This window comes from Mycobacterium sp. PDNC021 (genome assembly GCF_048282635.1).
Classification (GTDB): domain Bacteria; phylum Actinomycetota; class Actinomycetes; order Mycobacteriales; family Mycobacteriaceae; genus Mycobacterium; species Mycobacterium llatzerense.
This window is the reverse complement of record NZ_CP182502.1, coordinates 5,077,573-5,190,641: the sequence shown is the minus strand read 5'-3', so window position 1 is coordinate 5,190,641 and position 113,069 is coordinate 5,077,573. Positions and strand designations below refer to the sequence as shown.

108 protein-coding genes and 1 tRNA gene (2 of these 109 only partly in view) are annotated in these 113,069 nt (G+C 67.3%); 71 read left to right on the top strand and 38 right to left on the bottom strand.

Annotated elements, in window-relative coordinates; translation table 11 throughout:
* Positions 1-93, bottom strand: the start of a protein-coding gene (locus ACNO8X_RS24730; protein WP_260942430.1) for a hypothetical protein. Its footprint begins 660 nt before the window's first position; 93 of the gene's 753 nt are visible here — the first part of the coding sequence; its start codon is at positions 91-93; its stop codon lies beyond the left edge, outside the window.
* Between the two features lie 160 nt (positions 94-253).
* Between ACNO8X_RS24730 and ACNO8X_RS24725 the strand changes: the two genes are divergently transcribed.
* Both ACNO8X_RS24725 and ACNO8X_RS24720 read left to right on the top strand, forming a co-directional pair.
* Positions 254-1,540 (top strand): Bcr/CflA family efflux MFS transporter, encoded by a 1,287-nt coding sequence (locus ACNO8X_RS24725; RefSeq protein WP_418003142.1) that lies wholly within the window; start codon positions 254-256, stop codon positions 1,538-1,540.
* 203 nt (positions 1,541-1,743) lie between these two features.
* Entirely contained in the window at positions 1,744-3,399 is a 1,656-nt protein-coding gene (locus tag ACNO8X_RS24720) for a DHA2 family efflux MFS transporter permease subunit (RefSeq protein WP_418006023.1), read from the top strand.
* Between the two features lie 202 nt (positions 3,400-3,601).
* Here the strand turns inward: ACNO8X_RS24720 and ACNO8X_RS24715 are convergent, their stop codons facing one another.
* The 3 genes from ACNO8X_RS24715 to ACNO8X_RS24705 are packed head-to-tail and all read right to left on the bottom strand — an operon-like array spanning position 3,602 to position 9,027.
* Positions 3,602-4,210, bottom strand: a complete 609-nt coding sequence (locus ACNO8X_RS24715; protein ID WP_418003141.1) for a hypothetical protein — start codon at positions 4,208-4,210, stop codon at positions 3,602-3,604.
* 33 nt (positions 4,211-4,243) lie between these two features.
* Positions 4,244-5,596 (bottom strand): FAD-binding oxidoreductase, encoded by a 1,353-nt coding sequence (locus tag ACNO8X_RS24710; protein WP_418003140.1) that lies wholly within the window; start codon positions 5,594-5,596, stop codon positions 4,244-4,246.
* Positions 5,593-9,027, bottom strand: coding sequence for a TM0106 family RecB-like putative nuclease (locus tag ACNO8X_RS24705; RefSeq protein ID WP_418003139.1), 3,435 nt, complete (start codon positions 9,025-9,027; stop codon positions 5,593-5,595). Before ACNO8X_RS24705 ends, ACNO8X_RS24710 begins: the two co-directional genes overlap by 4 nt.
* 50 nt (positions 9,028-9,077) lie before the next feature.
* Here ACNO8X_RS24705 and ACNO8X_RS24700 point away from each other — a divergent pair, with 50 nt between their 5' ends.
* Positions 9,078-9,419 (top strand): DUF2200 domain-containing protein, encoded by a 342-nt coding sequence (locus tag ACNO8X_RS24700; RefSeq protein ID WP_418003138.1) that lies wholly within the window; start codon positions 9,078-9,080, stop codon positions 9,417-9,419.
* On the opposite strand, the gene ACNO8X_RS24695 is transcribed toward ACNO8X_RS24700, so the two are convergent.
* Positions 9,416-9,955 carry an LppP/LprE family lipoprotein gene (locus ACNO8X_RS24695; RefSeq protein ID WP_418006022.1) on the bottom strand — a complete coding sequence of 180 codons (540 nt, stop codon included), beginning with the start codon at positions 9,953-9,955 and terminating at the stop codon, positions 9,416-9,418. The genes ACNO8X_RS24700 and ACNO8X_RS24695 overlap by 4 nt on opposite strands.
* Positions 9,956-10,066: 111 nt before the next feature.
* Between ACNO8X_RS24695 and ACNO8X_RS24690 the strand changes: the two genes are divergently transcribed.
* Positions 10,067-11,989 carry a DEAD/DEAH box helicase gene (locus tag ACNO8X_RS24690; protein ID WP_418003137.1) on the top strand — a complete coding sequence of 641 codons (1,923 nt, stop codon included), beginning with the start codon at positions 10,067-10,069 and terminating at the stop codon, positions 11,987-11,989.
* Positions 11,986-13,086 (top strand): acyltransferase family protein, encoded by a 1,101-nt coding sequence (locus ACNO8X_RS24685; RefSeq protein WP_418003136.1) that lies wholly within the window; start codon positions 11,986-11,988, stop codon positions 13,084-13,086. The genes ACNO8X_RS24690 and ACNO8X_RS24685 overlap by 4 nt, the downstream gene beginning before the upstream one ends.
* Here ACNO8X_RS24685 and ACNO8X_RS24680 read toward each other — a convergent pair.
* Complete coding sequence (locus tag ACNO8X_RS24680) at positions 13,083-14,156, bottom strand: DUF5685 family protein (RefSeq protein ID WP_418003135.1); 1,074 nt, start codon at positions 14,154-14,156, stop codon at positions 13,083-13,085. The two genes, ACNO8X_RS24685 and ACNO8X_RS24680, sit on opposite strands and share 4 nt — an antisense overlap.
* A gap of 97 nt (positions 14,157-14,253) precedes the next feature.
* Between ACNO8X_RS24680 and ACNO8X_RS24675 the strand changes: the two genes are divergently transcribed.
* Positions 14,254-14,979 (top strand): siderophore-interacting protein, encoded by a 726-nt coding sequence (locus tag ACNO8X_RS24675; protein ID WP_418003134.1) that lies wholly within the window; start codon positions 14,254-14,256, stop codon positions 14,977-14,979.
* Here ACNO8X_RS24675 and ACNO8X_RS24670 read toward each other — a convergent pair.
* From ACNO8X_RS24670 to ACNO8X_RS24660, 3 genes are read right to left on the bottom strand one after another with little or no spacing between them, the layout of a single operon-like run.
* Positions 14,964-15,548 carry a TetR/AcrR family transcriptional regulator gene (locus ACNO8X_RS24670; RefSeq protein ID WP_133764246.1) on the bottom strand — a complete coding sequence of 195 codons (585 nt, stop codon included), beginning with the start codon at positions 15,546-15,548 and terminating at the stop codon, positions 14,964-14,966. The genes ACNO8X_RS24675 and ACNO8X_RS24670 overlap by 16 nt on opposite strands.
* Complete coding sequence (locus ACNO8X_RS24665) at positions 15,548-16,795, bottom strand: cytochrome P450 (RefSeq protein WP_418003133.1); 1,248 nt, start codon at positions 16,793-16,795, stop codon at positions 15,548-15,550. Before ACNO8X_RS24665 ends, ACNO8X_RS24670 begins: the two co-directional genes overlap by 1 nt.
* 42 nt (positions 16,796-16,837) lie before the next feature.
* Complete coding sequence (locus ACNO8X_RS24660; protein WP_418003132.1) at positions 16,838-18,202, bottom strand: FAD-binding oxidoreductase; 1,365 nt, start codon at positions 18,200-18,202, stop codon at positions 16,838-16,840.
* A 101-nt stretch (positions 18,203-18,303) separates the two neighbouring features.
* On the opposite strand from ACNO8X_RS24660, the gene ACNO8X_RS24655 reads away from it, so the two are divergent.
* On the top strand, positions 18,304-18,651 hold the full coding sequence (locus ACNO8X_RS24655; RefSeq protein ID WP_418003131.1) for a hypothetical protein: 348 nt from the start codon (positions 18,304-18,306) through the stop codon (positions 18,649-18,651).
* On the opposite strand, the gene ACNO8X_RS24650 is transcribed toward ACNO8X_RS24655, so the two are convergent.
* A complete protein-coding gene (locus tag ACNO8X_RS24650) occupies positions 18,638-19,276 on the bottom strand; it encodes a TetR/AcrR family transcriptional regulator (protein ID WP_418003130.1) in 639 nt (212 codons plus the stop codon). The genes ACNO8X_RS24655 and ACNO8X_RS24650 overlap by 14 nt on opposite strands.
* Positions 19,277-19,355: 79 nt before the next feature.
* Between ACNO8X_RS24650 and ACNO8X_RS24645 the strand changes: the two genes are divergently transcribed.
* Genes ACNO8X_RS24645 through ACNO8X_RS24635 form a run of 3 tightly spaced genes read left to right on the top strand, consistent with a single transcriptional unit; the run spans position 19,356 to position 22,228 of the window.
* Positions 19,356-20,303 (top strand): oxygenase MpaB family protein, encoded by a 948-nt coding sequence (locus tag ACNO8X_RS24645; protein WP_418003129.1) that lies wholly within the window; start codon positions 19,356-19,358, stop codon positions 20,301-20,303.
* Positions 20,304-20,331: 28 nt separating this feature from the next.
* Entirely contained in the window at positions 20,332-21,156 is an 825-nt protein-coding gene (locus ACNO8X_RS24640) for a uracil-DNA glycosylase (protein ID WP_418003128.1), read from the top strand.
* Positions 21,157-21,175: 19 nt separating this feature from the next.
* Entirely contained in the window at positions 21,176-22,228 is a 1,053-nt protein-coding gene (locus ACNO8X_RS24635) for an LLM class flavin-dependent oxidoreductase (RefSeq protein ID WP_418003127.1), read from the top strand.
* Here the strand turns inward: ACNO8X_RS24635 and ACNO8X_RS24630 are convergent.
* Genes ACNO8X_RS24630 through ACNO8X_RS24620 form a run of 3 tightly spaced genes read right to left on the bottom strand, consistent with a single transcriptional unit; the run spans position 22,225 to position 23,605 of the window.
* A complete protein-coding gene (locus ACNO8X_RS24630; protein WP_418003126.1) occupies positions 22,225-22,671 on the bottom strand; it encodes a nitroreductase family deazaflavin-dependent oxidoreductase in 447 nt (148 codons plus the stop codon). The two genes, ACNO8X_RS24635 and ACNO8X_RS24630, sit on opposite strands and share 4 nt — an antisense overlap.
* Positions 22,668-23,114 (bottom strand): HIT family protein, encoded by a 447-nt coding sequence (locus tag ACNO8X_RS24625; protein WP_418003125.1) that lies wholly within the window; start codon positions 23,112-23,114, stop codon positions 22,668-22,670. Before ACNO8X_RS24625 ends, ACNO8X_RS24630 begins: the two co-directional genes overlap by 4 nt.
* A 23-nt stretch (positions 23,115-23,137) precedes the next feature.
* Positions 23,138-23,605: a VOC family protein gene (locus ACNO8X_RS24620; protein ID WP_418003124.1), complete on the bottom strand. Its 468-nt coding sequence runs from the start codon at positions 23,603-23,605 to the stop codon at positions 23,138-23,140.
* 26 nt (positions 23,606-23,631) lie between these two features.
* Between ACNO8X_RS24620 and ACNO8X_RS24615 the strand changes: the two genes are divergently transcribed.
* Both ACNO8X_RS24615 and ACNO8X_RS24610 read left to right on the top strand, forming a co-directional pair.
* Positions 23,632-24,459 (top strand): helix-turn-helix domain-containing protein, encoded by an 828-nt coding sequence (locus tag ACNO8X_RS24615; RefSeq protein ID WP_418003123.1) that lies wholly within the window; start codon positions 23,632-23,634, stop codon positions 24,457-24,459.
* A 17-nt stretch (positions 24,460-24,476) separates the two neighbouring features.
* Positions 24,477-25,853, top strand: a complete 1,377-nt coding sequence (locus ACNO8X_RS24610) for an amidase (RefSeq protein ID WP_418003122.1) — start codon at positions 24,477-24,479, stop codon at positions 25,851-25,853.
* 13 nt (positions 25,854-25,866) lie between these two features.
* On the opposite strand, the gene ACNO8X_RS24605 is transcribed toward ACNO8X_RS24610, so the two are convergent.
* Positions 25,867-26,847 carry an esterase family protein gene (locus ACNO8X_RS24605; protein ID WP_418003121.1) on the bottom strand — a complete coding sequence of 327 codons (981 nt, stop codon included), beginning with the start codon at positions 26,845-26,847 and terminating at the stop codon, positions 25,867-25,869.
* 105 nt (positions 26,848-26,952) lie between these two features.
* Positions 26,953-27,441 carry a DNA-deoxyinosine glycosylase gene (locus tag ACNO8X_RS24600; RefSeq protein ID WP_418003120.1) on the bottom strand — a complete coding sequence of 163 codons (489 nt, stop codon included), beginning with the start codon at positions 27,439-27,441 and terminating at the stop codon, positions 26,953-26,955.
* A gap of 42 nt (positions 27,442-27,483) precedes the next feature.
* Between ACNO8X_RS24600 and ACNO8X_RS24595 the strand changes: the two genes are divergently transcribed.
* Both ACNO8X_RS24595 and ACNO8X_RS24590 read left to right on the top strand, forming a co-directional pair.
* Positions 27,484-28,563 (top strand): adenylate cyclase regulatory domain-containing protein, encoded by a 1,080-nt coding sequence (locus ACNO8X_RS24595; RefSeq protein WP_418003119.1) that lies wholly within the window; start codon positions 27,484-27,486, stop codon positions 28,561-28,563.
* A gap of 57 nt (positions 28,564-28,620) precedes the next feature.
* A complete protein-coding gene (locus ACNO8X_RS24590) occupies positions 28,621-29,421 on the top strand; it encodes a family 16 glycosylhydrolase (protein ID WP_418003118.1) in 801 nt (266 codons plus the stop codon).
* Here ACNO8X_RS24590 and ACNO8X_RS24585 read toward each other — a convergent pair whose 3' ends face one another.
* Together ACNO8X_RS24585 and ACNO8X_RS24580 are read right to left on the bottom strand one after the other, a co-directional pair.
* Positions 29,422-31,533 (bottom strand): heavy metal translocating P-type ATPase, encoded by a 2,112-nt coding sequence (locus ACNO8X_RS24585; protein WP_418003117.1) that lies wholly within the window; start codon positions 31,531-31,533, stop codon positions 29,422-29,424. It abuts the gene before it with no gap.
* Entirely contained in the window at positions 31,530-31,733 is a 204-nt protein-coding gene (locus ACNO8X_RS24580) for a cation transporter (RefSeq protein WP_061002753.1), read from the bottom strand. Before ACNO8X_RS24580 ends, ACNO8X_RS24585 begins: the two co-directional genes overlap by 4 nt.
* 97 nt (positions 31,734-31,830) lie before the next feature.
* Between ACNO8X_RS24580 and ACNO8X_RS24575 the strand changes: the two genes are divergently transcribed.
* The 4 genes from ACNO8X_RS24575 to ACNO8X_RS24560 all read left to right on the top strand — a co-directional run bounded on the left by ACNO8X_RS24575 (position 31,831) and on the right by ACNO8X_RS24560 (position 33,729).
* Positions 31,831-32,043, top strand: coding sequence for a hypothetical protein (locus tag ACNO8X_RS24575; protein ID WP_133764217.1), 213 nt, complete (start codon positions 31,831-31,833; stop codon positions 32,041-32,043).
* Positions 32,044-32,122: 79 nt separating this feature from the next.
* The gene (locus ACNO8X_RS24570; protein WP_418003116.1) at positions 32,123-32,674 is read left to right on the top strand and encodes a hypothetical protein; all 552 of its coding nucleotides are present in this window, start codon (positions 32,123-32,125) and stop codon (positions 32,672-32,674) included.
* A 62-nt stretch (positions 32,675-32,736) separates the two neighbouring features.
* Complete coding sequence (locus tag ACNO8X_RS24565) at positions 32,737-33,210, top strand: hypothetical protein (protein WP_418003115.1); 474 nt, start codon at positions 32,737-32,739, stop codon at positions 33,208-33,210.
* Positions 33,211-33,276: 66 nt separating this feature from the next.
* Complete coding sequence (locus ACNO8X_RS24560; protein WP_418003114.1) at positions 33,277-33,729, top strand: methyltransferase family protein; 453 nt, start codon at positions 33,277-33,279, stop codon at positions 33,727-33,729.
* 208 nt (positions 33,730-33,937) lie between these two features.
* On the opposite strand, the gene ACNO8X_RS24555 is transcribed toward ACNO8X_RS24560, so the two are convergent.
* Positions 33,938-35,173 (bottom strand): integrase core domain-containing protein, encoded by a 1,236-nt coding sequence (locus ACNO8X_RS24555; RefSeq protein WP_418005940.1) that lies wholly within the window; start codon positions 35,171-35,173, stop codon positions 33,938-33,940.
* Positions 35,174-35,365: 192 nt separating this feature from the next.
* Here ACNO8X_RS24555 and ACNO8X_RS24550 point away from each other — a divergent pair, with 192 nt between their 5' ends.
* Positions 35,366-36,550 carry a DUF222 domain-containing protein gene (locus tag ACNO8X_RS24550; protein ID WP_418006021.1) on the top strand — a complete coding sequence of 395 codons (1,185 nt, stop codon included), beginning with the start codon at positions 35,366-35,368 and terminating at the stop codon, positions 36,548-36,550.
* A gap of 160 nt (positions 36,551-36,710) precedes the next feature.
* Here the strand turns inward: ACNO8X_RS24550 and ACNO8X_RS24545 are convergent, their stop codons facing one another.
* Both ACNO8X_RS24545 and ACNO8X_RS24540 read right to left on the bottom strand, forming a co-directional pair.
* The gene (locus ACNO8X_RS24545) at positions 36,711-38,612 is read right to left on the bottom strand and encodes an ABC transporter ATP-binding protein (RefSeq protein ID WP_418006020.1); all 1,902 of its coding nucleotides are present in this window, start codon (positions 38,610-38,612) and stop codon (positions 36,711-36,713) included.
* 20 nt (positions 38,613-38,632) lie between these two features.
* Positions 38,633-40,366 (bottom strand): ABC transporter ATP-binding protein, encoded by a 1,734-nt coding sequence (locus ACNO8X_RS24540; protein ID WP_418003113.1) that lies wholly within the window; start codon positions 40,364-40,366, stop codon positions 38,633-38,635.
* 147 nt (positions 40,367-40,513) lie between these two features.
* Between ACNO8X_RS24540 and ACNO8X_RS24535 the strand changes: the two genes are divergently transcribed.
* Positions 40,514-41,026 (top strand): DUF3558 domain-containing protein, encoded by a 513-nt coding sequence (locus ACNO8X_RS24535; protein ID WP_133764266.1) that lies wholly within the window; start codon positions 40,514-40,516, stop codon positions 41,024-41,026.
* Positions 41,023-41,562: a DUF3558 domain-containing protein gene (locus ACNO8X_RS24530; RefSeq protein WP_043396906.1), complete on the top strand. Its 540-nt coding sequence runs from the start codon at positions 41,023-41,025 to the stop codon at positions 41,560-41,562. The genes ACNO8X_RS24535 and ACNO8X_RS24530 overlap by 4 nt, the downstream gene beginning before the upstream one ends.
* Here the strand turns inward: ACNO8X_RS24530 and ACNO8X_RS24525 are convergent.
* The gene (locus ACNO8X_RS24525; protein WP_260942355.1) at positions 41,559-42,059 is read right to left on the bottom strand and encodes a SixA phosphatase family protein; all 501 of its coding nucleotides are present in this window, start codon (positions 42,057-42,059) and stop codon (positions 41,559-41,561) included. The two genes, ACNO8X_RS24530 and ACNO8X_RS24525, sit on opposite strands and share 4 nt — an antisense overlap.
* An 89-nt stretch (positions 42,060-42,148) precedes the next feature.
* Between ACNO8X_RS24525 and ACNO8X_RS24520 the strand changes: the two genes are divergently transcribed.
* Genes ACNO8X_RS24520 through ACNO8X_RS24510 form a run of 3 tightly spaced genes read left to right on the top strand, consistent with a single transcriptional unit; the run spans position 42,149 to position 47,458 of the window.
* Positions 42,149-43,288 (top strand): metallophosphoesterase family protein, encoded by a 1,140-nt coding sequence (locus tag ACNO8X_RS24520; protein WP_418006019.1) that lies wholly within the window; start codon positions 42,149-42,151, stop codon positions 43,286-43,288.
* Positions 43,285-45,909 carry an AAA family ATPase gene (locus ACNO8X_RS24515; RefSeq protein ID WP_418003112.1) on the top strand — a complete coding sequence of 875 codons (2,625 nt, stop codon included), beginning with the start codon at positions 43,285-43,287 and terminating at the stop codon, positions 45,907-45,909. Before ACNO8X_RS24520 ends, ACNO8X_RS24515 begins: the two co-directional genes overlap by 4 nt.
* Before the next feature lie 37 nt (positions 45,910-45,946).
* Positions 45,947-47,458 carry a GMC family oxidoreductase gene (locus ACNO8X_RS24510; RefSeq protein WP_418003111.1) on the top strand — a complete coding sequence of 504 codons (1,512 nt, stop codon included), beginning with the start codon at positions 45,947-45,949 and terminating at the stop codon, positions 47,456-47,458.
* On the opposite strand, the gene ACNO8X_RS24505 is transcribed toward ACNO8X_RS24510, so the two are convergent.
* Positions 47,449-48,651: an acyl-CoA dehydrogenase family protein gene (locus ACNO8X_RS24505; RefSeq protein ID WP_418003110.1), complete on the bottom strand. Its 1,203-nt coding sequence runs from the start codon at positions 48,649-48,651 to the stop codon at positions 47,449-47,451. The genes ACNO8X_RS24510 and ACNO8X_RS24505 overlap by 10 nt on opposite strands.
* Positions 48,652-48,729: 78 nt before the next feature.
* On the opposite strand from ACNO8X_RS24505, the gene ACNO8X_RS24500 reads away from it, so the two are divergent.
* Entirely contained in the window at positions 48,730-49,986 is a 1,257-nt protein-coding gene (locus tag ACNO8X_RS24500) for an alpha/beta fold hydrolase (protein WP_418003109.1), read from the top strand.
* On the opposite strand, the gene ACNO8X_RS24495 is transcribed toward ACNO8X_RS24500, so the two are convergent.
* Genes ACNO8X_RS24495 through ACNO8X_RS24480 form a run of 4 tightly spaced genes read right to left on the bottom strand, consistent with a single transcriptional unit; the run spans position 49,973 to position 55,357 of the window.
* Positions 49,973-51,649, bottom strand: a complete 1,677-nt coding sequence (locus ACNO8X_RS24495) for an ABC transporter family substrate-binding protein (protein WP_418003108.1) — start codon at positions 51,647-51,649, stop codon at positions 49,973-49,975. The genes ACNO8X_RS24500 and ACNO8X_RS24495 overlap by 14 nt on opposite strands.
* A complete protein-coding gene (locus ACNO8X_RS24490) occupies positions 51,649-53,484 on the bottom strand; it encodes a dipeptide ABC transporter ATP-binding protein (protein ID WP_418003107.1) in 1,836 nt (611 codons plus the stop codon). The genes ACNO8X_RS24495 and ACNO8X_RS24490 overlap by 1 nt, the downstream gene beginning before the upstream one ends.
* On the bottom strand, positions 53,481-54,386 hold the full coding sequence (locus ACNO8X_RS24485) for an ABC transporter permease (RefSeq protein WP_418003106.1): 906 nt from the start codon (positions 54,384-54,386) through the stop codon (positions 53,481-53,483). Before ACNO8X_RS24485 ends, ACNO8X_RS24490 begins: the two co-directional genes overlap by 4 nt.
* Positions 54,383-55,357 carry an ABC transporter permease gene (locus ACNO8X_RS24480; RefSeq protein WP_418003105.1) on the bottom strand — a complete coding sequence of 325 codons (975 nt, stop codon included), beginning with the start codon at positions 55,355-55,357 and terminating at the stop codon, positions 54,383-54,385. The genes ACNO8X_RS24485 and ACNO8X_RS24480 overlap by 4 nt, the downstream gene beginning before the upstream one ends.
* Positions 55,358-55,583: 226 nt before the next feature.
* Between ACNO8X_RS24480 and ACNO8X_RS24475 the strand changes: the two genes are divergently transcribed.
* From ACNO8X_RS24475 to ACNO8X_RS24445, 7 genes are all read left to right on the top strand, one after another.
* Positions 55,584-55,829, top strand: a complete 246-nt coding sequence (locus ACNO8X_RS24475) for a hypothetical protein (RefSeq protein WP_418003104.1) — start codon at positions 55,584-55,586, stop codon at positions 55,827-55,829.
* A 144-nt stretch (positions 55,830-55,973) separates the two neighbouring features.
* On the top strand, positions 55,974-56,219 hold the full coding sequence (locus ACNO8X_RS24470) for a hypothetical protein (protein WP_418003103.1): 246 nt from the start codon (positions 55,974-55,976) through the stop codon (positions 56,217-56,219).
* Between the two features lie 194 nt (positions 56,220-56,413).
* Positions 56,414-57,118, top strand: coding sequence for a response regulator transcription factor (locus ACNO8X_RS24465; RefSeq protein WP_043397151.1), 705 nt, complete (start codon positions 56,414-56,416; stop codon positions 57,116-57,118).
* Entirely contained in the window at positions 57,096-58,703 is a 1,608-nt protein-coding gene (locus tag ACNO8X_RS24460) for a sensor histidine kinase (protein WP_418003102.1), read from the top strand. The genes ACNO8X_RS24465 and ACNO8X_RS24460 overlap by 23 nt, the downstream gene beginning before the upstream one ends.
* A 47-nt stretch (positions 58,704-58,750) precedes the next feature.
* Positions 58,751-60,613: an ArnT family glycosyltransferase gene (locus tag ACNO8X_RS24455; protein ID WP_418006018.1), complete on the top strand. Its 1,863-nt coding sequence runs from the start codon at positions 58,751-58,753 to the stop codon at positions 60,611-60,613.
* A gap of 56 nt (positions 60,614-60,669) precedes the next feature.
* The gene (locus tag ACNO8X_RS24450; RefSeq protein ID WP_418003101.1) at positions 60,670-61,926 is read left to right on the top strand and encodes a glycosyltransferase; all 1,257 of its coding nucleotides are present in this window, start codon (positions 60,670-60,672) and stop codon (positions 61,924-61,926) included.
* 34 nt (positions 61,927-61,960) lie between these two features.
* A complete protein-coding gene (locus tag ACNO8X_RS24445) occupies positions 61,961-63,859 on the top strand; it encodes an ArnT family glycosyltransferase (protein WP_418003100.1) in 1,899 nt (632 codons plus the stop codon).
* A gap of 103 nt (positions 63,860-63,962) precedes the next feature.
* Here ACNO8X_RS24445 and ACNO8X_RS24440 read toward each other — a convergent pair whose 3' ends face one another.
* Complete coding sequence (locus tag ACNO8X_RS24440; RefSeq protein WP_418003099.1) at positions 63,963-64,376, bottom strand: PaaI family thioesterase; 414 nt, start codon at positions 64,374-64,376, stop codon at positions 63,963-63,965.
* Between the two features lie 180 nt (positions 64,377-64,556).
* Between ACNO8X_RS24440 and cysD the strand changes: the two genes are divergently transcribed.
* The 4 genes from cysD to ACNO8X_RS24420 all read left to right on the top strand — a co-directional run bounded on the left by cysD (position 64,557) and on the right by ACNO8X_RS24420 (position 69,025).
* Complete coding sequence (gene cysD, locus ACNO8X_RS24435; RefSeq protein ID WP_418003098.1) at positions 64,557-65,507, top strand: sulfate adenylyltransferase subunit CysD; 951 nt, start codon at positions 64,557-64,559, stop codon at positions 65,505-65,507.
* Between the two features lies 1 nt (position 65,508).
* Positions 65,509-67,353, top strand: coding sequence for a sulfate adenylyltransferase subunit CysN (cysN, locus tag ACNO8X_RS24430; RefSeq protein WP_418003097.1), 1,845 nt, complete (start codon positions 65,509-65,511; stop codon positions 67,351-67,353).
* Positions 67,353-68,099, top strand: coding sequence for a 3'(2'),5'-bisphosphate nucleotidase CysQ (locus tag ACNO8X_RS24425; protein WP_418003096.1), 747 nt, complete (start codon positions 67,353-67,355; stop codon positions 68,097-68,099). Before cysN ends, ACNO8X_RS24425 begins: the two co-directional genes overlap by 1 nt.
* A gap of 197 nt (positions 68,100-68,296) precedes the next feature.
* On the top strand, positions 68,297-69,025 hold the full coding sequence (locus ACNO8X_RS24420; protein WP_418003095.1) for a hypothetical protein: 729 nt from the start codon (positions 68,297-68,299) through the stop codon (positions 69,023-69,025).
* 9 nt (positions 69,026-69,034) lie between these two features.
* On the opposite strand, the gene ACNO8X_RS24415 is transcribed toward ACNO8X_RS24420, so the two are convergent.
* Positions 69,035-70,189 carry a hypothetical protein gene (locus ACNO8X_RS24415; RefSeq protein WP_418003094.1) on the bottom strand — a complete coding sequence of 385 codons (1,155 nt, stop codon included), beginning with the start codon at positions 70,187-70,189 and terminating at the stop codon, positions 69,035-69,037.
* Positions 70,182-71,108 (bottom strand): metal-dependent hydrolase, encoded by a 927-nt coding sequence (locus ACNO8X_RS24410; RefSeq protein WP_043987180.1) that lies wholly within the window; start codon positions 71,106-71,108, stop codon positions 70,182-70,184. Before ACNO8X_RS24410 ends, ACNO8X_RS24415 begins: the two co-directional genes overlap by 8 nt.
* A 109-nt stretch (positions 71,109-71,217) precedes the next feature.
* Here ACNO8X_RS24410 and ACNO8X_RS24405 point away from each other — a divergent pair, with 109 nt between their 5' ends.
* Both ACNO8X_RS24405 and ACNO8X_RS24400 read left to right on the top strand, forming a co-directional pair.
* Positions 71,218-71,826 (top strand): TetR/AcrR family transcriptional regulator, encoded by a 609-nt coding sequence (locus tag ACNO8X_RS24405; protein ID WP_418003093.1) that lies wholly within the window; start codon positions 71,218-71,220, stop codon positions 71,824-71,826.
* A gap of 45 nt (positions 71,827-71,871) precedes the next feature.
* A complete protein-coding gene (locus tag ACNO8X_RS24400) occupies positions 71,872-72,150 on the top strand; it encodes a hypothetical protein (protein ID WP_418003092.1) in 279 nt (92 codons plus the stop codon).
* A gap of 25 nt (positions 72,151-72,175) precedes the next feature.
* On the opposite strand, the gene ACNO8X_RS24395 is transcribed toward ACNO8X_RS24400, so the two are convergent.
* Positions 72,176-72,643, bottom strand: a complete 468-nt coding sequence (locus ACNO8X_RS24395) for a hypothetical protein (RefSeq protein ID WP_418003091.1) — start codon at positions 72,641-72,643, stop codon at positions 72,176-72,178.
* Positions 72,644-72,719: 76 nt separating this feature from the next.
* Here ACNO8X_RS24395 and ACNO8X_RS24390 point away from each other — a divergent pair, with 76 nt between their 5' ends.
* The 3 genes from ACNO8X_RS24390 (at position 72,720) to ACNO8X_RS24380 (ending at position 74,539) form a co-directional block, all read left to right on the top strand.
* A complete protein-coding gene (locus tag ACNO8X_RS24390) occupies positions 72,720-73,316 on the top strand; it encodes a cysteine hydrolase family protein (RefSeq protein WP_418003090.1) in 597 nt (198 codons plus the stop codon).
* 27 nt (positions 73,317-73,343) lie between these two features.
* Positions 73,344-73,814: an Rrf2 family transcriptional regulator gene (locus ACNO8X_RS24385; protein WP_418003089.1), complete on the top strand. Its 471-nt coding sequence runs from the start codon at positions 73,344-73,346 to the stop codon at positions 73,812-73,814.
* Between the two features lie 218 nt (positions 73,815-74,032).
* On the top strand, positions 74,033-74,539 hold the full coding sequence (locus ACNO8X_RS24380; RefSeq protein WP_418003088.1) for a DinB family protein: 507 nt from the start codon (positions 74,033-74,035) through the stop codon (positions 74,537-74,539).
* Between the two features lie 20 nt (positions 74,540-74,559).
* On the opposite strand, the gene ACNO8X_RS24375 is transcribed toward ACNO8X_RS24380, so the two are convergent.
* The gene (locus ACNO8X_RS24375; protein WP_418003087.1) at positions 74,560-75,189 is read right to left on the bottom strand and encodes a TetR/AcrR family transcriptional regulator; all 630 of its coding nucleotides are present in this window, start codon (positions 75,187-75,189) and stop codon (positions 74,560-74,562) included.
* 77 nt (positions 75,190-75,266) lie between these two features.
* Between ACNO8X_RS24375 and ACNO8X_RS24370 the strand changes: the two genes are divergently transcribed.
* Positions 75,267-76,157, top strand: coding sequence for an alpha/beta hydrolase (locus ACNO8X_RS24370; protein WP_418003086.1), 891 nt, complete (start codon positions 75,267-75,269; stop codon positions 76,155-76,157).
* A complete protein-coding gene (locus tag ACNO8X_RS24365) occupies positions 76,157-76,813 on the top strand; it encodes a maleylpyruvate isomerase family mycothiol-dependent enzyme (RefSeq protein WP_418003085.1) in 657 nt (218 codons plus the stop codon). Before ACNO8X_RS24370 ends, ACNO8X_RS24365 begins: the two co-directional genes overlap by 1 nt.
* Here ACNO8X_RS24365 and ACNO8X_RS24360 read toward each other — a convergent pair.
* The gene (locus ACNO8X_RS24360; RefSeq protein WP_418003084.1) at positions 76,785-77,174 is read right to left on the bottom strand and encodes a VOC family protein; all 390 of its coding nucleotides are present in this window, start codon (positions 77,172-77,174) and stop codon (positions 76,785-76,787) included. The genes ACNO8X_RS24365 and ACNO8X_RS24360 overlap by 29 nt on opposite strands.
* 75 nt (positions 77,175-77,249) lie before the next feature.
* Between ACNO8X_RS24360 and ACNO8X_RS24355 the strand changes: the two genes are divergently transcribed.
* Positions 77,250-78,263, top strand: a complete 1,014-nt coding sequence (locus tag ACNO8X_RS24355) for a nitronate monooxygenase (RefSeq protein WP_418003083.1) — start codon at positions 77,250-77,252, stop codon at positions 78,261-78,263.
* 20 nt (positions 78,264-78,283) lie between these two features.
* Positions 78,284-78,781: a DUF4232 domain-containing protein gene (locus ACNO8X_RS24350; protein ID WP_418003082.1), complete on the top strand. Its 498-nt coding sequence runs from the start codon at positions 78,284-78,286 to the stop codon at positions 78,779-78,781.
* Here the strand turns inward: ACNO8X_RS24350 and ACNO8X_RS24345 are convergent.
* From ACNO8X_RS24345 to ACNO8X_RS24335, 3 genes are read right to left on the bottom strand one after another with little or no spacing between them, the layout of a single operon-like run.
* Complete coding sequence (locus ACNO8X_RS24345) at positions 78,768-79,658, bottom strand: DUF4097 family beta strand repeat-containing protein (protein WP_418003081.1); 891 nt, start codon at positions 79,656-79,658, stop codon at positions 78,768-78,770. The two genes, ACNO8X_RS24350 and ACNO8X_RS24345, sit on opposite strands and share 14 nt — an antisense overlap.
* Before the next feature lie 19 nt (positions 79,659-79,677).
* Complete coding sequence (locus tag ACNO8X_RS24340) at positions 79,678-80,322, bottom strand: response regulator transcription factor (protein WP_043396976.1); 645 nt, start codon at positions 80,320-80,322, stop codon at positions 79,678-79,680.
* Positions 80,310-81,623 carry a histidine kinase gene (locus ACNO8X_RS24335; RefSeq protein WP_418003080.1) on the bottom strand — a complete coding sequence of 438 codons (1,314 nt, stop codon included), beginning with the start codon at positions 81,621-81,623 and terminating at the stop codon, positions 80,310-80,312. Before ACNO8X_RS24335 ends, ACNO8X_RS24340 begins: the two co-directional genes overlap by 13 nt.
* Before the next feature lie 138 nt (positions 81,624-81,761).
* On the opposite strand from ACNO8X_RS24335, the gene ACNO8X_RS24330 reads away from it, so the two are divergent.
* Positions 81,762-82,658, top strand: a complete 897-nt coding sequence (locus ACNO8X_RS24330) for an LLM class flavin-dependent oxidoreductase (RefSeq protein WP_418003079.1) — start codon at positions 81,762-81,764, stop codon at positions 82,656-82,658.
* Positions 82,655-83,902 carry an amidohydrolase gene (locus tag ACNO8X_RS24325; protein ID WP_418003078.1) on the top strand — a complete coding sequence of 416 codons (1,248 nt, stop codon included), beginning with the start codon at positions 82,655-82,657 and terminating at the stop codon, positions 83,900-83,902. Before ACNO8X_RS24330 ends, ACNO8X_RS24325 begins: the two co-directional genes overlap by 4 nt.
* Here the strand turns inward: ACNO8X_RS24325 and ACNO8X_RS24320 are convergent.
* On the bottom strand, positions 83,842-84,333 hold the full coding sequence (locus tag ACNO8X_RS24320) for a hypothetical protein (RefSeq protein ID WP_418003077.1): 492 nt from the start codon (positions 84,331-84,333) through the stop codon (positions 83,842-83,844). The two genes, ACNO8X_RS24325 and ACNO8X_RS24320, sit on opposite strands and share 61 nt — an antisense overlap.
* Before the next feature lie 185 nt (positions 84,334-84,518).
* Here ACNO8X_RS24320 and ACNO8X_RS24315 point away from each other — a divergent pair, with 185 nt between their 5' ends.
* From ACNO8X_RS24315 to ACNO8X_RS24305, 3 genes are all read left to right on the top strand, one after another.
* Positions 84,519-86,726, top strand: coding sequence for a molybdopterin-containing oxidoreductase family protein (locus ACNO8X_RS24315; protein WP_418003076.1), 2,208 nt, complete (start codon positions 84,519-84,521; stop codon positions 86,724-86,726).
* A gap of 3 nt (positions 86,727-86,729) precedes the next feature.
* Positions 86,730-88,406, top strand: coding sequence for an FAD-dependent oxidoreductase (locus ACNO8X_RS24310; protein WP_418003075.1), 1,677 nt, complete (start codon positions 86,730-86,732; stop codon positions 88,404-88,406).
* 195 nt (positions 88,407-88,601) lie between these two features.
* Complete coding sequence (locus ACNO8X_RS24305) at positions 88,602-89,246, top strand: DUF1942 domain-containing protein (protein WP_418003074.1); 645 nt, start codon at positions 88,602-88,604, stop codon at positions 89,244-89,246.
* 311 nt (positions 89,247-89,557) lie between these two features.
* Here ACNO8X_RS24305 and ACNO8X_RS24300 read toward each other — a convergent pair.
* A tRNA-Arg gene (locus ACNO8X_RS24300) sits at positions 89,558-89,630 on the bottom strand.
* Between the two features lie 146 nt (positions 89,631-89,776).
* Here ACNO8X_RS24300 and argS point away from each other — a divergent pair.
* The 6 genes from argS (at position 89,777) to rho (ending at position 98,441) form a co-directional block, all read left to right on the top strand.
* A complete protein-coding gene (gene argS / locus ACNO8X_RS24295; protein WP_418003073.1) occupies positions 89,777-91,429 on the top strand; it encodes an arginine--tRNA ligase in 1,653 nt (550 codons plus the stop codon).
* A 23-nt stretch (positions 91,430-91,452) separates the two neighbouring features.
* A complete protein-coding gene (gene lysA, locus ACNO8X_RS24290) occupies positions 91,453-92,823 on the top strand; it encodes a diaminopimelate decarboxylase (RefSeq protein ID WP_418006017.1) in 1,371 nt (456 codons plus the stop codon).
* Entirely contained in the window at positions 92,820-94,139 is a 1,320-nt protein-coding gene (locus ACNO8X_RS24285; protein WP_071285536.1) for a homoserine dehydrogenase, read from the top strand. Before lysA ends, ACNO8X_RS24285 begins: the two co-directional genes overlap by 4 nt.
* Positions 94,136-95,203 (top strand): threonine synthase, encoded by a 1,068-nt coding sequence (thrC, locus tag ACNO8X_RS24280; protein ID WP_418003072.1) that lies wholly within the window; start codon positions 94,136-94,138, stop codon positions 95,201-95,203. The genes ACNO8X_RS24285 and thrC overlap by 4 nt, the downstream gene beginning before the upstream one ends.
* A 5-nt stretch (positions 95,204-95,208) precedes the next feature.
* Positions 95,209-96,138, top strand: coding sequence for a homoserine kinase (thrB, locus tag ACNO8X_RS24275; RefSeq protein WP_418003071.1), 930 nt, complete (start codon positions 95,209-95,211; stop codon positions 96,136-96,138).
* A 293-nt stretch (positions 96,139-96,431) separates the two neighbouring features.
* Positions 96,432-98,441 carry a transcription termination factor Rho gene (gene rho, locus ACNO8X_RS24270; RefSeq protein WP_418003070.1) on the top strand — a complete coding sequence of 670 codons (2,010 nt, stop codon included), beginning with the start codon at positions 96,432-96,434 and terminating at the stop codon, positions 98,439-98,441.
* A gap of 72 nt (positions 98,442-98,513) precedes the next feature.
* Here the strand turns inward: rho and ACNO8X_RS24265 are convergent, their stop codons facing one another.
* On the bottom strand, positions 98,514-99,113 hold the full coding sequence (locus tag ACNO8X_RS24265) for a TetR/AcrR family transcriptional regulator (protein ID WP_418003069.1): 600 nt from the start codon (positions 99,111-99,113) through the stop codon (positions 98,514-98,516).
* Positions 99,114-99,259: 146 nt separating this feature from the next.
* On the opposite strand from ACNO8X_RS24265, the gene fadD1 reads away from it, so the two are divergent.
* The 15 genes from fadD1 to ACNO8X_RS24190 form a co-directional block, all read left to right on the top strand.
* On the top strand, positions 99,260-100,822 hold the full coding sequence (gene fadD1 / locus ACNO8X_RS24260; RefSeq protein ID WP_418003068.1) for a fatty-acid--CoA ligase FadD1: 1,563 nt from the start codon (positions 99,260-99,262) through the stop codon (positions 100,820-100,822).
* Positions 100,823-100,899: 77 nt separating this feature from the next.
* Positions 100,900-101,244 carry a YciI family protein gene (locus tag ACNO8X_RS24255; RefSeq protein ID WP_418003067.1) on the top strand — a complete coding sequence of 115 codons (345 nt, stop codon included), beginning with the start codon at positions 100,900-100,902 and terminating at the stop codon, positions 101,242-101,244.
* A 68-nt stretch (positions 101,245-101,312) separates the two neighbouring features.
* Positions 101,313-102,470 (top strand): RNA polymerase sigma factor, encoded by a 1,158-nt coding sequence (locus ACNO8X_RS24250; protein ID WP_418003066.1) that lies wholly within the window; start codon positions 101,313-101,315, stop codon positions 102,468-102,470.
* A 128-nt stretch (positions 102,471-102,598) separates the two neighbouring features.
* Positions 102,599-102,835, top strand: coding sequence for a 50S ribosomal protein L31 (rpmE, locus tag ACNO8X_RS24245; RefSeq protein WP_418003065.1), 237 nt, complete (start codon positions 102,599-102,601; stop codon positions 102,833-102,835).
* A 100-nt stretch (positions 102,836-102,935) separates the two neighbouring features.
* Positions 102,936-104,015: a peptide chain release factor 1 gene (gene prfA, locus ACNO8X_RS24240; protein WP_043987165.1), complete on the top strand. Its 1,080-nt coding sequence runs from the start codon at positions 102,936-102,938 to the stop codon at positions 104,013-104,015.
* A gap of 9 nt (positions 104,016-104,024) precedes the next feature.
* On the top strand, positions 104,025-104,858 hold the full coding sequence (prmC, locus tag ACNO8X_RS24235) for a peptide chain release factor N(5)-glutamine methyltransferase (protein ID WP_418003064.1): 834 nt from the start codon (positions 104,025-104,027) through the stop codon (positions 104,856-104,858).
* 43 nt (positions 104,859-104,901) lie between these two features.
* Positions 104,902-105,561, top strand: a complete 660-nt coding sequence (locus tag ACNO8X_RS24230) for an L-threonylcarbamoyladenylate synthase (protein ID WP_071285548.1) — start codon at positions 104,902-104,904, stop codon at positions 105,559-105,561.
* Positions 105,558-106,754 (top strand): glycosyltransferase family 4 protein, encoded by a 1,197-nt coding sequence (locus ACNO8X_RS24225; RefSeq protein ID WP_043397025.1) that lies wholly within the window; start codon positions 105,558-105,560, stop codon positions 106,752-106,754. The genes ACNO8X_RS24230 and ACNO8X_RS24225 overlap by 4 nt, the downstream gene beginning before the upstream one ends.
* A 259-nt stretch (positions 106,755-107,013) precedes the next feature.
* The gene (locus ACNO8X_RS24220) at positions 107,014-107,490 is read left to right on the top strand and encodes an ATP synthase subunit I (protein WP_418003063.1); all 477 of its coding nucleotides are present in this window, start codon (positions 107,014-107,016) and stop codon (positions 107,488-107,490) included.
* Between the two features lie 8 nt (positions 107,491-107,498).
* Positions 107,499-108,251: a F0F1 ATP synthase subunit A gene (gene atpB / locus ACNO8X_RS24215; protein WP_418003062.1), complete on the top strand. Its 753-nt coding sequence runs from the start codon at positions 107,499-107,501 to the stop codon at positions 108,249-108,251.
* A 73-nt stretch (positions 108,252-108,324) separates the two neighbouring features.
* Complete coding sequence (locus tag ACNO8X_RS24210; RefSeq protein WP_020104130.1) at positions 108,325-108,588, top strand: F0F1 ATP synthase subunit C; 264 nt, start codon at positions 108,325-108,327, stop codon at positions 108,586-108,588.
* Between the two features lie 9 nt (positions 108,589-108,597).
* Positions 108,598-109,110 (top strand): F0F1 ATP synthase subunit B, encoded by a 513-nt coding sequence (locus ACNO8X_RS24205; RefSeq protein ID WP_418003061.1) that lies wholly within the window; start codon positions 108,598-108,600, stop codon positions 109,108-109,110.
* The gene (locus ACNO8X_RS24200) at positions 109,111-110,451 is read left to right on the top strand and encodes a F0F1 ATP synthase subunit B/delta (RefSeq protein WP_418003060.1); all 1,341 of its coding nucleotides are present in this window, start codon (positions 109,111-109,113) and stop codon (positions 110,449-110,451) included.
* Between the two features lie 45 nt (positions 110,452-110,496).
* Positions 110,497-112,146 (top strand): F0F1 ATP synthase subunit alpha, encoded by a 1,650-nt coding sequence (gene atpA / locus ACNO8X_RS24195; protein WP_418003059.1) that lies wholly within the window; start codon positions 110,497-110,499, stop codon positions 112,144-112,146.
* A 7-nt stretch (positions 112,147-112,153) separates the two neighbouring features.
* Positions 112,154-113,069: the 5' portion of a F0F1 ATP synthase subunit gamma gene (locus tag ACNO8X_RS24190; protein WP_418003058.1), read on the top strand. The gene runs 5 nt beyond the window's last position; the window shows 916 of its 921 coding nt (coding positions 1-916); its start codon is at positions 112,154-112,156; the stop codon falls past the right edge of the window.

The window sequence follows — 113,069 nt, the reverse complement described above, 5'->3', positions numbered from 1 at the left end:
GTGCGACAGTGCCTTGGCGGCGGCGCCAGGATTCTCGTCGCGGGCGTCATGCTTCACAGGCAACTGCCCCTTCATGCTGGAGCGAGCACTCATCGGCCGGCCTCTCCATCTCCGTACTCAGGATTTCAGGCTATCGCGTGGTCAACGATCGGCGCGTCATCTGAGTGCCCGGCACCGGCTGAGCCGGTAAATGCATCTGGACCTGCCTGGTTTGCCGGGAAGAAAAAACCGGTATGCATTGCTAACCATATTCATGGCAGCATCGCCCCTTGTGGATCTGACAGCGGTAGGTGACGCCGCCGATAGTGGCGCGCACCTCGAGGCACCGGAGGTACGTCCGGCGCCGAGCCGCACCCGGATGATCGTGGTGCTGGGCCTGCTGGTCGCGCTCGGCCCGCTGACCATCGACATGTACCTGCCTGCGCTGCCGCGCATCGCCTCTGAGCTGGGGCTGTCGTCGTCGGTGGCGCAGTTGACGCTGACGGGGACGCTCGGCGGGCTGGCCCTGGGGCAGCTGATCGTCGGCCCGCTGTCGGACGCGCTGGGCCGTCGGCGGCCCCTGGTCGCCGGCATCCTGCTGCACATGGCGGCCTCGGTGCTGTGCCTGTTCGCGCCGAACATCGAGGTGCTGGGTGTGGCTCGCACGCTGCAGGGCGTGGGCGCCGCCGCAGCCTCCGTCGTGGCCATCGCTGTCGTCAGTGACCTGTTCGAAGAGTCGGTCGCGGCCGTCGTGATGTCCCGGTTGATCCTGGTCCTGGGCGTGGCGCCGGTGTTGGCGCCCTCGTTGGGCGCGGCGGTACTGCTGCGCGGTTCGTGGCACTGGGTGTTCGCCGCACTCGCGGTGCTCGGTGGTGCGATCTTGGCCGTGGCGGTACTGGCCCTGCCCGAGACCCTCGCGGTCAAAGACCGGCGCCCGTTGCAACTGCGGGCAATTCTGCGCACCTACGTCGAGGTGCTGAGCGATATCCGGTTCGTCGTGCTGGTCATCGTCGGCGCGCTCGGGATGTCGGGCCTGTTCGCGTACATCGCGGGTGCCGCGTTCGTGCTGCAGGGGCGTTACGGCCTGGACCAGCAGGCCTTCGCCCTGGTGTTCGCCGCCGGCGCGATCGCGCTGATCGGTGCCACCCAGTTCAACGTCGTGCTGCTGCGCCGGTTCGAGCCGCAGAAGATTGCTCTTGTCGCGCTGGTCGCCGCATCGGTGTTCGGCCTCGGGTTCGTCGCGCTGGCGTTCCTGCACGTGGGTGGTCTGGCCGCTTTCCTGATTCCGGTCTGGGCCATGCTGGCCGCGATGGGCCTGGTGATTCCCAACACACCTGCCGTCGCACTGGCCCGTCACCCTGATGCCGCCGGCACCGCGGCGGCCGCACTGGGTGCTGCCCAGTTCGGTCTCGGCGCGGCGGTGGCGCCCCTCGTCGGCGCACTGGGCAACGGTGAGCTGGCTCTCGCTGCGGTGATGACGACGGGCGTCGTGGTTGCGCTGTTGGCGCTGCTGTCCGTCGGGGACATGGGCGAGTCGGGACACGAACGCCACCGGGCTTAGTCCCTCGGGCCCATCGGGGCCGTTGGCGCCATGGCCGAGCTGCTGACTTGTTCGGATCCGCGACTGTCCGTAGCGTCGAACTCGCGACCGGCACGTCGGCCGGCCACCGGACTTGATACCCACTGCATGCAAACGTTGATTTTCGCCGGAGTTTGTCGGTGAGTGCTGCGCAGGTCAGTCGACCCTGGAATGCCCTCTGGGCCATGATGTTCGGCTTCTTCATGATCCTGGTGGACTCCACGATCGTCTCCGTCGCCAACGTCGTCATCATGCAGAAGCTCGGCACCGACTACGACGGTGTCATCTGGGTGACCAGCGCCTACCTGCTGGCCTATGCGGTGCCGCTGCTGGTCGCCGGGCGGCTCGGTGACCGCTTCGGGCCGCGGAACCTGTATCTGGCCGGGCTCGCCGTCTTCACGCTGGCCTCGCTGTGGTGCGGCCTGTCCGGCAGCATCGGGATGCTCGTCGCCGCGCGCGTGGTGCAGGGTCTGGGCGCGGCGTTGTTGACCCCGCAGACGCTGTCCACGATCACCCGCATCTTCCCGCCCGATCACCGCGGTGCCGCCATGAGCGTGTGGGGCGCCACCGCCGGGGTGGCGACGCTGGTCGGCCCGCTGGCCGGTGGCGTGCTGGTGGACCACCTCGGCTGGCAGTGGATCTTCTTCGTGAACGTGCCGATCGGCATCGTCGGCCTGGCTCTGGCCTGGGTGCTGGTCCCGCAGCTGCCCACCGAGCGGCACCGGTTCGACGTGCTCGGCGTGGTGCTGTCGGGCGTCGGCATGTTCGGCATCGTGTTCGGCCTGCAGGAAGGGCAGACACACGACTGGGCCTGGTGGATCTGGCTGGTGATCCTCGGCGGCCTGGGCTTCCTGGCGGCCTTCGTGTACTGGCAGTCGGTCAATCCGGACGAGCCGCTGATTCCGTTGACGGTGTTCCGCGACAACGACTTCTGCCTGTCCAACGTGGCCGTGGCCACCATCGGGTTCTGCGTCACCGCGATGATCCTGCCGGTGATGTTCCACGCCCAGGCCGTGCTGGGTCTGAGCGCGACGCGGTCGGCCCTGCTCACTGCGCCCATGGCTGTGGTGTCCGGGATGCTGGCGCCGCTGGTGGGCAAGTTGATCGACCGTTATCCGCCGCAGCCGATCGTCGGGTCGGGGTTCTCGGCGCTGGCGATCGGGCTGACCTGGTTGTCGTTCGGGCTGACCCCGACGACGCCGATCTGGCTGCTGGTGCTGCCGTTCATCGCGATGGGCATCGGCATGGCATTCATCTGGTCGCCACTGGCGGCGACCGCCACCCGCAACCTGCCGCCACGGCTGGCCGGCGCCGGGTCCGGTGTCTACAACGCGACACGGCAGGTCGGTTCGGTGCTGGGCAGTGCGGGCATGGCCGCCTACATGACGTCCCGGATCAGCGCCGAGCTGCCGACCGGCGGCCCGCCGGCCGCCGGCGAGGGTACGGCCGTGACGCTGCCGCCGTTCTTACACGAGCCGTTCGCCACCGCGATGTCGCAATCGCTGCTGCTGCCGGCGTTCGTTGCGTTGTTCGGGGTCGTCGCCGCGATGTTCCTGCGCGGTCAGGTGACTCCGACCGCGGCGCCGGCTCGGTATGTGGAACCGGCCGAGCCCAACTACTTTCCCGATGACGACGACTACGTCGAGTACACCGTCGACCGCGCCGCGTTCGATGCCGTGTACGACTCCGAACCACGGGACTCCTGGTACGCCGAACCCGACGAGCCGCTCACCTCGCCGATTCCGGTGCACGTCGATCCGGTGCCGTCACGGCCGGGCCGGCACTACCGCGAAGATGACGATGCCACCGATCCGGGTGTGTACGGCCTGCAATCGATGTAGCGCGTTCGGGATGTCGAGGTTCGGTATGTCGAGCGTGCGGTCAGATCGTGAAAATCGCTGACGGGTCGGTCTGGCGGCACGCTCGTGCTGTGGGCTGGCCACCTCACCCCGCGAATGTGCGGTCAGCGCGCCCGATCGTCGGATCCGCGATCTGTGTGCACATTCGCGGTGGCGCTGGACCGGAGGTAGCGCTGCCCGCCGCTCAGTAGACGCGGCTGCCCTGCGCCGACAGCACGAAACCGTGGGCCTTCTGGTCCTGGCCCCAGGCTTCGCCAGGATTCTGGATCTCGCAGGTGAGTGATCCGTCACCCGCCGTCGCGCACACTTCGTCGTTCTCGTCGACGGACCCCTTGGCGCCAGGTACGACGATCTTCTGGCCAGGCGCCAACTCCCGGTAACTGGCGGGGTCGACGGGCACGCCGCCGTCCTGGGTTTCCTTCTGCTTCACATCAGCCTGGCCATAAGTCGCCACGCTGCCGGCCGCGACCTCCACCTGGGTCACGCCCGCGGGCACGCCCGGCAGCTTCCCCCAGCACGTGACGCTGGAGTAGTACTGCCAGGAGTTCGGGCCGTCGTACAGCTCGCAGTGCACGTCCCCGGCGGTCTTGAACCGGTACGACGACCAGCCGTAGTGCTTGGGTCCGGCGTAGTCGCAGACGTTCACCGGGGCGTAGCCGTCGAACCCGGTGATCGCCGCGGGCGCGCGGTTCGGATCGGTGGTGCCGCAGGCCGGTGCGGCGTGGCCGTCGGGCGCCGAGTGCATCGCGAGCAGTGGCAACGTGAGGGCAACGACCGGGGCGAATCTGCGCACGATATTTGACGCTACCGCCCAAAGTGGGCGGGATCAGCGGAACAACACCGCGGGATTCAGGTATCCCGTCGGGTCGAATGCCGCCTTCACCGTGCGCATGGCTGCGATATCGGCGTCGGTGCGTGACATTCCCAGGTAGTCCCGCTTGCGGGTGCCGACGCCGTGTTCGGAGCTGACGTTGCCGCTGCAGTCGGCGATCAGCGTCATCATCGCGGTGTACAGGCTGTGTCCTGTCTCGTCGGAGACGTTGCAGCGCACCAGGTTCAGATGCAGGTTGCCCTCGCCGATGTGGCCGAACAGTACAGGGATGGCCTCGGGTGCGTGCTCGGCGGTGACCGCGGCCGCCGCGTCGGCGAACCGGGCCACAGATGAAAGTGGCAGCGACACATCGAATTTCAGCGGCGGGCCATACCACCCCAGCACTTCGCCGATGGATTCGCGGACCTGCCACAGCCGCTGCGCCGCGCCGCCGTCGACGCCCACCGCCGGTTCGCCCGTCAGCTCGGCGTCGCTCAGCGCTGAGGCGAGCGTATCGGATTGGTCTGTGTCGCCGGCCATTTCGATCAGCAGCTGCCAGGCGCCACCGACGGCCGCGTGCACGCCGAGGTGCTCTGCGGTCAGGTCGCTGGCGCGGGCGTCGATCAGCTCGAGCGCCGCGATGCCATCGGTGTCCCGGAGCCGGCGCCCGGTGGCGATGAGGGCGTCGAGGTCGCCGAACCCGGCCACCGCGGTCACCCGGTGTGGCGGTTTCGGGTGCAGTCGCAGGTCCAGGCCGGTGATGACCCCGAGCGTGCCCTCGGCGCCGACGAACAACGAGGTCAGGTCGTAACCGGTGTTGTCGCTGCGCACCTGGCTGTGCCGGCGCACCAGCGAGCCGTCGGGCAACGCGACCTCGAGACCCAGAATCTGTTCGCGCATATTGCCGTATCGCACGGTGCGCAGGCCGCCGGCGTTCGTCGACGCCATGCCCCCGACCGTCGCCGAATCACGAGAAGCGAGGTCGACACCGAACACCAGACCCGCGGCCGCGGCGGCGTGCTGCACCGCGGCGCAGGTCGCTCCGGCCCCGACCTGGATCCGGCGTTCCTCGGCATCGACCGCGCCGACCGCCGACAACCGTTCGGTGGACAGCAGGATGTCATCGTGCTCGGGGACGGTGCCGGCCACCAGTGACGTCCGTCCGCCCTGCACCGTGACGCAGGCGCCCGCGTCCCGGCACGCCCGCAGTACTGCCGCGACTTCGGTATCGCTGCCCGGACGGACCAGGGCCTGGGCGCGGCCGTGGTAGCGGCCGGTGTGGTCGACGACGCGTCCGGCGAGCACGTCGGCGTCGGTGGTGACGTATGCGGCGCCGACGATCTCGGCCAACTGTGCGACGAGCGTCATTGCGCGGTCGTCACCGACAGGAACGCGCCCAGTTCGATCATGCCGTCCGGGGTCGACGGGAGATAGTCGGTCAGATACGTCGAGCGCACCACGTAGGCGGCGTACTTCGCGCGGCTGATTGCCACGTTGAGGCGGTTGCGATTCAGCAGAAAGCCCATGCCGCGGGGCACCTCGGCGATGGACGACGCCGTCATCGAGACGAACACCACGGGGGCCTGCCGCCCCTGGAACTTGTCGACGGTGCCCACCTGAACATCGCCGTACCCGGCCGCGTCCATCCGCTCGCGCAACAGCAACACCTGCGCGTTGTACGGCGCCACGATCAGAATATCCTCGGGCTCAAGGTTTTTCGTGCCGTCCTCGTCGGACCACTGCCGGCCGACCAGGCCGCCGATGGCCGCGATGATCGCCTCGGCCTCCTCGGGGCTGTCGGTCGCATTGCCCTCGTGGTCGACGGTCATCAGGTGCACCCCGGGTTCGATCCCGGCCAATCGCCGTGCACCGCTGACGCTTTCGGCAGCCAGCAGCCGGTTGTCGTATGACAATGCTGACACCGGCGCGCACACGGCGGGGTGCATCCGGTACGACACGTCCAGGAAGTAGCCGCGTTCGGCGGGCAGGGTGTGCCGTCCCTCGACCAGCCAGCTCAGGGCCGATTCGTCGACCGGCTCCGGGTGGGTGCCCTGGCTGACCTGCGGCAGCTGCTGCGGATCGCCGAGCAGCAGCAGATTGCTCGCCGCGGGTGCGACGGCGATGGTGTTGGCCAGGCTGAACTGGCCGGCCTCCTCGATGACCAGTAGATCCAGGCAACCCCGCGGGACACGCCCGTCGTTGGCGAAATCCCAAGCGGTGCCTCCGATCACGCAACCGTTGCTGTCGTCGATGAAGCGCGCGTACTGGTTGTCCGGGACGTCGCTGAACGGCGCGTCCTCGGGCGCGCGCTTCTTGCCGACCACCCGGCCGTCCACGCCCGCCTTGACCACGCTGGCGAGCACGTTCTCGACGACAGCGTGCGACTGCGCCACCACCCCGATGCGCCAGTGGTCGCGGTTGACCAGGTCGGCCATGACCTTCGAGGCCGTGAAGGTCTTTCCGGTTCCCGGCGGGCCGTGCACCGCAAGGTACGACGAGTCCAAATCCCGCAGGGCGGCAACGATGTCCCGCGCCGTGTCACCGGTGCGGGGGAGTGGTCCCTTGGACAGGGTGCGCGGGGTGGACCGCAACAGGATGTCCAGCGCCGCGCTAGGCGGCAACGACGGCAGTCCGGTAGCCACTGCACCGGCTGTCGTCTCGATCGACGTTCGCAGCGGTTTGGTGTTCGGCGGCGGACCCGGCGTCAGCGCGAAGGGCAGCTGGCCGAACTCGTCGCCGTCCTTGCCGGTGCGGTGCATGATCAGCACCTCGGTGCCATCTTCATTGCAGTCCAGCACCTTCGCGGTGCCGGCGGCGCGGACGTCCGGATCGTCGGAAAGCCCGGTCGGAGAGGGCGGTTCGTAGAGGGCGAACACCTCGGCGTCTGGCCGGATCGAGCCGGCGGCGATCTCGCCGCGCAGCAGCACCTGGCGCTGGGGCTTGCGGGCCTTGGGTGGGGTGTTCCAGTCGACGGCGATATGTGGGGTGACCGTGGCCACGAAAACGTCTGTGCTGTCGGCCCATTCGTCGACCGGGTTGTTGATCCGGTCGAAATGCTCCCACCAGAAGGGCTTCTCCTCGCGCTGGTGGTACCCGCGGGCGGCCGCGATCATGGCCACGGCCTGCTGCTCGTCCGAGCGTGCCGTAGTGCCGTCACCCGCGTACTTCGCCAGGGCGCGCTGCGTCGCGTCGTCGGTCGGCACCGCCGTCTCGGGTTGCGCGGGGCCGCCGCTGACCGGCCCGCGGGGCGCGATGCCCTCGGCCCACGCCACCCCGAGCAGCCACTCACGCAACCGCAGTGTGGAGCGGCAGTCGTAGTGGTTGTAGTCCTCGATCTGCTTGAGGACCGTCGCGGCTTCCTCGTGTTCCCCGGCCGCCTCGAGTTCGGTGTAGCGCGCGTACTGCGTGATGGAGTCGGTGGCCTTGGTGACCTCGCCGACGCGCAACTCGCCGCCCATGTACAGCGGTTCCAGATACTTGATGCTGTAGCTCTCGGTGCCGACCCGAATACTCTTGCGCACCAACGGCAAAAGGTCCACCAGTACGCCGCTGCGCAGCAGCTCGTCCACCTCGTCCTCGCCGACGCCGTAGCGCCCCGACAGCCGCAGCAGCGTGCTCTTCTCGTAGGCCGCGTAGTGGTAGATGTGCATGTTCGGGTACCGCTTGCGTTGCTTGCGCACGAACGCCAGGAAGTCGACGAGTGCCTGCCGTTCACTGGCCCGGTCATGCGCCCACAGCGGGTGGAAATCCCCGGTCGCGGTCAAGGTGCCCCAGAGGTACTCCAGGCCCCAGTCCCGGCCGTTCTCGGTCCACAGCGGGTCGCCTTCGTAATCGAAGAACAGGTCGCCGCGATCGGGTTCGGGCAGCCCGGTGAGCGGCTGTGCGTCGATCACCTCGAACTGGGGCTTGTTGTCGACCGGGGGAGCGACCTGCAGCCGCGCTTGCCCGACGAGATTCGCCACGATGCGGGACGAGAGCCCCGGCACTGCGCCGCTGTGTTCGGCCAGCTCGTGCACGGTGGTGATCCCGGCTTCGAGCAGTCGGGCCCGCTGGCTCACCCGCATCCCGGCCACCAGCAGCAGGTCGTCCCGCTCGCGGACCTCGACTTCGCAGTCCTCGCATTGATGGCAGGCCCGCAGCTCCGGGGACTCCCACGACACCGGCGCCCCGCCGGCCCGGTGCTCGTCGAGCAGCCGCTGCAGTGCGGCCCGTCGCGGCAGGTAGACCGGAAGCAGTTCGGCCACTGGGTAACTGGCGATGGTGCCGTCACCGAGCACCAGGTCGACCTCCGGCGCCACCGGCACTCCGGCCTGCTCCAGCGCGTCGGCGTAGGCCGCCAGCTGCAGGAGTGCCTCGACTTTCACCGAGCGCGCCAGCTTCGTGTCCCGCAGGCGATAGCGGCCGTCGTCCAGGATCAGGAAGTCGGCGAAACCCAGGAAGCGGCCGTCGAACATCGCGGCCTGATAGATCACCGGCTCCCGGCGGTCGACCGCCGCCCGGGTGGCCTCGGCCGCGCCGATCAGTCCGGACACCGTGTACGGCCGCGGCCGGCCGATCGTCGTGACGTTGTCCCCGGCTGCGGCCAGCTGTTCCAGGTGCCGCTGCTCGTGGGCGTCACCGAGTTCGGCGGTGCGGGCCAGCAGATCGTCGTCCACGACGGCTTTCGGTCCCCGGCCCAGCAGCCCGTCGAACCGGCGCAGCAGCGCGTACTCGCAGCGCGCCGCGGCGGCGAGGTCGGACGCGCTGTAAATCACAGCGGCGTCCTCACCATCGGAGTGCTTGCCGGGACTGAGGAACACGTCGCCACCATATGGCAGCCCGCCGACAGACCGGGGCTACCTTGGCTGGAGTGAGCGGGATTTTCACCACCAGCGTCGCGTCGGTCTATCCCCACTACGTCAACAAGGTGGAGAAGAAGGGGCGCACGACTGCTGACCTGGATCAGGTCATCTGCTGGCTGACGGGTTTCGATCAGGCCGCGCTGGCTGCGCATCTCGAAACAGAGACGACCTTCGAGGACTTCTTCGCCGCGGCGACGCTGAACCCGAACGCGGCACTGATCACCGGGCTGGTGTGCGGCGTCCGCGTCGAGAACGTCGAGGACCCGCTGATGCAGAAGATCCGCTACCTCGACAAGCTGGTCGACGAGCTGGCCAAGGGTAAGGCCATGGACAAGGTGCTGCGCGCTTAGTGCGTGTTGCCGATCAGCTCGACGCCGTTGCCGTTCCAGTGGAACCGCACGACGCTCTTGAGGCCACTGGCCGGATTGGTGTAGCTCAGCGCGACGGTGTCGCCGGTGGTCGCGGCCAGGTCGATGCCGTTGAACCCGTACGTGTCGGGCACCCCGGTCGGGATGAGCTGGCCCAGGTGGAACATCACGGCGCGGGTATTCGGCTGCTCGCCGTTGGTGTTCGCCTTCACAATGACCACCGACAGTGGCGCGCACTGGTTGTAGTTGCCGGCCAGCGGCTCGGGGCTCCAGCCCTGCTTGCTGCGGGGATCGGCGGGCAGCGTGGACACCGCCTTGGCGATATCGGGGGCCGTGAGACTGACGGCGCAGGGGTCGGCCGGAGCCGCGCTGGTCTTCGGACCTGCGACGACGGTCGGCGCGGCGGTTTTCTTGGCGGCGGCAGGCGCGGTCGGATCGGGCGTCTTGGAGGCCGTCGAGTCGCCCGACCCACAGGCGGACAGGCTTGCCGCCGCGAGTGCGGCCACCGCGATCGTCATCAGTTTCGGTTCGGCGCAGCGCACCCGGCCACCCTATAAGGCGTACCAGGGGGAGTCTGGTCAGCCATGCGGGGCGTACCTGGCCCGATGACCCTCTAGACTTCTCGCATAATGACGACGTCTTCGCCCGAGACCGACCCGGATTCGGGCGGCAGCAACACCACTTCTGACACCTCCGCTGAGTCAAGCGCCGAGGTCACTGCTGAAACCTCTGCTGAGTCCAGCGCCGAGGTCACCTTCGCCGACCTGAACATCCGCCCGGAGGTGCTGCGCGCGCTGACCGACGTCGGATACGAGTCACCGTCGCCCATCCAGGCCGCGACCATCCCCGCGATGCTGAGCGGATCCGACGTCGTCGGTCTCGCCCAGACCGGCACCGGCAAGACCGCCGCATTCGCGATTCCGGTGCTGTCCAAGATCGACCCCACCAGCCGTAACACCCAGTGTCTGGTGCTGGCGCCGACCCGCGAGCTCGCCTTGCAGGTGGCCGAGGCGTTCGGCAAGTACGGCGCGCACCTGAACGTCAACGTGTTGGCGATCTATGGCGGGTCGTCCTACACGCCGCAGCTGGCCGGGCTCAAGCGCGGCGCCCAGGTCGTGGTGGGCACCCCGGGCCGGGTCATCGATCACCTGAGCAAGGGCAGCCTGAACCTCTCGCACCTGGACTACCTGGTGCTCGACGAGGCCGACGAGATGCTGCAGATGGGCTTCGCCGAGGACGTCGAGCGCATCCTGGCGGACACCCCGGAGTACAAGCAGGTCGCGCTGTTCTCGGCCACCATGCCGCCGGCCATCAAGAAGATCACCTCGAAGTACCTGCACGACCCGGTCGAGGTGACGATCAAGGCCAAGGCGCAGACCGCGGAGAACATCACGCAGCGCTACATCCAGGTGGCCGGCGCGCGCAAGATGGACGCCATCACCCGGCTGCTCGAGGTCGAGCCGTTCGAGGCGATGATCGTCTTCGTGCGGACCAAGCAGGCCACCGAGGAAGTTGCCGAAAAGCTCAGGGCGCGTGGGTTTTCCGCGGCCGCGATCAACGGCGACATCGCCCAGGCGGTCCGCGAGCGCACGATCAACGGGCTCAAGGACGGCTCGATCGACATCCTGATCGCGACCGACGTGGCGGCCCGTGGTCTGGACGTCGAACGCATCTCCCACGTGCTGAACTACGACATTCCGCACGATCCCGAGTCCTACGTGCACCGCATCGGGCGCACCGGCCGGGCCGGTCGCTCGGGTACCGCGCTGCTGTTCGTCACGCCGCGCGAACGGCATCTGCTCAACTCGATCGAGCGCGTCACGCGCAAGAAACTCATCGAGTCGCAGCTGCCGTCGGTCGATGACGTCAACGCGCAGCGCGTGGCCAAGTTCGGCGATTCGATCACCGGTTCGCTCAACGCCCCGGGCATCGAGCTGTTCCGCCGGCTGATCGAGGACTACGAACGCGACAACAACGTGCCGCTGGCGGACATCGCGGCGGCGCTGGCGGTGCAGACCCAGGGCGGCGAAGAGTTCCTGATGAAGGAGCCCCCGCCGGAGAAGCGGCGCGAGCGTCCGGATCGTGACGACCGTGGCGACCGTGGCGACCGCGAGCGCAAGCCCCGGTCGACGCGCGACGATCTGGCGACCTACCGCATCGCTGTGGGCAAGCGGCACAAGGTGATTCCGGGTGCCATCGTCGGCGCCATCGCCAACGAGGGCGGGCTGAACCGCAGCGACTTCGGGCACATCAGCATTCGCGTGGACCACTCGCTGGTCGAGCTGCCCGCCAAGCTGAGCAAGGACACGCTCAAAAAGCTTGAGAGCACCCGCATTTCGGGCCAGTTGATCCACCTGGAGCTGGACAAGGGTGGGCATTCCGGCGGCTATCAGGATCGTGGCGGACGCCCGGACCGGGGCTCGTACTCCGACCGCGGTGGCCGTCAGGACCGCGGGCCACGCCCGGATCGCGGGTCTCGACCCGGCCGTGACGACGATCGTCGTGGTGGCCACAGCGAAGGTCGAGGCGAGGGCAAGCGCAAGTACAAGTGACCCGGGTTGAGTCACTCACCGGGGTCCGTGCGGTCGCCGCACTGCTCGTTGTACTGACCCACGCAGCGTTCACGACAGGTAAGTACACCCAGACCTACGTCGGGCTGATGTATTCGCGCGCCGAGATCGGTGTGCCGATCTTCTTCGTGCTGTCGGGTTTCCTGTTGTTCAGCCCGTGGGTCAAGGCGCTGGCTCGGGCCGATGCCGAAAAGCCTTACGAGGCACCGTCGGTGCAGCGCTACGCCTGGCATCGGGTGCGACGGATCATGCCCGCCTACATGGTGACGGTGCTGGCGGCCTACGCGCTGTATCACTTCCGAACGGCCGGCCCGAACCCCGGCCACACCTGGCTGGGGTTGTTCCGGAACCTGACGTTGACCCAGATCTACACCGACAACTATCTGTTCTCCTGGCTGCATCAGGGCCTCACCCAGATGTGGAGCCTGGCGGTGGAAGTTGCCTTCTACGTTGCCCTTCCGGCGCTGGCCTACCTGCTGATGGTGGTGCTGTGCCGGCGGCGGTGGCGGCCGGGCCTGCTGCTCGGTGCGCTGGCGATGCTGGCCGCACTGAGCCTGGCGTGGCTGACGTTGGTGCACACCACGCATTTCCTGCCCGACGGTGCCCGGCTGTGGTTGCCCACTTATCTGATCTGGTTCGTCGGCGGCATGCTGGTCTCGGTGCTGGCCGCGATGGGCGTGCGTGCCTACGGATTCCTGTGCATCCCACTGGCATTGGTCTGCTACCTCATCGCGTCGACACCCCTCGCCGGCGCCCCGACCACCTCACCCGCCACGCTGGGGGAGAGCCTGTGGAAGTCGGTGCTCTACGCGGGGATCGCCACCCTGGTCGTCGCGCCGCTGGGTTTGGGGAACCGGGGCTGGTACGCGCGGCTGCTGGGCAGCCGGCCGATGGTCTTCCTCGGCGAGATCTCCTACGAAATCTTCCTGGTGCATCTGGTCATCATGGAGCTGGTCATGGTCGAGGTGATGCACCAGCACATCTGGACGGGTTCGACCTTCGCGTTGTTCACCCTGACGATGCTGTTCACCATTCCGGTGTCGTGGCTACTGCACCGGTTCACCCGGGTCCGGAACTAGCAGTCGCAGCAGCCGTCACAGTCGCAGCAGCAGCCGTCGCATTCACAGCAGCCGTCGCAATCGCAGCAGCAGCCGTCGAACCAGCCGGCCTTGCGCTGGGCCTTCTCCTCGGGGTTCTCTTCGCCCGTTTCGATCCCGACCACGTCGTCCAGCGGCAGCTCACCGGATGACGCCACGGGCGCGCCGGAGTCGGGCGGCACATCCGTCGCCTTGAATCCCGCGCCGCTGAAGGTCCGGGTCACGGCCCGTCGCAACTCGCGGGTCAGCAGCCGGTGCACCAACCGTCCGTCGGTGAATTCCACATCGGCCAGGGCGAGTTCGATGCCGAGCACGGCGTCGTCGCACGCCGCGCGGACGTCGCCGATCGGAGTTGCGGTGGCGGCCACCGGATTCCACTTCCCGTGCACCCGATCGTCGTGCAGATCCTCGACCGCGTCGAGCAGGTGCGCGACCCGCCCGAACAACTGGCCGACCTCCCGCAGCGACGCCACGTTCCCCGGCCGCCCGGCCAGCACCGCGGTGTGCGCGAATGCCGCGGCGACCGAGGTTTCGGTGGGTTCGGTGACCGCGAGCAACGAACTCCCCGGCGCCGCAGCGGCTTCCAGCGCGGCCTGCCGACCGATCGCGTCCATCAGCACGGCGGTGTCGAAGCCCAGGGCCGTGCCGACGCCCGTACCTTGACGCTCCCACCGGGTGGCGATCCGTCGCGCAGCGGGCCGTACGCCTGCCGCGGCGAACACGCCGTCGCCGTCGTCGACGTGATCCCGCACCCGGGCGGCGGCGAGCACCAGGGAGACCACGGCCGCGAGCCGGACCGATTCACCGATGGCGACGTCGGCCTTGCGCATGCCCCGCAGCGGGCACCGGCCGGCTTCGCGCCGTCCGGGTGCCGCGGTGGACTGCGCTTCCACCAACGCCGACACCACCAGCCCGTCGTAGTTGGTGGCGACGCGGCCGCCTTGTCCGTAGTCATCGCGAAGCGCGAGGCACAGCCCGCACAATTGGGCCGTCCAGACGGCGGCAAGTTCTTTGCCGAGTCGATGCCGGCAGGGCCGGAGGATGCCGAACACGGCTTGAAGATAGCTCCGGCCAGCGCAAATCGCAGGCAATCAACCGAGGAGATCAATTAGGTTATGCTGCCCTAATAGTCCAATCGGAGGGTGCAACATGACCGAGTCGAAGCCGTCGCGTGGAATCCAGGGCGCGCTGGTCAAACTGTGGCGGGGTGGCGACTACGAGCTGACGGTCACCGGCCGCACCCAGATCACCCCGAACTACCTGCGGCTGCATTTCACCACCGGGAACCTGCTGGCCGAGCGGCCGGTGCATCCGACCATGTGGGTCCGGGGCTGGTTCCCCGACGGGGACAAGGCGCACCAGCGCGGCTACACGCTGGTCAACCCCGATCCGGCCGCGGGGACCACCGACATCGACTTCGCGCTCCATGACGGTCTGGCCACCCGCTGGGCCCAGGACGCCAAGCCCGGCGACACCCTCGAGGTGACATTGCTCGGCAGCAGCTTCGAGCTGCCCGAGCCCGCGCCGGCCGGATACGTCCTGGTCGGTGACGCCGCATCGCTACCGGCGATCAATACACTGCTGCAGGCCATCGGTTCGGCGCCCATCCAGGTGTACCTCGAGGCCGGTCACGACGACGACCGCGATCTTCAGGTGGGCGCCGGCGCTCCGGGCCTGACCGTCACCTGGGTCGACCGCAAGAACAACGGCGAGGCACTGGTCGAGACCGTGCGGGCCTCGGCGTTCGACGCGTCCGATCACTTCGGCTGGGTGGCATGCGACAACCGGACCACCCGTTCGGTGGTCAAGGTGCTGCGCGAGGACTACCAGATTCCGAAGAAGGCGATCAAGGCCCGGGCCTACTGGGAAGCCTGATCTTTCGGAACCAACTGGGCCACAACGAATTCGTCGAGCATCTGGCGTTCGTCGTCTTCGTCGGCGCCGGGGAACATCAACAGCGACACCAACATCCGGACCAGCCAGTTGGCCCGGCGGTGCGCGGCCTCGGTCTCCAGCTCCGGCCACGACGCGGACAGGAACGCCGCCACCAGGCCGGTGATGACGTCGGACTGCGCGGCGACCTCACCACCGATGGGTCGCTGGGTGGCGACGAACCACGATGACAGGGCGGGACTCTCCCGCACGCTGCGCAGCGCGATCGCGACGCCGTCGAGCAGTCGGGTGCGCGGGTCACTGATGTCCGCGATCTGCTCGCCGACGTGAGCGAACACCCGAAACGCCTCGCGGTGCACGTAGGCCAGGTGGAGCACGTCACGGTTCTCGTAGTACCGGTACAGCGTGGCGCGGGAACAGCCTGCCGCCCTGGCGATTTCGAGCATTCCGACGGTCGCGGCGTCCTGCTCGGCGAACAAGCGGTCGGCGGCGTCCAGGATGGCCTCGGCCGCGACCTCGGTGCGTCGGCCGGCCAGCCAGTCGTTTGCCATCAGCAAATGGTAAACGGCACCGATAGCGGACGTCGCACGTAGCTGCCGCCGGCCCACTCGATGTTGTCCTCGTCGACGGTGAATTCCGGTATCCGCGAGAGCAGTTCGGTCAGGGCGACGCGGGACTGCATCCGTGCGGCCGCCGCGCCCAGGCAGTGGTGCGCGCCGTGGCTGAAGGTCAGGATGTTGCGCGGGGCGCGCGTCACGTCCAATTCGCCTGCGTTCGGGCCGTATTGGCGTTCGTCGCGGTTGCCCGAACCGTAGAGCAGCAGAGTCTTGCGCCCGGTGGGGATGGTGGTGTCGCCGATGGTCACGTCGCGCGTGGTGGTGCGGGCCAGGCCCTGGACCGGCGAGGTGAGTCGAAGCAGTTCGTCGACGGATTCCGTGATCAGGTCGGGGTTTTCGGCCAGCAGGCGGCGCTGGTCGGGGTGGCGGTGCAGGAGTTGCACGGTGCCGCCCAGCATCCCGGTGGTGGTGTCGTTGCCGCCCGTGACCATGGTGAACGTGAACGCCAGGATCGACAGCACGCCGCTGATGTCGCCGTCGGCGCCGATGCCCGCGGCGACCAGGTGCGAAACCGTGTCGTCCTCGGGCTCCTTGCGGCGGCGCTCGATCAGCGCGGTGAAGTACCCCATCATGTCGCCGAGCGCGCTGCCCAGTGTCTCGAGCGCGCCGCCGAGCCCGCCCTCGGCGGTGTTGGCCGCGACGATGGCATCGGTCCAGCCGTCGAACTGATCGCGGTCGGCCTCGGGCACGCCGAGGTAGTGCGCGACGACCATCGACGGCAATGGCTTGAACAGCTCGGCCACGATGTCACCGCCGCCGGCGGCCTTCAACTTCTCCAACCGCTCTACGACGAACTCGCGAACCTTGGGCTCGACGGCCTCGACCTGCCGTGGCGTGAAACCGCGCGACACCAGCTTGCGGAATTCGGTGTGCACGGGCGGGTCCGTCATCACCATCGGCGGGTTGTCCTGCAGGCCGATGAGTTCCAGCTCGCCGTAGTTGACCGTGAGGCCCTGCGCCGAGGAGAACGTCTGGTGATCGCGCGCGGCGGTCCAGATATCGGCGTGCCGGGACAGCACGTAGTAGTCGGCGCCGGGATTGTCGTCGGGCACCACGTGGTGCACGGGATCGTGGTCACGCAGCGACCGGTACATCGAAAAGGGATCGACCCATCCCGCCGAATCGGCAAGCTGGAACGCCGCGGGGGAGTCGGATGTCTCGTAAGACAAAATCGCCGTCATGTCTTATGTGTACGGCGACGGCGCGCATGTGTCAATGCCGAATCAGATGCCCGCGCCCGGGTTCAAGATGTTGTCCGGGTCCAGTGCGGCCTTGATCCGGCGGTTCAGTTCCATGACCTCGGGCCCGAGCTGGCCGGCCAGCCAGGGCCGCTTGAGCCGGCCGACGCCGTGCTCGCCGGTGATGGTGCCGCCCAGCGAAACGGCCAGGTCCATGATCTCGCCGAACGCGATGTTGGCCCGCCGGGTGTTCTCGGCGTCGTTCGGGTCGTGGACGATCAGTGGGTGAGTGTTGCCGTCCCCGGCATGTGCGATGACCGAGATCAGCAGGTCGTGCCTGCGGGCGATCTCAGCCACCCCGTCGACCAGGTCCGCCAGTGCGGGCAACGGCACGCCGACGTCTTCCAGGAGCAGCGGGCCTTTGGCTTCCACGGCCGGGATGGCGAACCGTCGGGCTGCTACGAAGGCCTCGCCCTCGTCGGGGTCATCGGTCGAAAATACTTCTGTCGCACCGGCTTCGGTGAACACACGGGCCATGAATTCGGCGTCCTCGACGCCCGCGGCGCCGCGGGCATCGGAGGCTGCCACCATCATGGCCTTGGCGCCGCGGTCCAGGCCCATCTTGAGCTTGTCCTCGACGGCGTTGATCGCGACGTCGTCCATGAATTCCAGCATCGACGGGCGAATCCGGCCGGTGATGGTCACGACGGCATCGGCTGCCGCGCGCACCGAGTCGAAGCTCGCGACCACGGTGCACCCGCGGTGCTGCGGCGGCAGCAGGCGCAGCGTCGCCTCGGTGACGACACCGAGCGTGCCTTCGCTGCCCACGAACAGCTTGGTCAGGCTCAGTCCCGCAACATCTTTCAGTCGCGGTCCACCCAGTCGTACCGCGGTGCCGTCGGCCAGGACCACCTGCAGGCCGAGGATGTAGTCGGTGGTGACGCCGTATTTCACGCAGCACAGGCCGCCGGCGTTGGTGGCGACATTGCCGCCGATGCTGCAGATTTCGAACGACGACGGATCGGGCGGGTACCAGAGTCCGTGGGCCGCAACGGCTTTCTTCACCTCGGCATTGAGCAGGCCGGGCTGCACCACAGCGGTGCGGGTTGCCGTGTCGACGACGATGTCGCGCATCCGTTCGGTGGTCAGCACGATGCCGCCGTCGACGGCAGTCGCCCCGCCGGACAGGCTGGTGCCGGCGCCGCGCGGCACCACCGGAATCTTGTGCGCAGTAGCCCACCGCAGGACCGTCTGCACCTCTTCGGTGGTGCGTGGCCGCACCACCGCGATGGGGGTGCCGGCGTCCGGATCGAGCGCGCGGTCCTGTCGGTAGGACGCGACGATATCCGGATCGGTGACGACGGCGTCGGTGGGCAGGTCGGCGATGAGGCTCGGCAGCGCGGTGTGCACGGGGCAAGTCTAGGAGCCCCGTGCCGACCAGCTAAGACTCGCGCCATATGCCGTGCGCATTAATCCTGTGTAACGTCCGTGTTACCGGTATTCTCAGCAATGTGTACAGCAAGGCCATGTTGGCCGAGATGGGGGCGCTGCGCGACAGCCGTCGCGGGGCGCACGTGTCTGCGACCGCGATCGAGCTCCACGTACGCGTCGTCAGTCGCACTGTACGCACGCGCCGGCCGGCTTTCGTGGCCGATGCGGTCCTCGATGCCATCGCGCCTGGTTCGGTGACAACCGTTGCGGCTCTGGAGCTTTGGATGGCCGGCCTCTGGCAGCGGGTGCCTGGCGGCTATCTGATCGACGACCGTGAACTGATCGCCCATCTGTCGGCCGGTCCGGTTCGGCGCTGGGCGCGCCGGGTATGGCTGAATCTCAACAGTGAGTCGGTCATCCCGTTCTGACGGCGCCGGCAGTCGCTCGGACCGCGCGCAGCGAAGCAAACAACAGGTCGTTCAGCATGTCGATGAGGTGCTCTCGGTCGATGGTGATTGCCCCGACGAGGACGACGGTCAGCGTCTCGGCCACTCCGCCGATGACGAACTGTGCGACCAGCTGCACATCCAGCGGCTGTGGGTTGGTCTCGGAACCGCTCAGCCCGGCGACGATGCCGGCGAACCGCTGAGCCTCGGCGAGGCGGCGCGGTCCGAGGGCTGTTGAGGAAACCGCCTCGATCAGGACGATGCGACCCTTGCGTCGATCGGTCAGGGCGACGTCGGCGAGTGCGCTGAGCGCCGCCCGTGCCCGCGCCCGGGGGCTGCCTTCGGTGTCGGCGATCGCGGCGAGTCCACGCTCTTCGACCTCGGCCATGATGCTGTCGAACACCGCCAGGTGCAGGTCTTCGATCGTCGGAAACGATTCCGCGAAGTAGCGTGCGGCCAGCCCGGCCTCTTCCGCGACGCCCCGCAGGGTGGTGGCGGCGATGCCTTTGGTTCCCATCAGCTCGAGGCCCGCGGCGACGAAGCGCCGCCGCCGCTCGGCGACGCGGTCGGCACCGCTGCGCCCGCCGTATTGCCGTGACCCGCTCACGACACCAATCTTGACACACCCGTTGACAGATGGTTGCCTGATCTCATCTATCAACGCTTGATGACAGATTGGATTCGCGATGACGAGCACGGCAGCATCCGTAGACGCCGCAGTCGAGCCGTGGCACCCGGGCCAGCCCCATGCGGAGCTGGCTGCCGACGTCCGGTGGTGGCTGGGTTCGCCGTTGAGCCTCGGGCTGTTCGGACGCTTGGCGCTCGACCAGGTGGCCTACCGACCGATCGCTGCTGCGGTCGACTGGTCCGGGCGGTTCCAGGAGAACTTCACCGATCGGGGCATCCGGTCGCTGGCCCATGGGATGTTGATGTTGTTCGGCGACGAGGCCGACCGGCGGTGGGATACCGAGGAACTCAAGCGGCTGCATGGTGGCGTACGGGGCACCGGCAACGGCGAATTCGCGGATACCAGATTCAGTGCGCTTGACCCCGAGCTGTGGAACTGGATCGCCATCAGCTCTCTGAACCTCTTCTACCGTGGCTACCTCGCGGTCCGCGGCGGCGATCTCGATTCCGAGCAACGCGAGGTCGTGTACCAGACCCTGCGGTGGATGACGAGCTATCTGGAGCTGCCCAGTGCCCGCGCCAAGCTGCCCGAAACACTGGCCGACATGTTGGCGTACTACGACCGCGTGGCTGAAGAACACCTGGCGGACAACGGATTTCTGCAGTACGCCAACGACAGCTTCGATGACCTGCCGGTGCCCGCTCTGCTCCCGAAGCGGCTGCAGGTACTCGTCTTGCCGGTATGGAATGCGGTGACGCCGGTTGCGTTGCGCGTGCCGAGGGCGCTCGGACAGCGCCACGCCCACCCGAAGATGCAGGAACTGCTCGACATTCGGTCGACCCGCTTGAGCCGCCTCGAATATGCGCTGTACCTGGCAGCCACGCGGTTGGCATGGCGGTACCTGCCGAGAGCCGTCGTCCTGGATCCGTTGGCGTACAACCGGTACCGCTACGAACGGCTGCGGTCGGCCTACCACAGCGTCCAATTGGACAGCTTCGCCGCCTAGCGGCGCAGACGGGGCGCAGAATCGGGGGGTGCTGCCGCATCCCCGAACCGGAGTCTTGTTCCCGTCCCCGGTGCCGGCCGGGTCGGGCTGGCCCGGGGACCCGGCCGACGCCGACACCCCCGTCGCCCGCACCGCGGTGCAGGTCCGGTCCAGGGCCCGTCGCTGCGCCGACGTGGCCGACCTCGATGCCCAAGTATCGGTGTGCCGCGGTTGCCACCGCCTGGTCACCTGGCGCGAGGATGTCGCGACCCGGCGGGTGGCCAAGCGCAAGGCCTATGCAGCCGAGCCGTACTGGGGCCGGCCGGTGCCGGGTATCGGCCCGGCCCGGCCGCGCATCTGGGTGCTGGGCTTGGCGCCCGCCGCCCACGGTGCCAACCGCACCGGTCGGGTGTTCACTGGCGACCGGTCGGGCGACTTTCTCTTCGCGGCCCTCCACCGCGTCGGCCTGGCCAGCAGCGCCGAGAGCCTCGACGCGGCAGATGGACTGACCCTCAACGACATTCGCGTGGTCGCCGCCGTCCGATGTGCCCCGCCGGACAACGCGCCGACGCCGGCAGAACGTGATACGTGCGAGCCGTGGCTGAGTGCGGAATGGCGGCTGACGGGCCAGGACGTCCGGGTCGTTGTCGCACTCGGTGGCTTCGCCTGGAAGGCCGCGCTGGACCTGGCCGGAGCCCGGCGGCCGTATCCGAAGTTCGGCCACGGCGTGCTCGCCAAACTTCCCGACGGGCGGCAGCTCCTCGGCTGCTACCACCCGAGCCAGCAGAACACGTTCACCGGCAGGCTCACCCCGGCCATGCTCGATGACGTGTTCACCGTGGCCATATCGTTGGCTGGGAATCCCATCGGGTGAGAAAGAGTTGGATTAGATCGTGCAGTTGTCTGTCCTTGATCTTGTCCCGGTCCGTAGCGACCAGTCCACCGCCGATGCCTTCGCCGCCACCGTGCACCTCGCCAAGGCCGCCGACGAGCTGGGCTACACCCGCTACTGGGTGGCCGAGCACCACAACATGCCCGCGGTCGCCGCCACCAGCCCGCCCGTCTTGTTGAGCTACCTGGCCGCACGGACGCACCGCATCCGTCTCGGCTCCGGCGGCGTGATGCTGCCCAACCATGCCCCGCTGGCGATCGCCGAACAGTTCGCGCTGCTGGAGGCGGCCGCGCCGGGCCGGATCGACCTGGGTATCGGGCGGGCGCCGGGAACCGACCCCGTCACCTCGATCGCGCTGCGCGGCCCGGCCGGGCGCACCGACGAGGACATCCACCGCTTCCCTGAGTACCTCGACGACGTCGTCGCGCTGATGAGTCCCGGTGGGGTCAAGGTGTCGCTCGAGGGGCGAAACCTGTTGGACAAGAACTACATCCTGAAGGCCACCCCGGCCGCCGTGAGCCCGCCGAAACTATGGCTGCTCGGCTCGTCGATGTATTCGGCACACCTGGCCGCAGCCAAAGGGCTGCCGTATGTCTTCGCCCACCACTTCTCCGGGCAGGGCACCGAAGAGGCGCTGGCCACCTACCGCGAGGAATTCCGGCCCAGTGAATTCGCCGACGCTCCAACGACATTCATGACCGTCAATGCCTGCGTGGCGGATACGCGCGACGAGGCCGAGCAGCTGATCCGCCCCAACCTGCAGATGATGGCGTGGTTGCGTACCGGCGAGCCCCTGCGTGCGCTCGATCTGGTCGAGGACTCCGAGCACAACCAGCTCACACCACAGCAGCAGGCCATCGTGGCCGCCGGAATGGAGCGGGCCATCCTCGGCTCACCAGGCGAGGCGGCCCAGCAAATCCGGGAACTGGCATCGTATTTCGACGTCGACGAGGTGATGGTCAGCCCCGTCGCCGCCGCACGCCGGGGCTGCGATCCAGCCACCGCCCCGGCTCGCGAGACGACGCTACGGCTCCTCGCCGAGCAGCTGCTCTAACGCGGCGTCAGCGCCACGACCGGGATCGGCCGGGTGGTGCGCTTCTGATAGCCCGCGTACCGGTTGGCGTTGTTCATGTTCACGACCTGCCACAGCCGCGCGTAGTCCGGGTCGTCCTTGCCGACGACGCGGGCCGTGACCGGCAATCGCTTTGGCCCGACGTTGATTTCGATGTCCGGTTTGGCTTTCAGGTTGAAGTACCAGCCGGGCGCTGTCGGCTCGCCGCCCTTGGATGCGACCACCAGATAGGCGTCGCCGTCCTTCGCGTAGGTCAGTGACGTGGTGCGCGCCAGCCCGGTCTTGGCACCGACGGTGTGCAGCAACAGGCTGGGCGGGACACCGGGGAACTGGTGCCCGATCCGGCCTTCCGTCTTCTGGTAAATCCGGTCGTGCATCTTCAGCAACGGGAGGCCGAGGTATTTCTCCCACAGGGGCATGCTCATGGCTTCAAGTCTGCCTGCGGATCGGAGAGCCTCGCCACCGCCTCCAGTAGGATCTTTCCACTGGTTTCCCGGTCTGGGTCGCGGCGCAGCAGCATGCCCTTGGCGAACGCCAGTTTGTCGCCGGATTTGCGCGGGACGACATGCAGATGGATGTGAAACACCGTCTGAAATGCGGCTTTGCCATCATTGATCGCAATGTTGTTGCCGTCGGCGTGCAGGCCGGACTCGCGCGACGCCTGGGCGATGCGCTGACCGAGTTTGGCCAGGCCCGCCACCAGATCCGGCGGGGTGTCGACCAGGTTCTCGTAGTGCTGCTTGGGCACCACCAGGGTGTGGCCGCGGGAGAATGGCCGGATATCGAGGAACGCCACGTAGTCGGCGTCCTCGTAGACCCGGATCGCAGGCGCCTTCCCGGCGATGATGTCGCAGAACACACAGGCCATCGGATCACCGTAGGCCAGCTGGGTCAGACGTTGGCGGCCGCCCACTCCGACAACCGGCGGTCGCGCTCGGCGGCGTCGACTTCTTCGACCCGCGTCATCACCGCCCAGCGCTGACCGAACGGATCGATGATCGACGCGAAACGGTCGCCGGTGACGAAAGTCTGTGTCGCTTCCCGGATTGTCGCGCCGGCGCGCTCGGCCCGAGCGACCACCGCGTCGACGTCGGGGCAGTACAACACCACAGAATGCGTGACCGGACCGCTGGTTGGCGGCGCCACCAGTTCGTAGTCGGCGTTGGGATCAGACAACTGCAGCCGGCCGGTACCGAAGTCCAGTTCGGCGTGTGCCACGGTGCCGTCGCTGGCGTCCATCTTCTCGATCACCTGAGCGCCGAAGACCTCGACGTAGAAGTCGATGGCGGCGGCAGCCCCGTCGATCACCAGGAACGGGGTGAGGCTGGTGTAGCCCTGGGGAATTGGTTGCACGCTCATGGCATCCAGTTTCGTAGGGTCTGAGTGTGGCGGCTTGGAAATACCCGACAGCGACCCCGCAGCTGGGTGTGGTCGGCCGCGCCAACACGGGCTCGGTCTTCGACCTGCAGCGGCGGCCGCCGTCGGCCGAGGCGGCGGTGTGGGTCGAGAATTTCTGGTCGGTTACCTGGGATTTGCGCGACACAGAGCCGTTCGACAGCACTGTCATCACGTTTCCCGCGGTGCACCTGACGCACGAATGGGGCACCGGCGACGTTCGGCACGGTCACCCGTTGCCGGCGACGCTGGTGCACGGCGTGGTCGAGCGGGTGTTCACCACGAGGCTGTCGGCGTCGGGTTCCGTGGTGGGAGCCAGGTTCCGGCCAGGTGGGTTCGCGGCCCGATTCAGCCGGGATGCGGGCGCGCTGACGGGCCGGGTGTTACCTATCGACGACGAATTATTCGGCACACCAGTTTCTTTCGCTGACGACATCGATCAGACGGCAGCCGCGCTCGATGACGCGATCGGCAGTCGCACCGACCCGGACACCACATATCGCGACCTGTCGACGCTGCTGGACCGGGTCAGCGCCGACTCGCAGCTGCACCGGGTCGAACAGGTGATGGCCCTGTCGCCATGGAGCGAGCGCACCACCCAGCGAGTGTTCCGCCGCTACGTCGGGGTCCCGGTGAAATGGGTGCTGTGCCGTTACCGTCTGCAGCACGCGGCACTGCAGATCGAGACGGTTCCGGATCTCGACTTCGCTGACCTGGCAGTGCGTTTGGGCTGGTATGACCAGGCGCATTTCATCAATGACTTCCGGGCCATGCTCGGCTGCACACCGGGGGAGTACGCCACCAAACACCGTCGATGATGGGTAATCTGCGGCGCATGGACCCTAGTGAGCTGGCGTTCGCCGGCGCCGCCGAGCAGGCTCGGCTGCTCGCCGCCGGTGCGGTGAGCGCGCCCGAACTCGTGGAGCTGTATCTGGACCGGATCGCGCGCATCGATCCCGAATTGCGTTGTTACCGCATCGTTCTGGCCGAGAGCGCCAGGGCGCAGGCGCGGGCGGCGCAGGCCAGACTGGACGCGGGGGAGCGGCTGCCCCTGCTCGGCGTGCCGATCGCCATCAAGGACGACACCGATGTGGCGGGCGAACTGACCACCTACGGCAGCAGCGCCCATGGAGCGGCGGCCACCGCCGATGCCGAGGTGGTACGTCGACTGCGCGCCGCGGGCGCGGTGATTCTCGGCAAGACCACGGTGCCCGAGATGATGATCTGGCCATTCACCGAGACATTGACCTACGGCGCGACGCGAAACCCCTGGAACACAGGCTATGCGCCGGGTGGCAGCAGTGGCGGCAGTGGCGCCGCAGTCGCGGCCGGCCTGGCTGCATTGGCGCTCGGTTCGGATGGCATGGGGTCGATCCGGGTGCCGGCCACCTGGTGCGGATTGTTCGGCATCAAGCCGCAGCGGGACCGAGTGCCGGTGAGCCCACACGATGATTCGTGGTGCGGACTGGTGCACTACGGGCCACTGGCCCGCACCGTCGAAGACGCAGCGCTGTTCCTGGACGCCACCACCGACGGCGGCTTCGTGGACGCCGCTCGGCGCGCGCCCGGCCGGCTGCGGATCGCATTGAGTACCAAGGTGCCACCGCTGGTGACCGCGCGGGTTGGGGCGAAGCAACGCGCCGCGGTGGAGCAGGCGGGGGAGTTGCTGCGCGAACTGGGCCACGACGTCGTCCATCGAGACCCTGACTACCCGCGGTCGGCGGTGTACGGCCACGCCCTGCCGCGCTACTTCCGCGGGGTCTATGACGACGTGTCGGCGCTGCCGCACCCGGAGCGGCTGGACCGTCGGACCCGGGCGTTCGCCGGGATCGGTGGGTTGATCTCCCAGCGACGGATCGATGCGATCCGCGCCACGGAACCTGCCCTGACGGCGCGGGTGCTGTCCGTGTTCGACGTCGTCGACGTGGTGATCACTCCGGGGGCGGCGTCCGGACCGTCTCGGGTCGGGCAGTATCAGCGTCGCGGCGCCGTCTCGACTCTGGCGGCGGTCGCCGCGCGGGTGCCGTTCCAGGCCATGTTCAACGTCACCGGTCAACCGGCAGCGGTAGTGCCCTGGGAGTCGGACGACGCCGGAATCCCGACCTCGATTCAGTTGGTGGGCAGGCCATTTGACGAGGCGACGTTGCTGTCACTGAGTGCGCAGATCGAAGGTGCACGCCCCTGGGCGGGTCGGCGGCCTCCGGTCGGTTAGTGCGCCGTATCGGTTAGTGCGCGCCGAGAGTGTGCAGTACGTCCGGCTTCATCTGCTGCAGCTGTTGACCCCAGTAGGCCCAGGTGTGCGTACCCGTCGGTGGGAAGTTGAAGGTGGCGTTGTGTCCGCCCGCGGCGACGTACGCGGCCTGGAACTTGGTGTTGGACGCCAGCGTGAAGTTCTCCAGGAACTGTTGTGGCGCACCGCTGGCGGCACCTGCCAAGTCGTCGGGTGTGCCCGTGCCGCAGTACACCCACAGCCGGGCGCCGGAGGCGACGATCGTGCCGACGTTGACCGTCGGATCGTTGCGGGCCCAGGCCGGGTCGCCGGGCGGGCCCCACATGGCGCCGGGGTTGAAGCCGCCGGCGTCGTTCATCGCGAGCCCGACCAGCGGCGGCCAGAACGGGTCCGACAGGTTCAGGAATCCCGACAGCGAGCCGGCGTAACGGAACATGTTCGGATGGTTGGCCGCATAGATCAGGGCGGTGGAGCCACTCATGGACAGGCCGACGACAGCGTTACCGCTTTGCGCGACATGCTTGTTGGCGGCCAGCCAAGCCGGCAGTTCTCTGGTGAGGAAGGTCTCCCACTTGTAGGTCTGGGTGGTGCCGTTGCCGACGGCCGGCTGGTACCAATCGGTGTAGAAGCTCGACATGCCCCCGACCGGCATGACTACCGACACACCAGACTGGTAGTACCACTCGAACGCCGGGGTATTGATGTCCCAACCGTTGGCATCGTCCTGTGCGCGGAGGCCGTCCAACAGGTAGAGGGCGTGCGGACCGCCGCCCTGGAATTCGACTTTGACGTTGCGGCCCATCGCTGCCGACGGCACGTCGAGGTACTCGATCGGTAGGCCTGGCCGGGAGTACGCGGCGGCGGGTGGTGCCGGGCTCAAGCCGACTGTGACGAGTAGCGCCAGCGCCACTCCCAATAACTTCACCGTGCCTGTCGTCCTCACGAACCCCGGCAGACATCTGACGTTGTTTGGCATGGCAACCCCTGTGGTCGACTCCCGTCTCCAGATTCAGGTCTACCCCCGTTGGTGCGCGGTGAAACCAGTTGCGAGCTGTGAGAATCCTGGCGGTGTGAAGCTCACTCAGCCGATCGCCTGCCACGCGGCGAGCTTGTCGGCGAACGACATGGTCAACGCTCCGCTGCTCGACGGCAGCCGGGCGGCGGGCAGCGCGATATCGGCTTGCTGGAACAGGGTGTACGCGGTCAGTCCGTTGACGAATCCCCGCTCGATCGTCGGGTGCTCGGCGAGGAAAGCGGTGAAATCGTTGAGCACCAACGTCTTCCGGTCGATGTTCGCGTCCAGGCTGCCGACTCGCCGGCAGCTGTGCACGACGTCCCACAGCGCCACTCCGGCACCAGTGACGGCGTCGATGCGTTCGGGGTAGGGCAGCTCGGCGTCGAAGCCGACGAGCGAGCCCAGCAGCCGCCAGAACTGGTTGCGGGTGTTGGCGTAGTACTCGCCGGTGTCCAGCGACTTCTCGCTGGGAAACGAGCCCAGGATCAACACCCGCGGGTTGGCGCGGACAACTGCTGGCAGTCCGGTGCGTAGCGGCATCTGTGGCTCGGTCATGTGCCCATTCTGCGGGGCTGTCAGGCACGATAGGTTGGCCGGGTGAGCGAACAAGCTGCCGAGCCGGCCGACCGCGAAGAGCTGACCGACTGGTTGCTGTCCGAAGGCTTCAGCGCACAGGAGATCGACGAGTCCTTTGCACCGACGCTGTTACCGGCCCGGCGCGCTCTCGGCGACGACGGTGTTCGGCTGTCGGCCCGGGACATCGCGGCCCGGTGGGACATCGATATTGATCTGCTGCAACGAATTCTGCACGCGGCGGGTCGCCCCCGGTCCGATGACCCGACGGCCGCGCTGTACTTGACGGTGGACAGTCAGCTGGTCGGCTACGCGCGGCAATGTCTGGGCATGGGACTGCCGATCGAGCAGGTCGTCGCGGTGGTTCAGGTGATGACGGACGGTCTCGCGAAAACGGTCGAGGTCATGCAGTTCGCGGCGCTGTCGGCGATCCTCCAGGCGGACGCGACCGAGTTGGAGAACGCCAAGGCTGTCGCTGCGTTGACCGGATACGTTGCGCCACTTCTGGGTCCGATGGCCCAGGACATGCTCCGTACGCAGATGCTCCATGCGCTGCTGCAGCAGGAAGTCGCTGCCACCGAGCGGGTGACGGGGCCGGCGCTGCCGGGCGCCGGGCTCGTGTCGATCGCCTTCGCCGATCTGGTCGGTTTCACCAGCCTCGGCGAGGAACTGCCGCCGGAAGGATTGGAGCGGCTCTCGCAGCGGCTGGCCGATCTGGCGCGCACACTGGCCCAGCCGCCCGTCCGGTTCATCAAGACCATCGGAGACGAGGTCATGCTCGTGAGCCCGGAACCGGTACCCCTGCTGAACATGATCCTGGACCTTGTCGACGCGGCTGAAGCCGATGAGGCCCTGCCGCGACTCAAGGCCGGCATGGCGACGGGGATGGCCGTGAGTCGGGCCGGGGACTGGTTCGGCGGTGCCGTCAACAAAGCCAGCCGGGTGACGGGCGTGGCCCGGCCCGGGGCCGTCCTGCTGGCTGATTCGGCACGTGACGCGGTCGGTGACGCACCTGGTTTCGACTGGTCTTTCGCCGGTTCGCGGCGGCTGAAAGGTATCCGTGACGAGGTGAAACTGTTCCGGGCCCGCCGCGACGAGGGCTAGCTGCGGCGCGGCACCCCGACTTGCACCTTGGCCGGGACGCGGCTTACATGGGTAGACATGCCAGACATTGATCGTCGCAGCATGATGTCCATGGCGGGGCTTGGCCTGTTGGCCGCCGCGCTTCCGATCGCCGAGGCCAGTGCCGATACGCCTGGTAAGCCCATCTTCGTGGACAACTTCGACGGACCGGCCGGTTCGTCGCCCGACACCTCCAAATGGGAGATCGCAACGGCCCGCGAGTCGATGGAGAACCCGACGTATTGGGAGCTGCCCGAACACGTCGGCCAGTACCGAAACGACCGCAAGAACCTGTTCCTGGACGGCAAGTCCAACCTGGTGATCCGTGCCGCCAAGGACGGGAACACCTATTACAGCGGCAAGATTTTCGGGACGTTCCGCGCCGGCATCGGCCACACCTTCGAGGCCCGGATCAAACTCAACTGCCTGACCCCGGGCTGCTGGCCGGCCTGGTATCTGGCCAACAACACCCCGGGGATCGGTGGTGAGGTCGACATCATGGAGTGGTACGGCAACGGGAGCTGGGCCCCCGGTACCACGGTGCACGCCAACCTCAATGGCGGCGAACATGTTTCGCACACCATCGCACCGGACAGTGCCTGGCACACCTGGCGATGCCAGTGGGACGACGCCGGGATCCGGTTCTGGCTGGACTACACCGACGGCGCCCAGCCGTACTTCAACGTCCCGGCAAAGTCGTTGCCCAACTGGCACTTCAACGATCCCGGTTACACCCTGTTCCCGATCCTCGGCCTCGCTGTCGCCGGTTCCGGCGGTGGCGACCCCGCGGCCGGAACCTACCCGGCAGACATGCTCGTCGACTGGGTGAAGATCTGGTGATTACCTGCTGGGCTTGAAGCTGCGCAGCCGCAGGCTGTTGCTCACCACGAACAGTGAGCTGAAAGCCATTGCCGCGCTGGCGATCATCGGGTTCAGCATGCCCGCCGCCGCCAGCGGAATGGCCGCGACGTTGTAGGCGAACGCCCAGAACAGGTTGCCCTTGATGGTCTTGAGCGTCGCTCGGGACAGTCGGATCGCGTCTCCCACGGCCCGCAGGTCGCCACTGACCAGGGTCAGGTCCGAGGCCTCGATCGCCACGTCGGTGCCGGTGCCCATCGCCAGCCCCAGGTCTGCTTGGGCAAGGGCGGCAGCATCATTCACGCCGTCGCCGACCATCGCCACGACGCGGCCCTGATCCTGCAGTCGCTTGATCTCGTCGACCTTGTCGGCGGGCAGCACCTCGGCGATCACGGTCTCGATGCCGACCTCGGCGGCCACCGCACCGGCCGCGCGGGCGTTGTCCCCGGACAGCAGGACTGGCGTCAGCCCCAGTTTCTTGAGATCGGCAATGGCTTCGGCCGCAGTGTCTTTCACCTTGTCGGAGACCACGATGACGCCTACGATGACGCCGCCGATCGCCACCCACACCGGGGTGCGGCCTTCGGATTCAGCGGTCTGCGCAATGGTCTGCAATTCGGGGGTGGCCTCCATGGCCAGCCAGCCGTACCGTCCGACGGCGACCTCGTGGCCGTCGACCACGCCGGTGACGCCGCGACCGTCGTGGTTGACGAAGTCGGTGACGGGCGGCAGCGGGCCATCCCCGGCGGCGCGGGCCGCCACGGCCTGGGCGATGGGGTGTTCGGACGCGTGCTCCAGTGCGCCCGCCAGTCGTAGTACGTTGTCGGACCCGGCATGTACTGCGACGACCGTCATCTTTCCGGTGGTCACCGTGCCGGTCTTGTCCAGCACGACGGTGTCGACCTTGCGGGTCGATTCGAGCACCTGCGGGCCCTTGATCAGGATGCCCAGCTGCGCGCCGCGGCCGGTGCCGACCAGCAGCGCCGTCGGCGTGGCCAGGCCCAGGGCGCAGGGGCACGCGATGATCAGCACCGACACGGCTGCGGTCAGCGCGGCGCTCACCGAACCGCCGGCAACCAGCCAGCCGATCAGCGTCAGCAGCGCCAGCCCGATGACCACCGGCACGAACACCGCGGACACCCGATCAGCGAGACGCTGTACCTCGGCCTTGCCGCTCTGGGCGTCGGCCACGAGGCGCGCCATCTGAGCCAGCTGGGTGTCGGCGCCGACGCGTGTGGCCCGAACCTCGAGGCGCCCACCGGCGTTCACCGTCGCGCCGGCGAGGTGGTCGCCGGGGCCGACTTCGACAGGTACTGATTCGCCGGTCAACATCGATGCGTCGACCGCGGATGTCCCGGTGATCACCACACCGTCGGTGGCGATCTTCTCGCCGGGGCGGACCACGAAGGTGTCATCAACCGCCAATTCCTCGATGGGCACCCGGATTTCGCTGCCGTCGCGGAGCACCGCAACGTCCTTGGCGCCGAGATCGAGCAGCGCGCGCAGTGCCGCGCCGGACTGCCGCTTGGCGCGGGTCTCGAAGAACTTGCCCGCCAGGATCAGCGTTGTGACGGTGGCCGCGACCTCCAGGTACAGGTGATCGCTGCCCATGGCCAGCATCCATGCCGACCACAGGTATGAGGTGAGAACACCGAGCGACACCAAGGTGTCCATGGTGGCCGCGCCGTGCCGCAGGTTGGTCCACGCGGCGTGGTGCAGCGGCCAGGCGCCCCAGAGCACCACGGGGGTGGTGAGCGCCAATGCCCACAGCGGCCAGTGCGGGAACTGCAGGACCGGAATCATCGACAGGGCGAGGACTGGGACCGTGAGGGCCAGTGACACCAACAGCCGGGGCAGGTATGTCGTTTCGGTTGGGGCATCGGCCTTGTCGATGCTCGCGGTGTAACCGGTGGCCGCTACGGCCGACACGAGGTCGTCGGTGGTCACGCTGTCCGGGTAGGTGATGGCCGCCTGCTCGGTCGCGAAGTTCACGCTGGCATGAACACCGTCAATCCGGTTGAGCCGCTTCTCGATTCGGGCGGCGCACGACGAACACGTCATACCGCCCACGGACAGTGTGACCGACGTGGTCATGCTGGTTGGACGACGTCGTATCCGGCGTCTTCGATCGCGGCGGCAACGGCGGCCCGGTCAGGCTCGCCGTCCACTCGTACGGTTCCGGCCTTGAGGTCCACCTCGACACCGGTCACGCCGGGCAGTGGCTCGACAGCTGAGGTGATGGACGCGACGCAGTGTCCGCACGACATTCCCTGAACTTCAAGTACCTGACTCATGACCCGAGTATATACCCATAGGGGGTATAGGTAGTGCTGTGATGTGGGTCTCGGTCGAATCTCTTCCTTTAGTCGGCTCGGGTGGCATCCTGGTTCCATGGCGCGCAAAGAAATTGACCCGATCCGGGCGAAGAGTGCCCTCGCGGTAGCGAAGGAACACCCGGGCATGCTGCTGTTCGTGGCGTCGCCGGTGATCGCCGCCATCGTGCTGGTCGGTGTTTTCGTCAGCACGGGCTGGGCGGTGTTCCTGGCATTGGCGGTGCTTGGGCTGGCCGTGTTCGGTGGTTCCGCGCTGTTGCGCAAGCGCTGACAGCGCCCCTTTTCCTCATCTCGTTCGCCTCGGGCGAAAGGCCGTTCCGTTGCAGCTGTAATGGTGTAATCATGTAAGCATGAGGCAACATCATTCCGGCCAGGACCGCCGCGGCGGCTGGCAACAAGCGCAGCAGCCCGATGCGGGCGACGCCGCCGACTGGTTCGCCGGTCGGCTCCCAGAAGGGTGGTTCGCCGGCGACCCGAGCGTCACCGTGGACCGCGAGGAGATCATCGTCATCGGGCGACTGCCCGAGCCGGAGAACCCGGAAACCGCCGCTCGGGCTTCGGGGCGGGTCGCGCGATTCCGGGAGGAAACCCGGTCCGAGCGCATGCACATCGCCGACGAGGCGGAAGCCCGCTACGGCCGCAAAGTGGCCTGGGGTGTGGCAGTGGGAGAGTCGGAGCGAATCCTGTTCACCCACTTGGCTGTTCCGGTGATGACTCGACTCAAGCAGCCGGAGCGTCAGGTGCTCGACACGCTGGTCGACGCCGGGGTGGCGCGGTCCCGTTCTGATGCGCTCGCCTGGTCGGTCCGGCTCGTTGGCGAGCATGCCGAGGAGTGGCTGGCGAAACTGCGTGACGCCATGACCGCGGTCGACGATCTGCGCGCCGAGGGTCCACAGCTTTGAGCCATTGACCTACGCCACCGCGCGGGTGCAGTCTCAAGGGACCGGCCCGATGGGAGCGCGCGATGAGCGATCGGTTGTTCAATTACGTCGGCGAGATCTTGCGCGGTTGTCTGGATGTCGATCTCGCTTCCGCCCGCGTGATCGGGGCGGGCGACTTCGCGAAGTTCCTGACTGATGACGTGCGATTGCACGTCATCAGCGGGCACTTGGCCGCAGCGGAATGGGGTACCGCGGAACGCCATCGGCCGGTGCCGGTGACGGACACCCACATCATCGTCACCGAGCACGGCCTGCTGTATGCGGCCGAAGTCGGCGGCCCGAATCCCGGCTTCTACCTGGCGGTCCCGCGGGCCCTGCTGGAACCCATCGCTGACCACATCGCCGACAGTCCGCCACCGGCCGATACGCCGATTGCAATCGACTGCCGCCTCGACCACGACCTCGCGTCCATCTGGCAATTCGAGAGCGCGCTCCGGCATCGACTCGAGTCCGATCCGGTTATTCGCGTCCAGCTGACGCCGGCGTTCGTGGCCTGAGTCATGGGCTCTTTGACGTCCCTCCGACGCCAAAGCCTCGTGCGCAGTGCGGTTTTCACTGTCATCGTGCCCGGCACCATGGCTGGGCTGATTCCCTACCTGCTCACCGGTTGGCGGCGGAGTGGTGACTTGTTCGGCTTGCCTGGCGGGTGGATCGCCGGCGTCACCCTGATCGCTCTCGGGCTCCCTGTGCTGCTCGCGGCCATCTACAAATTTGCCAGTGACGGGTTGGGTACGCCGTTGCCTGCCGCGCCGACCCAGAGCCTGGTGGTGACCGGGCCGCACCGGTACGTCCGCAACCCGATGTACCTCGCCGTCGCGACCATGATCGTCGGCCAGGCGTTGGTGCTCGGGCAACCCGTAATACTTTGGTACGCAGGCTTTTTCATGCTGGCTACCGCCGCGTTCGTGTACGTCTACGAGCAGCCCACCCTGCTGAGACAATTCGGCGACGAGTACCGCCGCTACTGCGAATCGGTACCTGCGTGGCTGCCACGGGTGACGCCGTATCGGCCCTGAGTCGGCCCCACGGCAATAACTTTGGTCACTTTGTTTTCGCTGATCACAGTAGGTAACTAGAGCCCCGCGCGTTACGGCCGCGCAAAGCTGAAAACCTTGCGCTTCGAACAGGTGTTCGATACGATGTGGTATGGACACCGCATCCAGTTGTGATGTATCAAGACATCGGTGACAGTTCTGCATCAAGACATCGGTGACAGTTGATGTGTCAGGACGTCGGTGACAGTTCGGTGTTTTTGGGGCGGCCACCACGGGGTCTGCCGTTGCCGACGTACCTGACTCCGGGTGCGGGTCGGGTGTGTTCGGCGAGGACCTCACCGAGTAGGTCGGTGATGATGATCGCGTTGTCGATGCTGACCACAAGCACTTTCTCAAAGGCTCGGTGCGTGTCGACCATGTAGCTCACGTAGTTCAGCGTGATGGTGCCTGCGGTGCTCACCGATCTGAGGCGAGTGCCTGCGGGCAGGTCTACCGGCGCCGGCGGTGTGGGCCTCGGGCGTGGCGCGGGCCGGTCGAATAGTGGCCGATCGGGCTTGGGGCGGGGTGGGTCGGCTTTAGGGGTGGCCTCCCACGCGGTCGAGGGTGTGACGCGCCCAGGCAGTCCCTGGTGCGGGCGCTCGGTGTTGTAGATGTGGTCGAACTCATCGACCTGGGCCTGCAGTTGCTCAAGCGATTCGGCGAGCGGCTGCTTGTCCAGGTAGCGGAACAGCGTTTGATGGAAGCGTTCGTTTTTGCCCTGGGTGGTCGGCTTGTAGGGCTTGCCGGTGATGGCCTCCACCCCCAGGGTGCCCACGTGGGCGACGAGTCGGCCGTGGTGTCCGCGCCGTGTCGGGTTCAGCGCCGCTCCGTTATCAGATAGCAGTCGTTGGGGCACACCATGATTGGCGACGGCCTTATCGAACACGGCGATCGCCGCTTCGGCGGTCTCGCTGCAGGCCACGTGGGAGCCGACGGCGTAGCGGGAGTGGTCATCGATCAGTTGCAGGATCACGCATGTGCGACCACCAGCCAGAACGTACTCGGTGCCGTCCAGTTGCCAGCACGCATTCGGGGCCGGATACACGAACCGGCGCCACGATGAGCGCGGCTTCTTCTTCGGCTCCACGCGGGCTACCCCGGCCTCGCGGAAGATGCGTGCCAGCGACGCCGTCGACGGGACCTGGGCCAGGCCCATCGTGCGCATCTTCTCGTGCACGCTGATCGGCCCGTGATCGAGTCCGGACTGCTCCAGTGCCGCACGTACCCCGATGGCCTGTTTCTTGACCTCACCACTCAACTCCGACGGGCTCGATTTCGGTCGTCGGGTCCTGGGCTCGAGCACCGCCGCCTGACCATCGTTCTTGGCACGGTTACGCAACACGTAGAACGACTTCCGGGAAATGCTGTGCTCGGCGCAGAACGTCGAGACCGCCCCGCGAGGCGCGTCATCGGGCCACTGCGAGATCGCCAGACGGACACGAGGATCGATCGGTTCATTGACAGCCACCCACCGAGCCTCAAGGCGATAGAACTGTCACCACCAAGAACACTCAAACTGTCACCGATGTCTTGATGCAGAACTGTCACCGATGTCCTGAGACATAACAACACCGCATCCAGTTTCGCCGCCCTTCTGGACCGGGCTCGTGGGCTGCCCATTCAAAACGACATCACCGGGACCGACGAGCGCGATGCGTTGCGAGTGCTGCTGGCCCTGCGAGGTGTGGTCGATCATCTGGCGGCGACGATGACCGGTGCGCTGGACCGGTTGGGTGTGGCCGCCGCGCAGGGGCGGACGGTGCGGGAGCTGCTGATCTCGTTGGGGTGCGCACCCGCGGTTGCCGAACGATTGGTCCGGGTCGGTGCCGCGTTGCCGTCGCTACCCACCTTGGTGGCGCATGCTGCTGATGGGGCGGTCTCGGGTGAGCATGTTGATGCGATTGTGAAGGGCATCAATCACATTCGGGCACGGTCGCCAGGTCCTGTTGATGAGGCAGCCCGGTTCGAGCAGGTCACCGATTTGTTAGGACAGTTCTTCTCGGGGGCCACCCCGGCCCAGATCGGTGACCGGGCCCGCCGGCTGGGGAATCGGGTCGCCGCCGCCGAGGGTGGGTTGCCCGCGGCCGAGGACCGGTCGATCAACACCGTCGACCATCGCGTGACCAGTGATGGCCGGTTGCAGGTGCGTGCGGATCTGGATGCCGAGGTGGGCGCTAAATATGTGGCGGCGATGGAGGAGTTGTCGGCGCCGCGACCGGAGCCCGACGGTAGCGCGGATGTGCGGTCGGCGGGGCGGCGGCGTGCTGATGCGTGGGAGGCGGTGTTGGATATCGCGGCCCGCGGTGGGGACGTCGCCAGTGCGCCGCGTACGCAGTTGTTGGTGACGGTGCCTGCTGATACCCCGGATCTGGCGGAGTTGGAGTTCATGGGGCCGATCAGTGCCGGGACCCTGGGTCGGCTGACCTGTGACACCACGGTCACCACGGTGGTGGTGGACGGGGAGCAGGTGCCGCTGGACATGGGGCGGGAGAAACGCCTGTTTCCGGCGCACCTGCGCAAAGCGTTGTACCTGCGGGATCAATGCTGCATCAAATGCGGCGCACCACCCGGGCGCACCCACGCCCACCACATCGTGCACTGGACCCACGATGGCGACACCAGCCTGGCCAACGGGTGCCTGCTGTGCCCGGCGTGCCACGCCAACGTCCATCACGACGGCTGGGACGTGGTCATGGGCCTGGACAAGCATCCGTGGCTCATCCCACCGGCCACCGTCGACCCGCACCGACGACCCATCCCCGCCTACAACCGCCGCACCATGCGACTGGACGCCGCTGCCTAAATGCGCTCTGCACCTTGATAACTCAATAGTGACGATGCATCGCAGGTCTGCTGCTTCGGCGGTTGGGCCGGAGCAGCAGACCTGCGGACGGGCCGAATGCGATGAAACTGCCCCGGTCGTGAAGTTCGGTTCAGTTGTGGACGTGCGTCGCATGCGAACGTCAGGCCTGCGTCATCTCCCAGTACGCCCCGCGACGCTGGAGCAGCTCGTCGTGCGATCCGCGCTCGACGATCCGCCCGGCCTGGACCACGAGGATCACATCGGCATCGCGAATGGTGGAAAGCCGGTGCGCGATAATGAAACTCGTCCGGTTGCGTCGCAGTTCGGCGGTGGCCTGGGCGATCAGCAGCTCGGTGCGGCTGTCGACGGAACTGGTGGCCTCGTCGAGGATCAGCAGCTGGGGTTGCCGCAGCAGCGCACGGGCGATGGTGATCAGCTGCTTCTCGCCGGCGCTGATGTTCACGCCGTTCTCGTTGAGCCGCGTCTGATACCCGTTTGGCAGCGTGTGGACGAAATGGTCGACGCGAGCGGTGCGGGCGGCGTCGATGACCTCGGCCTCGGTGGCGTCCGGACGTCCGTAGGCGATGTTCTCGTAGATGGTGCCGCCGATCAGCCAGGTGTCCTGCAGCACCATGCCGATTCGCGACCGCAGCTCCGCGCGGCTCATCGTCGCGATATCGCGGCCGCCCACCAGGATTCGACCGGAGTCGGGCTCATAGAACCGCATCAGCAGATTCACCAGCGTGGTCTTGCCGGCGCCGGTCGGCCCGACGATGGCCACCGTGGTGCCCGGTTCGGCGACGAGTGACAAGTCCTCGATGACGGGAGTGCCGGGGCGGTAGGAGAAGTTGACGCGCTCGAACTCCACCCGGTCCGGTGCGTCCGACACCCGGCCCGCACCCGGACCCCCAGCCGCACCCGGACCCGGAGCTGCCCCCGCCGCACCCGTGGTCTCTTCCTCCGCGTCCAGGAACTCGAAAACCCGTTCCGCGCTGGCCATCCCGGACTGCATGGTGTTGTACATCGACGCGATCTGGGTCAGCGGCTGATTGAACTGCCGCACGTACTGGATGAAAGCCTGGATGCTGCCGAGGCTGATCTGCCCGGTCGCCACCTGGATGCCGCCGACCACCGCGACCCCGACGTAACTGATGTTGCCGATGAACGTCGTGATCGGGGAGACCAGCCCGGACAGTGACTGCGCACCGAAACTCGATTGGTACAGATCGTCATTCAGTTCGCGGAACTTCTCCTCCGCCAGTGCCCGGTGCCCGAAGGTCTTGACCACGGTGAAGCCGCTGTAGGTCTCTTCGATGTGGGCATTGAGCCGGCCCATGTTGCGCCACTGCGCCATGAAATGTTGCCGCGACCGTTTGGTGATGATCCGCGTCGCCAGCAAGGTGAACGGCACCGTCAACACGGTGATCAATGCCAGCAGCGGCGAAATCCAGATCATCGCTGCCAGTACCGCTACCACTGTGAGCGCCGAGGTCAGCAGCTGACTGACGGTGATGGTCAACGACGTCTGGACGTTGTCGATGTCGTTGGTGACGCGGCTGAGAATCTCACCGCGCGGACGGGAATCGAAGTAGGACAAGGGCAGTCGGTGAATCTTGTCCTCGACGCGGGCCCGCAGCGCGAACATGGTGCGCTGCACGATGGTGTTGAGCAGTCGTGCCTCGACCCACACCATCACCGCCGAAACCAGATACAACAGCAGCGCAAGAGTCAGTACATGACCGATGGCGCTGAAGTCGACGCCCTGTCCCGGAACGACGTTGGAACCGGCAAGCAGATCGGCAAAAGTGTTGTCGCCGCGGGCCCGGGCCGCTGCCACGGCCTGCTCACGGCTCATCCCGGCCGGCAAGCCACGCCCGAGCACGCCGTTGAACAGCAGGTCGGTGGCATGGCCCAGAATGCGCGGCCCGATCACGCCGACGGCGATCCCCGCGATCCCCAACAGCATCACCACGGCAACCCGGCCACGTTGCGGCGCCAGCTGCTTCACCAGTCGCACTGCCGTGCCGCGGAAGTCCTCGGACCGCGAACCGGACGCCAGCATCGCGGCTGACGGCGGCCGGGTCACGCCACGCCTCCGGCCACAATCGCCTGCGATTCGGCGAACTCGCGGTACACCGGGCAAGACTCGATCAGCTCGGAATGCGTGCCGGCGCCCACCACCTGGCCGTTGTCCAGCACGACGATCTGATCGGCGGCAGCGACCGTCGAAAGGCGTTGGGCAACAATGACCACCGTGGCTTCGGCAGCCACGGCGGACAGCGCGGCCCGCACCCGGGCGTCGGTGTGGACGTCCAGCGCCGAGAACGCGTCGTCGAACAGATACACGGCCGGCCGCCGGATCACGGCACGGGCGATGGCCAGGCGTTGGCGCTGTCCACCGGAGAAGTTCATGCCGCCCTGGGCGACGGGCATGCCGAGTCCCTCGGGATGATCCGCCACGAAATCAGCCGACGCGACACCCAGCGCGGCCCACATCTCGTCTTCGGTGGCGTCGGCCTTGCCGAACCGCAGGTTGTCGGCGACGGTGCCGGAGAACATGTGCCCGCGCTGCGGTACCACGCCGATCATCGACCACAACTGTTCTGGGTCGTAGTCCCGCACGTCGACGCCGTCGACCGACACGGAACCGGAAGTGACGTCGTACATCCGGCACAGCAGTGCCATCAGCGTCGACTTCCCCGAGCCGGTCGATCCGACGATGGCCGTCACCGCGCCCGGCCGGGCAGTCAGCGAAACCCCGTGCAGAACAGGATCGTCGGCCCCGGGGTACCCGAAGGTGGCCCCCGCTACCTGGATTTCCCCGCGCCGAACGTCCGGTACCACAGGCGTATCGGGGGACACGATCGTCGGCTCGGTGGCGAGCACATCGGTGATCCGCTCGGCGCACACCGACGCGCGCGGCAGGATCACCAGCACGATGGTCACCATCAACACGGCCATCAGGATCTGCATGAAGTAGGACAGGAACGCGATCAGCGAGCCGACTTCCATCTGGCCGTGGTCGATGCGGATACCGCCGAACCAGATCACCGCGACGCTCGACAGATTCACCACGAGGGTGGTCGCGGGCAGCATCAGGGCCTGCCAGCGGCCGACTGTCATGGTGGTGTCGGTCAGCGCGCTATTCGCGTCGGCGAACCGGTCGCGTTCGGCGTCCTCCCGCAAGAAGGCCCGAATCACACGGATACCGGTGAGCTGTTCGCGCAGCACCCGGTTGATGCCGTCGATCAACCGCTGCATCCGGCGGAACAGCGGCAGCAGCCGCGAGATGATGAGGTAGTTGCACACCGCCATCACCGGCACGCTGACCAGCAGCAGCCAGGACAGGCCGGCGTTCTGGTGCACGGCCATCGCGATGCCGCCGATGCTCATGATCGGCGCGGTGATCAGCATGGTGCAGGTCATCTGCACCAGGACCTGGATCTGCTGGACGTCGTTGGTGGTGCGGGTCATCAGCGTGGGCGCCCCGAACCGCACGGCTTCGGTATTCGACCAGCCGAGCACCTGGCGGAACACCGTCCAGCGCAGGTCGCGTCCGAAACCCATGCCGGCGCGGGAGCCGAAATAGACCGCGCCGATCGCGCACAGCACCTGCAGCGCGCTGACACCGAGCATGATGGCGCCGAGCCGCCCGATGACGGCCGTATCGCCGCGTGCGACGCCGTGGTCGATGATCCGGGCGTTCAGCGTTGGCAGATACAGCGAAGCCAGCGTGCTGATCAGTTGCAGCGTCGCCACCACCGTCAGCTGCCGCCGATACGGCCTCGTGTACTGCCGCAGCAGTGCCCAGAGCATGCGGTTACTGTGGCACACCCGAGAATGCTTGCAGAAAGACCAGGTCAGTCGGCATGTCGGTGGTTGACCTCAGAACCTGCCGCTACAGTGCATGGCGTGACCCGCAGACAGGTGAAGACCGCCGCCGCGACCGTGCTTGCCGCGGCGATGATTCCGGCGATGTCCGCCTGCTCGGACGATGGCAACGGCGGCGGCGCTCCCGCGGGCGGCCAGTCGGGCCCGTCCGCATCCGGCCCGGCCAAGCATGGCCCGATGTTCCCGGTGTGTGGTGGCGTCAGTGATCAGACCGTCGGCCAGCTCACCCAGGTCGCCGGCCTCGTCAACACCGCGAAGAACTCCGTCGGGTGCCAGTGGCTGGTCAACGGCGGCATTCTCGGTCCGCACTTCTCGTTCACCTGGTACCGGGGCAGCCCAATCGGCCGCGAGCGCAAGACCGAGGAACGGACGCGTGCGGACGTCAACGACATCAACATCCAGGGCCACTCCGGTTTCGTCGCACTCGGTGAGGACCCGATGATCGGCAAGAGCCTGTGCGAGGTCGGCATCCAGTTCGATGACGACTTCATCGAATGGTCCATCAGCTTCTCCCAGAAGCCGTTCCCCGACCCGTGCGACATCGCGAAGGAACTGGCCCGGCAATCGATTGCGAACGCGAAATGACACAGCGGAAACTGGCTGGGGCGGTCGTCGTGATGTCGGCGTTGGCGCTGGTGGGCTGCGCGCGGTCGGTCGAGGGCACCGCGCTGAAGGAAGGCGCAGGCGGCGGTAGCGAGCACTCGGCGGACTCGTACCCCAACCTGCTCAAAGAATGCGACGTGCTGACCAATGACGTGCTGGCCAAGACGGTCGGCGCGGACCCGCTGGACATCCAGAGCACCTTCGTGGGCGCGGTGTGCCGGTGGCAGGCGCTGAACCAGACGGCGGGCCTCATCGACATCACCCGGTTCTGGTACGAGCAGGGCAGCCTCGACGAAGAAACGAAGGTCGCCCAGCACCTGAACTACAAGTACGAGAACAAGTCGATCGCCGGCGTGAAGTCGATCATCATGCACCCGAACGACCCCAACGGTTCGTGCGGTGTGGCCAGCGACGCCGCCGGTGTCGTGGGCTGGTGGGTCAACCCGCAGGGTCCGGGCGCGGATACCTGCGGCATGGCCACCAAGCTGATGGAGCTGACGCTCGCCACCAACTCCTAACGGGGGACGTGGAACTGCGCCAGCGTGGCGCTGCGCAGTTCCAGCTGCGACCACGGCCGGTCGGTCTGCAGGACCGCGATCGCTGACGTCGGGTACTTCATCGCGATCTGGCCGGCGGCATCGCGATCGCTGGTGTCGGGCGACGCCAAACTCAGCGCCAGCGATGACATGACCGGTTCGTGGCCGATCACCAGCACGGTGTTCGCCGCCTCCGGCGCGCCGTTGATGACGTCGATGGCGATGCCTGCGGTGGCGTCGTAGAGGCGTTCGACGTACGTCACGGGCGCGGTGATGCCGGTGCGGGCCAGGGTCTGCCGGGTTCGGGTGGCCGTCGAACACAGGACGGCATCGACGGACGGCAGATGTTCCCGAATCCAGTCTCCGGCCAGCGCGGCTTCGCGAATGCCGCGCTTGGCCAGCGGCCGCTCATGGTCGGCGACCCCGTCGGGGTAATCGGATTTCGCGTGCCGCAGCAGGATCAATGTTCGGGTGGCCACCCGCCCACCGTAGATCCCCAGAGTTGTCGGTGCCCGGATTTACACTCGCCGCAGGAGATTTCGAACAGCGCAAGAAAGGGGACGCCGAGATGCGTTTCGTGCACACCGCCGACTGGCAGCTCGGCATGACCCGGCATTTCCTGGGCGGTGAGGCGCAACCGCGTTACTCGGCCGCGCGTCGTGACGCGGTGGCTCGCGTCGGTGCGTTGTGCACCGAAGTCGGTGCCGAGTTCGTTGTCGTGGCGGGGGACGTCTTCGAGCACAACCAGCTCGACCCGCGCGAGGTCAGCCTGTCGCTGGAGGCGATGCGGGCCATCAAGATCCCGGTATTCCTGTTGCCCGGCAACCACGATCCGCTGGATCCGGCGTCGGTGTACACCAGCACGTTGTTCCTGGCCGAATGCCCACCGAACGTCACAGTGCTCGACGGCGTGCACGAGCTGCGCCCCGGTGTGCAGATCATCGGTGCGCCGTGGCGCTCCAAGGCGCCCACCACGGACCTGACGGGCGACGCGGTGGCCGATCTTCCGGCCGACGGCGTCACCCGAATTGTGGTGGGCCACGGCGGGGTTGACGTGCTGGACCCTGATCCCACCAAACCGTCGCTGATCCGGCTGGACGCGGTGGAAGCTGCGGTGCAACGCGGCGCTGTGCACTATGTGGCGCTGGGGGACAAGCACTCTCGCACCGAAGTGGGCAGCACAGGCCGGATTTGGTACTCCGGCGCACCGGAAGTCACGAATTACGATGACATCGAAGCGGATTCGGGCCATGTCCTGGTGGTCGACGTCGATGAAGCGGATCAGACGGTGAAGGTCGACGCCCGACGGGTGGGCCAGTGGCGGTTCGTCACGCTGCGCCGCATCGTCGACACCGATCGTGACATCGCCGATCTGGACCTGAATCTCGACGGGCTGCCGGACAAGGAACGCACGGTGGTCCGGTTGGCGCTGACGGGCTCGCTGACGATCTCCGACAAGGCCGTGCTCGACGCGTGCCTGGATCGCTACGCGCGCCTGTTCGCCGCGCTGACCACGTGGGAGCGGCACACCGACCTCGTCGTGGTCCCGGCGGACGGTGAATTCTCGGACCTGGGCATCGGCGGATTCGCCGCGGCGGCGGTCGACGAACTGGTCGGCACCGCAAGTGCGTCGGGCGACGGCGCCGACGACGCCCGCGCGGCGCTCGCGCTGCTGCTGCGCCTGGTCGATCGGGGGACAGCGGCATGAAGCTGCACCGCCTGGTCCTGACCAATTACCGCGGGATCACCCACCGCGAGATCGACTTTCCCGATCGCGGCGTGGTGGTGGTCGCCGGCGCCAACGAGATCGGCAAGTCCTCCATGATCGAGGCGCTCGATCTGCTGTTGGACGCCAAGGACCGCTCGACCAAGAAAGAGGTCAAGCAGGTCAAGCCGACCCACGCCGATGTGGGTGCCGAGGTGACGGCTGAAATCTCCACCGGCCCTTACCGGTTCGAGTACTACAAGCGGTTCCACAAGAAGGCCGAGACGCGGCTGACGGTTCTGTCGCCGCGCCGCGAGCAGCTCACCGGCGACGAGGCGCATGACCGGGTGCGGGCCATGCTTGACGAGACCGTCGACACCGAACTCTGGCGGGCCCAACGCATCCTGCAGTCGGCCGCCATGGTGCCGGTCGATCTGGCCGGATGCGACGCGCTGGCCCGGGCACTCGATGTCGCGGCGGGTCAGGCCGGTGCGCTCGAGGGCGCGCTGTCGGGTAACGAGCCGCTGCTGGTCGACCGGATCGACGCCGAATTCTTGAAGTACTTCACCCAGACCGGTCGTGCCACCGGCGTCTGGGCCGAGGCCGTCAAAGGTCTGAAGGCCGCGCAGGCCGAGGTGAGCACGCGTACCGCTGCGGTGGCCGAGGTCGACGACGCGGTCCGGCGGCACGGTGAGCTGACCGCGGAATTGGCCACGGCCGCTGAGCAATTGACAGCGGCTGAGGTGCGCCTGGCTGCGGCCCGTGAGGCGGCTGGGGCGGTGGCGCGAATCCGCGACGACCTGACGCAGGCACGGGTACAGACGCAGGCTGCGGTGGCCTCGGCGACGGCAGCGCGCAGCGCACTGGACGAGCGGCAGCGGCTGCACGCCGACGTCGCACAGCGGACCGCCGGCATCGGTGAGCTGACCGCCGCGGCCGAGCAGGCCGGACAGCAGCAGGCGGTTGCGGTGCAGCTCCAGCAGGCCGCAGACAACGCCGTGGCCGTGGCACGTTCTGTGGTGGACACCGGGCGCGCACGGCTGGACGCGGCGCGGCAGGTGGTGGACCAACTCTCGCAGCGCGCTGAAGCCGCCCGGTTGGCCGGACAGCTGGAGCGGGTGCAGGCTGCCGCGACCGAACTGGCGGTGGTCGCCGAGCAGCTGGCCAAGATCACGCTGACCGGTGCCGCCATGCGCGCCATCGAAACCGCCGCGGCAGCGGTGGACCGCGCCGCCGCCGCGGCGGAACTCGCCTCGGCGCGAATCGAATTGGTCGCGCAGGGCGACGTTGAGCTGCGGGTCGGCGATCAGGACGTGACGTTGTCCGCCGGGGCCGAGTGGACCACCAGCGTGGGTGCCCAGACCGATGTCGAGCTCCCCGGTCTCCTGACGGTGCGGGTGCTGCCCGGCACCCCGGCCTCGGACACCAGCGCAGTTCTCGACGCCGCACGTGATGCGCTGGCGGCCGCACTCCAGCCGCACGGGGTAGCCGAGGTGGAGGCCGCTCGTGCGCTGGACACCCGGCGACGCGAACTCGAAGCCGAGCGTGATCGGCTGACCGTCACCCGGCAGACCCTGCTCGGCGCCGATACGGTCGAGGCGCTGGCGGCTCGGCTGGCGGGGCTGCGGGAGCAGCTCGGCGACACCGAGCCCATCGATGTCGGCGCTGCCCGGGCCGAGCTGGAGGCCGCCGACGCCGAACAGCGGCGTGCGGCAACCGATTACGAGCAGTGTCGCGACACGGCCACTGCTGCGGCGGCCGCGGCGGCTGCCGCGCTGACTGCGGCCACGATCGCGCGCGAGAAGGTGACGGCAGCGACGACGGCGCTCACCGAGTCGACCGCGCGACTGACCCGGCAGAGCGAGCTCGAAGACGATGCCGCGTTGACCCAGCGCGTCGCCACGCTGGGGGAGCAGGCTGCCGTCGCCACCACACGCGAACAGGAACTCGCGGCCGCGCTGGCTGCCACCACACCCGACGTCGTGGACGCGGAACTCTCGGCGGCCACCGCGGATTTGACCCGCATCGGTGCCCGGCGCCGCGAACTCGATGACCAGTTGCGGGATGTGGCAGCGCAATTGAAGGTGTACGGGACTCAGGGCCGGCAGAGCCAGCTGGATGTCGCCGAGGTGGCGTTGCGACACGCGGAGTCCGAGCATGCCGCGGTGGGCCGGCGCGCCCGAGCGGCTGAACTGCTGCGCACGGTGATGGGTCGGCACCGCGAGCAGGCCCGCCAGCGGTACGTGGCGCCGTTCCGCACCGAGGTGGAACGGTTGGGGCGCATCGTGTTCGGGGACAGTTTCGCTGTCGAGGTCGACAGTGATCTGCGGATTTGCAGTCGCACCGTCGCGGGCACCACCGTGCCGTACGAAAGCTTGTCCGGTGGGGCCAAGGAACAGCTGGGGATCGTGGCCCGGCTGGCCGGAGCGGCGTTGGTGGCCAAGGAGGACACCGTCCCGGTGATCATCGACGACGCACTGGGTTTCACCGATGCCGGCCGATTGGCCCGGATGGGCGAGGTGTTCGACGCGGTCGGCGGCGACGGCCAGGTGATCGTGTTGACGTGCAGCCCCGAGCGTTATGCGAGCGTCGGCGAGGCGACGCGAATCGAGCTCACGGCTTAACCCCCGAGACCAGGTCGGTTCGTGACAGACTTCGGCGGTGATCGCTGATTTCGTCGTCGTGGGCACGGGCTCTGCCGGTGCGGTGCTGGCTGATCGACTGAGCGCCGACGGCGCCTCGCAGGTGGTGGTGCTGGAGGCCGGGGCTCCTGACAAGAACCAGTTCATCCATATCCCGGCGGCTTTCGCGAAGCTGTTCCGCGGCGAATTCGATTGGGATTACTCGACCGAACCGCAACCGGAGCTCGCCGACCGCCGCATCTACTGGCCGCGTGGCAAGACCCTCGGCGGTTCGTCGTCGATGAACGCCATGATGTGGGTCCGTGGCATGCCCGCCGATTACGACGAGTGGGGTGAGCTCGCCGGCGAAGAGTGGTCCTACGCGGCCGTCGAGAAGTACTTCGACCGGATCGAGGCCGGGCCGCTGGTGCTCAGCCCGCAGCGCAGCCCGCGCAGCATCACCGCCGCGTGGCTGGAGGCCGCCAAGCAGTCCGGCCACGAGGGATTCGTCGAGACCAGGGTCTGCCAGCGCCGCGGCGCCCGGTGGAGCACCGCCGACGCCTACCTGCGTCCGGCCCTGAAGCGGTCCAACCTGCATCTGCGCACGGGCGCCACCGCAACCCGGGTGCTGTTCGAGGACGGCCGGGCCGTCGGCGTCGAGTACGAGGCGGAGGGCCGTCGCCAGACCGTCCGGGCTCGCCGCGAGGTGATCCTGTGCGGCGGTGCGATCAACAGCCCGCAGCTGCTGATGCTGTCCGGGATCGGTCCGCGCGAGCACCTGGCCGAGCACGGCATCGGCGTCGTCCACGACGCACCCGGCGTCGGCTCGAACCTGTTGGACCATCTCGTGGCACTGCTCGGCTTCGATGCCAACTGCCAGACGCTGACCGGTGCGGAAAAGCCGGTGCAGCTGCTCAACTACCTGACCCGCCGCCGCGGCATGCTGACCTCGAATGTCGGTGAGGCGTATGGCTTTGTCCGCAGCAATCCGGATCTCGCCGAGCCCGACATCGAGCTGATCTTCGCCCCGGCGCCCTTCTACGACGAGGGCATCGGCGAGCCGTACCCGCGCGACGCGGTGGCGATGGGACCCATCCTGGTGAAGCCCAAGAGCACCGGCACCATCCGCCTCGCGTCAGCCGATCCGTTGGCCAAACCGATCATCGACCCGCGCTACCTGTCCGATCCCGAGGGCGCCGACCGCAAGGCGATGCTGGCGGGCTTTCGGATGCTGGCGGATATTGCGCAGGCGCCGGCGCTACAGGGACTGCTCGGCGACATCGCCCGGCCGGTGGGCGCGCGCGACCTCGACGACAGGACGCTGGAGTTGGCACTGACCACCGCGTCGCACACGCTGTATCACCCGACCACCACGTGCCGGATGGGCAGCGACGAGGCCAGCGTGGTCGACCCGCAGCTCCGCGTACGCGGTGTCGAGGGGCTGCGGGTCGCCGACGCCTCGGTGATGCCGACGATCATCCGCGGCCACACCCACGCCCCGAGCGTGCTGATCGGCGAGAAGGCCGCCGACCTCATCACCGGTCAGAAGTAGGCGTTCGCCGGAATCGCGGTGCCGTGCAGCAGGTTCTGTCCGACAACGCGCGCCTTGTAGCCGACGGGGTTGTGCAACGTGATGGTGCGGATGTTGCGCCAGTGCCGGTCGAGGTTGCGTTGCCGGCTGGCCGCGCTGGCACCGCCGAGCTCCAGTAGCTTGGTGGCGGCTCGCGGCGCGATGTCGTCGAGGTGCACCTTCACCTTGGCTGCCTGCAGTTGGGCCTCGACGACCAGTTCGGCGTCGGGCACGCCGTCCGGGCCGGTCGAGTCGATGGCCGCCCCGATCGCCGCCGCCGCATCCAGCACCGCGGCCCGGGCAATGTAGGCGGAGCTGGACAGTTCGCCGAGCTGGCGCTGCAACAGCGGGTCATCGGTCGGCGACGCCGCGGAGGCATGGCTGAAGCTGCGCTCCCGGGACCGCAGCAGCGCAATCCCGTCGTCGACGATGTTCTCCAAGATTCCGGCCACCACCGCGTGGATGTAGAGCTGCAGCAGGGTGTACTGCACCGATGGCACGGGCTCGGCTCCATACGGCGTGTCCGAGAGCACCTCTTCGGGTAGCACCGTCACGGTCTGGAACCGCGTGGTGCCGGTGCCGGTGCGGCGCTGCCCGAAACCGTCCCAGTCGTCGACGATCTCCACACCCGCTCGATTGGCCGGGACGATGACGATCGCCACCGAGTCGTGCTCGGTGGTCGCTGTCACGGTCAGGTAATCCGCGAACAGGGTTCCGGTGCTGTAGAACTTCTCGCCGGTCACGGTGAATCCGCCGTCGCGGGCGGGGGTCAACCGCGTGTTGAACACCAGGCTGCCCACCGCGTTGGAGCCCTTCTCGCTGAACGCGTTGCCGAATATCTTGCCTTCGGCGACCTTTTCCAGCCAGGCCCGAGAACCCGGCTGATCCAGGGTGCGCAGCCGCTCCTCGACGAACCAGAAGTGGGTGCGGAAGATGTGGGCCACCACCGGATCGGCGCGCGCCACGTCGATCACGGCGGAAAACAGCTGCGGCACAGTGAGTCCGGATCCGCCTAGTTCAGCAGGCAGTCGCAGGGTGCCGAATCCAGCCCGTTTGAGCGCGACCACCTGGTCAAAGGGATTCACGTCTTCCAGGTCTCGGTCTTTTGCGCCTGCGCCGATATCGGCCAGCAGGTCGGCCCAGGCGGTGGTGCGGGGATGGTCGAGGATCGTCATATCCCAGTTCTACGTACCAGCACAGTCACAGGCACTGCTTACGCTCGCGCCGAACCTAAGGCGGCACAATGGGTGCTGATGACCATGAACGCCAAACGCCGCCGCGCGCACGACAAGCTCGCTGCGCTGCCCGGGGTGCGGTCGGTGCGGCGTCCGGTCCGGCCAAGCGGCGCAGAGCAATTCGATCTGTTCTATGTGCGGACCGGGCCGCCGGCTGAACATCCGCTGGTGATCATTCCGGGCGGGCCGGGTGCGGCGTCGATCGGGCATTACCGGAACCTGCGCCGGCGGGCGACGGCTGCCGGTCTGGACGTCATCATGGTCGAGCACCGTGGCATCGGGATGTCCCGGCACGACGACGCCGGCGCGGACCTGCCCGCGGAGGCGCTGACCATCGAGGCCGCGGTCGACGACATTGCCGCAGTTCTGGACGACGTGGGCGTCGAGTCGGCGGTGGTGTACGGCACGTCCTACGGCAGCTACCTGGCGGCGGGTGTCGGCGTGCGTCACCCCGATCACGTGCACGCGATGGTGCTCGACTCACCACTGCTCTGCGCCGATGACATCGACGCGGTGCGCGACGCCACCCGGGCGGCGTTCTGGGACGGCACGACTCCGTCGACCGAGGGCCTGGCCAGCACCATGCGGGGGTTGTCGGCGGACGGAAAACTCACGCCCTGGGTGGTGCAACTGGCGACCGGGCTGTACGGCCTGGTCGGGCCCGACGTACTGGAGCAGCAGCTCGAATTGCTGCTCACTGGGCGGGGCCTGCTGTGGCATGCCATCGGGCACAGCACCAAGCTGCTGTTCGAGAGCAAGACGCCATACCGGCATGAACCTGACCTGGTCGAGCACATCGGTTACCAGGAGCTCAACTACGCCCCCGAGCCCGACGGCCTGCCGATCGACCCGGCGCTGGCCTACCGCGAATCCGCCACCGGCGACCCGGAATTCGTCGCCGAACCGTTCGACCTGGTGGCCGCGATGCCGGCATTCGACTGGCCGACCGTGGTGATCTCCGGTGGCCGGGATCTGATCACGCCACCGGCCGTGGCGCAGCGGGTCGCCGCGCTGATCCCGGGCGCCGTACTGCTGGAATTGCCCAGTGCGGGCCACAGCGTGCTCGACATGCGGGAGGGCTCGGCACTGACCATCGCCGCCGCGGTATATGCCGGCGACTATGCCGAATTACCCGACCGGGCAACGGAATTGGACAACGCACCGCTGGATTTCCCAGTGCGCCTGATGATTCGGGGTATCGCGACGGCCGCAGCCGCCGAGTCGTTGGTACCGGCCGGGCTGCCACGGGCCATCCGGCAGCTCAGGACTTGGTGAATCCGATCGTCATGTAGTTCAGGTCACCCAGGCCCGCTGGACCGTAGTTGGCCAAAGTGCTTCGGACCGCTGCGTTTCCGGGTGACTGCGCGAGCGGCAGGCTGAACGTCTCCGCCCACAGCATGCGGTCCAGTTGGTTTGCCAGGGCTTGTGCCTTGGCCGGCTCCAATTCGTCGAGCGTGCGCTCGATCTGGGCGTCGATCTCGGGTGTGCCGACCTTGCCGAAGTTGCTCTCGCCGTCGGAGGCATAGATCTGGGTCAGGCCGCTCAAAGGGAATGCGTCGCCTTGCCAGGCGAAGGCCGCGATGTCGAAGTTGCCGGGAATGATGTACTGGCTGAAGAAGTCTGCGCCCGAGGACACCACCAAATCGAGCCGGACGCCGATGTCACCGAGGCTCTTCTGGACGAGCTGAGCGATCTGCCGGCCGCTAGAGGCGTCATAGAAGACGAACCGGATGGTCAACGGCCGGCCATCTTTCTCCCGTACCGAGCGGCCCGCCGGCAGCTTCCAGCCCAACGAGTCGAGCTCGCGGCGTGCGGCCACCGGGTCGAACGGTGTCCCGCCGCTGTTGTTCTGGTAGCCCTCCTGCCCGGCGACGTAGATGTGGTTGTTCAGCGGCACCGGGTTTTCCACCAGGCCGTGCTGGAGCACGGTGACGATGGTCTGGCGGTCGATGCCCATCGCAACCGCGTGACGCAGCGCCGGGTCGTGCAGGATCGAGCCGGGCGCGCCGTTGAAGGTCAGGTGCGACCAGGTGGGGCCCGGCGCGGTGCGGATGTCGACACCTTTGGTGCGTCGGGCCCGCACCATGTCATCGAGTGACCCGAGCCCGGTGGCATCGATGGCGTTGTTCTGCAGCGCCGGGATACGTGCCGAATCGTCGAGCACGAGGAACGTGATGCTGTCCAGCAGCGGCCGGGCGCCCCACCATCGGGGGTTGCGGGTCAACGTGATTCGCTGCGCTCCGCGGTCGACATTCGAGATGACGAACGGTCCCGCCGAGGGCCCCGGCTTGGTCAGCTGCCCCTTGTTGAACACCTCGGGATCGGTCGTGGACACCTTCGGCAGCAGCATGCCATTGCCTGCGAACATGCCGCGCCAGTCGGCGTAAGGCCGCGCGAAGGTCATGACGGCCTGTCGGTCGTCGACGCCGCGGGTCACCGAGGCCACCCGCTCACTGCCGTTGGGGCTGGCGATCTGGAACCTCGGGTCCTTGCCCGTCGTCGCGGTGACCTGTGCGGCGATGTCTTCCCAGGTGAGTGGCGTGCCGTCGCTCCACACCGCCTTGGGGTTGATGGTGTAGGTGACCACCTGTGGATTGGTGCTGGTCAGCTGGATGTCCGTGAAGTAGTTGTGGTTGACGGTTGTCGAACCGTCCGGGCCGACGATGAAGGCCCGCGGCAGGGTCGGTCTGAGGATCGAGGCGGTGTCAACGGTGTTGCCGTCGATGTTCAGCGTGTTGAAGTTGTCCGGAAACGCGGTGAGCGCCAGGCGCAGATTCCCGCCGTCCATCAGGGTGGCCGGGTCTCGCGGGTTGAGGTCGTTCGCCGCACCGAGTTTCGGTGCGCCGGCACTGGATCCGACGTACTCACTCGAGCAGCCGGCCACCAGGGCGAGCACGGCGAGGACAGCGACCACCAGTTGACTGCGACGGGCACCCATCACTCTCCTCCCGGCTGCGGCACGGCATTGAGCAACCGCTGGGTGTAGGGATCCTGCGGGTCGCCGAAAACCTGTGCGGCGTCGCCCTGTTCGACGACGGCGCCCTTGTACATCACGGCCACGGTGTGGGCCAGATGTCGGACCACCGAAAGATCATGCGAGACGAACAGATACGAGAGGTCGAAGCGCTGCTGCAGGTCGAGTAGCAGATTGATGATGCCTGCCTGGATCGACACGTCGAGCGCCGAGACCGGTTCGTCGAGCGCCAGAATCTTGGGCTGGCGGGCCAGTGCCCGGGCGATGCCGATGCGTTGTTTCTGGCCCCCGGAGAACTCGGCGGGGTAGCGCGCGGCGTCCTCGTGCCGGAGTCCGACGATGCCGAGTAGTTCGGTGACGCGGTCCTCGATGCGGTTCTTGTCGAAGCCGCCGACCCGCAACGGTTCGGCCAGGACGTCGAACACCGGCAGCCGCGGGTCCAGGGCCGCAACCGGGTCCTGGAACACCACCTGTAGGTCGCCACGCAGTTCCCGACGGGTGTCGCGGTTCAGGCCGGCCACGTCATGGCCGAGCACCGTGATCGAACCCGATTGCGGCGCGGTCAAATTCAGAATCTGATGCAGCGTGGTGGTCTTGCCGGAGCCGGATTCGCCGACGATGCCCAGGGTGCGGCCCTGCTGCAGCTGCAGGCTGACACCATCGACCGCACGCAGCTCGCCGGTCTTGCGCCGCAGCATCCCGCCGCTGAGCTTGAAGGTCTTGACCAGGTCGCTGACCGCGAGCACCACCGGCCGGTCGGCGTCGTCCTCGGCAACCGCCTCGGGTTCGGTTGCCACCCCGTAGATTTCGGCCGCACTGCGGCCCGTCACCTGGTCGGTGTGGATGCAGGCGGCGGCATGCCCGGGTCCTACTTCCAGCAGCGCAGGCTCGGCGGCCCGGCAGTCGTCATCGGCGAGCGGGCAGCGCGGCGCGAACGGGCAGCCCGGCGCCAGATTGGCCATCGACGGCGGTGCGCCGGGGATCGGCACCAGCCGCGAGCCCTGCTCTGCGTCGAGTCGCGGCACCGATCCCAGTAGACCGACGGTGTACGGCATCACCCGGTCGCGGTACAGGTTCGACACCGGCGCCTTCTCCACCGCCCGGCCGGCGTACATCACCATGGCGCGGTCGGCGAATTCGGCGACCACACCCAGATCGTGCGTGATCATCAGCACCCCGGCACCGGTGACGTCGCGGGCGGTGCGCAGCACGTCGAGAATCTGCGCCTGCACGGTGACGTCGAGGGCCGTGGTGGGTTCGTCGCAGATGATGAGGTCGGGGTCGTTGGCGATCGCGGTGGCGATCACGACGCGCTGTCGCTCGCCACCCGACAGCTCGTGCGGGAACGCCCGAGCGCGGGTCGCGGGCTGCTTGATGCCGACCAGCTCCAGCAACTCGATCGCCCGCTTGCGCGCGGTCCGTCGGTCCACCGAACGGTCATGCACGCGAAGGGCTTCGGCGATCTGGTCGCCGACGGTGTACACCGGGGTGAGTGCCGACATGGGGTCCTGGAACACCGTGCCGATCACGCGGCCACGTACCTCGGACATGGCGTCGTCGTCGAGCCCGACGAGCTGCTTGCCCTGAAGTTTCACCGAACCGGTCACCTGGGCGTGTTCGGGCAGCAGCCCCACCACTGCCATGGCCGTCGCCGATTTACCAGCACCGGATTCGCCGACCAGCGCCAGCACCTCACCCGCAGCCATGTGAAAGTTCATGCCCCGCACCGCCGAGACGTCCTCGTCGGAGGTCTGGAAGCTGACGGTGAGGTCGCGGACCTCCAGCAGTGGCGCGCTCATCGCTTCGCTACCCGTCGGCGGCGTGGTCGTGCCGAGGGATCGAGCGCGTCACGCAAGCCGTCGCCGATCAGGTTGGCGCACAGCACGATCAGCACCAGCACCCCGGCCGGGAACAGGAACACCCAGGGGAATGTGGTGACCGACGGGGTGCCGTCGGCGATCAATGTGCCAAGCGACACGTCGGGTGGCTGCACACCGAAACCCAGGTAACTCAAACCGGTTTCGGCCAGGATCGCCAAACCGACGTTGAGGGTCGTGTCGATGATCAGGATGGACGCCACGTTCGGCACGATGTGCCGGGCGATGATCCGGGCATTGCTGACGCCCATATACCGTGCGGCCGTGACGAACTCGCGTTCGCGCAGGCTCATGGTCAGGCCGCGCACCATGCGCGAGCTGATCATCCACGAGAACGCAGCCAGCAGGATCACCAGCCACAGCACCGTGCTCTCGTGCCGGATTCGGGGCGTCACGACCGCGATCAGGATGAAGCCGGGGATCACCAGCAGCAGGTCGACGATCCACATCAGCACCCGGTCTCGCCAGCCACCGAAGTAGCCCGCGACCGAGCCCACCGTCGCGGCGATGACCGTCGAGATCACCGCCACGCAGACGCCGATCAGCATCGACTTCTGCATGCCCCGCAACGTCTGTGCAAGGATGTCCTGCCCGAGAGCGTTGGTGCCGAACAGGTGCCGGCCGTCCGGCGGTTGCAGCAGCGCGTTGAAGTCCATGTCGGTGTACGCGTAGGGGAGCAGCGGCGGCAGCGCGTAGCAGCCTAGAAAAAGGAGGCACAGGGCCACCAACGCCACCACCGCAGGGCGATTCCGTACGAACCGCCGTGCGACCAGAGTGCGCCGGGAGGCGAATCGGGCCCGGGGAATTCCGAACTGGACGCTCATGAGACTCGCACCCGGGGGTCGAGGGCGGCGTAGACGACGTCGGACAGCAGCCCGCCGATCAGAATCGTCGTCCCGGAGAACAAGGTGAACGCGGCGACGATGTTGGCGTCCTGGCCGTTGATGCCCCGCACCATCCATTCGCCCATGCCATGCCAGCCGAAGATCTTCTCGACGAACACCGCACCGGTGACCAGGCCCGCGACCCCGTAGGCGAACAGCGTGGCCATCGGGATCAACGCGGTGCGCAGGCCGTGTTTGAAGAGCGCCTGGCGCCGGGTCAGGCCCTTGGCGCGGGCGGTCCGGATGAAATCCTGCCCGAGTACGTCGAGCATCGCGTTGCGCTGGTAGCGGCTGTACCCGGCGATGGCGCCGAGCGCGAGGGTGGTGGTCGGCAGCACCAGATGCTGCAGCCGGTCGACGAACCCGTGCCAGCCGCCCGCCGCGTAGGGCGAGGTCTCGCCGGTGTACTGGAACAGTTGGAAGCCCAGTACCTCGTTGACGCCGAGTGCGCCCAGAATCAGCAGGTTGGCGATGACGAACGTCGGTGCGCTGAGAATCAGCAGTGCCAGCACGGTGACGGCCCGATCGGACAGACGGTACTGCCGGATGGCACCCCACGCCCCGATGATCACGCCGATGATGGACCCGAGGATCGACCCGATGGCCACCAGCCGCAGGCTGGTCCACACCCGTCGTCCCAGCTCTTCGGAAACCGGTTGCCCGGTAACGGTTTTTCCGAAGTCCCCGTGTACCGCGCCGGATACCCAGTTGCCGTAGCGCGGCAAGAGCGACTTGTCGAGGCCGAGGTCGTGTGCCTTGGCGTCGATGACCGATTGCGGCGGGCGGGGGTTGCGTTGCAGCAGGTTGTCCAGCGGGTGGAAGGTCACCGACGTCAGCGCGAAGGTCAGGAACGTCGCCAGCGTCAACAGGATCGCGTAGTTGAACAGTCGGCGGATCAGGAACCGCGTCATGGGCTGCTCGCTGGAATCCGCATCTGGACAGGTTAGGAGATCCCGGCGCACTACCGCGGGATTGGCGCCCGATGGTCGCGACGGCCCTGTTCCTGAGCTGGTGACCCGACCAGTTCTGATTCGGCGGAATACCTGACGGTCGGAGCGACTTGAAAAACATGACCGGCTGCGTGCCCCAATGGTGTGGCGAAATCGTGGCGGATCGCGTCTAGGTGGGAGACCCGCGATGAGTCAAACCAAGAATTCTGAAGCAAACAACAAGTGGGCCATCGGCGTTATCGCCGGGAGCATGGTCGTCGGTGTCACGACCGTGGTGCTTGTCGGAGCGCAGGCGCAGTCCCTGCAATCGACATCGGCCAACGGCACCTCGGTCAGTTCAGTCGTCAGCGCCACGACAGTCGGGCCGATCATCAGCGCCGCGCCGGCCATTACCGGACCCGCACCGTTGTACCCGGGGCAGGACCCGGGCTGATGGAGTCGCCGCGGCTATGCGGGCGAACTCCCAGAAGCGATTCAGTGCGTTGACAGATTGCCGCGGTTGACTCGAAATATATGACCGGCCGCGCCCCGACGGCGCGGCGCAGCGAAGCGGTCCCAAGTACACGGGAGGCATGCCATGAGTCGAACAGAGACTTCCGGTATCACCTTGAAATGGGCGATCGGCATCATCGGCGGGAGTGCGGCAATGGGTGCCGTAGCGGTATGTGCGGGCGTGCTGGCCGGCCCGTCTGAGACGACGAGTGCCAACAGCACCCTGATCACGACGAGCACGACCGCGCCGGTCACATTCGCGGCGCCGTCGATCACCGGCAAGGCTCCGCTGTGGGCCGGGCAATCGCCGGATACCAACCCCCAGGGCTAGCGGCCAATCCCGCCGAAACGGCATTCCAGCAGCGGAAGTTCGAGTAGCGGCCTGCTGGAATGCAGTTTCGACCGGGTTGAGATTCACAGCTCGCACATAGAGTTGCCACAGTACTGACCCACAACGGCGCGAATAATGGAGCTGTGACAGGTCCCAGCAGCACCGCCCGTGACAGTGAAGCCCAGCGCGTCGTCATGCACCGGGCGGACGGCAAACCGATCAACGTGCTCGTGGTCGACGACGAACCCGTCCTGGCCGAGCTCGTCTCTATGGCATTGCGCTACGAAGGCTGGGATATCGCCACAGCTGGCGATGGCGCCACCGCGATTTCGCTGGCCAAGGACAACCCGCCCGACGTGGTCGTGCTGGACGTCATGCTGCCCGACATGAGCGGCCTCGACGTACTGCGCAAGCTCCGCGAGCAGATTCCGGGCCTGCCGCTGCTGCTGCTGACCGCGAAGGATTCGGTCGAGGACCGCATCGCCGGCCTGACCGCGGGCGGCGACGACTACGTCACCAAACCGTTCAGCATCGAGGAAGTGGTGCTGCGGCTGCGCGCGCTGCTGCGGCGCACCGGGGTGGCCAACGAGGCCGGTGGCGCGCAGATCGTCGTCGGCGATCTGGTGCTCGACGAGGACAGTCATGAGGTGACGCGCGCCGGTGAGCAGATCACCTTGACCGCCACCGAGTTCGAGCTGCTCCGGTACATGATGCGGAACTCGAAGCGGGTGCTGAGCAAGGCGCAGATCCTCGACCGGGTGTGGAGCTACGACTTCGGCGGCCGCTCCAACATCGTCGAGCTGTATGTGTCCTACCTGCGCAAGAAGATCGACAGCGGACGCGACCCTATGATCCATACCCTGCGTGGCGCCGGATATGTCCTCCGACCTGCCCGCTGAGGCGGCCGGCACGCGGATCTGGCAGCCGCGGACCTGGTCGCTGCGGGTCCGTCTACTGGTCACCCAGGTGCTGCTGCTGGCATTGGTCATCATCGGGATCGGCGCAGCGACCGAGTTTGCGCTGCAACGCTTTCTGCTGCATCAGTTGGACGACCAGGTGTTGGAGGCGGGCCGGCGCTCGGCCGCCATCTTCGAACTGCCGCCACCGCCGATGGCGCCGCCACTGACCGGCGGGGTGCCGCGGCCGTCCATGGACCCGCATTTTCGGATGCGGTTCGACCCCGAGGCCGGCCCCGGGCCGGGCTTCCTCAACGCGCCTGGGCAGGCCGTCGGCACCGTCGGAGCGGTGGTGTTCCGCGGCCAGATCGACGCCGGCGTCATCACCTCCGAGGGCAGTCGGGACTCGGTAACCAGCACGGCCACAGCACAATTGGCGCAGACGCGACCAGATCGCAAGATTCACACCGTCGACCTCGATGGGCTGGGCAGCTACCGCGTCATCGGTCTGCATCCCCGGCACGGCGGTCCACAGACCATCGTGACCGGCCTGCCCACCAGGCATGTCGACAACACCCTGCTGTGGGTGCTCGGCATGTTCTGTGCGGTGGGGGCGTTGGCGCTGATCGGGGCGACGGTGGTCGGGGTGTGGATCATCCGGCGCCAACTCGCCCCGCTGTCAAGGGTTTCCGCCGCCGCACGCGACGTGGCCGACCGCGAACTGGACCGGGGAGAGGTACAGCTGCCGGCGGAGATCGTGCACGTCGATCCGGTCGCCGCGCACACCGAAGTCGGCCAGCTGGGTTCGGCGCTGAACCGCATGCTGGACCGGGTCGCCGGCGCTCTCGCGGCCCGTCATGCCAGCGAGACGCGAGTACGCCAGTTCGTGGCCGACGCCAGTCACGAACTCCGCACCCCGCTCGCAGCGATCCGCGGCTATACCGAACTGGCGCAACGCAAGAGCGACCAGCTGCCCGAAGACGTCGCCCACGCGATGAACCGCGTCGAATCCGAGACGGTGCGCATGACCCGACTCGTCGAGGACATGCTGCTGCTGGCCCGGCTCGACGCCGGCCGGCCGCTGGAGATGGAAACCGTCGACCTGTCCCAACTTGTCGTCGACGCCGTCAGCGATGCCCACGTCGCCGGTCCCGATCACGACTGGTCGCTGGACCTGCCCGACGAACCCGTCACCATCGAGGGTGACCCGGCGCGGCTGCACCAGGTGCTGGTGAATCTGCTGGCGAATGCGCGCACGCACACGCCGGCAGGCACGTCGGTGACGATCGCCCTGTCCGCTGATTCGGACGCCACGGTGATCAGCATCGCCGACGACGGCCCGGGTATTCCAAAAACCTTGCAGCCCGAGGTGTTCGAGCGGTTCGCGCGCGGTGACTCCTCGCGATCCCGCCAGGCCGGCAGTACTGGGCTGGGACTGGCGATCGTCGCGGCGGTGGTCAAGGCGCACAGCGGCACCATCAGCGTCGACAGCCGACCCGGCGCGACGGTGTTCATGGTGCGCCTGCCCGCGGGCCCGGCAGATTCGGCCTCACAGCCACCGCATAGCGTCGCCTCGACATCCGCCTAACCAGCGCACTCACAATCAGACTGGTGACTCCTGTACTGCGCCGCCCGATGGGCGAGCGACTCCAGCTCGGACTGCTGCTGGCGGGTACCGCTGTGCTGTACCTGTGGAACCTGTCGGTGAGTGGTTGGGCCAACAGTTTCTATTCAGCGGCCGCACAGGCCGGAGCCAGCGACTGGACCGCAATGTTGTTCGGCGCCAGCGACTCCGGCAATGCCATCACCGTCGACAAGACCCCGGGTGCGCTGTGGGTGATGGACCTCTCGGTGCGGCTGTTCGGGCTCAGCTCCTGGAGCATCCTGGTGCCGCAGGCCTTGATGGGAGTGGCCGCGGTCGCGGTCCTGTATGCCGCCGTGCGCCGCGCTGCAGGGCCTGCCGCCGCCTTGATCGCGGGTGCGGTATTCGCGCTGACGCCGGTGGCCACCTTGATGTTCCGGTTCAACAACCCCGACGCACTCTTGGTGCTGCTTCTCGTGGTCGGTGCGTACTGCGTGCAACGCGCCTGCGAACAGGACGCGGGCCGTTGGTGGTTGATCGCCGCGGGCGTGGCCGCCGGGTTCGCGTTCCTGGCCAAGATGCTGCAGGCGTTCCTGGTGCTGCCGGCCTTCGCCGCCGCTTACCTGGTGGCCGGTCCGCAGTCGCTGCGTACCCGGCTGTGGCGCCTGCTCGGCGCCGCCCTGGCGATGATCGTCTCCGGCGGCTGGTATTTGCTGCTGGTCGAATTGTGGCCCGCGTCCTCGCGTCCATATGTCGGTGGATCGCAACATGATTCGATCGTCGAACTGGCGCTGGGTTACAACGGCGTCGGCCGGCTCAGCGGAAATGAGCCCGGCGGACTGGGCAACCCGAACTTCGACGTCGGGTGGGACCGGCTGGTGGGTGCGAGCATGGGCAGCTACGCGGGCTGGCTCCTGCCGGCGGCGCTCATCTGTCTGGTCGCCGGACTGGTGCTCACCCGGCGGGCGCCGCGCACCGATCCGACCCGGGCCGCCCTGATCCTGTGGGGCGGATGGCTGGTATTCACCGCCGCGGTGTTCAGCTTCGCCAACGGCATCGTGCACCAGTACTACACCGTCGCGCTGGCGCCGGCCATCGGCGCATGCGTCGGTATCGGATCGATCCTGTTGTGGCGCAACCGCACCGCGTGGCCCGCCCGACTGACCATGGCGAGCACCGTGGTGGCCACGGCGGCGGTGGCGGCGATCCTGCTGGGCCGCGGCGAGGTGACCTGGTTGCGGACGTCGGTACTGATCGTGGGCGCCGTCGCTGCACTGCTGCTGCTTGCCCCGCCTCGCTTCGGACCTGCGCGACTGGTGGTGGCCACGGCGGTCCTGGTCTGCCTGGCCGCCCCAACCGCGTATTCGATTGCCACCGCGAGTGTTTCGCATACCGGGGCGATGCCGTCCGTCAGCGGTCCCGGCGGGCACAGTGCCGGCTGGGGGCCACGGCCCGGACACAACAAGGCCTCGGCCGGTGGACCGGGCCGTGCGATGGGCGCACCACCGCAAGGGTTTCGGCCGGGCGGTGGGCTCCTCGATTCGCCGGTCCCAGGGGCCGCCTTGACCACGTTGTTGGGCCACGATGCCGCGCACTACCGCTGGGCGGCCGCCGTCGTCGGCTCCAACAACGCCGCCGGCTATCAGCTGGCGGCCCGTGTCCCGGTGATGGCGATCGGTGGCTTCAACGGCACTGATCCAGCGCCCACGCTCGCGCAGTTCCAGCAGTACGTCGCGGCCGGTCAGGTCCACTACTTCGTCGAGGGCGACGTCAAGATGGGCTGGGGACCGCATGGCCAGGACGACGGCAAGCAGGAATCTGCGCAGATCGCCACGTGGGTCAGCGAGCACTTCACCGCCAGCACTGTCGACAACACCGTCGTCTACGACCTGACCCGCCCGGCTCGAAACACATAGCTTCCGCATAGCTTCACCCAATGGCGGCCTAAAGCTGTGGCCGAAAAATCAGTGTCATGACAAACCTGCTCGAGAGCGACACGGAACGCCGCTTCACCACCCGCCAGAATGCCGCGGTTGCTGCTCAGGCCGCCGGCGTGCCGGTGCTTGACGTCGTGGTCCCCGTCTACAACGAGCAGGTCGCACTGCCCGGCTCGATCCGCCGGCTGCACCGCCACCTGGAAGAGCACTTCCCGTACCCGGTGCAGATCACCATCGCCGACAACGCGAGCATCGACGACACCCCACGGGTCGCAGCCGAGCTCGCCGCCGAACTGGACAACGTCCGCGTCGTGCGACTGGAGCTCAAGGGCCGCGGCCGGGCGCTGCACGAGGTGTGGTCGCACTCGCCGTCTCCCGTGCTGGTCTACATGGACGTCGATCTCTCCACCGATCTGGCCGCCCTCGGCCCGCTGGTGGCCCCGCTGATCTCGGGCCACTCCGACCTGGCGATCGGCACCCGGCTGGCCCGGTCCTCCCGAGTCGTGCGGGGACCGAAGCGGGAATTCATCTCGCGCTGCTACAACCTGATCCTGCGTGGGGCGCTGTCGGCGAAGTTCTCTGACGCCCAGTGCGGCTTCAAGGCCATCCGGGCCGACGTGGCCCAGGCGCTGCTGCCGCTGGTCGAAGACACCGGCTGGTTCTTCGACACCGAGCTGCTGGTGCTCGCCGAGCGCACGGGCCTGCGTATCCACGAGGTCCCGGTCGACTGGGTCGACGACCCCGACAGCCGGGTGGACATCATCGCCACCGCCGCCGCGGACCTCAAGGGTGTCGGCCGGCTGCTGCGCGGTTTCGCCAACGGCAGCATCCCGGTGAATACCATTGCCGCTCAGCTGGGTTCGTCGACCAAAGCAGCCGCGCCCGGCTCGCTGCTGCGTCAGGTTGTCCGATTCGGGACCATCGGCGTCGCGTCGACCCTGGCTTACCTGCTGCTGTTCATGATGATGCACGCCGCGCTCGGCGCGCAGACGGCCAACCTGGTGGCCCTGCTGCTCACCGCGATCGTCAACACCGCCGCCAACCGGCGCTTCACTTTCGGCGTCACGGGCGGGGGAGCCGCGAGTGCGACCCGGCATCAATTCGAAGGATTCATCGTCTTCGGTATCGCCTTGGGGATCACCAGCGGCGCGCTGGCGGGCCTGCACGTGTTCGCACCGCACGCCCACCATCTCCTCGAACTGAGTGTGCTGGTGGCCGCCAACCTGGTTGCGACCGCGGTGCGGTTCGTGCTGCTGCGCGGTTGGGTGTTCCACCCCAAGCGCACGAATTGACCCGCGTACCAACCGCTTCAGAGGAGACCCACTCGTGATCGCCACTGCACCCACTGTCGCTCAGCTGCCGAAGGCCCGCCGCGGCCCGGCAATCTGGGCCCGCCCGGTCTGGGAACGGTTCGCGCTGCTGACCCTGCTGGCCGGGACGGCGGTGCTGTACCTGTGGGCGCTCGGCTCGTCGGGCTGGGCCAACTCCTACTACGCCGCCGCAGCCCAGGCCGGTACCCAGAACTGGGAAGCGCTGCTGTTCGGCTCGTTCGACGCGGGCAACGCGATCACGGTCGACAAGCCGCCGGCCGCCCTGTGGCTGATGGGCCTGTCGGGCCGGCTGTTCGGATTCAGCGCATTCAGCATGCTGCTGCCGCAGGCACTGATGGGTGTGGCCGCCGTCGGGATGCTCTACGCGACAGTCCGCCGCACCAGCGGCGCGGCCGCGGGCCTGCTGGCAGGCCTGGTCCTGGCGGTGACTCCTGTTGCGGCCCTGATGTTCCGGTTCAACAACCCCGACGCGCTGCTGGTACTGCTACTGATCACCGCGGCCTACTGCACCGTGCGGGCCATCCAGTCCACCGAGTTCACCGCGTCCGCCCGGTGGATGACGCTGACCGGCGCGGTCGTCGGCTTCGCGTTCCTGACCAAGATGCTGCAGGCCTTCCTGCCGGTGCCGGGGCTCGCGCTCGCGTTCCTGGTAGCCGCGCCGTTCAGCGTGGGACGCCGCGTCGGCGCGCTGCTGATGTCCGGTGTGGCGCTGGTGATCTCGGCCGGCTGGTACATCGCGTTGGTCAGCCTGTGGCCCGCCGACGCCCGCCCGTACATCGCCGGGTCCTCCGACAACAGCCTGCTCCAACTGGCGTTGGGCTACAACGGTATCGAGCGGATCACCGGCGGTGACCGACCCAGCGGTGGCCCCGGCGGAGGCATGCGCGACAACCTGTTCTTCGGCGGGCACGCCGGCATCACCCGGCTGTTCGGCCCGTCGATGGGCGTCGAGGTGTCGTGGTTGCTGCCTGTGGCGTTGATCGGTCTGGTGCTGCTGCTGTGGACGAGTCGCCGCGCATCACGTACCGACCTCACCCGCGCCGGGGTATTGCTCTGGGGCGGTTGGCTTCTGGTGACCGGCACGGTGTTCAGCTTCATGGACGGCACGGTGCACCCGTACTACAACGTCGCGCTCGCACCTGCGGTCGCCGCGCTGGCCGGTATGACGGTCACGCATCTGTGGCAGCGCCGAGGCAAATTGTCGGCACGCGTGCTCCTCGCGTTGCTCCTGGTCGGCTCCGCTGGGTGGGCGTTCGCGCTGCTGTCGCGTACCCCGGACTGGATGCCCGCCCTGCGCTGGGGCATCGCGGTGGTGGCCGTACTCGCGGCCGTGGCCATCGTCGCGGTCGGAGCGCGCCCCGGACGGCTCACGGCGGTCATCGCCGGCGTCGCGATCGCCGCGGCCCTGGCCGGCTCGGCGTCGTTCACGCTGTACAACGTCGCGCAAGCCCACAGCAGCGGTCCCGGCTCGATGTCCGGTCCGCCGCGGCCCGGAGGCGATGCCTGGCCGGGCGGCGGTCCCGGCGGTCCCGGCGGTCCCGAGCGTGACGGCCCCAATGCCGAACTCGAGAACCTGATCCGTGGTGCTGACAACCGCTGGGCGGCCGCGACGGTCGGGTCCTTTCAGGCCGGCGATCTGGAATTGAGCACCGGCAAGTCGTTGATGGCGATCGGCGGATTCTCCGGCGGCGACAACGCGCCGACCTTGGCGCAGTTCCGCCAGTACGTCGAGGACGGCCAGATCCACTACTTCATCGTGGGTGATCACAAGCGAGGTCCCGGCGGTGGTCGGGATCGGGGGAGTGCTGCGGAGATCACCGCATGGGTGACCGGGCATTTCGCCAAGCTCGACGTCGGCGGCGCCACGGTCTACGACCTCGAGGCGCCCCACTGATCTGGGTATGCGTCTATGCCTCGGATTGCAGTCACATACTGACTGCAATCCGAGGCATTGCATCTCGCCCGCCTGAATCCGGGCCACTGCTGCGTGGCAGCGCTCAGCCGATCTTGTAGGTGCCGACGGCCTTGGCCACCGGGTCACCGGACGGCGTCGAGACCTCGACTTCGCAGTGCACCAAGGACTTTCCGCGATGCAAAACGCGGCCGACGGCGATCAAGTCGGTCGACCGGGCCGGTGCCAGGTACTGGACCGACATCGAGATCGTCACGCCGCGCAGCGATTCCGGTGCCTGTTCGGTCGACCATGCCGCGGCCATCACGGTGACATCGGCCAGCGCCGCGATCGCGCCGCCGTGCACCATGTCGGCGAGCGTGGTGTTGGACGGGTCCCACGGCATCCGCAACCGCACCTCGGGGGCGTCGAGCGCTTCGGCGACGATGCCCAGCTTGGCGACCAGTGGGGACTGCGGGATGAACTGCGCCATGACCTCGGCGCCGGTGTGGGGGCTCATGACGTCGAAGTCTGCGCGCGGCGGGTAGTCGGCTCAATTACCTGGCAGGTAGTGGCCGGAACGTCGCCAGCATCCCGGTGACCGGAACGCCCTGCGCGAAACCATTGACACACTCGCCCGGCGGCCGTAAATTCTGGCCATGGTTCTTAACTTGACCAGTTCTACCAACTTTACGGGGAAATGATGACCGTCACTCCCGACGCCGCCGAGGCGTCCAAGGTGGACCACCGGGCCGCCAAATACGAATTGAGCCATCTGCGATCGCTGGAGGCCGAGGCCATCCACATCATCCGCGAGGTCGCTGCGGAGTTCGAGCGGCCGGTGCTGCTGTTCTCCGGTGGCAAGGACTCGATCGTGATGCTCCACCTCGCCATCAAGGCGTTCGCGCCGGGCCGGCTGCCGTTCCCCGTCATGCACGTCGACACGGGCCACAACTTCGAAGAGGTCATCGCCACCCGCGACGCTTTGGTCGCGAAGCACAGCCTGCGCCTGGTCGTGGCCAGCGTGCAGGAGGACATCGACGCCGGACGCGTCGTCGACAACGGTCCGTCGCGCAACCCGCTGCAGACCGTGTCGCTGCTGCGCGGCATCCGCGAGAACAAGTTCGACGCCGCCTTCGGTGGCGCCCGGCGCGACGAGGAGAAGGCCCGCGCCAAGGAGCGCGTCTTCAGCTTCCGCGATGAGTTCGGTCAGTGGGACCCCAAGAACCAGCGCCCCGAGCTGTGGAACCTGTACAACGGGCGGCACCGCAAGGGCGAGCACATTCGCGTCTTCCCGTTGTCGAACTGGACCGAGTACGACATCTGGGCCTACATCGGCGCCGAGGAGATCGCGCTGCCGAGCATCTACTACGCGCACGAGCGTCAGGTCTTCGAGCGCGACGGCATGCTGCTGGCGGTGCACGAATTCCTGAAGCCGGGCGAGAACGAACAGGTGATCACCAAGACCGTGCGGTTCCGCACCGTCGGTGACGTCACCTGCACCGGTTGCGTCGAGTCGGAGGCTTCGACTGTCGAAGAAGTCATCGCCGAGACCGCGGTGTCCCGACTGACCGAGCGCGGCGCAACCCGCGCAGACGACCGGATTTCTGAGGCCGGCATGGAAGACCGCAAGCGGGAAGGCTACTTCTGATATGGCAACGTTGTTGCGAATCGCCACTGCTGGTTCGGTGGACGACGGTAAGTCCACGCTGATCGGCCGGCTGCTCTATGACAGCAAGGCGGTCATGGAAGACCAGCTGGCCGCCGTCGAGCGCACCTCCAAGGAGCGCGGCCACGGGTACACCGACCTCGCGCTGGTCACCGACGGCCTGCGCGCCGAGCGGGAACAGGGCATCACCATCGATGTCGCCTACCGCTACTTCGCCACGGCCAAGCGGAAATTCATCATCGCCGACACCCCGGGCCACATCCAGTACACCCGGAACATGGTCACCGGCACCTCGACGGCGCAGCTGGCCATCGTGCTGGTCGATGCCCGCCACGGCCTGCTCGAGCAGTCGCGCCGACACGCCTTCCTGGCGTCGCTGCTGGGCATCCAGCACATCGTGCTGGCCGTCAACAAGATGGACCTGATCGATTGGGACCGTGAGCGTTTCGAGACGATCCGCGACGACTTCCACGAGTTCGCCGCCCGCCTCGACATCAAGGACGTCACCACCATCCCGCTGTCGGCGCTGGCCGGCGACAACGTGGTGACCAAGTCGGACAAGACGCCGTGGTACGAGGGACCGGCCCTGCTCGCGCATCTCGAAGAGGTGTACATCGCCGGTGACCGCAACCTGAAGGACGTACGGTTCCCGGTCCAGTTCGTGATCCGGCCGCAGACCCACGAGCACGCAGACCACCGCAGCTACGCGGGCACCATCGCCAGTGGCGTCATGCGCCCCGGCGACGAAATCGTCGTTCTCCCAGCGGGAAAGACCAGCACCATCACCGCGATCGACGGACCCACCGGGCCGGTCGACGAGGCCTTCGCGCCGATGGCGGTGTCGGTCAGCCTGGCCGACGATATCGACATCTCGCGCGGCGACATGATCGCCCGTGTGCACAACCAGCCGCACACCACGCAGGAATTCGACGCCACGGTGTGCTGGATGTCCGATGACGCGACGCTCGAGCCGGGTCGGGACTACATCATCAAGCACACCACCCGCACCACGCGGGCCCGGGTGACTGACCTGGACTACCGGCTGGACGTCAACACCCTGCACCGGGACAAGAGCGCAACGGCGTTGAAGCTCAACGAACTTGGCCGTGTCACGCTGCGCACACAGCAGCCGCTGCTGCTCGACGAGTACTCGCGCAACGCGGTGACCGGCTCGTTCATCCTGATCGACCCGGACACCAACGGCACCGTCGCGGCGGGCATGGTGCGCGAGACCACACCAGCCGCCGGCCGGGCTGCCACCCCGAATGCGGTGCGGCACGCCAACCTCGTCACTGCCGAGGACCGGTTGTCCAAGGGCAGCACGGTGTGGTTCACCGGCCTGTCCGGCTCGGGCAAGTCGTCGGTGGCGATGCTGGTGGAGCGCAAGCTGCTCGAATTGGGCCGCCCCGCATACGTTCTCGACGGCGACAACCTGCGCCACGGCCTGAACGCTGATCTGGGTTTCTCCATGGCCGACCGCTCGGAGAACCTGCGCCGCCTGGCGCACATCGCCACGCTGCTGGCCGACTCGGGCCAGATCGTGCTGGTGCCGGCGATCAGCCCGCTCGAAGAGCACCGCGAGCTGGCGCGAAAGGTGCACACCGACCAGGGATTCGAGTTCTTCGAGGTGTTCATGGACACCCCGTTGGCCGACTGCGAGGCCCGGGACCCCAAGGGCCTCTACGCCAAGGCGCGTGCCGGTGAGATCACGCACTTCACCGGTATCGACAGCCCGTACCAGCGGCCGAAGAACCCGGCTCTGGCTCTGGTGCCGGGTGACCTGGATGCCCAGGCGCAGCGCGTCGTCGACCTGCTGGTGGGCCGGTGATGATCGATCACGATGTCGCCGAGCGGTTGGCCACCCGCGCCGGTGATCTGCTGCTGGACGTGCGGGCCGAGTTCGCCAACGCCGATGCTGCCGAGCGGAAAGCCGCGGGGGACAAGCGCTCTCACGAGTTCTTGATGACGGAGCTTGCCCGACTGCGGCCGAACGACGCGGTGCTGTCCGAGGAAGCGACCGAGGAAGAGCGGGCCAACAGCGCTCGCCTGACCTCCGACCGCGTGTGGATCATCGACCCGCTCGACGGCACCCGCGAATTCTCCGAACTGGACCGGGACGACTGGGCCGTGCACGTGGCGTTGTGGGAATCCGGCGAGCTGGTTGCCGGCGCCGTCGCGCTGCCCGCGCAGAACACCACGCTGCACACGCCCGAGGTGGCCGCGCCCCGCGCGGTCGACGGGCCGCCGCGCATCGTGGTGTCGCGTACCCGTCCGCCGGCCGTCGCGCTCGCGGTGCGGGAGGCGCTCGACGGCGTTCTGGTCGAAATGGGTTCGGCGGGAGCGAAAGTCGCGGCCGTGATCCAGGGCCGGGCCGACGTCTACGTCCACGCCGGTGGTCAGTTCGAGTGGGATTCCGCCGCTCCGGTCGCGGTGGCCCGCGCCGCCGGACTGCACACTTCGCGCATCGACGGTTCGCCGCTGGTCTACAACCGCGAGGACCCGAAGCTGCCCGACCTTGTCGTGTGCCGGCCGGAACTGGCCGAGCGGGTACTGGCGATCACTTCGACGCAGTAGCGTCCGCGAGATCGACGAAATGGCTGTGGGAACGCCCTTGGTTCCCATAGCTATTTCGTCAATCTCGGTCGGCCCTGCGTTGATCCTGCACCCTGGGTATTCGCTACTCGAACTCTGTGAACGCCAGCGCACAGTCAAATGCGAAGAGTCGAAAACTGGCGTCGGGACCGCACTTTGGGCCGTGTCAGGATCCTGATGTGGGATTCTTTGACATGAAGTGCATGTTGACCGGTGTCAGTATCGATTTCGTCGGCACCATGGCCGTCGTCCTGCGATACGCGCCAACTGGTTACGAGCCGGTAAGCCTGGGCCTTTCGGGTGAGTACGACGGTGCCGGTCACTTGGACGGTCTGCGCCCGGACCGGGGCACCCAATTGCACTACGACTTCCTGCAGGGGTGTCTGCGAAGCGGCCGATTCGTGACGACCTATGGGTACAACGAATCCGATCTCGACGATTCGTATCGGCTGGATGCCATGTTCGGTCTCATCGAGAATTACTGGATGGGAGACGACGCCTACGACGAGCCGACGGCCGTGCTGGACGGTGCACCACTCGTCTATGCCGCCATCGCACGGCCCATCTGGGACGCCATCGCAACAACCCCGGGGACGGGCACGGCAACGCTGCACACCGTTTTCGGCGACCGTCCGATTCCGCACGAGATCTACGGTGCCCACGAGGCGGAGGTCGACGCGCAACTGCAGGAGTTCGCGCGCATCGCCGACTTCGTCGGTACTCACGAATTGCGGTGGGCACAACCCTTCGAACCCGACCAGCGATACCCGACCGATGGCCAAGCTCGCGGCGAAGAAGAGAACTCGGAGCTCGTCGCGCAAGCTCGTCTCGATTACCGCGACACGCCCGCCGTGCTGGCCGGGCTCGACGCATACGTCGAGCGGCTGAAGCAAGAGGGCTTCGGCTGAGCTGGGCGGTTACGTCGACGCGGCAACCGGCAGCGGCGCATCCGAGGACGTCCGTGCCACGGTGCGGACCGCGACGATGCACGTGGTGGCAATCGCGAAGCACACAATGGTGTACCACAGGCTGCCGATCGGATCCCCGTGTGCGGTAACGCCATTGACCGCGTCAAAGTAGGCCGGCAGCGCGCTGAGCCAGAGCACTGCCATGACCACCAGGTAGGCGATGCTGTAGCCCACCAACCACGGCGGGCTCGCATAGCGTGGTTCGGTCGGGCTGGCCGCGGTGCTGCGTAGGCGGCGCCATTGCGTGACCAGTGCCCAGATTGCCACGGCGCAGACAGCCACCAGTTCGGCTGCGTAGGCAATGCCACCCGCGGTGGAGCTCCCGGTCACCCCGCCGATCACCGTCGCGGGCAGCGGCAGGATCGCGGTGCCCAAAGAAGCCAACACCCCGGCCACCACAGTGCGCCAAGCGATCTGGATACCGGTGAAGCGGCGGCCCCGATCGGCGTGGCGGCCGACGAAGAACTGCACACACAGCGCCAGCGACATGGGCCACAGCGCGGCGAAGACCACCACGCTGGGCAGCGGCACGGAGTCGAACATCGGCTGGTTCATCGGGTTGTGCACCGACCATTCCCACCACCGCAGTTGCGGCCCCAGGTGGTCGAAGATTTCGTAGAACGCGTGGTGGACGAAGCCCACGCACACGGCGCCGACCAGCGTCCCGTAGCGGCGGAAAACCCCTAGGCTGCGGACGATTTCGAACGCGACAGTTGCCATCATCGGGTAGATCGCCACGATGTACAGCGGCAGCCGTCCCCACAGGAAGTCGACCGTGAACACGTTGTGCGCGAACATGGTGTCGACGCGATCGGCGATGCCGAAGGCGGCCGGGAAGTACAGCGGCGGTTCGATGATTAACAGGTAGGCGACCGCGCCGAACCACAGTGCGATGTTGGTGGCGTCACCGTGGCGACGGAGCCGGATGATCGCGTAGACGAGGGTCAGCACCGCGCCGGTGATGACCGTCAACTCGAGGACCGGCAGCGTCCAGTTCTCCAGCTGCAGGGGATTGCGGACCTCGAGTAGACCGCCTGCCGTCTGGCAGGAAAACCCAAGGCGCCCAGCGAGATCAGCGAACGTCGCAGAACACAGGTCAGACATGGGCGCTCTGCTTTCCAGCGGTGTACCAGTGGGTGACGTCGTAGCCGGCGTCGTAGCGTTCGAACCATTCGGCCGCCAGTGCGGGCAGCTTCTCGTGCTCCGGGTTGTGACCCGGGATCTGGCTGCGCACAATGCCCGACAGTGCCACCAGTTGCTCCCGGACCGGGAGATCGTGGAAGGCGCTGGCGAACGGCCCGAAGTCAGGGATGCGGCCCAGCCGCTTCAGAATGGTGTTCTTCCGGCGTTCGAGCGCGAACGCCGACAGCGCGTCGACCTTGCGGACTTCCAGTGGCAGATGCTTGTTGAACCCGTCGCACGCCAGCCGCACGACGTCCATCACGTGCTTGAAGATCGAGGGCGCCACGCGCATGCGGTACCACGGATCGTCGACGAGGCCGTTGTAGATGATCAGCGCCGAGCTCCGGTGCTCGACCTCTTCGACGAAGTGCCACAGGAACAATGACGCGACCCGGTCGTCGCCGGGCGCGAACAGCGTGTCGTCGTGGTCGAGCATCAGCTTGAACACGGGCGTGAACGTCGCCTCCAGATCGGCGGTGTAGGCCAGCCGATATTTGAGGGGCTTGTTGGCGACGAGATCGTCGAACGCGGCGATCACGTCGTCGAGCGTCTCTTTGAGCTCCGGGTGGGCCTTGATGAGGCCCCGGGCATGCGCACGGTGGGCCATCGAATGCTGGCCCTCCTGCCGGACGAACGCCTCGGCCTCCTCGGCGATCACCGGGTCGGTCAGCAGCGGCTTGGCCTCGGCCATGGTGCTGACGATCATCTTCTCGAACGCAATTGCCAAGAAGGACACGGCATTTGCCATCGCGGAGAAGGCTGGGTTGGTCTCGTTCCAGAGGAACGGCACGGGGTGGTCCGCGAAAGCGAACCGCATCTTGCGGACCTGGAGATCGGTCACCGGGCACCTCGTTCAGTAATCATACAAATGATGTCTTGTTTGTATGGTTACAGTGTCGACGCGGATCCGTCAATGCCCGCGACGGATTGCGACGTGTACCGTCCGGCGGATGGCACGCAAACGTCGCGGTTGGGGTGGGGAGCCGCCCGCCGACGACGAAGAGGCGACGCGGCGCATCGTCGCGGCTGCGGTCGAGCTGCTGTCCACCACGGGCACGGCGATCACCATCGCCGATGTCGCCGAGTCGCTCGGAGTCATCCGGCAGACGGTGTACCGGTACTTCCCGACGGCCGACGAGTTGATGCGGGCCGCAGCGATCGCCTCGGTGGCAGGCTTTCTGGACCAGATCAGTGAGCACGTGCGGGGGATCCACGATCCGGCCGACGCGATGACCGAGGGCGTCCTCTACACACTCGACGCAGTGACCCGCACGCCGCACCTGGGCATCCTGATGTCGGCGCCGTACGTCGGTGCGCACAGCAGCGACCTGGCTTCTGCCGAGGCGCAGGACTTCGGCATGCAGATGATTACCCGATTCGACGTCGACTGGGCCAGTTACGGATACGACGACGTGGCTCTGCGCGATCTGGTCGAATTCACACTGCGCATCATGCTGTCCTACTTTCTGGCGCCGGCCGGAGACGGACGAACTCCCGCGGAGTTGCGGGCTTTCATCCGGCGTTGGCTGGGCGCGGCGATCCTGGGTCAGCGGGGTTGAGCTATCGGTGGCGATAACTGCCGGTCAGGGCTAGTTTGGGTTCGTATGATCACACATCTATCCACTCGACGGTTGATGGCCGCGGCCGGCGGTGCCGCCCTGCTTGCGATGGGCGTGCTCACCGCAGGTTGCAGTGGCAACGGCGGGCAATCGCCCTCCACGACGACCACGACCACCACGACCACGACGACCTCTTCCTCGCCGACGGCGACCGAGAAGAGCATCAACCCCACCGGCGGCAACCTGTTCAGCCCAGGTGTCACCGCGCCTGGTGCGCCGAGCGTGGCACCGGGTCTGCACCCGGGCATCAACGGCAACAACTAGTGGTTGAAAGTCGTTTCGGCTGAAGCTATTTCGTTGGCCTGGCGGGGAGGCCGGGCGGCGCTGGATCGTTGCCGATGTTCGGGCATGCGACTTTGAGTTGGTGCACCAGCGGCAGCATCGGCTGGTATCCACCCATGTAGGTCTGGTCGGGAAACCCGTCCGGTGGCGCATTCGGATTGCCTCGACTGACCATGTCGAGTTTGTCCGCGAGCGCAGTGACCTTGTCGCGCAATGACATATCGGTGATCGATGCTGCGTCGTTGCGTACCGAGGCCGCCGCGGCGGCAGCGTCACGGGAAATGGTGTCGGCATCAGCGGCCCGGGTCAGGCCGAACTGAATCGCGGGCAGGGCGAGTGCCCAATGCCGCACTGCTTGGTCGACTTGTTGGCAGTCGGCGCTGACCTCTTGCTGCGGCGGTGCATTCGCACTGTCCGGTTTGCTCACGACGATGAGAACCAAGATCGGTATGGCGACAGCCAGCATGACCACCATGATCTTTGTCCTTGACCAGTCTGGTAGCCCCACGAATCCAGCCTCACCGCCGCCACGCACCGGTACGCTCACCAATATGAACCGCCCGACTCTGCGTGAATTGTCCAGTCTCCCTGTCGAACCCGTTAGCCTCGCGGACTCGGCCCTGGTGCTGATCGACTGTCAGAACACCTACACACAAGGGGTGATGGAACTCGAGGGAGTGCAGGCCGCACTCGATGAGACCGCCGCACTGCTCGACCGTGCCCGCACTGCCGGCATTCCCGTCATCCACATCCAGCACGACGACGGTCCGGGGTCGCTCTACGACATCCGCGCCGATATCGGTGCCATCGTCGATCGGGTGGCTCCGCGCGGCGACGAGCCGGTGATGGTCAAGCAGTACCCGAACTCGTTCGTGCAGACCGAACTAGACGAGCGGCTCAAGGCCCTCGGCGCGTCGAACCTAGTGCTCGCCGGGTTCATGACGCACATGTGCGTGAACTCCACCGCCCGCGGCGCGTTCAGTCTCGGGTACGCGCCGACGGTCGTAGCGGCCGCGACGGCGACCCGCACGCTGGCCGGCCCCGACGGTCAGCCGGTGCCGGCAGCGGCGCTGCAGGCGGCGAGCCTCGCCGGCCTGGCCGACCTGGTAGCGGTGGTAGCCCCCAACGCAGCTGCTATTCCGGACTAATCCGACCTGAAATGGCATGATTGGCTGATGCGGATGTCAGCCAAGGCGGAGTACGCCGTCCGCGCCATGGTCGAACTGGCCGCTGCCGACGCGGGTGTGCTGGTCAAAACCGACGACCTGGCCAAGGCTCAGGGCATCCCCGCACAGTTCCTGGTCGACATCCTGACCAACCTGCGCACCGACCGTTTGGTGCGCAGCCACCGCGGCCGCGACGGCGGCTACGAGCTGGCTCGCCCGGCGGCGGACATCAGCATCGCCGACGTCCTGCGCTGCATCGACGGTCCGCTGGCCAGCGTCCGGGACATGGGCTTGGGCGACCTGCCCTACTCGGGGCCGACGGCCTCGCTCACCGATGTGTGGCGGGCGCTGCGGGCCAGCATGCGTTCGGTGCTCGAACAAACCAGCCTGGCCGATGTGGCCACGGGCCACCTGCCCGACCACGTCGGCACGCTGGCGGGAGATTACCGCACGCAGGAAGCCCGCCGCGGCCACAGCTAGCTGACTTCCCCGCGAGCGCGCGTGTTTGTACGCCAACACGCCGCAATTGGCGTGCGCGTTGCGCACCTTCGCGGATGCCGAGCACTCGCCGCACGTGTCCGCGTGTCACCTTCAGGGTCGAAGAGCATCGACCGATGCTCATGCGGAACTACTCAGGATATGAAATCGCAAGCACAACAGAATATTTCGACGTCCACGCCAACTGAATCGAGCCGACAATGACGACATGGTCGATACCGCAAATCACTACCGGGTCCGAACGCCGGTTGTTGGAGAGCGCGCTCGACCGCAACCGCGCTGAAGTGATCAACACGGTGCGCGGACTGCCGGAAGTCGATGCCCGCCGCCGCCTCGTTGCGTCGATGACCACCCCGATCGGGCTGCTCAAGCACGCGGCGGTCGCCGAGCGAATCTGGTTCCAGCACATCCTCGGCGGAGTGCCCGAGAGCGAATGCGGCGGAGGCACGACGGCGGGTGACACCAGCTTCATTGTTGATGGCGATGAGGCCTTGGCCGACGTGATCGCCGAATTCGAAAGTGCCAGTGAACGTTCCCGCGCAATCGCTGCCCAGTTCGATCTTGACGAGATCAGAACCCACCCCCACCTTGGCGAGGTCAACCTGCGATTCATCTACCTGCTCGCGATCGAGGACTTCGCGCGTCACGCGGGTCACGGCGACATCCTTCGCGAGCAGATCGAACATTCTCGCGTCGTTGAGGAGTGACGCTGTCGCTGACGTCACTGTCACGAGACAGCATTGGCCGCCGCGGCAATACCCGCGATCAGCATCCGCAGCCCGCCGTCGAAATCGTCCTCGACTGACATGGTGACGGCCACCTCGGACAGCGCGGCGATGTGCGGGTATTGGGCCCCTGCGGCCGACCCGATACGGGCTGCGGTTTCGGCGGCGTCGCCGGAAAACGGTCCGGCCAGCTGGGCCTGCGCTGAACCCGTGACCAGCCCGAGTACCGCGTGAAAAGCCGACAGCCGGCTGGCGTCTGACAGCCCTGCACGCCCCAACGCGCCGACCAGGGCGTCGGCAATCCCGAATCCTGTTGCCGAATTCATCCGCCGGGTCAGGACCAAGGGGATGGCTGCGGGATGTGCCCGGACCCCGCGCCACATCGCGGACGCCGTCGCATGCACGTCGACCGCCCAGTCGTCGGTCGGTTCGGGGACGACGATGCCGGCCGCCACCGCGGCGACGACCAGTTCCTCCAGGCCTTCTTTGTCGGCGACGTAGTTGTACATCGTCATCGGTCCGGTCCCGAGTGTGCTCGCCAGGCTCCGCATGCTCAGCGCCGACAACCCCGATTCATCGACGATTCGCAGTGCGGCCGAAGCGATTTCGTCCGTGGTGAACCGTGCGCGCATGAGCAACCCCTTGACAAGTACGTCGTACGTGTTGAAGTGTAGTCCATACGTACAGTGTACTTATGCAAGGAGTTGCCATGACATCAGCGATTTCAGTCGAGCGGTCGGACTTCGACAGCGGCGGTGACCGGTGCGCCGCCTGGCTCACACTGCCGCCGACGCCTGGGCCGCATCCCGCGGTGGTGTTGGTGCACGGTCTCGGGGCCACCCGCGACATGATGTTGCCGCAATACGAACAGCATTTCGCCGCCGCGGGCATCGCCGTGCTGTCCTTCGACTACCGATTCACCGGAGCATCCGGAGGTCAACCGCGGCAACGAATTTCGATCCCCGAACAATGCCGTGACGTAGCCGCCGCCATCGACTTTCTGCAGCGGCACCCGCACGTAGACGCCGGCCGAATCGGCTTGTGGGGCACCAGCCTCGGCGGCATGAATGTGGTGCGGGTCGCAGGTAGCCGCAGCGATATCGCCGCGGCGGTGGTGCAATGCCCGATCACCCACGGGCCGGCCGCGGCGCGCAGCGTGGGAATTGGCGGAGCGCTACGGCTGACGCCGGCGATCGTCGAGGACGCGGTGCGCGCGGCATTCCGGCGCGGCCGTCGCTACGTGCCGATCGTCGGGCAGCCCGGTACCGACGCACTCGTGACGGTGGCAGGCGCGGAGGACGGGTGGCGTTCGACGGTGCCCGACGGCGCGGCCTTCGACAATCGGATGACGGCCGTCGACGCCGCGCTGTTGATCACGCGATCGGCGCTGAGCCACGCGACGAGGGTGCAGGCGCCACTACTGGTGTGCGTCTGCGACGACGAGACGCTGATGGATCCGCGCTACGCCGAACTGGTGGCCCAACGAGCGCCGCGGGGTATCGCCCGGCATTACGAATCCGACCACTTCGCGATCTATCACCCGCCGCTGGTGCGGCGCGTCCTCGACGACCAGGTCGCTTTCCTGAAGGAGCACCTCTGATGTCGCCGCGAGATGTATTGCGCGCCAACGATGAACGCTTCGCCAGTGTCGCAGTCGGCCTGACGCCCGACGAATGGGTCGCGCCGAGCCTGTGCACGGAGTGGAGCAATCGTGAGGTGTTGGCGCATCTCGTGGTCGGATGCAGTCATCCCGTCGGCACATTCCTCGGTGCGCTGGTCCGGCACCGGAATTTCGACCGCGCCAACACCGCGACTGCCCAGGAGGCTGCGCGGGACCGCGGCGTAGAAGCGCTCTTGACCGACTTCCGCGCCGTCAGTGCGTGCCCGGAAGGAGTCGGTCGGTACTTTCCGGCGCGGCTGCTGCTGGGCGACCACATCACCCATGAGTTGGACATCCTGTTCGCCATCGGCCGGGAACCGAACATCCCGCCGCACCTGCTGAATGCGGTGCTGGACACCCAGGTGGCCTTCCCCAACCCGTTCGTCCCGGCCTATCGCAACAGCCAGGGCCTGCGGCTCGTCGCCGTCGACACCGGATGGCGTCACGGCACTGCCGGGCCGACCGTGGAGGGGACGGCCGCCGAGCTGATCTCGGTCCTGGGCAACCGGTCGAGGGTGTTGCCTCGGCTGCGGGGAGCAGGCGCCGAGATTCTGGCCGACCGGCTGCTCAGCCGCCAGACCCGTATGGCCGGGTGATGATCTCCAGGTAATGCCCACTCGGGTCCTGGAAGTAGACGCCCCGGCCACCGTCGTTGTGATTGATCTCGCCGGGGTGCTGTGCCCGCGGGTCGGCCCAATGCTGCAGCCCGCGTTCACGAATCCGGCCGTAGATCGCGGTGAATTCGTCCTCGGACACCAGGAACGCGTAGTGCTGGGGCACAACGGCGGTGCCCTCCGGCATCTGGGCGAAATCGAGGCCCACCCCGTGGTTGAGTTCGACAGCGAGGAAATGTCCGGCTTCTTTCGCGGGCGGGAGGCCGAAGAGTTCGGTGAAGAAAGTGGCCGCGGCCGAGCGGTCAGTCGAGTGGACGATGGTGTGGTTGAAGGTGATGGCCATAGATCTCTCTTCTACCCCGTCGCGCGCGCCGCGTCACTGCCGGTGTGGGAGGTCCTGGCCTGTCATGATCTAGGCATGGCGTTCGACCTGCGAGAGCTGGCAGTTCCGGTCATCGTCGCGCCCATGGCCGGCGGGCCGACGACTCCTGAGCTGGCCGCGGCGGGCTCCTCCGCCGGTGGTCTTGGATTCGTGGCGGCCGGCTACCTGACCGCTCAGGCCCTCGCCGATCGCATCACCGCCGCCCGCGCGCTGACCACCGGCCCGCTCGGCGTGAATCTCTTTGCCTCACAGCCGAGTACCGCCCAGCCCGGCGAGATCGAGCGCTACGCAACCGACCTCGCCGGTGAAGCCACCCGCTATGGCGCCGCACTCGGCGATCCGAAATTCAACGACGACGACTGGGCTGCCAAGCTCGACGTCGTCGCCGACCTGCGACCCGAGGTCGTGTCATTCACCTTCGGCGGGCCTACCGCCGACGAGTGCGCGCGGTTCCGTCAGGCCGGCATCACCACCGTCGCGACGGTCACCACACAGGCCGAAGCCGTGCAGGCCGTCGCCTCCGGTGTCGATGCGCTCGTCGTTCAGGGGCCCGGCGCCGGTGGCCATCGCGGCACCTACGACCCGCTGGCCACGCCCGCGACGCAGGCACTCACCGAACTGCTGGCCGACGTGCTCGCCGCGACGACGGTGCCGGTGGTCGCGGCCGGCGGTCTGATGACGGCCGACGACGTCGCCGCCGTGATCGCGGCCGGTGCGGTGGCCGCACAGCTCGGCACGGCGTTTCTGCTCGCCGACGAGTCCGGCTCCAGCCCGGTGCACCGCGCCGCGCTCGTCGATCCGCGGTTCACCGAAACCGTTGTCACCAAAGCATTCTCGGGGCGCTATGCGCGAGGGCTGCGTAACCGGTTCATCGACGAGCACGACGAGCGGGCGCCGCTGGCCTATCCGGAGGTGCACTACCTCACCAGCCCGGTGCGCAAGGCGGCCGTGGCGGCCGGCGATCCGGACGGCACAAATGTGTGGGCGGGCACCGGATTCCGCAAAATCCGGTCGGGGTCGGTCGCGGACATCATGGCCGGGCTGGTGTGAACCTCGTGAAAGGAGCCGGCATGCGAACCGTTGTGGCGATCCCGTTGGCGGTGGCCTGTGCCTGGCCGATCACTGTCGCTCATGCCGACCCCCTTCAGGTGCCACGTTGTGCCAGTACGCAATTGACGCCGAGTCTCGGCCCGCCCGACGGTGCCGCCGGCACCACCTTCTATCCGGTGATCCTGAAGAACTCCGGGGACGCCCCGTGCAGCATGTCGGGCTATCCGGCGGTGTCGTTCATCGCTGGTTCGGACAATCATCTGGTCGGGGTGGCCGCCAGCCAGGAAGCGGAAACCACCATCGGCGTCGTGGTGATCGAGCCCGGCCAGTCCACGTCGGCGAACCTGGGCATCGTCAACGCGGGCAACTTCCCCGCCGACTGTAATGCTGTGCCGGTCAGCGGTTTACAGGTCAACCTGCCGGGCGAGACCGATCCGATCATCGTCGGCCACGCCGATACCGCCTGTGCCAGTACGGCATACCCGACGTTGCGGGTGGGGCCGTTCACCGGCGCGTAGTGACGGCGACGCTGCCCTCGGGGGCGCGTGCGGTGATCTGTGCAACCGCGCGAGACGCGTCACTGGTCTGAGGAACTCGCACTTTCGCATCATCGCCGGCCTCTGCCCGAACCAGGTACGGCCCGCCGGGTGGCAGGGTGATGTCGATGTCCGAGTCCCTGTTGGTGATGTCCACAGTGCGCGGGGCGATCTCCTTGAAGTCCACGGCGATGTGGCCGTCGGTCGATTCGGCGACGAAGGCGTCGGTGACCACGATCGGGGCGCGGGTCTGGATGTCGCCGCTCTGTGTATGGATTTCGATCCGCCGGGCGTTGCCACCGAGCACCACGGCGCCGTCGGTGTTGTGCACCGTCAGCTGATCCAGGTCGGTCTGACTCAGCATCACGCCAACCTGTTGTTTGGTGGTTACCGAAAGCCGGTGTGCGACATCGGGCGGCAGCGTCACCATGATCTCCCCGGGCGGGCCGAAGTCGAAGAGCGGGGACGGCTCACCGGTCACCGTCAGGCTGACGGCGCTGCCATTGCGCGTGACCTTCAAGGCCTGTCCGTCGTCTCGCGATGTATTGAGCAGGCGCATCCGGACCCGCGGCTCGCGGACGTTGCGGTCGCTGGTGATCCTGATGGCGGTCGGCATGTCACCGGTGTCGATGGTCAGGGAGTTGAAGTCGGCCGGCAGGGTCTCGGTTTCGGCGGCGACGCGCACCGAGCTGATGCCCCAGGCCAATCCGCCGATCCCGGCGACGCCCGACAGTGTCACCACCACGGCGGTCACCACCAGCAGCGAACGGATTGCCGAACGTCCGCCCGGTGACAGCGACGGCGGGCCGGCAGGCTCGGCCGGGCCGGCCAGGATGTCGGTATCCAGATTCGATGTCATGGAAAGTCCTTTTCTCTCTTCAGGATTCGAGGTAGCGCAAGACGGCGAGGACGCGACGGTTCTCGCTGTCGTCGGGGGTCAGGTCCAGCTTGGTGAAGATCGACGCGATGTGTTTTTCCGCGGAGCCGATCGAGATGTGCAGTAGTGCGGCGATGGCCGAATTGGTCTTGCCTTCGGCCATCAGCTGCATCACCTCCTGCTCGCGCGGGGTGAGGACGGCGAGGGTGGAGCGGCGGTGCGTGCGCACCAGGATTTGCGACACCACTTCCGGGTCCAGGACAGTGCCGCCCGTGCCCACCGTGGTGACGGCGTCCAGGAACGCTGGGACGTCGGCGACCCGGTCCTTCAACAGATAACCGAAACCCCTTGTGTCCGAGGTGATCAGGTCAGCTGCGTACCGTTCTTCGACGTAGTGCGACAGCACCAGCACCGGTGACTCGGGATTCTGGCTGCGGAGCAGGGCGGCGGCGCGGATGCCCTCGTCGGTGAAGGTCGGGGGCATCCGGACATCGACGATGACGAGGTCGGGCTGGTGCTCGTTGACGGCACGCAGCAGCTCCGTGGCGTCGGGTACTCCGGCGAGTACGTCGTGGCCGGCGTCGATCAGGATGCGCTCGATGCCTGCGCGCAGCAGAGCCGAATCCTCGGCGATCACAATGCGCATGGCAGCACCGCCGTGACGGTCGTCGTTCCGGTTTCGGGGCTCGAGACAGCGAAGGTGCCCCGCGCCGCGCGTACCCGCTCGCCGAGCCCGCGCAGGCCCGTCGTGTCGTCACCGGTGGTTTGGGCCCCGCCGATCCCGTCGTCGAATATCGAGATGTGCAACTGGTTGGTGGGTTCGTGATATCGCACCGACACCACGGCGTGGGTGGCCTGGGCGTGCTTGGCGATATTGGTCAACGACTCGGCGACCACGAAGTACGCGCACGACTCGACCTCATCGGAAAAGCGTTTCGGCAATTGCAGTTCCAGCGTCACCGGTACCCCGGCAGTTTCGGTGCGCTGCACCACCGCCGACAGCGCGGCGTCCAGGCCGCGGTCGGCCAGGATTGTCGGCGCGATGCCGCGCACCACATTTCGTAGTTCGAGGAGCGCGGCCTTGGCGTCGTCGTGCGCTTCGGCGATCAGCTTGCGGGCCTCGGGCAGATCCGAGTCGAGCTTGGTCTGCGCCAGCCCGATCGTCATGGCCAACGACACGAGCCGGGGCTGCACACTGTCATGCAAGTCGCGTTCGATGCGGTGCCGTTCGGTGGACGCCGATGAGACCGCGCCGCGGCGGGCCTGGTGCAGGGCGGTGACCTCGTGCTGCAGTGCCGCGGTCGGCGAGGCCGGCAGCAGCCACCGATCGATGACCGCGTCCACCCTCGGGCCGAACACCAGGATGGCTCCGGCGGCCGCCAGCGCGATGACGGCCAGCAGCCAGGACAACGGCGGCGAGATGAAGCTCAACCCGGCGGCCGGGTCACTGTTGTGGATGGCGGTCGCGGCGGCAGGTCCGATCAGCGCGAAGGCCAGCAGGGTGAACGCCAACCCGACCGCGAAGATGTCGAAAGCCATGCGCAGGTAGCTGTGCGCCAACACCTTCCAGAATCGGCCGCTGCTCACGTCCAGCCAGAGCTGATGCGCCCACCCTTGAAAACCGGTGTAGGGAGTCATCTTTCGGTACGGAACGGCGATGCCGAAGCCGAAGATGGCTTCGCTGCGCACCCGCTCCACCCGGTCGGTGGCACGGACGGCGTAGACGAATACCACCCCACCGAACACGGTCCCGATCACCGAGGGAATCGAGCTGACAGTGAGGACCATCAGAGTAAGCGGAATCCAGAACCAGATCATGCCGGTCATAGCGCCGACGATCATCGACGCCGTCGGGACGATGCCGAGGTCTGGTGCGCGCCGCGCCGGCGGTGCCGTCGTCGGATTTGTCGGCTCGGCCGAAGCGGGGCCAGTAGCTGTTACAACCATGCCTCCAACCTAGGCACTGGCGTTGCCTGGCGACACGGCGTTTTCCCGCGATTGAGCTGGGGGTAAACCCCCACTCGGCTCGCCAACCCGGACCGTGCGCTGGACGCGCGTGCCAGAATCGGCTGTGTGCAGATCGGGATGACGATGCCAGTAATGGAGTCCAACCTCGACGCGGCCACGCTGACGGCGTGGGCTCGCGTGATCGACGGAGGGCCGTTCTCGTCCTTGTGCTGGGGTGAGCGCATCGCCTTCGACAACCCGGATTCGCTGACCCTGCTCGGCGCACTCGCGGCCTGGACGGACCGGGTGCGCCTGGTTACCACCGTGATCGTCCCGCAGTTGCACGATCCGGTGATGCTGGCCAAAGCGCTTGCCACCGGCGACTTGCTCAGCGGCGGACGGCTCACCGTCGGGATCGGTGTCGGGGGCCGACACGAGGACTACAACGCCGTCGGCGCCGACCCCAAGACCCAGACGATGCGCGGCATGGCCGAGCGTGTCGCGCTGATGAAGCGGGTTTGGGCGGGGGAGAAGCTCACCGACTCGGTGCTGCCCGTTGGTCCGCAGCCGGTGCAGCCCGGTGGCCCGCCGCTATTGGTGGGCACCATCGGGCCGAAAACCATACGCAGTGCGGCGAATTGGGCCGACGGTATGGCGGGTACGACGCTGGACCTCAGCGTGGAGCGCGAGAGCGAATTGTTCGACGTCGCCCGCGCGGCGTGGGCCGAGGCGGGAAAACCCAAGCCGCACTTGGCCACCTCGTTCTGGTTTGCCCTCGGTGACAAGGACACCGCGCGTAACCAGGTGCACCGCCACCTGCGCCGGTACATGAACTGGATTCCCGAGGAATACGTCGACGCGATGGCACCCACCACGGGCTGGGCCGGCACCGAAGACGAATTGCTCGACGTGCTGCAGAAATTCGATGACATCGGCGCCGACGAGGTGCATCTGATTCCCACCAGTTCGGACATCGACCAGCTGCGCCGGGTGGCAGACGTGGTCAAGGACTTCACCGGAGAGGCGTCGCTATGAGCCGTGCGACGGACGTGCTGGCCGGCTTGCCCGCGGTGCGGGCCTGGCAGGAAGACCTGTACCGGGATCTGCATGAGCATCCGGAGTTGTCGCACCAGGAGCATCGCACCGCAAAACTGGTGTCGGACAGGCTCAATGAGCTCGGCTACCAGGTGACCGAGGGTGTCGGCGGCACCGGCGTGGTGGGCATCCTGCACAATGGCGACGGCGCGTCGGTACTGATGCGCGCCGACATGGACGCGCTGCCCGTCGCCGAGGCCACCGGGCTGCCCTACGCCAGCACGGTGCGCGCCACCGATGCCGCAGGCAAGGACGTCCCCGTCATGCACGCGTGCGGTCACGACACCCACGTCACCTGCCTGTTGGGTGCAGCCGCGCTGCTGGCCGACGGGCGAGATCACTGGCAGGGCACGGCGATTGCGTTGTTCCAGCCGGCAGAAGAACTCGGTGGCGGTGCCGCCGGCATGGTTGCCGACGGGCTGGCGGACATCGTCGGCAAGGTCGACGTGGCGCTGGGCCAGCATGTCGCCCCCGCGCCGGCCGGATGCGTCGGCACCTGCAGTGGCCCGATACTCGCTGCGGCCGACAGCATCCGCGTCACGGTGCACGGGCGCGGAGGCCACGGGTCCATGCCGAACGCCACCATCGATCCCGTGGTGCTGGCCGCCATGATCGTGATTCGGCTGCAGACCATCGTGTCCCGCGAGGTGGCGCCCACCGACACCGTCGTCCTCACCGTCGGCAGCATCCACTCGGGAACCAAGAGCAACATCATCGGTGACCAGGCGGCGCTGGAACTGAACCTGCGCACCTACGACGACGCCGTCCGCACCGCCGTCATCGCCGCGATCAAGCGCATCGTCATCGCCGAGTGCCAGGCCTCGGATTCACCCAAGGAGCCGGAATTCGACTTCTACGACCAGTTTCCGGTCACCGACAACGACGAGGCCGTCACCTCCCGCGCCCACGACGCCTTTGTCGAGCACTTCGGGGACCGGGCGCTGACCGTCCCGCCGGCAGCCGCCAGTGAGGACTTCAGTGATATCCCGCGGGCCCTCGGCGTGCCCTATACCTACTGGATGTTCGGCGGCATCGATGCCGCCGAGTTCACTCGTGCGGCCGAAGCCGGCCGGATCAGCCAGGACATCCCGGTGAACCACTCGCCGAAGTTCGGCCCGGTGATTCAGCCGACGCTGGACACCGGCACCGAGGCGCTCGTGGTGGCCGCGCTGTCCTGGTTGTAATCCTTTGGGCGGTAGGCGATCTCGAAGAGGCACGCGGCCAGCACACACAGCGCAATGGCTTCGACCATCTGGATGATCAGCATCGTCCACGTCGTGTGCGCGACGGCGACGAAGAACTGCATGTTGGGGATGACGACGAACAGGCCGCCCCAGGTGCCCCACCAGGCCGCCTTGCCCAGTCCGCGGCCGGGGTACAGGCGCAGGAACATGAAGCACAGCATCGTCAGCTGCAGCAGGTAAGTGAAGAACAGGAACGGGAACAGCTCCATGATCTCGGCCAGCGGACGCTGCGGGTAGTCGAGCGCGGGGTAACCGTCGCCGAACAGCACCGGCCCCAACGTCTTATGAAAGACGACGTCCAGAACGAAGGTCAGGATCGAGACCGGTAGTGCTACCGCCAAAAACCGTCCCCACCCGAATTGCTTGCCCATGACGTCCTTCCGATCTTGAGATTCAGTACCTCTATATCCCGGGCGAGTGAGGGTGCGGTTTCGGTTTCCCGGCAGTCGGGACGGGCGTGATCGGGTGCCACCCAACGGGAAATTGGGCCTCTGAGCTGCGGCGGCGCGAGTAGCGTCCGCTCGGCAACCAACCTGAGGAACTGGGGGGCCAGCACATGTCGGAGACCGTGACCCGGCCGGGAATCTGCCGAATCTGCCCGGCGCATTGCGGCGTCCAAGTGACCGTCAGCGACGGCAGGCTGATCAAGGTTGCGGGGGACCCGCAGAATCCGCTGTACCAGGGGTACACCTGTGGCAAGGGCCGGGCGCTCCCGGACTTTCACAACACCCCGGACCGTCTGCTGCGCAGTCAGAAACGTCAGGCCGACGGGACCTTCGCTCCCGTCGATGTCGAGCTCGCCATGGACGAGATCACCGACAAACTGCAGGGCATCATCGAGCAGTACGGGCCACGTTCCGTCGCGGTGTACGTCGGTACCGCCGTCATCCCCTACCCGACGGGCCCGCTGGTCGCCAATGCGTTCAGCCGGGCCATCGGATCGCCAATGTTCTTCACGTCCAACACGATCGACCAGCCCGGCAAGCAGATCGCGCAGGCGCTGCACGGCCACTGGCTCGGCGGCGACATCGACTTCGACGAGGCCGACAGCTGGATTCTCATCGGCACCAACCCGGTGGTGACGAAGGCGACCGGCATCCCGGGCCAGAATCCGGCGTACCGGCTACGGAGCGCGATCAAACGCGGCATGAAGCTCATCGTCATCGATCCGCGCGTCTCGCAGACCGCGGCCCGCGCCGAGATTCATATCCAGCCCCGCCCGGGTGAGGACGCATCCATCCTGGCCGGCCTGATCAGCGTCATCATCAACGAAAACCTCTGCGACACTGAATTTCTCGCCGAGAATGTCGACGGATTCGACGAACTGGCCGCCGCGGTGGCGACTTTCACGCCCGAATACGTCGCCGAGCGCGCCGACATCCCGGCCCAGCAGCTGATCGACGCGGCTCGGCTCTTCGTCACCGCGGGTCCCCGCCCAGGGCAAGTACATGGCGCGACCGGTCTGAACTTCGCCAAGCACGGAAACCTCACGGAGTACCTGTGTCTGGCGCTCACGACGATGGTCGGCAGCTGGCAGCGCGCCGGCCAGCGCGTCACCCGCGCGAACGTACTCATGCCCGCGTTCACCGCCAAGGCCCAGGCGTTTCCGCCCTACGAAGGCTGGGGCTACGGCGAGAAGATGCGCGTGCGGGGGCTGACCCAGGCGGCATCCGGCATGCCGACGTCGGCGCTGTCCGATGAGATTCTGCTCGAGGGCGCAGGCCAGGTGAAGGCCCTCATCTGCATGGGCAGCAACCCGATGACCGCGTGGCCGGATCAACGAAAGACGTTCGAGGCCATGGAGAAACTCGAGCTCCTGGTCACCATCGACACCCAGATGTCGTTGACGTCGAGCCTCGCCGACTACGTCATCGCCCCGAAGATGCAGCTGGAAGTGCCGGCCTCGACGCAGCTGGCCGAGCAGTTGAAGTACTACTCCAGCGGCATGGGGATGCAAGCGACCTATGCGCAGTACGCCCCGCGGCTCGTCGATCCGCCGGCCGGGTCCGACCTGACCGAGGAGTGGCTGTTCTTCCGTGGCCTGGCCAAGCGCATGAACCTGGACCTGCAGGTGGTCAACTTCTTCGGCTCGCTCGGTGGTCAGTGCATGGAAGCGCCGCCGAACATCTTCAGCATCGATCCGAGCATGGAGGTCACCACCGAGCAGCTGATCGCCGAGCTGTGCGCGAATTCCCGTGTCCCGCTGGAGGAAGTGGCGTCGCACGAGCACGGCTACATCTACGACGTCGACGCCGTCGTGGCGCCGAAGGACCCCGACTGCACCGCCAAACTCGACGTCGGCAACACCCACATGATCACCGAACTGGCAGAGGTGGAGGCCGAGGACTTCCGTGCGGTCCGCAACGATCCGGCCTACCCGCTGTGGCTGATTCCGCGGCGGCACAACCTCCTGATGAACTCCAACGGCACCAAGATCGCGAAGCTCAACGATGGCAGGCCGTACAACACGGTCTATATGCACCCGGACACCATCGCCGCGCTGGGACTGCACCTGGACGAGCCCGTCACCGTCGCCTCGGCGCATGACAGCATCCCCAGCGTCGTGGAGTCCGATCGCTCGCTGCGGCTCGATGTGGTCGCGATGCACCACGGGTTCGGCGGCCTACCGACCGGCCCGGACGAGTTTCTCAAACGGGGGAGCAGCGTCTGCCGACTCGTCGATGTCACAGCCGATTTCGATCCGATCACCGGCATCCCGCGGCAGGGGAACATTCCCGTCAGCGTGTCGGCGCGGGAGGCCTGATCCATGCCACACGTCATCACTCAGCCCTGCTGCAACGACGCGAGTTGTGTCCCCGAGTGTCCGGTGAACTGCATCCACCCGACACCGGATGAGCCGGGTTTCGCCACGGCCGAGATGCTCTACATCGACCCGGATACCTGCATCGACTGCGGCGCGTGCGTCAGTGCGTGCCCGGTCAAGGCGATCTACCCGGACGACAACCTCCTCAACGACGAGGTCGGGGCCTATCTGCAGATCAACGCCGATTACTACACCGACCACGACGTGTCGGGTGGGTTGGTGCTGCCGCGGGAAACCACGCCGTTGGCGGCCGGCCAGCAGCTTTCGGTCGCCATCGTCGGCGCCGGACCGGCCGCGTTCTACGCCGCCGGGGAACTGGTGAAGCACGATGCGGTCACCGTCGACATGTTCGACCGGCTGCCCACGCCGTACGGCCTGGTGCGCGCCGGCGTCGCTCCCGATCACGTCAGCACCAAGGGCGTCGAGGCGACCTATGCGGCCACCGCGGAGATGCCGAACTTCAATTACCTGCTGAACGTGACTGTCGGCGAGCACATTACGGCTGCGGAGCTCACCGAGCGCTACGGCGCCGTCGTGTACGCAGTAGGTGCGTCGACCGACAAGCACCTGGGCATCGACGGTGAAGACCTGCCCGGCTCGATCTCGGCCACCTCGTTCGTCGCCTGGTACAACGGCCACCCTGACCACGCCGACTTCGACGTCGATCTCTCGGGGGAGCGGGCCGTCGTCGTCGGTAACGGCAACGTCGCCTTGGACGTGGCCCGCATCCTGCTCGACGATCCGGACAAACTCGCCAAGACCGATATCGCCGACCACGCGCTGAAGAAGCTGCGCAACAGCAACATTCGTGAGGTGGCGATCCTCGGACGGCGCGGTATCGCGCAGGCCGCGTTCACCATCGGCGAGTTCCTGGCGATGGGTGAGCTGCCTGGCGTCGACCTCGTCATCGACCCGGCAGAACTCGTGCTCGATGCCCAGTCGCAGCGTGCTGAAGACTCGGGTTCGCTGGATTCGACGATCGCGACCCGGCTGCGGGTGGCGCGCGATTACGCCGGGCGCCCATTGACCCCGGGCAACAAGCGGGTCGTGTTCCGGTTCCTGGTGTCGCCGACCACGGTTTCCGGTGACGGCAGGGTCGAGTCGATCACGTTGATGCGCAACGAGTTCACTGAGAACGGCGGCCGGGTCGGTATCGCAGCGACCGCGCAGCGCGAGACGCTGGACGCCGCATTGGTAATGCGGGCCGTCGGCTACACCGGTGTCCCAGTGGCCGAGGGCGTGCCCTTCGACGCGACGCGTGGCGTGATCCCGAACGAGGGCGGCCGGGTGCTCGACGCGGCGGGCGGTCGGCAGGTTCCGGGCCTGTATGTGACGGGCTGGATCAAGCGTGGTGCCACCGGTGGTATCGGCCGCAATCGCCAGTGCGGTGAGGAGACCGCGCAGGCGGTGATCGAGGACTTCATCGAGGGCCGCACGCCGACACCGACCGGATCGCGCGACGATGTCGCCGGGCTGGTGGCCGGTCGCGGCGCCAACACCATTGACGGGGCCGGCTGGCGGAACATCGACACCGCCGAGACCGCGGCGGGCATTGCCGCCGGCCGCCGTCGGGTCAAATTCGTGACGATCGACGCCATGGAAGCCGCTGCACGGGGCTAGCTGGGGTGCTTCCGAACGCGCTCTGAAAGATCAAGAGCAGCAACGTATTTAGTGGTTGCCTGAGTCGCGCCGACTCGGCGATCGGTATGTGGACCGGCCCATCCGCGTCGATATTGCACAAGTTGCGTTTAGACAGTGGTGTGGCGGAGTAATCTCCGCCTTGAAAACTGCCTCGGTGTGGGAACGGGAGTAACCGTGAAGATCAAACTTGTGGCGCCCGTTGGCATCGCCGCGATCGCGTTCGGCATGGCCGGCGTGACGGCGGGCCCCGCCTCGGCGGCCAACAACATCAAGCCATTCGGCCAGCAGGAGACACTGAACGAGATCGGCTACACGGTCAAGGGCCTGAAGCCGAGTTCGGACCCCGTGCCGCACAACGGCCAGCTCTACTCAGCGACTGTGACAGTCGAAGGGCTCGGCGGCTGGGCCAACCCGATCGTTGGCTTCTTCAACGCCCGCGCCGAGAGCGGGGCGAACTACCGGGTCATCGGCGGCGGCGTCGGGTCGGCACCGCCGGGAGGGACGACGACCGGCAAGCTCTACTTCGACGTCGTCGGCGACGTGCCCAACAGCGTCGTCTACAACGACGGCATGCAGGACCTGCTGGTCTGGGTGCCGCGCGGTCCCGTGGCCGGCGTATCGGACGAGGAGCCGGACACCCCGATGGGGACCAGCGAGATCATCAGCACGCCACCGGCTGAGACCGCGCCGGCGCCTGCCGAGGGAACTCCGACCGGGGGCAATCTGTTCACCCCTGAAGTCCTCGCGCCACCGCCCTTCGAGCTCTCCGAATCGGACGTGGCATCACCGGGGTACAACGCCGGTAGCGGACGTCGCTGACTACTACGAACAGAAGTCGCGCGAGTCCCGACGAACGTCGGGCGGGTTTTCGCCGTCTCACACGCCGCTGGGTAGGTGCCCCTGATAGGGCACGCTGCCCAAGCTGCCTCTGACGAATACCAGGTGTGGCAGACGTTCATGTCCCACCGGGACGCGACGCCCGGCCCCGACGACATGTCGTAGCGGCAGTAGGTCATGTCGCCAGGGCACCACGTGTGCGGCGGCAGTGGGCCGGCCTGGGCGGGAGAGGCCGGCGGGCTTGGGGGATTCTTGGGACGTAGGTGCTGAATCGCACCTGAAAGTTTGGAGAGTGCCCCCGGCAGGATTCGAACCTGCGGCCTTCTGCTCCGGAGGCAGACGCTCTATCCCCTGAGCTACGGGGGCGCTTGATGCTGGCGGACCAGCGGCGCCGTTGGGCGATCACAGACTAGCGCATCGGCGGCTCGCCTCCCGAATCGGTGCTAGGTGCCTACCGACCAGCGGACGACCGATGACAAGCGTGAGCAGCTCAGCCCATAGGATGGACCCCCGTGACCCCCGCCGATCTGGCTGAACTGCTAAAGAACACCGCCGCCGCGGTCCTGGCCGAACACGGCCTGGACATTGCCGCGCTGCCCGAAACAGTGGTCATCGAGCGTCCGCGCAACCCTGAGCACGGCGATTACGCCACCAACCTGGCGCTGCAGCTGGGCAAGAAGGTCGGCGTCAACCCGCGTCAGCTGGGTGAATGGCTGGCCGAGGCGCTGATCAACGCCGACGGCATCGCCGACGCCAGCATCGCCGGTCCGGGCTTTGTGAACCTGCGCATCGAGGCGTCCGCACAGAGCGTCGTCGTCCTCAACGTGCTGGGCGGCGGGGCGAGTTACGGCACCTCCGAGGAGCTCAAGGGCCGCCACATCAACCTGGAGTTCGTCTCGGCCAACCCGACCGGGCCCATCCACATCGGCGGCACCCGCTGGGCGGCCGTCGGTGACGCGCTGGGCCGCCTGCTGGCCACGCAGGACGCCACCGTCACCCGCGAGTACTACTTCAACGACCACGGCGGGCAGATCGACCGGTTCGCTCGCTCGCTGGTCGCGGCCGCCAAGGGCGAGCCGGCTCCGGAGGACGGCTACGGCGGCGACTACATCAAGGACATCGCCTCCGATGTGGTGACCAAGCGGCCCGACGCGTTGGAGCTGCCGGCCGACGAGTGCCAGGAAGTCTTCCGCGAGGTCGGCGTGGATCTGATGTTCGGTCAGATCAAGCAGTCGCTGCACGATTTCGGCACCGACTTCGACGTCTACACCCACGAAGACTCGATGCACACCTCGGGCCGGGTGCAGCAGGCCATCGACAAGCTGCGCGACAACGGCTCCATCTACGAGCAGGACGGCGCAATCTGGTTGCGCACCACCGACTTCGGTGACGACAAGGACCGCGTCGTCATCAAGAGCGACGGCAACCCGGCGTACGTCGCCGGCGATATCGCGTACTACCTGGACAAGCGCCAGCGCGGGTTCGACCTGTGCATCTACATGCTCGGCGCCGACCACCACGGGTACATCGGCCGCCTGAAGGCCGTCGCGGCCGCGCTGGGTGAGGACCCGGCCACCGTCGAGGTGCTGATCGGCCAGATGGTCAACCTGGTCAAGGACGGCCAGCCGATGCGCATGAGCAAGCGCGCCGGCACCGTGATCACCCTGGAAGACCTGGTCGACGCCATCGGCGTGGACGCGGCCCGCTACGTGCTGATCCGGTCGTCGGTGAACAGCCCCATCGATATCGACCTGGGCCTGTGGGCCAGTGCGTCCAACGAAAACCCGGTCTACTACGTGCAATACGCGCACGCCCGGCTGTCGGCCCTGGCGCGCAACGCCGCCGACCTCGGCCTGGGGCTGGACCTCGGGCACCTCGACCTGCTCGACCACGACCGTGAAGCCACTCTGATGCGCACCATCGGCGAGTTCCCGCGGGTGCTCAAAACCGCTGCGGCCCTTCGGGAGCCGCACCGTGTGTGCCGGTACCTAGAGGACCTGGCCGGTGACTACCACCGGTTCTACGACTCCTGTCGCGTGCTGCCGATGGGCGACGAAGAGCACAGTGACCTGCACCGTGCCCGGCTCGCGCTGTGCGCGGCCACCCGCCAGGTCATCGCCAATGGTCTGCACATCCTCGGCGTCACCGCTCCGGAGCGGATGTGAGCGGGCAGCCGACCGGCAACACTGTGCCGGAGAAGCCACGGTCCGCTGACGAGGTCAACTTGCTGGCGCCGAATGTCTGGCCGCGCAACCTGGTTCGGGGTGCCGATGGCCAGGTCAGCATCGCCGGTGTCACCGTCGGTGAACTGGCCGAGCAGTTCGGCACGCCGCTGTTCGTCATCGACGAGGACGACTTCCGGTCCCGCTGCCGCGAGATCGCCGGCGCCTTCGGTGGCGGCGAGCACGTGCACTACGCCGGAAAAGCGTTCCTGTGCGCCGAGATTGCTCGCTGGGTCGCGCAGGAAGGCCTGTGCCTCGACGTGGCCACCGGCGGCGAGCTTGCCGTGGCGCTGCACGCCGATTTCCCGGCCGAGCGAATCACCGTGCACGGCAACAACAAATCGGTTCCTGAGCTGACCGCCGCGGTCAAGGCCGGCGTCGGGCACATCGTGCTGGACTCCGAGATCGAGATCGAACGCCTGGAGGCCATCGCCGGTGCGGCGGGCGTCGTCCAGGACGTCCTAGTCCGCGTGACCCCCGGCGTTGAGGCGCACACCCACGAGTTCATCTCCACCGCCCACGAGGACCAGAAGTTCGGTCTCTCGCTGGCCAGCGGCGCGGCGATGGATGCGGTGCGCAAGGTCTTCGCCACCGACAACCTGCGGCTGGTCGGCCTGCACTGCCACGTCGGCTCGCAGATCTTCGATGTGGCCGGGTTCGAGATCGCGGCCCACCGCGTCATCGGCTTGCTGCGCGACGTGGTCGCCGAATTCGGCGTCGAGAAGACCGCGCAGATGTCCGTCATGGATCTCGGTGGAGGACTGGGTATCTCGTACCTGCCCAGCGACGACCCGCCACCCATGAAGGAACTGGCCGACAAGCTCAAGGCCATCGTCAAGGCCGAGTCCGCGGCCGTCGGGCTGCCCACGCCGAAGCTGGTCGTGGAGCCCGGCCGGGCCATCGCCGGCCCCGGCACCATCACGCTGTACGAAGTCGGCACGGTCAAAGACGTTGCCGTTTCGGCCGACAAGTACCGGCGCTACGTCAGCGTCGACGGCGGCATGAGCGACAACATCCGGCCGTCGCTGTACGACGCCCAGTACGACGCCCGGTTGGTGTCGCGCGTCAGCGACGCCCCCGCGGTACTTGCCCGGATCGTCGGAAAGCACTGCGAGAGTGGCGACATCATCGTCCGGGACACCTGGGTGTCCGACGATGTGGGGCCCGGTGACCTGTTGGCAGTCGCCGCCACCGGCGCCTACTGCTACTCGATGTCCAGCCGGTACAACCTGCTGACCCGTCCCGCCGTCGTCGCGGTGAAGGACGGCAACGCACGGTTGATCCTGCGTCGGGAGACCGTCGAAGACCTGTTGAGCCTGGAGGTGAGTGGTCAATGAGTGAAAAGCCAATCGGCGTAGCAGTTCTCGGACTCGGGAACGTCGGGACCGAGGTGGTCCGGATCATCGAGAACAGCGCCGACGACCTGGCCGCTCGCATCGGCGCGCCCCTGGAGCTGCGCGGCGTCGGCGTCCGCAAGGTGGCCAAGGGTCGCGGCGTGTCGGTCGACCTGCTCACCGACGACATCGAGGCGCTGGTTTCGCGCGACGACGTCGACATCGTCATCGAGCTCATGGGTCCCGTCGAGCCGGCCCGCAAGGCCATCATGGCCGCGCTGGAGCAGGGCAAGTCCGTGGTCACCGCGAATAAGGCGCTGATGGCCCAGTCCACTGGCGAACTCGCCCAGGCCGCCGAAAAGGCGCGCGTGGACTTGTATTTCGAGGCAGCGGTGGCCGGTGCGATCCCGGTGATCCGTCCGCTGACGCAGTCGCTCGCGGGTGACGTGGTACTGCGGGTGGCCGGCATCGTCAACGGCACCACCAACTACATCCTGTCGGCGATGAGCGAGACCGGCGCCGATTACGCCGACGCGCTGGCCGAAGCCGGTGTGCTGGGCTACGCCGAAGCCGACCCGACCGCTGACGTCGAGGGCTACGACGCCGCTGCCAAGGCCGCGATCCTGGCGTCCATCGCGTTCCACACCCGCGTCACCGCCGACGACGTCTACCGCGAGGGCATGACCAAGGTCAGCGCCGCTGACTTCGAGTCCGCCAAGGCGCTGGGCTGCACCATCAAGCTGCTCGCCATCTGCGAGCGCCTGACCACCGGTAAAGGCAAGCAACGGGTTTCGGCCCGCGTCTACCCGGCGCTGGTGCCCCTGGACCACCCGCTGGCCTCGGTCAACGGCGCGTTCAACGCGGTCTTCGTGGAGGCCGAGGCTGCCGGCGAGCTGATGTTCTACGGCCGCGGCGCCGGCGGCGCTCCGACCGCGTCGGCCGTCATGGGCGACGTGGTCATGGCCGCGCGTAACCGCGTGCAGGGTGGCCGCGGTCCGCGGGAATCCAAGTACGCCAAGCTGCCCATCGCATCGATCGGCGCCATCGAGACCCGCTACTACGTCAGCATGAACGTCGCGGACAAGCCCGGTGTGTTGTCTTCTGTCGCAGCCGAATTCGGCAAGCGCGAGGTCAGCATCGCCGAGGTTCGCCAGGAGGGCATGGAGGACGAGTCCGGCCAGCGCAGCGGCGCCCGGATCGTCGTCGTCACCCACCGGGCCACCGATGAGGCGCTGTCGGAAACCGTTGCGGCCCTCGCAGATCACGAAGCAGTACAGAGCATCAACAGTGTGCTGCGCATGGAAGGAACGAGTAAATGAGCGTGCACAAGCCGTGGCCCGGCCTTATCGAGGCCTACCGGGATCGTCTGCCCGGCACCGAGAACTGGACGCCGGTCACTCTGCTGGAGGGCGGCACCCCGCTGATCCACGCCAAGCGGCTCAGCGAACTGACCGGCTGCACAGTGCATTTGAAGGTCGAGGGCCTCAACCCGACCGGTTCGTTCAAGGACCGCGGCATGACCATGGCTGTCAGCGACGCCGTGGCGAAGGGCCAGAAGGCCGTGCTGTGCGCGTCCACCGGCAACACCTCGGCGTCGGCGGCCGCCTACGCCGCGCGTGCCGGCATCACCTGCGCGGTGCTGATTCCGCAGGGCAAGATCGCTATGGGCAAGCTGGCGCAGGCAGTCATGCACGGCGCCAAGATCATTCAGGTCGACGGCAACTTCGACGACTGTCTGGAGCTGGCCCGCAAGCTGACCGCCGACTACCCGACCATCGCTCTGGTCAACTCCGTCAACCCGGTCCGCATCGAGGGCCAGAAGACGGCGGCGTTCGAGATCGTCGACGCCCTCGGCACCGCTCCCGACGTGCACTCGCTGCCCGTCGGCAACGCCGGCAACATCACCGCCTACTGGCGCGGTTACAGCGAATACCACCGGGACGGTGTCTCCGACCGGCTGCCCCGCATGCTCGGTACGCAGGCTGCCGGTGCGGCGCCGCTGGTGCTCGGCGAGCCCGTCAAGAACCCCGAGACCATCGCGACCGCGATCCGAATCGGTTCTCCGGCTTCGTGGGACGGCGCCGTCGCGGCCAAGGAACAGTCGGACGGTCGCTTCCTGGCCGCCACCGACGAAGAGATCCTGGCGGCGTACCACCTGGTGGCCAAGGCTGAAGGCGTGTTCGTCGAGCCGGCGTCGGCCGCCAGCATCGCGGGCCTGCTCAAGTCCATCGAGGATGGCTGGGTCAAGCCCGGCTCGACCGTGGTCTGCACCGTCACCGGTAACGGCCTCAAGGATCCCGATACTGCACTCAAGGGCATCCCCGAGGTCAAGGCCATCCCGGTCGATCCGACCGCCGTGGTCGAACAACTCGGACTGGTCTGACGCCAGTGACCGAAAGCCTGCCCGCCGGCCTGCTCGCCACCGCCGTCGTCCCCGCCTCGAGCGCCAATCTCGGCCCCGGCTTCGACAGCCTGGGCCTGGCATTGAGTCTGTACGACGAAATCCAGGCTGAGACAACCGAATCCGGCCTCGTCATCGAGGTGACGGGGGAGGGGGCCGGGCAGGTTCCGCTCGACGAGTCCCATTTGGTCGTGCGGGCGATCCGGCGTGGTCTGGCTGCCGGCGGTGTCTCGGCTCCTGGTCTGAACATCAAGTGCCGCAACGTGATTCCGCATTCGCGGGGCCTCGGGTCGTCGGCGGCCGCGGTGGTCGGCGGCCTGGCCGTCGCCAATGGCCTTATCGCACAGTCGGGTTCGCAGCCGCTGACGCTCGATCAGTTGGTGCAGCTGTCTTCGGAGTTCGAGGGGCATCCGGACAATGCGTCGGCCGCGGTGCTGGGTGGCGCGGTGGTGTCCTACACCGAGCCCGGCCCGGTGTACGCGGCGGTGCCACTGACGCTGCATCCCGACATTCACCTGTTCCCGGCCATTCCGCAGGTGCGGTCGTCGACCGCGGAGACCCGGGCTGTGCTGCCGGAAGTCATCGCTCACACTGACGCGACGTTCAACGTGAGCCGCGCCGCGCTGCTGGTGGTGGCACTGACACAGCGCCCGGATTTGCTGATGGCGGCAACCGAGGACGTCATGCACCAACCGCAGCGGGCAGCTGCCATGCCGGCCTCGGCGGAATATCTGGCGATGCTGCGGCGTTCTGGAGTGGCGGCAGTGCTTTCCGGTGCTGGACCTGCGGTTATCGCATTCAGCACCAAGCCCGAGTTGCCCGCCGAAGTCCTCGAATTCGGTGCTGCCAACGGGTTCGTCGTCGAAAAGATGGCAGTGGGCCAAGGGGTTCGCTGGACCGTCGGTGCCGGCGTCTGACGAAAAGCACACGCCGGAGTGGCATTTCTTGCTTCATTGTCGGATCAGAGATATTCTCGCACCGTCCAGCAATCGCAGGCTCTAGTACCTGCGCCTACGGTAGGACGACCACTCTTCTCTTAGATGTTCAACTCGTGGACTGATGGTTCGCCGCACGGCGGCAAATCCCGGTGTTTGGCTGTTGCAGTGCCTCAGCTGACCAGGACTCTTGCCGATTGCGGTTCGGGGAAGCCGTCCGACTGCGAACAAAACCCTCGCCTGATCCGATGCGCGAGGGCACAGAAAGGAAATCCGTGACTGATACGGACCTCTTCACCGCCGATGGCACCACCGATGCCCCGGCAACTGAAGCGCCGGCGGCCGGACGCTCCGGATCGCTGACCAGTCTTCTGCTCCCCGACCTGCGTGCGCTCGCTTCCGAGGCCGGCGTCAAGGGCACTTCCGGCATGCGCAAGAGCGAATTGATCGCCGCCATCCGGGAACACCGCGGCGAGGCCAACGGCGCCAAGAGCGAAGCCAAGGCTGCCAAGGCCGAACCCAAGACCGAAACCAAGGCCGCCGAGGCTGTGAACGGCAACGACGCCGCCAACGAGGCCAAGGAAGCCCCGGCCGCGGCCGCGAACACCGGCGGCGAAGCTGCCGCTGACGCCCCCGCCGCCGAGCAGGCCCCGCGCCGCGAACGCCGTGGCTCGGCGCGCCGTGCCGGTGCGCCCGCCGACGGCGAATCCGGCGATGCCGGCGACAAGCCCGCCGAGAACGCGGACAACGCCGACGCCCCGCGCGAGGAGCGCAACCGCGAGCGGAACGCCGACAACAGCAACCAGGGCGGCAACAAGTCCGAAGGTAACCAGGGCGGCAACCGCGACCAGGGTGGCAACCGCGACCGTGGTGGCGACAACCAGGGCGGCAACCGCGACCAGGGTGGCAACCGCGATCGCGGCGGCGACAACCAGGGCGGCAACCGCAACCAGGGCGGCAACCGCAACCAGGGCGGCAACGACAACTCCAACAATGACGACGACGACGACAGCCGTGGAGGCCGTCGCGGCCGTCGGTTCCGCGACCGTGACCGTCGTCGTCGTGGGGAACGCGGCGACAACCAGGGCGGCGGCAACGCCGAGACCGAACTGCGCGAGGACGACGTCCTGCAGCCGGTCGCCGGCATCCTCGACGTGCTGGACAACTACGCGTTCGTCCGCACCTCGGGCTACCTGGCCGGCTCCAACGACGTCTACGTCTCGATGAACATGGTCCGCAAGAACGGTCTGCGCCGTGGTGATGCGGTGACCGGCGCCGTGCGGGTCCCGCGCGAGGGCGAGAACACCGGCGGCAGCAGCAACAACCCGCGCCAGAAGTTCAACCCGCTGGTGCGGCTGGACAGCGTCAATGGCGGCCCGGTCGAGGCGGCCCGCAACCGTCCAGACTTCAACAAGCTGACCCCGCTGTACCCGAACCAGCGGCTGCGTCTGGAGACCACTCCGGACCGGCTGACCACGCGTGTGATCGACCTGATCATGCCGATCGGTAAGGGCCAGCGTGCGCTGATCGTGTCCCCGCCGAAGGCCGGTAAGACGACGATCATGCAGGACATCGCCAACGCGATCACTCAGAACAACCCGGAATGCCACCTCATGGTGGTGCTCGTCGACGAGCGTCCGGAAGAGGTCACCGATATGACGCGCTCGGTGAAGGGTGAGGTCATCGCCTCGACCTTCGACCGTCCGCCGTCAGACCACACCCAGGCCGCCGAGCTGGCCATCGAGCGGGCCAAGCGCCTGGTCGAGCAGGGCAAGGACGTCGTGGTGCTGCTGGACTCGATCACCCGTCTGGGCCGCGCGTACAACAACGCGTCGCCGGCGTCGGGCCGCATCCTGTCCGGTGGTGTCGATTCCACCGCCCTGTACCCACCCAAGCGGTTCCTCGGTGCTGCCCGCAACATCGAGCACGGCGGCTCGCTGACCATCATCGCCACCGCGATGGTCGAGACCGGCTCCACCGGTGACACCGTCATCTTCGAGGAGTTCAAGGGCACGGGTAACGCCGAGCTCAAGCTGGACCGCAAGATCTCCGAGCGCCGGGTGTTCCCGGCGGTCGACGTCAACCCGTCCGGTACGCGTAAGGACGAGCTGCTGCTGTCCACCGACGAGTTTGCGGTGGTGCACAAGCTGCGTCGCGTGCTCAGCGGTCTGGATCCGCATCAGGCCATCGACCTGCTGATGAGCCAGCTGAAGAAGACCAAGACCAACTACGAGTTCCTGGTCCAGGTCTCCAAGACGGCCCCCGGCGGTCCGGACAACGACTAACCGTCGCAGTTCTTGAAACTGAAGGCCGCAACTCTGCCCGAGTTGCGGCCTTCAGTGCGTTCTGGGGTACCGCTACGGCTGGGCCTTGAGCCCCGGCATCACATAGCGGCGGACGTGCGCGCGCAGTTCCTCGGCGTTGTTGGCGTCCAGCCGCTGCCCGGGCATGGTGGCCAGCGACAGGATGACCCGCGCGATCCACTCGGCGGCGTCGTCGATGTCGGTGTCGGCGTGGATCTCGCCGTTGTCGCGGGCGCTGACGAGGTAGCGCGACCAGAACGCGGCGAGATCGGGCACCAGGCCCTGCACGCCGGCGCCGGCGCAGGCGGCGAACTCGTCGGGCTCCTCTACTCGCAGCTTCATCAGCAGGGCGCCGGGGTCGTCGTAGGCGGTGCGGCCGTGCTGGATTCCGGTCACCATCTGGTTGTCCAGGCCGTCGATCGACTCCAGCATGGCGTGCGCGTCGGTCCAGTAGGCGTTGTTCAGGCGGACGATCGCCGCGCCCAGCAGTGTCACCTTGTCCGGGAAATGCCGGTAGAGCCAGCCGCGTGAGACGCCGGCGGCCTCGGCGACCTCGGATACCGTGGTGGCGCGAATTCCCTTGGCGCGCATGCACTCTTCAGCGGCGTCGATCAGTCGATCGCGCACACTTTTCGGGGATTCTGGGCTAGCCACCGGATGTCTCCTCACTTGTCAACCGGGCGAACGACGATTCTGCCAGGGCGCGGACGCTAGTGCGCTACCCCTCAGCCATGGTAGACACTTTCTAGAATCTGTTCACTCTGGGTGGTTCGTGACTGCCCACCTCACCGGGAGCCTAAATGGCGGAGACCCTTCAGCAGCTGCTTCGCGAACGTGCCGACCAGGACACTGTCGCCGTCAAGTATGGCGAGACGACCTGGACGTGGCGAGAGTACGTCGCCGGAGCCAAGGCGCAGGCCGCCACCCTGGTCGGTCAGGCCGACCCGCTGCGGCCGCTGCACGTTGGCACGCTGCTGGGCAACACCCCCGACATGCTGACGGCGCTGGCCGCCGCGGCGGTGGGCGGCTACGTGCTGTGCGGCATCAACAACACCCGTCGCGGTGAGGCGCTCGCGCGCGACACCGCGCGCGTCGAATGCCAGATCGTGCTCGTAGATCAGGCGGGTCGAGAGCTCCTCCAGGACGTCAAACTGCCGGGCGTCACCGTCATCGACGTCACCGCGACCGAGTGGCCGCAGCAGGACCTGACGCCGCATCGTGAAGTCGGACCCAACGACACCTTCATGATGATCTTCACCTCGGGCACCAGCGGCGAGCCCAAGGCCGTCGAGGTGGCCCACTCCATCGTGCTGTTCTCGGCAGCGGCGCTGGTGCAGCGCTACCACCTCACCGAGGCCGACACCTGTTACCTGGCGATGCCGCTGTTCCACTCCAACGGCGTTTACGCCGGCTGGGGTGTCGCCCTCGGGTCCGGAGCTGCGATGGCGCCGGCACAGTTCTCCGCGTCGAGATTCCTCCCGGACATCCGCCGCTACGGTGCGACCTACATGAACTACGTCGGCAAGCCGCTGGCCTACATCCTGGCCACCGCCGAGCAGCCCGACGACCACGACAACCCGCTGCGGGTGGCCTTCGGCAACGAGGCCGCCGACCGCGATATCGACGAGTTCAGCCGCCGGTTCGGCTGCAGCGTGTGGGACGGCTTCGGCTCGACCGAGCTCGCGATCATCATCACCCGCTCCGAGGGCACCCCGGCCGGCAGCGTCGGACAGGGCTTCCCGGGTGTGGCGATCTACCACCCGGAGACCGTCGAAGAGTGCGAGGTCGCTCGGTTCGACGAGACCGGCGCGCTGGTCAACGGCGACGCCGCCACCGGCGAGCTGGTGAACACCAACGGCAGCGGCATGTTCCGCGGCTACCACAACGACAAGGGCGCGACCGACGAACGGCTGCGGCACGGCATGTACTGGTCGGGCGATCTGGCCTACCGCGACGCCGACGGCTGGATCTACCTGGCCGGCCGCACCGCCGACTGGATGCGGGTGGACGGGGAGAACGTCACGGCGGCCCCCATCGAACGAATCCTGTTGCGCCACCCGGTGATCAGCCGGGTCGCTGTCTATCCGGTGCCCGACGAGTTCGTCGGCGACCAGGTGATGGCCGCCATGGTGCTGCGTGACGGCCAAACCCTCGACCCGACGTCGTTCGCGGAATTCCTGGCCGCCCAGCCGGACATGTCCCCGAAGTCCTGGCCGCGGTATGTCTGGCTCGCCGACGACCTGACCAGCACCGCGACCAACAAGATTCTCAAGCGGGAACTGGTCGCCCTCGGCACGGATCCGGTCGGTCGGCTGGTGTGGCAGCGCGACGGTACCGAATACCGGCAGCTGACCGAAAACTGATTTCTGCCGACGTGTCCCCTTAACGGGCCCCCGTTCGTCTCACTGCTGTTGGACGATCAACCCAGAAGGAGACAACGATGAAATACGCAACGCTGATCTACACCCGGCCGGGCAGCCACGACGTGGAGCTCACCGATGACGAGCAGGCCGCGCTCAGCGCGGAGTACATGGCCCTGCGGGTCGAGCCGCAGTGCGTCGGCGGCGGCCACCTGCAACCGGTCGAGACGGCCACCACGGTGCGCGGCGACGGCCTGATCACCGACGGCCCGTATGCCGACACCAAAGAGGTGTTCGCCGGCTACTTCGTCATCGAAGCCGACAACCTCGACGATGCCCTGGCCTGGGCGCAGCGGATCCCGGCGGTGCGCCTCGGCGGAGCCGTCGAGGTACGTCCGCTCGTCGACATGCCGGGGGAGGTCTAGGGCGAGCGAAGCGACGGGAAAGGGTCTAGCTACTGATCGACGCGATCTTCCAGCGCGAGTGGGGCCGCGTGCTGGCCGCGCTCATCGGCATCCTCGGCGACTTCGACCTCGCCGAGGATGCCGCGCAGGAGGCGTTCGCCCGAGCGGCCGAGCGGTGGTCCCGCGACGGCGTGCCAGATGCGCCGGTGGCCTGGCTGGTGCGCACCGGACGCAATGTGGCGATCGACCGGTTGCGCCGCGAGCAGACGCTGCGCGCCAAGACCCGGCTGCTCCAAGCGGATCTACAGGCAACCACGATGGACGAGATCGACCTCGACGACAGCACCATCGGCGACGAGCGCCTGCAGCTGATCTTCATGTGCTGCCATCCGGCGCTGGCACGTGAGGCGCAGGTGGCGCTCACGCTGCGGGCCTTCGGCGGGCTGACCACCGCCGAGATCGGGCGCGCGTTCCTGGTTTCCGAGGACACCATGAAGCGGCGTCTCTCCCGCGCAAAGATCAAGATCAAGGCGACGAACATCCCCTTCGCGCTGCCGGCCGACCGGTTGCTGCCGGACCGGGTGGCTGCGGTCCTCGCGGTGATCTACCTGATCTTCAACCAGGGCTTCACCGAGCGGGACGATCTCGCCGCCGAAGCGATCCGGCTCGGCCGGCTGCTCGCCGAACTACTGGCCGACGAACCCGAGGCCTACGGGCTGCTGGCGCTGATGCTGCTGCACGATTCGCGACGCGCGGCCCGCGTGGTCCACGGCCAGGTGGTGCCGCTCGCCGAACAGGATCGGACATTGCACGATCAGACCAAGGTCGACGCCGGGCGGGCCGCCCTCGACCGGGCGCTGGCCCTGCGGCTGGCCGCCGGACCGTACGTGCTGCAGGCGGCCATCGCCTCGTTGCAGGCCGATGAGGAGGTCGATTGGGACGAGGTCGTGGTCCTGTACGAGCGGCTCGAAGAGCTGACCGGATCACCGGTCGTCGCACTCAACCGTGCGGTGGCGGTCGCCGAGGCCGGTGATCCCGCCCGGGCGTTGGACCTCATCGATGCGCTTGACCTGGGAGATTACCGTTATCTGCCGTCCACTCGGGCGGAATTATTGCGCCGGCTGGGCCGCACCGATGAAGCGCGCAGCGAGTTCGAACGAGCGCAGGCGCTGGCCACGACCGAGGCGGAACGACGATTCCTGGAGCGCCGGCTGGCCGAGCTGCATCGTGGCACCGCCACGGAATAGCCGGCGGCCCGGCCGCGTTTAGGACCTTGGCGGCTGACCTGGCATAATCGACCGCCGAACCCCCTCGGTTCCGGTTCACGTCCGAATAATCGGGCGACCCGGCGCCATCGATCGCAGAGGACCATGAAATGAAATCGGGTATTCACCCCGCATACGTCGAGACCACTGTGGTCTGCGGTTGCGGCAACACCTTCCAGACTCGTAGCACCAAGGACAGTGGCCACGTCGTGGTCGAGGTGTGCTCGCAGTGCCACCCGTTCTACACGGGCAAGCAGAAGCTTCTCGACACCGGCGGCCGCGTGGCTCGCTTCGAGAAGCGGTACGGCAAGCGCAACGCCGGCGCGAAGGCCGAGTCCGAGAGCTAGCTTTCACGGGCGGCGCCCGATCTGTCGCATTCGCGTCAGGTCCGGGCGCCGTTTTCGTATCCAGAACCCGGCACCCCAGAACTACCGCAGGAGTCCTCAAGTGGCACAGACAGATACAGCGCCCCGCATCGAGGCGCTGCTGGCCGAGCACGCCGATCTCGAACGGCAACTGGGGGACCCGGGTCTGCACGCTGACGCCGGCGCCGCCCGTAAGGTCGGTCGCCGTTTCGCGCAGGTGTCGCCGATCGTCGTGACCTACCGCAAGCTCGAGGCCGCCCAAGGCGACCTCGAAGCGGCCCGCGAGCTGGCCGCAGAGGACGCCGCGTTCGCCGCGGAGGTGCCCGAGCTGGAGGCCCGCGTCGCCGAACTCGATGCCAAGCTGACCGATCTGCTGGCCCCGCGTGATCCGCACGACGCCGACGATGTCGTGCTCGAGGTGAAATCCGGTGAGGGCGGCGAAGAGTCGGCGCTGTTCGCGTCCGACCTCGCGCGCATGTACATCCGGTACGCCGAGCGCCACGGCTGGACCGTCACCGTGCTCGACGAGACCTGGTCGGACCTCGGCGGCTACAAGGACGCCACGATCACCATCGCCAGCAAGGGCGATTCCGCCGACGGCGTGTGGTCGCGCATGAAGTTCGAAGGCGGCGTCCACCGCGTGCAGCGCGTGCCCGTCACCGAATCGCAGGGCCGCGTGCACACGTCGGCAGCCGGCGTCCTCGTCTACCCGGAGCCCGAAGACGTCGAGCAGGTGCAGATCGACGAATCCGACCTGCGCATCGACGTGTACCGGTCGTCCGGCAAGGGCGGTCAGGGCGTCAACACCACCGACTCGGCGGTCCGCATCACGCACCTGCCCACCGGCATCGTCGTCACCTGCCAGAACGAGCGCTCGCAGCTGCAGAACAAGGCCCGCGCCATGGTGGTGCTCGCCGCGCGCTTGCAGGCGCTGGCCGAAGAGCAGGCGTCCGCGGACGCCTCCGCTGACCGCGCCAGCCAGATTCGCACCGTCGACCGTAGCGAGCGCATCCGCACATACAACTTCCCGGAGAACCGGATCGCCGACCACCGCATCAACTTCAAGGCCCACAACCTCGACCAGGTGCTCGACGGCGACATGGACGCGCTGCTCGACGCCCTCGCCGCCGCTGACAAGCAGGCCCGGCTCGCGCAAGAGTGACCGGCCCGAGTGAACTCCGTCAGACAAGCGATCGCTGACGCGGCGGCCGTGCTGGCCGCCGCGGGCGTCGACTCGGCGCGGGTGGACGCCGAATACCTCGCCGCACACGCTGTCGGGGTGGACCGGGCCCGGGTGATGTTCGCCGAGCCCGACCCGGCGTTCTATCCGCGCTTCCGTGATCTGGTGGAGCGTCGCGCACAGCGAATTCCGTTGCAGCACTTGATCGGAACAGCCGCGTTCGGCCCGGTGGAAGTGCAGGTCGGTCCGGGGGTGTTCATTCCCCGACCGGAGACCGAGGCGCTGCTGGAGTGGGCGATGAACCAGCCGTTGCCGCCGAGCCCGGTGATCGTGGACCTGTGCACCGGGTCGGGAGCGCTGGCCCTGGCGCTCGCGCACACCTGGCCGCAGGCGCAGGTCGTGGCAGTCGAGAAGTCCCCGGAGGCCCTGGTCTATGCCCGGCGTAACTGTGCCGGAAGCGCCGTCGAGGTGCTGGAGGCCGACGTCACCGTTCCCAGCCTGCTGGCAGACAGGGAGGGCACAGTGGACCTGCTGGTGTCCAACCCGCCCTACATCCCCGACGGTGCCGAGCTCGATCCCGAAGTCATCGACCACGACCCGGCCGCGGCCCTGTTCGGCGGACCCGACGGCATGTCCGTCATCGTGCCGATCATCGCGCTGGCGGCCCGGTTGCTGCGTCCGGGCGGCAAGTTGGGCATCGAGCACGACGACACCACGGCGGATCAGGTGGTGGCCGCGTTGGACCGCGACGGTACGTTCGGTGACATCACCGCACGGCGCGATCTGACCGGGCGGCCCCGGTTCGTCACCGCGACTCGACGGTAAACGGGTCATGGCAACCGACGAACGCTTGCGTGAGGAGTCATAGATGGAGACGTTCGACTGCGGCGATGCGGCGAAACGCAGCACCGGGATCGCGTCGGCCATAAGTGCCCTCAAAGGCGGGCGCCTGGTCGTGCTGCCCACCGACACCGTCTACGGTCTCGGCGCCGACGCCTTCAACAGCGAGGCCGTCGCGGCGCTGCTGGCAGCGAAGGGGAGGGGCCGCAACATGCCGGTCCCGGTTCTGGTCGGTTCCTGGCGCACCATCGACGGCCTGGTCTACACCGTCCCGCCCTCGGCCCGCGATCTGATCGAGGCGTTCTGGCCCGGAGCGTTGAGCCTGGTCGTGCGCCAGGCCCCGTCGCTGTCATGGGATCTCGGCGACACCAACGGCAGCGTCATGCTGCGTATGCCGCTGCATCCCGTGGCGATCGAGCTGCTGCGCGAGGTCGGCCCCATGGCCGTGTCCAGCGCCAACATCTCCGGCCAGCCGCCCGCGGTCAACGCTGACGAAGCGCGCGAGCAGCTGGGCGAGAAGGTCGAGGTGTACCTCGATGCCGGCCCGGCGACCAAGCAGGCCGCGTCCACGATCGTCGACCTCACCGGCGCGACGCCCCGGGTCCTGCGCGAAGGGCCGATCTCTGCCGCGCAGATCGCCGAAGTGCTCGGCGTCGACGCGGAGTCCCTGACCGGCGAGGTGCCGTGACCGTAGTTGCCGACGCCGGCCGGCTGCTCGCGCAGATCGATCGTGGTACCGGGGTCCCGCTCCGGGAGCTGGTGCTGGTCGGTCTCACTGCGGCGATCATCACGTACTTCGCCACCGGCTGGGTACGGGCGCTGGCCTTCCGGTTCGGTGCGGTCGCCTACCCGCGCGAACGCGACGTCCACGTCCAGCCGGTCCCGCGGATGGGCGGGCTGGCCATGTACATCGGGGTAGCCGCCGCCGTTCTGCTGGCTTCCCAATTGCCCGCGCTGACACGCGGTTTCGTCTACTCCTCCGGTATGCCCGCGGTCGTGGTGGCGGGCGGCCTGATCATGCTGATCGGTCTGATCGACGACCGCTGGGGCTTGGACGCCCTGACCAAGTTCGCCGGCCAGATCACCGCGGCCAGCGTCCTGGTCACCATGGGCGTGGCCTGGAGTGTGCTGTACATCCCGATCGGCGGCGTCGGCACCATCGTGCTGGACCAGGCGTCGTCGATCCTGCTGACCCTGGCGCTGACGGTCTCGATCGTCAACGCGATGAACTTCGTCGACGGCCTCGACGGCCTGGCTGCCGGGCTCGGACTGATCACCGCGTCGGCCATCTGCATCTTCTCCGTCGGGCTGCTGCGCGACCACGGCGGTGACGTGCTGTTCTACCCGCCGGCCGTCATCTCGGTGGTGCTTGCCGGCGCGTGCCTGGGCTTCCTGCCGCACAATTTCCATCCGGCCCGCATCTTCATGGGGGATTCCGGGTCCATGCTGATCGGCCTGATGCTGGCCGCCGCGTCGACCACCGCGGCCGGCCCGATCTCCCAGAACGCCTACGGCGCGCGCGACGTGTTCGCTTTGCTGTCGCCGTTCCTGTTGGTCGTTGCGGTGATGTTCGTGCCGGCCCTCGACATGCTGCTGGCGATCGTCCGCCGCACCCGTGCCGGCCTCAGTCCGTTCAGCCCCGACAAGATGCATCTGCACCACCGGCTGCTGCAGATCGGCCACTCGCACCGACGCGTCGTACTGCTCATCTACCTATGGGTCGGGATCGTGGCGCTGGGGGCGGCCAGCACCATATTCTTCGACCCCCGATACACCGGTGCGGTCATGCTCGGAGCCATCCTGCTGGCCGCCATTTTCACCCTGATCCCGCTGCTGCGGCGGCGCGATGACCTGCCAGAAGGCGAGTACGACAAAAAGTAGTAGGTGCCCGTTTTTGGGTGCCCACCATGTGGTACGGTTCTGGCAGAACCCGAAAAACCTCGCGGGTTGCCGGCCCGGCCCATCGGTTCACACAAGCCGATCGGCGCCGAATGACGACCGACAAAGGGAGCTTCCCCTTGGGTGATTCCAGTGTGCCCGACGCGCTCGATGTGACCTTCGATACGCTCTGTGGGCACGCACACAGGATTGCCAGGTATATGGGGACGGCACTCGTGACCGCGGGATTGAGGTGAATACCATGACGACGCCAGCGCAAGACGCGCCTTTGGTGTTGCCGGCAGTGGCTTTTCAGCCCGTGCGTTTGTTTGCTATCTCGCTCCTCGTCACGGCCGTCGCGCTCGGTGGCGGCTACGCAGTGAGCGGCAATCTCAAATTCGGCGCCTTCTTCGGCCTGGGGATGGCGCTCGGTCTGGCCAACGCCATGATGGTCCGCCGCGCGGTTGCCAAGGTCACCGCCAAGGACCACCCGCTGAAGATGCAGATGGCAGCCAACTCCGCGATGCGGTTGGTGGCCATCTCTGTGATCGCCCTGCTGATCACATGGTTTTTCAAGCCAACCGGCATCGGCGTGCTGTTCGGGGTGGCATTGTTCCAGGCGATTCTTGTCATGAGCACGGCATTGCCGGTCATGAAGAAGGTGCGCGCCGGCCAGCGTGAGGGTGGCGCCGGCGCCGACGGACCAGACGCACACGACGGATCAGAAGCAAAGGACTGACGACCCAAGTGATTCAACAATTCACCGCCGAGGCCGCCATTGAGGTCGGCCACCACGAGCAGCACGAGCTGTGGGGCTACACCTTCAACGTCGACACGATCATCGCCACCAGTGTGGCCGCGGTCATCGTCATTGCGTTGGCCTTCTTCGTGAAGGCGAAGGTGACCTCGACCGGAGTTCCCGGTGGTGTTCAGCTGTTCTTCGAGGCCATCACCATCCAGATGCGCCAGCAGATCGAGACCGCGATCGGTATGAAGGTCGCGCCGTTCGTGCTGCCGCTGGCCGTCACGATCTTCACCTTCATCCTGATCTCCAACTGGCTCTCGGTCCTGCCGGTGCAGTTCGGTGGGGAAGGCGGTGGCGCCAAGGAGCTGCTGGCTCCGCCGGCCTCGGACATCAACTACGTGTTGGCGCTCGCGCTGTTCGTGTTCCTCTGCTACCACGCTGCGGGCATCTGGCGCCGCGGCGTCTTCGGCCACTTCAAGAAGCTGCTGAAGGGCCACGTCGCGGTCCTGGCGCCGATCAACATCGTCGAGGAGATCGCCAAGCCGGTCTCGCTGTCTCTGCGACTCTTCGGCAACATGTTCGCCGGCGGCATCCTGGTCGCGCTGATCGCGATGTTCCCCTGGTACGTGCAGTGGGCGCCGAACGCCATCTGGAAGACCTTCGACCTCTTCGTCGGCCTGATCCAGGCGTTCATCTTCGCGCTGCTGACGATCCTGTACTTCAGCCAGTCGATGGAACTCGACGAGCACCACTAACCAGCAAGACCTGTAGGAACCGCAAATAAGACCCTGGTAGCGCAGCTACCAGTTACCAAGGAGGAAAAAGAGAATGGCCGACGCAGCAACGAACGCCACTATCATCCAGGGCGCCCTCATCGGTGGTGGCTTGATCATGGCCGGTGGCGCCATCGGCGCCGGTATCGGTGACGGTATCGCCGGCAACGCGCTGATCTCGGGCATCGCCCGCCAGCCGGAGGCCCAGGGCCGCCTGTTCACCCCGTTCTTCATCACCGTCGGTCTGGTGGAAGCCGCGTACTTCATCAACCTGGCCTTCATGGCGCTCTTCGTGTTCGCCACCCCGGGCCTGTCGTAATCCGTCGACATGGGTGAATTGAGCGCAACCATCCTGGCCTCGGGCCAGGCAGCAGCGGAAGGCGGCGGGGGTCAGAACTTCCTGATCCCCAACGCGACCTTCTTCGTCGTGCTGATCATCTTCCTGATCGTGCTCGGCGTGATCGGCAAGTGGGTTGTGCCACCGATCAGCAAGGTCTTGGCCGAACGCGAGGAAATGCTGGCCAGCACCGCTGCTGATAACCGGAAGTCGGCTGAGCAGGTGGCCGCCGCAGAGGCGGACTACAACGCGGCGATGGCGGGTGCTCGCACGGAGGCCTCGGCCATCCGTGACGAGGCCCGCAACGAGGGCCGCAAGGTCGTCGACCAGGCGCGTGCAGCGGCGAGTGGTGAGGTGGCCGAAACCCTCAAGGGTGCCGACCAGGCGCTGTCCGCGAAGCGGCAGTCCACAGAGGCCGAACTGCAGTCGTCGGTCGACAACCTGTCCCAGACGCTGGCGAGCCGAATCCTCGGCGTGGACGTGAAATCAGGCGGGAGCCAGTAGATGGAAATCTTCATCGGGCAGCTGATCGGCTTTGCCGTCATCGTGGCCATCATCTGGAAGTACGTGGTACCTCCGGTGAAGGGCATTATGGCCAAGCAGCAGGAGGCCGTTCGCGTCGCGCTGGCCGAAAGTGCCGAAGCCGCAAAGAAACTCGCTGAGGCCGACGAGATGCACGCCAAGGCTCTCGCCGACGCGAAGGCCGAGTCGGGCAAGGTGACCGACGAGGCCCGGCACGATTCGCGGCGCATCGTCGAGCAGCTCAGCGAGCAGGCCGGCGTCGACGCCGAGCGCATCAAGGCGCAGGGCGTCCAGCACGTCGAGCTGATGCGCCAGGGCGTCATCCGCGAGCTCCGTCAGGGGCTGGGCGCGGAGTCGGTGGCCAAGGCCGACGAGCTGGTGCGCCAGTTCGTCGCCGAGCCCGCCGCTCAGGCCGGCACTGTCGACCGCTTCCTCGCCGATCTCGAGCAGATGGCGCCGTCCTCGGCTGAGGTCGGTACCCACGCTGAGGTGAAGCTGCGGGCCGCGAGCCGGGAGTCGCTGACCGCGCTGGTCGGCAAGTTCGACGCCACGGCCAACGGCCTGGATGCGGCTGCGCTGACGGCGCTGGCCGATGATCTGGCCGCCGTCGCCCGGCTGCTGCTGACCGAGGTCAACCTCGACCGGCATCTGGCCGAGCCCGCAGATGACCCGGCTCCCAAGGTCGCGCTGCTGGACGCGGTGCTGGCCGGCAAGATCGGCGCCCCCGCCCTGGAGCTGCTGCGTTCCGCGGTGTCGTCGCGGTGGTCGGAGCAGTCGGACCTGGTCGACGCCGTCGAGCACATCGCTCGTCTGGCACTGATCAAGCGGGCCGATGTCAGCGGTGAGGTCGCCGAGGTCGAGGACCAGCTGTTCCGGTTCAGCCGTGTGCTGGACGCGCAGCCGCGCCTGTCGACGCTGCTCGGTGACTACGGCACTCCCGTCGATGGCCGAGTTGCCTTGCTGGACAAGGTCCTTACCGGTGCCAACGGCTCGGTCAACAGCTCCGTCAAGGCGCTGCTGACGCAGACCGTGAGCCTGCTGCGCGGCGAACGTGCCGATGAGGCAGTCCTCGACCTGGCAGAGCTGGCAGTCGCCCGCCGCGGTGAGGTTGTTGCCCACGTGGAAGCCGCCGCGGCGCTGTCCGATGCCCAGCGGACCCGACTCACGTCGGTCCTGACCCGCATCTACGGCCACCCGGTGTCCGTCCAGCTGCATGTCGATCCGAGCCTCCTCGGTGGCCTGACCATCACCGTCGGTGACGAGGTGATCGACGGATCCATCTCGTCACGACTGGCCGCCGCCTCCAACCGGCTGCCGGACTAACCCAGACTCCGAAACACCCAAGACTAGGTAGGAAGACCAAAAACCATGGCAGAGTTGACAATCTCGGCTGCTGATATCGAAGGTGCCATCGAGAACTACGTAACGACGTTCTCGGCCTCGAACGATCGCGAGGAAATCGGCACCGTCGTCGACGCCGGTGACGGCATCGCACACGTCGAGGGTCTGCCCTCGGTTATGACGCAGGAGCTCCTCGAGTTCCCCGGCGGTGTTCTGGGCGTGGCCCTGAACCTCGACGAGCACAGCGTCGGTACGGTCATCTTGGGCGGCTTCGAGAAGATCGAAGAGGGCCAGCAGGTCAAGCGCACCGGTGAGGTGCTCTCGGTGCCTGTCGGCGACGCCTTCCTGGGCCGCGTCATCAACCCGCTGGGTGAGCCGATCGACGGTCAGGGCGAGATCGTCGCCGAGACCCGCCGCGTGCTCGAGCTCCAGGCCCCTTCGGTGGTTCAGCGCCAGGGCGTTGGCGAGCCGCTGCAGACCGGTATCAAGGCCATCGACGCCATGACCCCGATCGGCCGTGGCCAGCGCCAGCTCATCATCGGTGACCGCAAGACCGGCAAGACCGCGGTCTGCGTCGACACCATCCTGAACCAGCGTGAGGCCTGGGAGACCGGCGACCCGAAGCAGCAGGTCCGCTGCGTCTACGTCGCGATCGGCCAGAAGGGCACCACCATCGCCAGCGTGAAGCGCGCGCTGGAAGAGGGTGGCGCGATGGAGTACACCACCATCGTCGCGGCCCCCGCCTCCGACCCCGCCGGCTTCAAGTGGCTGGCTCCGTACACCGGCTCGGCCATCGGCCAGCACTGGATGTACGCCGGCAAGCACGTGCTGATCGTGTTCGACGATCTGTCCAAGCAGGCTGACGCCTACCGCGCCATCTCGCTGCTGCTGCGCCGCCCGCCGGGCCGCGAGGCGTTCCCGGGTGACGTCTTCTACCTGCACTCGCGTCTGCTGGAGCGTTGCGCGAAGCTGTCCGACGAGCTCGGTGGCGGTTCGATGACGGGTCTGCCGGTGATCGAGACCAAGGCCAACGACATCTCGGCGTTCATCCCGACCAACGTCATCTCGATCACCGACGGCCAGTGCTTCCTGGAGTCCGACCTGTTCAACCAGGGTGTGCGCCCGGCCGTGAACGTCGGTGTGTCGGTGTCCCGCGTCGGTGGTGCCGCTCAGATCAAGGCCATGAAGGAAGTTGCGGGCTCGCTGCGTCTGGACCTGTCGCAGTACCGCGAGCTGGAGGCCTTCGCGGCCTTCGCCTCGGACCTGGACGCGGCGTCGAAGGCTCAGCTGGACCGCGGTGTTCGCCTGGTTGAGCTGCTCAAGCAGCCGCAGTACAGCCCGCTGGCCGTCGAGGATCAGGTCGTCGAGATCTTCCTCGGTACCCAGGGTCACCTGGATTCGGTTCCGGCTGAGGATGTTTCGCGCTTCTCCGCCGAGCTGCTGGAGCACGTGAAGGCCAGCCACGCCGAGATCCTCGACGGGATCAAGTCGACCAAGAAGCTCTCGGAGGAGAACGAGGAGAAGCTGGTCTCGGTCATCAACGAGTTCAAGAAGGGCTTCGCCGCCACCGACGGCAGCTCGGTCGTGGTCAAGGAAGCCGGTGTCGAGGCACTGGATCCCGCTGAGCTCGGCCAGGAGTCGGTGAAGGTCAACAAGCCGGCACCGAAGAAGGCCTAGGTAACCAATGGCAGCCACACTGCGCGAGCTACGCGGACGGATCAAATCCGCCTCGTCGATCAAGAAGATCACGAAGGCGCAGGAGCTGATCGCCACGTCGCGGATCGCCAAGGCGCAGGCCCGGGTTGATGCAGCCCGGCCCTACGCCACTGAGATCACCAACATGCTGACCGAGCTTGCGGGGGCCAGCGCGCTGGACCACCCGCTGCTCGTCGAGCGGAAGAACCCTCGGCGTGCCGGGGTGCTGGTGGTGTCGTCGGACCGCGGCCTGTGCGGCGGCTACAACGCCAACGTGCTGCGTCGGGCCGAGGAACTGTTCACGTTGCTGCGCAACGAGGGCAAGGACCCGGTGCTGTATGTGGTCGGCCGAAAGGCCCTGGGCTACTACAGCTTCCGCCAGCGTGCCGTCGCCGAGTCCTGGACCGGCTTCTCGGAGCGTCCGGAATACACCAACGCCAAGAAGATCGCCGACACCCTGGTGGCGGCGTTCATGGCGGGTGCCGACGACGAGGGTGACGGACCGGGTGCCGACGGCATCTTGGGCGTCGACGAGCTGCACATCGTCTCGACCGAGTTCAAGTCGATGCTGTCGCAGACCGCCGAGGCTGTGCGGATCGCCCCGCTGGCCGTCGAGTACACGGGGGAGCCGACCGGCATCCACACCCTGTACTCGTTCGAGCCGAGCGCGGACGTTTTGTTCGATGCGCTGCTGCCGCGGTACATCGCGACCCGTGTCTACGCGGCACTGCTTGAGGCCGCGGCCTCGGAGTCGGCTTCGCGTCGACGCGCCATGAAGTCGGCAACGGACAACGCCGACGACCTGATCAAGGCCCTCACGCTCGCCGCGAACCGCGAGCGCCAGGCCCAGATCACCCAGGAAATCAGCGAAATCGTCGGTGGCGCCAACGCGCTGGCCGACGCGA

What these genes read in the sequence shown, in the direction of transcription:
- ACNO8X_RS24725 (WP_418003142.1), top strand. Translation starts at nt 254, where the DNA reads ATGGCAGCATCGCCCCTTGTGGATCTGACAGCGGTAGGTGACGCCGCC.
- ACNO8X_RS24720 (WP_418006023.1), top strand. Translation starts at nt 1,744, where the DNA reads ATGATGTTCGGCTTCTTCATGATCCTGGTGGACTCCACGATCGTCTCC.
- ACNO8X_RS24710 (WP_418003140.1), bottom strand. Translation starts at nt 5,596, where the DNA reads ATGACGCTCGTCGCACAGTTGGCCGAGATCGTCGGCGCCGCATACGTC.
- ACNO8X_RS24695 (WP_418006022.1), bottom strand. Translation starts at nt 9,955, where the DNA reads ATGACGATCGCGGTGGCCGCACTCGCGGCGGCAAGCCTGTCCGCCTGT.
- ACNO8X_RS24690 (WP_418003137.1), top strand. Translation starts at nt 10,067, where the DNA reads ATGACGACGTCTTCGCCCGAGACCGACCCGGATTCGGGCGGCAGCAAC.
- ACNO8X_RS24675 (WP_418003134.1), top strand. Translation starts at nt 14,254, where the DNA reads ATGACCGAGTCGAAGCCGTCGCGTGGAATCCAGGGCGCGCTGGTCAAA.
- ACNO8X_RS24670 (WP_133764246.1), bottom strand. Translation starts at nt 15,548, where the DNA reads ATGGCAAACGACTGGCTGGCCGGCCGACGCACCGAGGTCGCGGCCGAG.
- ACNO8X_RS24665 (WP_418003133.1), bottom strand. Translation starts at nt 16,795, where the DNA reads ATGACGGCGATTTTGTCTTACGAGACATCCGACTCCCCCGCGGCGTTC.
- ACNO8X_RS24645 (WP_418003129.1), top strand. Translation starts at nt 19,356, where the DNA reads ATGACGAGCACGGCAGCATCCGTAGACGCCGCAGTCGAGCCGTGGCAC.
- ACNO8X_RS24630 (WP_418003126.1), bottom strand. Translation starts at nt 22,671, where the DNA reads ATGAGCATGCCCCTGTGGGAGAAATACCTCGGCCTCCCGTTGCTGAAG.
- ACNO8X_RS24625 (WP_418003125.1), bottom strand. Translation starts at nt 23,114, where the DNA reads ATGGCCTGTGTGTTCTGCGACATCATCGCCGGGAAGGCGCCTGCGATC.
- ACNO8X_RS24620 (WP_418003124.1), bottom strand. Translation starts at nt 23,605, where the DNA reads ATGAGCGTGCAACCAATTCCCCAGGGCTACACCAGCCTCACCCCGTTC.
- ACNO8X_RS24610 (WP_418003122.1), top strand. Translation starts at nt 24,477, where the DNA reads ATGGACCCTAGTGAGCTGGCGTTCGCCGGCGCCGCCGAGCAGGCTCGG.
- ACNO8X_RS24605 (WP_418003121.1), bottom strand. Translation starts at nt 26,847, where the DNA reads ATGCCAAACAACGTCAGATGTCTGCCGGGGTTCGTGAGGACGACAGGC.
- ACNO8X_RS24600 (WP_418003120.1), bottom strand. Translation starts at nt 27,441, where the DNA reads ATGACCGAGCCACAGATGCCGCTACGCACCGGACTGCCAGCAGTTGTC.
- ACNO8X_RS24590 (WP_418003118.1), top strand. Translation starts at nt 28,621, where the DNA reads ATGCCAGACATTGATCGTCGCAGCATGATGTCCATGGCGGGGCTTGGC.
- ACNO8X_RS24585 (WP_418003117.1), bottom strand. Translation starts at nt 31,533, where the DNA reads ATGACCACGTCGGTCACACTGTCCGTGGGCGGTATGACGTGTTCGTCG.
- ACNO8X_RS24580 (WP_061002753.1), bottom strand. Translation starts at nt 31,733, where the DNA reads ATGAGTCAGGTACTTGAAGTTCAGGGAATGTCGTGCGGACACTGCGTC.
- ACNO8X_RS24575 (WP_133764217.1), top strand. Translation starts at nt 31,831, where the DNA reads ATGGCGCGCAAAGAAATTGACCCGATCCGGGCGAAGAGTGCCCTCGCG.
- ACNO8X_RS24570 (WP_418003116.1), top strand. Translation starts at nt 32,123, where the DNA reads ATGAGGCAACATCATTCCGGCCAGGACCGCCGCGGCGGCTGGCAACAA.
- ACNO8X_RS24565 (WP_418003115.1), top strand. Translation starts at nt 32,737, where the DNA reads ATGAGCGATCGGTTGTTCAATTACGTCGGCGAGATCTTGCGCGGTTGT.
- ACNO8X_RS24545 (WP_418006020.1), bottom strand. Translation starts at nt 38,612, where the DNA reads ATGCTGGCGTCCGGTTCGCGGTCCGAGGACTTCCGCGGCACGGCAGTG.
- ACNO8X_RS24540 (WP_418003113.1), bottom strand. Translation starts at nt 40,366, where the DNA reads ATGCTCTGGGCACTGCTGCGGCAGTACACGAGGCCGTATCGGCGGCAG.
- ACNO8X_RS24535 (WP_133764266.1), top strand. Translation starts at nt 40,514, where the DNA reads ATGATTCCGGCGATGTCCGCCTGCTCGGACGATGGCAACGGCGGCGGC.
- ACNO8X_RS24530 (WP_043396906.1), top strand. Translation starts at nt 41,023, where the DNA reads ATGACACAGCGGAAACTGGCTGGGGCGGTCGTCGTGATGTCGGCGTTG.
- ACNO8X_RS24520 (WP_418006019.1), top strand. Translation starts at nt 42,149, where the DNA reads ATGCGTTTCGTGCACACCGCCGACTGGCAGCTCGGCATGACCCGGCAT.
- ACNO8X_RS24515 (WP_418003112.1), top strand. Translation starts at nt 43,285, where the DNA reads ATGAAGCTGCACCGCCTGGTCCTGACCAATTACCGCGGGATCACCCAC.
- ACNO8X_RS24505 (WP_418003110.1), bottom strand. Translation starts at nt 48,651, where the DNA reads ATGACGATCCTCGACCATCCCCGCACCACCGCCTGGGCCGACCTGCTG.
- ACNO8X_RS24500 (WP_418003109.1), top strand. Translation starts at nt 48,730, where the DNA reads ATGACCATGAACGCCAAACGCCGCCGCGCGCACGACAAGCTCGCTGCG.
- ACNO8X_RS24495 (WP_418003108.1), bottom strand. Translation starts at nt 51,649, where the DNA reads ATGGGTGCCCGTCGCAGTCAACTGGTGGTCGCTGTCCTCGCCGTGCTC.
- ACNO8X_RS24490 (WP_418003107.1), bottom strand. Translation starts at nt 53,484, where the DNA reads ATGAGCGCGCCACTGCTGGAGGTCCGCGACCTCACCGTCAGCTTCCAG.
- ACNO8X_RS24485 (WP_418003106.1), bottom strand. Translation starts at nt 54,386, where the DNA reads ATGAGCGTCCAGTTCGGAATTCCCCGGGCCCGATTCGCCTCCCGGCGC.
- ACNO8X_RS24480 (WP_418003105.1), bottom strand. Translation starts at nt 55,357, where the DNA reads ATGACGCGGTTCCTGATCCGCCGACTGTTCAACTACGCGATCCTGTTG.
- ACNO8X_RS24475 (WP_418003104.1), top strand. Translation starts at nt 55,584, where the DNA reads ATGAGTCAAACCAAGAATTCTGAAGCAAACAACAAGTGGGCCATCGGC.
- ACNO8X_RS24470 (WP_418003103.1), top strand. Translation starts at nt 55,974, where the DNA reads ATGAGTCGAACAGAGACTTCCGGTATCACCTTGAAATGGGCGATCGGC.
- ACNO8X_RS24465 (WP_043397151.1), top strand. Translation starts at nt 56,414, where the DNA reads ATGCACCGGGCGGACGGCAAACCGATCAACGTGCTCGTGGTCGACGAC.
- ACNO8X_RS24460 (WP_418003102.1), top strand. Translation starts at nt 57,096, where the DNA reads ATGTCCTCCGACCTGCCCGCTGAGGCGGCCGGCACGCGGATCTGGCAG.
- ACNO8X_RS24455 (WP_418006018.1), top strand. Translation starts at nt 58,751, where the DNA reads ATGGGCGAGCGACTCCAGCTCGGACTGCTGCTGGCGGGTACCGCTGTG.
- ACNO8X_RS24450 (WP_418003101.1), top strand. Translation starts at nt 60,670, where the DNA reads ATGACAAACCTGCTCGAGAGCGACACGGAACGCCGCTTCACCACCCGC.
- ACNO8X_RS24440 (WP_418003099.1), bottom strand. Translation starts at nt 64,376, where the DNA reads ATGAGCCCCCACACCGGCGCCGAGGTCATGGCGCAGTTCATCCCGCAG.
- cysD (WP_418003098.1), top strand. Translation starts at nt 64,557, where the DNA reads ATGATGACCGTCACTCCCGACGCCGCCGAGGCGTCCAAGGTGGACCAC.
- cysN (WP_418003097.1), top strand. Translation starts at nt 65,509, where the DNA reads ATGGCAACGTTGTTGCGAATCGCCACTGCTGGTTCGGTGGACGACGGT.
- ACNO8X_RS24425 (WP_418003096.1), top strand. Translation starts at nt 67,353, where the DNA reads ATGATCGATCACGATGTCGCCGAGCGGTTGGCCACCCGCGCCGGTGAT.
- ACNO8X_RS24415 (WP_418003094.1), bottom strand. Translation starts at nt 70,189, where the DNA reads ATGTCTGACCTGTGTTCTGCGACGTTCGCTGATCTCGCTGGGCGCCTT.
- ACNO8X_RS24405 (WP_418003093.1), top strand. Translation starts at nt 71,218, where the DNA reads ATGGCACGCAAACGTCGCGGTTGGGGTGGGGAGCCGCCCGCCGACGAC.
- ACNO8X_RS24400 (WP_418003092.1), top strand. Translation starts at nt 71,872, where the DNA reads ATGATCACACATCTATCCACTCGACGGTTGATGGCCGCGGCCGGCGGT.
- ACNO8X_RS24395 (WP_418003091.1), bottom strand. Translation starts at nt 72,643, where the DNA reads ATGGTGGTCATGCTGGCTGTCGCCATACCGATCTTGGTTCTCATCGTC.
- ACNO8X_RS24390 (WP_418003090.1), top strand. Translation starts at nt 72,720, where the DNA reads ATGAACCGCCCGACTCTGCGTGAATTGTCCAGTCTCCCTGTCGAACCC.
- ACNO8X_RS24385 (WP_418003089.1), top strand. Translation starts at nt 73,344, where the DNA reads ATGCGGATGTCAGCCAAGGCGGAGTACGCCGTCCGCGCCATGGTCGAA.
- ACNO8X_RS24380 (WP_418003088.1), top strand. Translation starts at nt 74,033, where the DNA reads ATGACGACATGGTCGATACCGCAAATCACTACCGGGTCCGAACGCCGG.
- ACNO8X_RS24375 (WP_418003087.1), bottom strand. Translation starts at nt 75,189, where the DNA reads ATGCGCGCACGGTTCACCACGGACGAAATCGCTTCGGCCGCACTGCGA.
- ACNO8X_RS24370 (WP_418003086.1), top strand. Translation starts at nt 75,267, where the DNA reads ATGACATCAGCGATTTCAGTCGAGCGGTCGGACTTCGACAGCGGCGGT.
- ACNO8X_RS24365 (WP_418003085.1), top strand. Translation starts at nt 76,157, where the DNA reads ATGTCGCCGCGAGATGTATTGCGCGCCAACGATGAACGCTTCGCCAGT.
- ACNO8X_RS24360 (WP_418003084.1), bottom strand. Translation starts at nt 77,174, where the DNA reads ATGGCCATCACCTTCAACCACACCATCGTCCACTCGACTGACCGCTCG.
- ACNO8X_RS24355 (WP_418003083.1), top strand. Translation starts at nt 77,250, where the DNA reads ATGGCGTTCGACCTGCGAGAGCTGGCAGTTCCGGTCATCGTCGCGCCC.
- ACNO8X_RS24350 (WP_418003082.1), top strand. Translation starts at nt 78,284, where the DNA reads ATGCGAACCGTTGTGGCGATCCCGTTGGCGGTGGCCTGTGCCTGGCCG.
- ACNO8X_RS24345 (WP_418003081.1), bottom strand. Translation starts at nt 79,658, where the DNA reads ATGACATCGAATCTGGATACCGACATCCTGGCCGGCCCGGCCGAGCCT.
- ACNO8X_RS24340 (WP_043396976.1), bottom strand. Translation starts at nt 80,322, where the DNA reads ATGCGCATTGTGATCGCCGAGGATTCGGCTCTGCTGCGCGCAGGCATC.
- ACNO8X_RS24335 (WP_418003080.1), bottom strand. Translation starts at nt 81,623, where the DNA reads ATGGTTGTAACAGCTACTGGCCCCGCTTCGGCCGAGCCGACAAATCCG.
- ACNO8X_RS24330 (WP_418003079.1), top strand. Translation starts at nt 81,762, where the DNA reads ATGACGATGCCAGTAATGGAGTCCAACCTCGACGCGGCCACGCTGACG.
- ACNO8X_RS24325 (WP_418003078.1), top strand. Translation starts at nt 82,655, where the DNA reads ATGAGCCGTGCGACGGACGTGCTGGCCGGCTTGCCCGCGGTGCGGGCC.
- ACNO8X_RS24320 (WP_418003077.1), bottom strand. Translation starts at nt 84,333, where the DNA reads ATGGGCAAGCAATTCGGGTGGGGACGGTTTTTGGCGGTAGCACTACCG.
- ACNO8X_RS24315 (WP_418003076.1), top strand. Translation starts at nt 84,519, where the DNA reads ATGTCGGAGACCGTGACCCGGCCGGGAATCTGCCGAATCTGCCCGGCG.
- ACNO8X_RS24310 (WP_418003075.1), top strand. Translation starts at nt 86,730, where the DNA reads ATGCCACACGTCATCACTCAGCCCTGCTGCAACGACGCGAGTTGTGTC.
- ACNO8X_RS24285 (WP_071285536.1), top strand. Translation starts at nt 92,820, where the DNA reads ATGAGTGAAAAGCCAATCGGCGTAGCAGTTCTCGGACTCGGGAACGTC.
- thrC (WP_418003072.1), top strand. Translation starts at nt 94,136, where the DNA reads ATGAGCGTGCACAAGCCGTGGCCCGGCCTTATCGAGGCCTACCGGGAT.
- fadD1 (WP_418003068.1), top strand. Translation starts at nt 99,260, where the DNA reads ATGGCGGAGACCCTTCAGCAGCTGCTTCGCGAACGTGCCGACCAGGAC.
- ACNO8X_RS24255 (WP_418003067.1), top strand. Translation starts at nt 100,900, where the DNA reads ATGAAATACGCAACGCTGATCTACACCCGGCCGGGCAGCCACGACGTG.
- rpmE (WP_418003065.1), top strand. Translation starts at nt 102,599, where the DNA reads ATGAAATCGGGTATTCACCCCGCATACGTCGAGACCACTGTGGTCTGC.
- ACNO8X_RS24230 (WP_071285548.1), top strand. Translation starts at nt 104,902, where the DNA reads ATGGAGACGTTCGACTGCGGCGATGCGGCGAAACGCAGCACCGGGATC.
- ACNO8X_RS24220 (WP_418003063.1), top strand. Translation starts at nt 107,014, where the DNA reads ATGACGACGCCAGCGCAAGACGCGCCTTTGGTGTTGCCGGCAGTGGCT.
- ACNO8X_RS24210 (WP_020104130.1), top strand. Translation starts at nt 108,325, where the DNA reads ATGGCCGACGCAGCAACGAACGCCACTATCATCCAGGGCGCCCTCATC.
- ACNO8X_RS24205 (WP_418003061.1), top strand. Translation starts at nt 108,598, where the DNA reads ATGGGTGAATTGAGCGCAACCATCCTGGCCTCGGGCCAGGCAGCAGCG.
- ACNO8X_RS24200 (WP_418003060.1), top strand. Translation starts at nt 109,111, where the DNA reads ATGGAAATCTTCATCGGGCAGCTGATCGGCTTTGCCGTCATCGTGGCC.
- atpA (WP_418003059.1), top strand. Translation starts at nt 110,497, where the DNA reads ATGGCAGAGTTGACAATCTCGGCTGCTGATATCGAAGGTGCCATCGAG.